The sequence below is a fragment of the Telluria sp. AZSoR62 genome (genome assembly GCF_058111565.1).
Genome location: NZ_JBYTST010000001.1, coordinates 341,800 through 455,448 on the forward strand (window position 1 = coordinate 341,800; position 113,649 = coordinate 455,448).

At 61.1% G+C, this 113,649-nt stretch carries 106 protein-coding genes and 2 tRNA genes (2 of these 108 cut by a window edge); 53 read left to right on the forward strand and 55 right to left on the reverse strand.

Going from position 1 to position 113,649, the window contains the following annotated elements; translation table 11 throughout:
- Positions 1–772, reverse strand: the 5' portion of a protein-coding gene (locus tag AC3XQU_RS01470; protein WP_489872352.1) for an SDR family NAD(P)-dependent oxidoreductase. It extends 50 nt beyond the left edge of the window; the window shows 772 of its 822 coding nt (coding positions 1–772); the start codon lies at positions 770–772; its stop codon lies off the left edge, out of view.
- Positions 773–811: 39 nt separating this feature from the next.
- Positions 812–1,699 (reverse strand): LysR family transcriptional regulator, encoded by an 888-nt coding sequence (locus tag AC3XQU_RS01475; protein ID WP_489872353.1) that lies wholly within the window; start codon positions 1,697–1,699, stop codon positions 812–814.
- Between the two features lie 92 nt (positions 1,700–1,791).
- On the opposite strand from AC3XQU_RS01475, the gene metE reads away from it, so the two are divergent.
- On the forward strand, positions 1,792–4,083 hold the full coding sequence (metE, locus tag AC3XQU_RS01480; RefSeq protein ID WP_489872354.1) for a 5-methyltetrahydropteroyltriglutamate--homocysteine S-methyltransferase: 2,292 nt from the start codon (positions 1,792–1,794) through the stop codon (positions 4,081–4,083).
- Between the two features lie 121 nt (positions 4,084–4,204).
- On the opposite strand, the gene AC3XQU_RS01485 is transcribed toward metE, so the two are convergent.
- A complete protein-coding gene (locus AC3XQU_RS01485; RefSeq protein ID WP_489872355.1) occupies positions 4,205–5,122 on the reverse strand; it encodes a LysR family transcriptional regulator in 918 nt (305 codons plus the stop codon).
- A gap of 122 nt (positions 5,123–5,244) precedes the next feature.
- Here AC3XQU_RS01485 and AC3XQU_RS01490 point away from each other — a divergent pair, with 122 nt between their 5' ends.
- Both AC3XQU_RS01490 and AC3XQU_RS01495 read left to right on the forward strand, forming a co-directional pair.
- Complete coding sequence (locus tag AC3XQU_RS01490) at positions 5,245–6,105, forward strand: pirin family protein (protein ID WP_489872356.1); 861 nt, start codon at positions 5,245–5,247, stop codon at positions 6,103–6,105.
- Positions 6,106–6,240: 135 nt separating this feature from the next.
- The gene (locus tag AC3XQU_RS01495) at positions 6,241–6,669 is read left to right on the forward strand and encodes a DoxX family protein (RefSeq protein ID WP_489872357.1); all 429 of its coding nucleotides are present in this window, start codon (positions 6,241–6,243) and stop codon (positions 6,667–6,669) included.
- A gap of 95 nt (positions 6,670–6,764) precedes the next feature.
- Here AC3XQU_RS01495 and AC3XQU_RS01500 read toward each other — a convergent pair whose 3' ends face one another.
- From AC3XQU_RS01500 to AC3XQU_RS01510, 3 genes are all read right to left on the reverse strand, one after another.
- Positions 6,765–8,594, reverse strand: coding sequence for a tetratricopeptide repeat-containing diguanylate cyclase (locus AC3XQU_RS01500; RefSeq protein ID WP_489872358.1), 1,830 nt, complete (start codon positions 8,592–8,594; stop codon positions 6,765–6,767).
- Positions 8,595–8,708: 114 nt separating this feature from the next.
- Positions 8,709–9,479 carry a DUF4184 family protein gene (locus AC3XQU_RS01505; RefSeq protein ID WP_489872359.1) on the reverse strand — a complete coding sequence of 257 codons (771 nt, stop codon included), beginning with the start codon at positions 9,477–9,479 and terminating at the stop codon, positions 8,709–8,711.
- 264 nt (positions 9,480–9,743) lie between these two features.
- Complete coding sequence (locus AC3XQU_RS01510) at positions 9,744–10,484, reverse strand: hypothetical protein (RefSeq protein ID WP_489872360.1); 741 nt, start codon at positions 10,482–10,484, stop codon at positions 9,744–9,746.
- Positions 10,485–10,872: 388 nt separating this feature from the next.
- On the opposite strand from AC3XQU_RS01510, the gene AC3XQU_RS01515 reads away from it, so the two are divergent.
- Positions 10,873–11,853, forward strand: a complete 981-nt coding sequence (locus AC3XQU_RS01515) for a hypothetical protein (protein WP_489872361.1) — start codon at positions 10,873–10,875, stop codon at positions 11,851–11,853.
- A 567-nt stretch (positions 11,854–12,420) separates the two neighbouring features.
- Complete coding sequence (locus AC3XQU_RS01520; protein ID WP_489872362.1) at positions 12,421–14,670, forward strand: DotA/TraY family protein; 2,250 nt, start codon at positions 12,421–12,423, stop codon at positions 14,668–14,670.
- On the opposite strand, the gene AC3XQU_RS01525 is transcribed toward AC3XQU_RS01520, so the two are convergent.
- A complete protein-coding gene (locus AC3XQU_RS01525; protein ID WP_489872363.1) occupies positions 14,667–14,996 on the reverse strand; it encodes a hypothetical protein in 330 nt (109 codons plus the stop codon). The genes AC3XQU_RS01520 and AC3XQU_RS01525 overlap by 4 nt on opposite strands.
- A 247-nt stretch (positions 14,997–15,243) precedes the next feature.
- On the opposite strand from AC3XQU_RS01525, the gene AC3XQU_RS01530 reads away from it, so the two are divergent.
- From AC3XQU_RS01530 to AC3XQU_RS01540, 3 genes are all read left to right on the forward strand, one after another.
- Positions 15,244–16,287 (forward strand): site-specific integrase, encoded by a 1,044-nt coding sequence (locus AC3XQU_RS01530; RefSeq protein WP_489872364.1) that lies wholly within the window; start codon positions 15,244–15,246, stop codon positions 16,285–16,287.
- A 383-nt stretch (positions 16,288–16,670) separates the two neighbouring features.
- A complete protein-coding gene (locus tag AC3XQU_RS01535; protein WP_489872365.1) occupies positions 16,671–16,955 on the forward strand; it encodes a hypothetical protein in 285 nt (94 codons plus the stop codon).
- Positions 16,956–17,246: 291 nt separating this feature from the next.
- Positions 17,247–18,431, forward strand: a complete 1,185-nt coding sequence (locus tag AC3XQU_RS01540) for a hypothetical protein (RefSeq protein ID WP_489872366.1) — start codon at positions 17,247–17,249, stop codon at positions 18,429–18,431.
- A 26-nt stretch (positions 18,432–18,457) separates the two neighbouring features.
- Here the strand turns inward: AC3XQU_RS01540 and AC3XQU_RS01545 are convergent, their stop codons facing one another.
- A complete protein-coding gene (locus AC3XQU_RS01545; RefSeq protein ID WP_489872367.1) occupies positions 18,458–18,922 on the reverse strand; it encodes a hypothetical protein in 465 nt (154 codons plus the stop codon).
- Positions 18,923–19,347: 425 nt separating this feature from the next.
- Here AC3XQU_RS01545 and AC3XQU_RS01550 point away from each other — a divergent pair, with 425 nt between their 5' ends.
- The 10 genes from AC3XQU_RS01550 to AC3XQU_RS01595 all read left to right on the forward strand — a co-directional run bounded on the left by AC3XQU_RS01550 (position 19,348) and on the right by AC3XQU_RS01595 (position 30,583).
- Positions 19,348–19,725 carry a hypothetical protein gene (locus tag AC3XQU_RS01550; protein ID WP_489872368.1) on the forward strand — a complete coding sequence of 126 codons (378 nt, stop codon included), beginning with the start codon at positions 19,348–19,350 and terminating at the stop codon, positions 19,723–19,725.
- Positions 19,726–21,374: 1,649 nt separating this feature from the next.
- Positions 21,375–22,634, forward strand: a complete 1,260-nt coding sequence (locus tag AC3XQU_RS01555; protein ID WP_489872369.1) for a beta-barrel domain-containing protein — start codon at positions 21,375–21,377, stop codon at positions 22,632–22,634.
- A gap of 25 nt (positions 22,635–22,659) precedes the next feature.
- Positions 22,660–23,370: a hypothetical protein gene (locus AC3XQU_RS01560; RefSeq protein ID WP_489872370.1), complete on the forward strand. Its 711-nt coding sequence runs from the start codon at positions 22,660–22,662 to the stop codon at positions 23,368–23,370.
- Positions 23,371–23,424: 54 nt separating this feature from the next.
- Entirely contained in the window at positions 23,425–23,859 is a 435-nt protein-coding gene (locus tag AC3XQU_RS01565) for a hypothetical protein (RefSeq protein ID WP_489872371.1), read from the forward strand.
- Between the two features lie 51 nt (positions 23,860–23,910).
- Positions 23,911–26,058, forward strand: coding sequence for a peptidase domain-containing ABC transporter (locus AC3XQU_RS01570; protein WP_489872372.1), 2,148 nt, complete (start codon positions 23,911–23,913; stop codon positions 26,056–26,058).
- A gap of 83 nt (positions 26,059–26,141) precedes the next feature.
- Positions 26,142–26,324 (forward strand): hypothetical protein, encoded by a 183-nt coding sequence (locus AC3XQU_RS01575; protein WP_489872373.1) that lies wholly within the window; start codon positions 26,142–26,144, stop codon positions 26,322–26,324.
- Complete coding sequence (locus tag AC3XQU_RS01580; protein ID WP_489872374.1) at positions 26,288–26,686, forward strand: hypothetical protein; 399 nt, start codon at positions 26,288–26,290, stop codon at positions 26,684–26,686. The genes AC3XQU_RS01575 and AC3XQU_RS01580 overlap by 37 nt, the downstream gene beginning before the upstream one ends.
- A 98-nt stretch (positions 26,687–26,784) precedes the next feature.
- Positions 26,785–27,147 carry a SirB2 family protein gene (locus AC3XQU_RS01585; RefSeq protein WP_489872375.1) on the forward strand — a complete coding sequence of 121 codons (363 nt, stop codon included), beginning with the start codon at positions 26,785–26,787 and terminating at the stop codon, positions 27,145–27,147.
- A gap of 463 nt (positions 27,148–27,610) precedes the next feature.
- Positions 27,611–27,838, forward strand: a complete 228-nt coding sequence (locus AC3XQU_RS01590; protein WP_489872376.1) for a hypothetical protein — start codon at positions 27,611–27,613, stop codon at positions 27,836–27,838.
- 408 nt (positions 27,839–28,246) lie between these two features.
- A complete protein-coding gene (locus tag AC3XQU_RS01595; protein WP_489872377.1) occupies positions 28,247–30,583 on the forward strand; it encodes an ATP-binding protein in 2,337 nt (778 codons plus the stop codon).
- A 336-nt stretch (positions 30,584–30,919) separates the two neighbouring features.
- Here the strand turns inward: AC3XQU_RS01595 and AC3XQU_RS01600 are convergent, their stop codons facing one another.
- Positions 30,920–32,107, reverse strand: coding sequence for a sensor histidine kinase (locus AC3XQU_RS01600; protein ID WP_489872378.1), 1,188 nt, complete (start codon positions 32,105–32,107; stop codon positions 30,920–30,922).
- A 237-nt stretch (positions 32,108–32,344) separates the two neighbouring features.
- Between AC3XQU_RS01600 and AC3XQU_RS01605 the strand changes: the two genes are divergently transcribed.
- From AC3XQU_RS01605 to AC3XQU_RS01615, 3 genes are all read left to right on the forward strand, one after another.
- The gene (locus tag AC3XQU_RS01605) at positions 32,345–32,602 is read left to right on the forward strand and encodes a hypothetical protein (protein ID WP_489872379.1); all 258 of its coding nucleotides are present in this window, start codon (positions 32,345–32,347) and stop codon (positions 32,600–32,602) included.
- A 277-nt stretch (positions 32,603–32,879) separates the two neighbouring features.
- On the forward strand, positions 32,880–33,197 hold the full coding sequence (locus AC3XQU_RS01610) for an H-NS histone family protein (protein WP_489872380.1): 318 nt from the start codon (positions 32,880–32,882) through the stop codon (positions 33,195–33,197).
- A 96-nt stretch (positions 33,198–33,293) separates the two neighbouring features.
- Positions 33,294–33,731, forward strand: coding sequence for a hypothetical protein (locus AC3XQU_RS01615; RefSeq protein ID WP_489872381.1), 438 nt, complete (start codon positions 33,294–33,296; stop codon positions 33,729–33,731).
- Positions 33,732–33,896: 165 nt separating this feature from the next.
- Here AC3XQU_RS01615 and arsH read toward each other — a convergent pair whose 3' ends face one another.
- The 6 genes from arsH to AC3XQU_RS01645 all read right to left on the reverse strand — a co-directional run bounded on the left by arsH (position 33,897) and on the right by AC3XQU_RS01645 (position 37,331).
- Positions 33,897–34,610, reverse strand: coding sequence for an arsenical resistance protein ArsH (arsH, locus tag AC3XQU_RS01620; protein WP_489872382.1), 714 nt, complete (start codon positions 34,608–34,610; stop codon positions 33,897–33,899).
- Between the two features lie 3 nt (positions 34,611–34,613).
- Positions 34,614–35,336 (reverse strand): aquaporin, encoded by a 723-nt coding sequence (locus AC3XQU_RS01625; RefSeq protein WP_489872383.1) that lies wholly within the window; start codon positions 35,334–35,336, stop codon positions 34,614–34,616.
- A gap of 10 nt (positions 35,337–35,346) precedes the next feature.
- The gene (locus AC3XQU_RS01630) at positions 35,347–35,826 is read right to left on the reverse strand and encodes an arsenate reductase ArsC (RefSeq protein ID WP_489872384.1); all 480 of its coding nucleotides are present in this window, start codon (positions 35,824–35,826) and stop codon (positions 35,347–35,349) included.
- Between the two features lie 25 nt (positions 35,827–35,851).
- Positions 35,852–36,196: an ArsR/SmtB family transcription factor gene (locus AC3XQU_RS01635; protein ID WP_489872385.1), complete on the reverse strand. Its 345-nt coding sequence runs from the start codon at positions 36,194–36,196 to the stop codon at positions 35,852–35,854.
- A 90-nt stretch (positions 36,197–36,286) separates the two neighbouring features.
- Positions 36,287–36,796: an arsenate reductase ArsC gene (locus AC3XQU_RS01640; protein WP_489872726.1), complete on the reverse strand. Its 510-nt coding sequence runs from the start codon at positions 36,794–36,796 to the stop codon at positions 36,287–36,289.
- A 10-nt stretch (positions 36,797–36,806) separates the two neighbouring features.
- A complete protein-coding gene (locus tag AC3XQU_RS01645; protein ID WP_489872386.1) occupies positions 36,807–37,331 on the reverse strand; it encodes an arsenate reductase ArsC in 525 nt (174 codons plus the stop codon).
- Positions 37,332–37,734: 403 nt separating this feature from the next.
- Here AC3XQU_RS01645 and AC3XQU_RS01650 point away from each other — a divergent pair, with 403 nt between their 5' ends.
- Positions 37,735–38,415: a hypothetical protein gene (locus AC3XQU_RS01650; RefSeq protein WP_489872387.1), complete on the forward strand. Its 681-nt coding sequence runs from the start codon at positions 37,735–37,737 to the stop codon at positions 38,413–38,415.
- Positions 38,416–38,638: 223 nt separating this feature from the next.
- Here AC3XQU_RS01650 and AC3XQU_RS01655 read toward each other — a convergent pair whose 3' ends face one another.
- A complete protein-coding gene (locus AC3XQU_RS01655) occupies positions 38,639–39,370 on the reverse strand; it encodes a hypothetical protein (protein ID WP_489872388.1) in 732 nt (243 codons plus the stop codon).
- A gap of 306 nt (positions 39,371–39,676) precedes the next feature.
- On the opposite strand from AC3XQU_RS01655, the gene AC3XQU_RS01660 reads away from it, so the two are divergent.
- Positions 39,677–40,480, forward strand: a complete 804-nt coding sequence (locus tag AC3XQU_RS01660; protein ID WP_489872389.1) for an IS5 family transposase — start codon at positions 39,677–39,679, stop codon at positions 40,478–40,480.
- A gap of 299 nt (positions 40,481–40,779) precedes the next feature.
- Positions 40,780–42,030 (forward strand): hypothetical protein, encoded by a 1,251-nt coding sequence (locus AC3XQU_RS01665; RefSeq protein ID WP_489872390.1) that lies wholly within the window; start codon positions 40,780–40,782, stop codon positions 42,028–42,030.
- A 5-nt stretch (positions 42,031–42,035) separates the two neighbouring features.
- Here AC3XQU_RS01665 and AC3XQU_RS01670 read toward each other — a convergent pair whose 3' ends face one another.
- The 15 genes from AC3XQU_RS01670 to ybiB form a co-directional block, all read right to left on the reverse strand.
- Positions 42,036–42,380 carry a hypothetical protein gene (locus AC3XQU_RS01670; RefSeq protein ID WP_489872391.1) on the reverse strand — a complete coding sequence of 115 codons (345 nt, stop codon included), beginning with the start codon at positions 42,378–42,380 and terminating at the stop codon, positions 42,036–42,038.
- A gap of 31 nt (positions 42,381–42,411) precedes the next feature.
- Complete coding sequence (locus AC3XQU_RS01675) at positions 42,412–45,357, reverse strand: DEAD/DEAH box helicase (RefSeq protein ID WP_489872392.1); 2,946 nt, start codon at positions 45,355–45,357, stop codon at positions 42,412–42,414.
- A gap of 487 nt (positions 45,358–45,844) precedes the next feature.
- Positions 45,845–46,210: a hypothetical protein gene (locus AC3XQU_RS01680; protein ID WP_489872393.1), complete on the reverse strand. Its 366-nt coding sequence runs from the start codon at positions 46,208–46,210 to the stop codon at positions 45,845–45,847.
- Positions 46,211–46,213: 3 nt separating this feature from the next.
- Complete coding sequence (locus AC3XQU_RS01685) at positions 46,214–47,239, reverse strand: site-specific integrase (protein WP_489872394.1); 1,026 nt, start codon at positions 47,237–47,239, stop codon at positions 46,214–46,216.
- A gap of 161 nt (positions 47,240–47,400) precedes the next feature.
- Positions 47,401–47,479: transfer RNA gene (locus AC3XQU_RS01690), tRNA-Ile, on the reverse strand.
- Positions 47,480–47,598: 119 nt separating this feature from the next.
- Positions 47,599–49,791, reverse strand: a complete 2,193-nt coding sequence (gene rpoD / locus AC3XQU_RS01695; protein WP_489872395.1) for an RNA polymerase sigma factor RpoD — start codon at positions 49,789–49,791, stop codon at positions 47,599–47,601.
- Positions 49,792–50,081: 290 nt separating this feature from the next.
- Complete coding sequence (dnaG, locus tag AC3XQU_RS01700; protein ID WP_489872396.1) at positions 50,082–51,878, reverse strand: DNA primase; 1,797 nt, start codon at positions 51,876–51,878, stop codon at positions 50,082–50,084.
- A gap of 280 nt (positions 51,879–52,158) precedes the next feature.
- Entirely contained in the window at positions 52,159–52,608 is a 450-nt protein-coding gene (locus tag AC3XQU_RS01705) for a GatB/YqeY domain-containing protein (RefSeq protein WP_489872397.1), read from the reverse strand.
- Positions 52,609–52,743: 135 nt separating this feature from the next.
- The gene (gene rpsU, locus AC3XQU_RS01710) at positions 52,744–52,956 is read right to left on the reverse strand and encodes a 30S ribosomal protein S21 (RefSeq protein WP_005665410.1); all 213 of its coding nucleotides are present in this window, start codon (positions 52,954–52,956) and stop codon (positions 52,744–52,746) included.
- Positions 52,957–53,063: 107 nt separating this feature from the next.
- Positions 53,064–54,284, reverse strand: a complete 1,221-nt coding sequence (locus AC3XQU_RS01715; protein WP_489872398.1) for a BaiN/RdsA family NAD(P)/FAD-dependent oxidoreductase — start codon at positions 54,282–54,284, stop codon at positions 53,064–53,066.
- 91 nt (positions 54,285–54,375) lie between these two features.
- Positions 54,376–56,958 (reverse strand): MSCRAMM family protein, encoded by a 2,583-nt coding sequence (locus AC3XQU_RS01720; RefSeq protein WP_489872399.1) that lies wholly within the window; start codon positions 56,956–56,958, stop codon positions 54,376–54,378.
- A 141-nt stretch (positions 56,959–57,099) separates the two neighbouring features.
- Entirely contained in the window at positions 57,100–57,954 is an 855-nt protein-coding gene (locus AC3XQU_RS01725) for a fimbrial biogenesis chaperone (protein ID WP_489872400.1), read from the reverse strand.
- Between the two features lie 9 nt (positions 57,955–57,963).
- The gene (locus AC3XQU_RS01730) at positions 57,964–58,458 is read right to left on the reverse strand and encodes a DUF4402 domain-containing protein (RefSeq protein ID WP_489872401.1); all 495 of its coding nucleotides are present in this window, start codon (positions 58,456–58,458) and stop codon (positions 57,964–57,966) included.
- 40 nt (positions 58,459–58,498) lie between these two features.
- Positions 58,499–59,032, reverse strand: a complete 534-nt coding sequence (locus AC3XQU_RS01735) for a DUF4402 domain-containing protein (RefSeq protein WP_489872402.1) — start codon at positions 59,030–59,032, stop codon at positions 58,499–58,501.
- 465 nt (positions 59,033–59,497) lie between these two features.
- Positions 59,498–60,457 carry a DNA-binding protein YbiB gene (gene ybiB / locus AC3XQU_RS01740; protein WP_489872403.1) on the reverse strand — a complete coding sequence of 320 codons (960 nt, stop codon included), beginning with the start codon at positions 60,455–60,457 and terminating at the stop codon, positions 59,498–59,500.
- A gap of 120 nt (positions 60,458–60,577) precedes the next feature.
- Between ybiB and AC3XQU_RS01745 the strand changes: the two genes are divergently transcribed.
- From AC3XQU_RS01745 to AC3XQU_RS01755, 3 genes are all read left to right on the forward strand, one after another.
- Positions 60,578–61,639 carry a 3-deoxy-7-phosphoheptulonate synthase gene (locus AC3XQU_RS01745; RefSeq protein ID WP_489872404.1) on the forward strand — a complete coding sequence of 354 codons (1,062 nt, stop codon included), beginning with the start codon at positions 60,578–60,580 and terminating at the stop codon, positions 61,637–61,639.
- Positions 61,640–61,677: 38 nt separating this feature from the next.
- The gene (tsaD, locus tag AC3XQU_RS01750; RefSeq protein ID WP_489872405.1) at positions 61,678–62,718 is read left to right on the forward strand and encodes a tRNA (adenosine(37)-N6)-threonylcarbamoyltransferase complex transferase subunit TsaD; all 1,041 of its coding nucleotides are present in this window, start codon (positions 61,678–61,680) and stop codon (positions 62,716–62,718) included.
- 133 nt (positions 62,719–62,851) lie between these two features.
- The gene (locus AC3XQU_RS01755; RefSeq protein WP_489872406.1) at positions 62,852–63,697 is read left to right on the forward strand and encodes an endonuclease/exonuclease/phosphatase family protein; all 846 of its coding nucleotides are present in this window, start codon (positions 62,852–62,854) and stop codon (positions 63,695–63,697) included.
- Between the two features lie 3 nt (positions 63,698–63,700).
- Here AC3XQU_RS01755 and AC3XQU_RS01760 read toward each other — a convergent pair whose 3' ends face one another.
- From AC3XQU_RS01760 to AC3XQU_RS01770, 3 genes are all read right to left on the reverse strand, one after another.
- The gene (locus AC3XQU_RS01760) at positions 63,701–64,378 is read right to left on the reverse strand and encodes a DsbA family oxidoreductase (protein ID WP_489872407.1); all 678 of its coding nucleotides are present in this window, start codon (positions 64,376–64,378) and stop codon (positions 63,701–63,703) included.
- Between the two features lie 94 nt (positions 64,379–64,472).
- Positions 64,473–65,093, reverse strand: a complete 621-nt coding sequence (gene plsY, locus AC3XQU_RS01765; protein ID WP_489872408.1) for a glycerol-3-phosphate 1-O-acyltransferase PlsY — start codon at positions 65,091–65,093, stop codon at positions 64,473–64,475.
- 100 nt (positions 65,094–65,193) lie between these two features.
- Complete coding sequence (locus tag AC3XQU_RS01770) at positions 65,194–65,685, reverse strand: aminoacyl-tRNA deacylase (RefSeq protein ID WP_489872727.1); 492 nt, start codon at positions 65,683–65,685, stop codon at positions 65,194–65,196.
- A gap of 38 nt (positions 65,686–65,723) precedes the next feature.
- Between AC3XQU_RS01770 and AC3XQU_RS01775 the strand changes: the two genes are divergently transcribed.
- Entirely contained in the window at positions 65,724–66,698 is a 975-nt protein-coding gene (locus AC3XQU_RS01775; protein ID WP_489872409.1) for an endonuclease/exonuclease/phosphatase family protein, read from the forward strand.
- 92 nt (positions 66,699–66,790) lie between these two features.
- Here AC3XQU_RS01775 and AC3XQU_RS01780 read toward each other — a convergent pair whose 3' ends face one another.
- The 5 genes from AC3XQU_RS01780 to AC3XQU_RS01800 form a co-directional block, all read right to left on the reverse strand.
- Positions 66,791–69,037, reverse strand: coding sequence for a putative bifunctional diguanylate cyclase/phosphodiesterase (locus AC3XQU_RS01780; RefSeq protein WP_489872410.1), 2,247 nt, complete (start codon positions 69,035–69,037; stop codon positions 66,791–66,793).
- 259 nt (positions 69,038–69,296) lie between these two features.
- Positions 69,297–69,500, reverse strand: coding sequence for a hypothetical protein (locus AC3XQU_RS01785; RefSeq protein WP_489872411.1), 204 nt, complete (start codon positions 69,498–69,500; stop codon positions 69,297–69,299).
- A gap of 82 nt (positions 69,501–69,582) precedes the next feature.
- Positions 69,583–70,488: a site-specific tyrosine recombinase XerD gene (gene xerD / locus AC3XQU_RS01790; protein WP_489872412.1), complete on the reverse strand. Its 906-nt coding sequence runs from the start codon at positions 70,486–70,488 to the stop codon at positions 69,583–69,585.
- Positions 70,461–70,985 (reverse strand): methylated-DNA--[protein]-cysteine S-methyltransferase, encoded by a 525-nt coding sequence (locus AC3XQU_RS01795; RefSeq protein WP_489872413.1) that lies wholly within the window; start codon positions 70,983–70,985, stop codon positions 70,461–70,463. The genes xerD and AC3XQU_RS01795 overlap by 28 nt, the downstream gene beginning before the upstream one ends.
- 384 nt (positions 70,986–71,369) lie before the next feature.
- The gene (locus tag AC3XQU_RS01800; RefSeq protein WP_489872414.1) at positions 71,370–72,368 is read right to left on the reverse strand and encodes a TRAP transporter substrate-binding protein; all 999 of its coding nucleotides are present in this window, start codon (positions 72,366–72,368) and stop codon (positions 71,370–71,372) included.
- A 212-nt stretch (positions 72,369–72,580) separates the two neighbouring features.
- Here AC3XQU_RS01800 and AC3XQU_RS01805 point away from each other — a divergent pair, with 212 nt between their 5' ends.
- The 3 genes from AC3XQU_RS01805 (at position 72,581) to AC3XQU_RS01815 (ending at position 75,668) form a co-directional block, all read left to right on the forward strand.
- On the forward strand, positions 72,581–74,515 hold the full coding sequence (locus AC3XQU_RS01805; protein ID WP_489872728.1) for a two-component system sensor histidine kinase NtrB: 1,935 nt from the start codon (positions 72,581–72,583) through the stop codon (positions 74,513–74,515).
- 66 nt (positions 74,516–74,581) lie between these two features.
- Positions 74,582–75,163 carry a response regulator transcription factor gene (locus tag AC3XQU_RS01810; RefSeq protein ID WP_489872415.1) on the forward strand — a complete coding sequence of 194 codons (582 nt, stop codon included), beginning with the start codon at positions 74,582–74,584 and terminating at the stop codon, positions 75,161–75,163.
- 124 nt (positions 75,164–75,287) lie between these two features.
- Positions 75,288–75,668, forward strand: a complete 381-nt coding sequence (locus tag AC3XQU_RS01815) for a DUF3052 family protein (protein WP_489872416.1) — start codon at positions 75,288–75,290, stop codon at positions 75,666–75,668.
- Here the strand turns inward: AC3XQU_RS01815 and queG are convergent.
- A complete protein-coding gene (queG, locus tag AC3XQU_RS01820) occupies positions 75,663–76,760 on the reverse strand; it encodes a tRNA epoxyqueuosine(34) reductase QueG (RefSeq protein WP_489872417.1) in 1,098 nt (365 codons plus the stop codon). The genes AC3XQU_RS01815 and queG overlap by 6 nt on opposite strands.
- A gap of 63 nt (positions 76,761–76,823) precedes the next feature.
- On the opposite strand from queG, the gene tsaE reads away from it, so the two are divergent.
- The 3 genes from tsaE to AC3XQU_RS01835 are packed head-to-tail and all read left to right on the forward strand — an operon-like array spanning position 76,824 to position 79,529.
- On the forward strand, positions 76,824–77,306 hold the full coding sequence (gene tsaE / locus AC3XQU_RS01825) for a tRNA (adenosine(37)-N6)-threonylcarbamoyltransferase complex ATPase subunit type 1 TsaE (protein WP_489872418.1): 483 nt from the start codon (positions 76,824–76,826) through the stop codon (positions 77,304–77,306).
- Positions 77,273–78,721, forward strand: coding sequence for an N-acetylmuramoyl-L-alanine amidase (locus AC3XQU_RS01830; protein ID WP_489872419.1), 1,449 nt, complete (start codon positions 77,273–77,275; stop codon positions 78,719–78,721). Before tsaE ends, AC3XQU_RS01830 begins: the two co-directional genes overlap by 34 nt.
- 13 nt (positions 78,722–78,734) lie before the next feature.
- The gene (locus tag AC3XQU_RS01835) at positions 78,735–79,529 is read left to right on the forward strand and encodes an aldose epimerase family protein (RefSeq protein ID WP_489872420.1); all 795 of its coding nucleotides are present in this window, start codon (positions 78,735–78,737) and stop codon (positions 79,527–79,529) included.
- 57 nt (positions 79,530–79,586) lie between these two features.
- Here the strand turns inward: AC3XQU_RS01835 and AC3XQU_RS01840 are convergent, their stop codons facing one another.
- Positions 79,587–80,690 carry a carbonic anhydrase gene (locus AC3XQU_RS01840; protein WP_489872421.1) on the reverse strand — a complete coding sequence of 368 codons (1,104 nt, stop codon included), beginning with the start codon at positions 80,688–80,690 and terminating at the stop codon, positions 79,587–79,589.
- Positions 80,691–80,816: 126 nt separating this feature from the next.
- A complete protein-coding gene (locus AC3XQU_RS01845) occupies positions 80,817–81,464 on the reverse strand; it encodes a VTT domain-containing protein (protein ID WP_489872422.1) in 648 nt (215 codons plus the stop codon).
- 164 nt (positions 81,465–81,628) lie between these two features.
- On the opposite strand from AC3XQU_RS01845, the gene AC3XQU_RS01850 reads away from it, so the two are divergent.
- The 4 genes from AC3XQU_RS01850 to AC3XQU_RS01865 all read left to right on the forward strand — a co-directional run bounded on the left by AC3XQU_RS01850 (position 81,629) and on the right by AC3XQU_RS01865 (position 85,618).
- Positions 81,629–82,543 carry a peptidylprolyl isomerase gene (locus AC3XQU_RS01850; protein ID WP_489872423.1) on the forward strand — a complete coding sequence of 305 codons (915 nt, stop codon included), beginning with the start codon at positions 81,629–81,631 and terminating at the stop codon, positions 82,541–82,543.
- Positions 82,544–82,593: 50 nt separating this feature from the next.
- A complete protein-coding gene (gene mutL / locus AC3XQU_RS01855) occupies positions 82,594–84,507 on the forward strand; it encodes a DNA mismatch repair endonuclease MutL (RefSeq protein WP_489872424.1) in 1,914 nt (637 codons plus the stop codon).
- On the forward strand, positions 84,504–85,460 hold the full coding sequence (gene miaA, locus AC3XQU_RS01860) for a tRNA (adenosine(37)-N6)-dimethylallyltransferase MiaA (protein ID WP_489872425.1): 957 nt from the start codon (positions 84,504–84,506) through the stop codon (positions 85,458–85,460). The genes mutL and miaA overlap by 4 nt, the downstream gene beginning before the upstream one ends.
- An 81-nt stretch (positions 85,461–85,541) precedes the next feature.
- A tRNA-Met gene (locus AC3XQU_RS01865) sits at positions 85,542–85,618 on the forward strand.
- Positions 85,619–85,672: 54 nt separating this feature from the next.
- Here AC3XQU_RS01865 and AC3XQU_RS01870 read toward each other — a convergent pair.
- The 6 genes from AC3XQU_RS01870 to AC3XQU_RS01895 form a co-directional block, all read right to left on the reverse strand.
- On the reverse strand, positions 85,673–85,831 hold the full coding sequence (locus tag AC3XQU_RS01870) for a hypothetical protein (protein ID WP_171083073.1): 159 nt from the start codon (positions 85,829–85,831) through the stop codon (positions 85,673–85,675).
- Between the two features lie 118 nt (positions 85,832–85,949).
- The gene (locus tag AC3XQU_RS01875; RefSeq protein ID WP_489872426.1) at positions 85,950–86,264 is read right to left on the reverse strand and encodes a putative signal transducing protein; all 315 of its coding nucleotides are present in this window, start codon (positions 86,262–86,264) and stop codon (positions 85,950–85,952) included.
- Positions 86,265–86,298: 34 nt separating this feature from the next.
- Positions 86,299–87,567 (reverse strand): DUF445 domain-containing protein, encoded by a 1,269-nt coding sequence (locus tag AC3XQU_RS01880; RefSeq protein WP_489872427.1) that lies wholly within the window; start codon positions 87,565–87,567, stop codon positions 86,299–86,301.
- Positions 87,568–87,627: 60 nt separating this feature from the next.
- On the reverse strand, positions 87,628–88,779 hold the full coding sequence (locus tag AC3XQU_RS01885) for a CaiB/BaiF CoA transferase family protein (protein ID WP_489872428.1): 1,152 nt from the start codon (positions 88,777–88,779) through the stop codon (positions 87,628–87,630).
- A 17-nt stretch (positions 88,780–88,796) separates the two neighbouring features.
- A complete protein-coding gene (locus AC3XQU_RS01890; protein ID WP_489872429.1) occupies positions 88,797–89,939 on the reverse strand; it encodes an acyl-CoA dehydrogenase family protein in 1,143 nt (380 codons plus the stop codon).
- An 11-nt stretch (positions 89,940–89,950) separates the two neighbouring features.
- Positions 89,951–91,132: a lipid-transfer protein gene (locus AC3XQU_RS01895; RefSeq protein WP_489872430.1), complete on the reverse strand. Its 1,182-nt coding sequence runs from the start codon at positions 91,130–91,132 to the stop codon at positions 89,951–89,953.
- Positions 91,133–91,252: 120 nt separating this feature from the next.
- On the opposite strand from AC3XQU_RS01895, the gene AC3XQU_RS01900 reads away from it, so the two are divergent.
- Both AC3XQU_RS01900 and AC3XQU_RS01905 read left to right on the forward strand, forming a co-directional pair.
- Positions 91,253–91,888: a TetR/AcrR family transcriptional regulator gene (locus AC3XQU_RS01900; protein ID WP_489872431.1), complete on the forward strand. Its 636-nt coding sequence runs from the start codon at positions 91,253–91,255 to the stop codon at positions 91,886–91,888.
- A 99-nt stretch (positions 91,889–91,987) separates the two neighbouring features.
- On the forward strand, positions 91,988–93,685 hold the full coding sequence (locus AC3XQU_RS01905; protein WP_489872432.1) for a cation:proton antiporter domain-containing protein: 1,698 nt from the start codon (positions 91,988–91,990) through the stop codon (positions 93,683–93,685).
- 78 nt (positions 93,686–93,763) lie between these two features.
- On the opposite strand, the gene AC3XQU_RS01910 is transcribed toward AC3XQU_RS01905, so the two are convergent.
- A complete protein-coding gene (locus AC3XQU_RS01910) occupies positions 93,764–95,719 on the reverse strand; it encodes an AAA family ATPase (RefSeq protein WP_489872433.1) in 1,956 nt (651 codons plus the stop codon).
- A 570-nt stretch (positions 95,720–96,289) separates the two neighbouring features.
- On the opposite strand from AC3XQU_RS01910, the gene AC3XQU_RS01915 reads away from it, so the two are divergent.
- Complete coding sequence (locus AC3XQU_RS01915; protein WP_489872434.1) at positions 96,290–96,559, forward strand: hypothetical protein; 270 nt, start codon at positions 96,290–96,292, stop codon at positions 96,557–96,559.
- Positions 96,560–96,633: 74 nt separating this feature from the next.
- On the opposite strand, the gene AC3XQU_RS01920 is transcribed toward AC3XQU_RS01915, so the two are convergent.
- Together AC3XQU_RS01920 and gstA are read right to left on the reverse strand one after the other, a co-directional pair.
- Positions 96,634–97,179 (reverse strand): DUF1697 domain-containing protein, encoded by a 546-nt coding sequence (locus AC3XQU_RS01920; protein ID WP_489872435.1) that lies wholly within the window; start codon positions 97,177–97,179, stop codon positions 96,634–96,636.
- A gap of 55 nt (positions 97,180–97,234) precedes the next feature.
- Entirely contained in the window at positions 97,235–97,840 is a 606-nt protein-coding gene (gene gstA, locus AC3XQU_RS01925) for a glutathione transferase GstA (protein ID WP_489872436.1), read from the reverse strand.
- A 164-nt stretch (positions 97,841–98,004) separates the two neighbouring features.
- On the opposite strand from gstA, the gene AC3XQU_RS01930 reads away from it, so the two are divergent.
- Together AC3XQU_RS01930 and AC3XQU_RS01935 are read left to right on the forward strand one after the other, a co-directional pair.
- A complete protein-coding gene (locus AC3XQU_RS01930; RefSeq protein ID WP_489872437.1) occupies positions 98,005–98,334 on the forward strand; it encodes a hypothetical protein in 330 nt (109 codons plus the stop codon).
- Positions 98,331–99,185, forward strand: a complete 855-nt coding sequence (locus AC3XQU_RS01935; protein WP_489872438.1) for an HDOD domain-containing protein — start codon at positions 98,331–98,333, stop codon at positions 99,183–99,185. The genes AC3XQU_RS01930 and AC3XQU_RS01935 overlap by 4 nt, the downstream gene beginning before the upstream one ends.
- 160 nt (positions 99,186–99,345) lie before the next feature.
- Here the strand turns inward: AC3XQU_RS01935 and AC3XQU_RS01940 are convergent, their stop codons facing one another.
- The gene (locus tag AC3XQU_RS01940) at positions 99,346–99,744 is read right to left on the reverse strand and encodes a hypothetical protein (RefSeq protein ID WP_171083101.1); all 399 of its coding nucleotides are present in this window, start codon (positions 99,742–99,744) and stop codon (positions 99,346–99,348) included.
- Between the two features lie 610 nt (positions 99,745–100,354).
- Here AC3XQU_RS01940 and miaB point away from each other — a divergent pair.
- From miaB to AC3XQU_RS01990, 10 genes are all read left to right on the forward strand, one after another.
- The gene (gene miaB / locus AC3XQU_RS01945; RefSeq protein WP_489872439.1) at positions 100,355–101,716 is read left to right on the forward strand and encodes a tRNA (N6-isopentenyl adenosine(37)-C2)-methylthiotransferase MiaB; all 1,362 of its coding nucleotides are present in this window, start codon (positions 100,355–100,357) and stop codon (positions 101,714–101,716) included.
- On the forward strand, positions 101,713–102,798 hold the full coding sequence (locus AC3XQU_RS01950) for a PhoH family protein (RefSeq protein ID WP_489872440.1): 1,086 nt from the start codon (positions 101,713–101,715) through the stop codon (positions 102,796–102,798). The genes miaB and AC3XQU_RS01950 overlap by 4 nt, the downstream gene beginning before the upstream one ends.
- A complete protein-coding gene (gene ybeY / locus AC3XQU_RS01955) occupies positions 102,779–103,246 on the forward strand; it encodes an rRNA maturation RNase YbeY (RefSeq protein WP_489872441.1) in 468 nt (155 codons plus the stop codon). Before AC3XQU_RS01950 ends, ybeY begins: the two co-directional genes overlap by 20 nt.
- A 131-nt stretch (positions 103,247–103,377) precedes the next feature.
- Positions 103,378–104,256: a CorC family transporter gene (locus AC3XQU_RS01960; RefSeq protein ID WP_489872442.1), complete on the forward strand. Its 879-nt coding sequence runs from the start codon at positions 103,378–103,380 to the stop codon at positions 104,254–104,256.
- On the forward strand, positions 104,256–105,842 hold the full coding sequence (lnt, locus tag AC3XQU_RS01965; protein ID WP_489872443.1) for an apolipoprotein N-acyltransferase: 1,587 nt from the start codon (positions 104,256–104,258) through the stop codon (positions 105,840–105,842). The genes AC3XQU_RS01960 and lnt overlap by 1 nt, the downstream gene beginning before the upstream one ends.
- 99 nt (positions 105,843–105,941) lie before the next feature.
- Entirely contained in the window at positions 105,942–106,856 is a 915-nt protein-coding gene (glyQ, locus tag AC3XQU_RS01970; protein WP_489872444.1) for a glycine--tRNA ligase subunit alpha, read from the forward strand.
- 22 nt (positions 106,857–106,878) lie between these two features.
- Entirely contained in the window at positions 106,879–108,966 is a 2,088-nt protein-coding gene (gene glyS, locus AC3XQU_RS01975; RefSeq protein ID WP_489872445.1) for a glycine--tRNA ligase subunit beta, read from the forward strand.
- Between the two features lie 18 nt (positions 108,967–108,984).
- Positions 108,985–109,539: a D-glycero-beta-D-manno-heptose 1,7-bisphosphate 7-phosphatase gene (gene gmhB, locus AC3XQU_RS01980; RefSeq protein ID WP_489872446.1), complete on the forward strand. Its 555-nt coding sequence runs from the start codon at positions 108,985–108,987 to the stop codon at positions 109,537–109,539.
- Positions 109,540–109,575: 36 nt separating this feature from the next.
- Positions 109,576–110,316, forward strand: coding sequence for a lysophospholipid acyltransferase family protein (locus tag AC3XQU_RS01985; RefSeq protein WP_489872447.1), 741 nt, complete (start codon positions 109,576–109,578; stop codon positions 110,314–110,316).
- A gap of 44 nt (positions 110,317–110,360) precedes the next feature.
- Positions 110,361–111,263 carry a M48 family metallopeptidase gene (locus AC3XQU_RS01990; protein WP_489872448.1) on the forward strand — a complete coding sequence of 301 codons (903 nt, stop codon included), beginning with the start codon at positions 110,361–110,363 and terminating at the stop codon, positions 111,261–111,263.
- A 144-nt stretch (positions 111,264–111,407) separates the two neighbouring features.
- Here AC3XQU_RS01990 and AC3XQU_RS01995 read toward each other — a convergent pair whose 3' ends face one another.
- The 3 genes from AC3XQU_RS01995 to waaC form a co-directional block, all read right to left on the reverse strand.
- A complete protein-coding gene (locus AC3XQU_RS01995; protein ID WP_489872449.1) occupies positions 111,408–111,932 on the reverse strand; it encodes a YcxB family protein in 525 nt (174 codons plus the stop codon).
- A gap of 77 nt (positions 111,933–112,009) precedes the next feature.
- A complete protein-coding gene (gene waaA / locus AC3XQU_RS02000; RefSeq protein WP_489872729.1) occupies positions 112,010–113,275 on the reverse strand; it encodes a lipid IV(A) 3-deoxy-D-manno-octulosonic acid transferase in 1,266 nt (421 codons plus the stop codon).
- On the reverse strand, positions 113,275–113,649 hold the end of the coding sequence (waaC, locus tag AC3XQU_RS02005) for a lipopolysaccharide heptosyltransferase I (RefSeq protein ID WP_489872450.1). It continues 606 nt past the right edge of the window; only the last 375 of its 981 coding nucleotides appear in the window; its start codon lies off the right edge, out of view; the stop codon is at positions 113,275–113,277. The genes waaA and waaC overlap by 1 nt, the downstream gene beginning before the upstream one ends.

Sequence of the window (113,649 nt, forward strand, 5' to 3'; positions counted from 1 at the left end):
AATCGGACTCCGGGATGCAGAACAGGTAGACCGCACCGGCCGCTTCGTCGGGCGTGCCGCCGCGGCCCAGCGGGATCGCGCGCTCCATCGCGGCCAAGGCGTCCGGCGGCACGCCGAGCTTGATCTCGCGCCCGTCGATGCTGGCGTTGTCGCTGTCGGCGGTCAGGCGCGTCTTGATCAGGCCGAAGGCGACGCAGTTCACGGTGACGTTCATCCGGCCCCATTCCTTGGCCAGCGTCTGGGTCATGCCGACCACGCCGGCCTTGGCAGCCGCGTAGTTGGCCTGGCCGGCATTGCCGAACAGGCCGGCGATCGACGAGATGTTCACCACCTTGCGCACTGTTGGTGTGCCTGCGTCGGCCTCAAGCCTGCTGTAGGCGCGGATCAGCGGCTGGGCCGCGCGCAGCAGCCGGAACGGCGCCGTCAGGTGCACGTCCAGCATCGCGGCCCACTGCTCGTCGCCCATCTTCTGGATCACGTTGTCCCAGGTATAGCCGGCGTTGTTGACGACGATGTCCAGGCCCCGGTATTGCGAGACCGCCGTTTGCAGGAAGCGCTCGGCGAAATCGGGCGCGGTCACGTTGCCGGCGCAGGCCACCGCCTCGCCGCCCGCGTCGCGGATCGCCTGCACGGTTTCCTGGGCCGGTGCCTCGTCGAGGTCGTTCACCACGACGCGCGCGCCTTCGCTGGCCAGCTTGAGGGCGATGGAACGGCCGATGCCGCGGCCTGCGCCGGTGATCACGGCAACCTTGCCGTCGAGTTTCAATGTCATTGCCGGTCTCCCGATAGGTGAAGTAAAAAAATGCGGCCGCTACTGGCCGGTCGCGCGCGCCAGCGCCACGAAGGCATGCAGGAAGTCGACGTTCCAGTCGGCTTCGCGCGCGCCCAGATGAATGTGCTTCTGGATGCCGCCGGGACCGAGCCGCAGGGTGCGCAGCTGCAGCTGCGGCGCGTAGTCGGTCACCAGCCACTTGGGCAAGGCGGCCACGCCGCGGCCGCTGGCGACCATCTGCAGCATGATGTCGGTGGTCTCGATGGTCTTGTGCCTGCCCGGCACGCAGTTCGCGGGCGCCAGGAACATCGTGTAGATGTCGAGCCGGTCGACCGGCACCGGATAGGTGATCAGGGTTTCCTCGGCCAGCTGCTCGGGCCTCACCTCTTCCTGCGACGCCCAGCGATGGTCCTTGTGCACGACCAGCACCTGCTCGTAACCGAAGACCGGCTCGAAGCGCAGGCCCGGGAGCAGCAGCGGATCGGGCGTCACCAGCAAGTCGATCTCATGGCCGAGCAGGGCCTTGATGCCGCCGAACTGGAATTTCTGCTTCACGTCCACGTCGACCAGCGGCCACTGCGCCAGGTAGGGCGACACCACCTTCAGCAACCACTGGTAGCAGGGATGGCATTCCATGCCGATGCGTAGCGACCCGCGCTGGCCTTGCGCGAACTGCAGCAGCTGCTCTTCCGCCAGGACCAGTTGCGGCAGCAGGCGCTGGGCGACGGCGAGCAGGTAGTCGCCGGCCTGGGTCAGGCGCAGCGCCCGCCCTTCCCGCACCCAGATCTCGGTGCCGATCTGCTGCTCGAGCTTGCGCATGCTGTGGCTCAGCGCCGACTGGGTCACGCACAGCGCCTCCGCCGCGGCCGTGACCGAGCCGGTCCGCTTGAGTTCGCAAAGGATCTTCAGGTGGATGCGCTCTAACATGAATAAAATCGATGGATCTGTGAGAAATGACCATTTTACTTCATCAATCAAGCGTCCTAGCATGGCTGAATTGATAACGTAAAGGAACACGCATGACGACCATCCACAACCTCGGCTTTCCGCGCATTGGCGCCCGGCGCCAGCTGAAATTCGCCCTCGAATCTTACTGGAAAGGCGAGTCGTCGCGCGATGCCCTCCATGCCGTCGGCGCGCGCTTGCGCGGGCAGCACTGGGGCCGGCAGCAGGGGCTCGACCTGGTGCCGGTGGGCGACTTCTCGTTCTACGACCAGGTGCTCGACATGAGCTGCACCCTGGGCAACCTGCCGCAGCGCGTGCACGGCTTTCATGGCGACCCGATCGACAATTATTTCCGGGTCGCGCGCGGCCGTTCGACCGAAGCGGCGGAACGCCACCAGGGCTGCTGCGGCGGCGTCGCAGCCGGCGAGATGACCAAGTGGTTCGACACCAACTACCACTACATCGTGCCGGAACTGACTGCCGCGACTACCTTTCGGCTCGACCCTTCGCGCCTGCTCGAGCAGCTGGCCGAAGCGCGCAAGCAGGGCGTGAGGCCCAAGCCGGTGATCATCGGCCCGGTGACCTACCTGGCGCTGGGCAAAGCAAAAGACGGTTCCGACAAACTGGCCCTGCTGCCCGCGCTGCTCGACGTGTACGCCCAGCTGCTGGAAACGCTGGCCGAGCAAGGCGTGGAATGGGTGCAGGTCGACGAACCGATCCTGGTGACGGAACTGGACCAGGCATGGCAGCACGCCTTCAACCTGGCCTACCACGGCCTGAAAGCGGCGCGCGTCAAGCTGCTGGTGGCCACCTATTTCGGGCAGTTGCAGGAAAACCGCTACCTGGCCGCCAATCTGCCGGTTGCGGGCTTGCACGTGGACGCCGTCGGCGGCCAGGAAGACGTGCTCTCCTTGCTGAACCTGTTCCCTGATCATAAAGTGCTGTCGCTGGGCGTGATTGACGGCCGCAACATCTGGAAAACCGACCTGGCGGCGGTGCTGGACTGGCTCGAACCCATCGCCGCGCGCCGCGGCGACAAGCTGTGGCTGGCGCCTTCGTGCTCGCTGCTGCATGTGCCGGTGGACCTGAACAGCGAAGGGCAGCTCGACCCCGAGATCAAGTCGTGGCTCGCCTTCGCGGTGCAGAAGCTGGATGAACTGCAGGTGCTGGCGCAAGCCTTGCGCGGCGGACGCGCATCCGTGCGGGAAGCCCTGGCGTCGAACGCGGCGGCGCTGGCATCGCGCCGCAGCTCCACCCGCGTGACCAATCCCGCCACGCAGCAGGCCGTCGCGGCGATCGACGCGCGCTTGGGCGAGCGCAGGAGCGGGTATGCGCAGCGCGCCCCCAAACAGGCAGTCCTGCTCCAGCTTCCCGCCTATCCCACCACCACCATCGGTTCCTTCCCGCAGACCGCGCAGATCCGCCAGGCGCGCAGCGCCTTCAAGGCCGGCACGCTGAGCCCCGACGACTACCAGCACGCGATGCGAGGCGAGATCGTGCGCAGCGTGCGCGAGCAGGAAGCACTGGGCCTGGACGTGCTGGTACACGGCGAAGCCGAGCGCAACGACATGGTCGAATATTTCGGCGAACAGTTGGAGGGCTATGCCTTCAGCCAGTTCGGCTGGGTGCAGTCGTATGGCTCGCGCTGCGTCAAGCCCCCCATCCTGTTCGGCGACATCCGCCGCCCGCGGGCGATGACAGTGGAGTGGACCACGTATGCTCAGTCGCTGACGGCGAAGCCGATGAAGGGCATGCTGACCGGCCCCGTGACCATCCTGAACTGGTCCTTCGTGCGCGACGACCAGCCGCGCGCCGTGACCTGCAGGCAGCTGGCGCTGGCGATCCGCGCCGAGGTGCTCGATCTCGAGCAGGCCGGCGTGCGCGTCATCCAGATCGACGAAGCGGCATTGCGCGAAGGCCTGCCGCTACGCAGGTCGCAATGGAAGGGCTATCTCGACTGGGCGGTAGAGGCTTTCCGCATCGCAGCCAACGGGGTGCAGGACGGGACGCAGATCCACACCCACATGTGCTATTCCGAATTCAACGACATCATCGCGGCGATTGCCGGCATGGATGCGGACGTGATCACCATCGAGACTTCGCGCTCGGACATGGAGCTGCTCGATGCATTCGACGATTTCAATTATCCGAACGAGATCGGGCCGGGGGTGTATGACATCCATTCGCCGAACATTCCGAGCCAGGAGCATATCGTGCAGCTGATGCAGAAGGCGGCGCAGCGCATTCCCGCGCAGCGCCTATGGATCAACCCGGATTGCGGGTTGAAGACGCGGCAGTGGGAGGAAGTGCTGCCGGCCTTGAAGAATATGGTGGCGGCGGCGAAGGAGCTGCGCCAGGCGGCCTGATAATCGAGGTCAGGCCTCTGTGACCCCGGCCTCTGACCCCGGCCTCCTCGCTACACCTACGCCCCAGTGCGCGCGTGCAGGTGTTCGTCGACTGGATGCTCAAGCTGTTCCGCGACAGCCCTTACACGCTTCTGCCCGGCACGTCTTCCTGAGACCGGCGCAGCTGCTGCACGAACCAGCGGCCGGCCGGACCGGGTGGATGCTCCTTGCGGTGCACCGCATGCATGGCGAAGCCCGCTCCGGCCGTCGGACTGGTTTCGAGCGTGATGTGCACCAGGGTCCCCGCATCGAGGTCGGCCTGCACCATGTGCAGCGGCATGTGTCCCCACCCCAGCCCCGCCCGCAGGAAGGCATGCTTGGCGCCGAGATCGGCAAGGCGCCAGACATTGGGCGACACCACCCCGAAATTGCGCCCCGCGGTCAGGGTCGAGCGGTCGGTCAGCACCAGCTGCACGTGCTGCACCAGCACCGAGCGCAAGACCATGCCCGTGCGCTCGGCCAGCGGATGCCCCGGAGCGACCACACTGACCGCCGGCACATCGAGCAGGTATTCCGACTGGCAGTCCGCCGGGATCTCCGGCAGCGAGCCGATGACGGCAATGCGGCACTGGCCGGCCAGCAGCGGCTGGACCACGGCGCCGAGTGCTTCCACGTACAGCCGCAAGGGGGTGGTGGGGAACTGCTTCTGGAAGGCCTGGACCGCGGCGGTCAAATGCGTAATCGGGAACATGACGTCGATGGCCACGGCGAGCTCCGGCTCCAGGCCTTCGGCCAGGGTGCGGGCGCGGGCCTTGAAAGCATCCATGCTGCCCACCGCCACCCTGGCCTGCTCCAGCAAGGCCTGGCCGGCATCGGTCAGGACCGGATAGCGGCTGCTGCGGTCGAACAAGGACAAGCCCACCTGCAATTCGAGATTGGCCAGCGTATGACTGACCACCGATTGCGCGCGCCGCAGCTTGCGCCCCGCCGCCGAAAAACTGCCCTCATCCGCCGCTGCAATGAAGGTACGCAGCTGGTCCATTGACATGCCGTCGAGCATATATCTATTCCTTGGATGGTATTCATCGAATTATATAGTCTATTCGGATCGACTCAAGGCTCGTAAGCTTCTTCCATACCAAGCGGCATTCACCGCTGTAGGCCACCAGGAAAGGACACACCATGCCTAGCGTTATCGAACGCAGTCCCGCCGCCGTCTCGCACCCATCCGGGCAGCGGCACATCATCTACCGCACCAAGGGCTCGACCCGCGGCGGCGTGACGCGCCTGATCAGCCCGGGCGACGCCGACCGGCTCATCAAGCCCTTCGTTTTCCTCGACCTGTTCGAGCTGCGCTCGAATGGCGGCGGCAAGATGGGCATGCACCCGCACTCGGGCATCGCCACCGTCACCGTCGTCATGGAAGGCGCACTGCAATACAGCGAATCCACGGGCAACGCAGGGAAGCTGCCAACCGGCGGCATCGAATACATGAGCGCCGGCGGCGGCGTCTGGCACGACGGCGGTCCGGACGGCGAGGGAATGGTACGCGGCTTCCAGCTGTGGCTGGCGCTGCCGCCGGAAGACGAGAACGCGCCGTCGCACAGCATCTACCTGGCGCCCGAACGCGTCCACCAGGCCGGGCCAGCCCGGGTCGTGATCGGTAGCCACGAGGGCGCCGGCAGCGAGATCCCCACCCGTGCGCCGATCAACTACCTGCATGTGCGCCTGAAGGATGGCGAGCGCTGGAGCTATACCCCGCCAGCTGGACATGACGTTGGCTGGGTGGCAGTGGCCCAGGGCGTGCTCGAAACAGCCGGCGCGCGCCTGTCGCGGGAGCTGGGCGTGTTCGACAAGGGCGAAGGCCGGCTCGACTTCGTGGCGCACGGCGACACCGAGTTCGTGCTCGGCTCCGCACCCACCCATCCGCATCGTCTGGTAACCGGCTACTACTCGGTGCACACCAGCGAAGCGGCCCTGGAACAAGGCGAAGCCGGGATTGCCCGCCTGGGCGCCGAGCTGCGCGCGGCCGGACAGCTTTGATCCGATCAAAGATTGAACCATCGAGTATATCGATGGAATATATAGATTTATATAGGCTTCCGAGATCGATTAACGGAACCTAAGATACATCCATGCCGTGAGCAACGGCACCAATAACCCACGAAAGGAACTGCCATGAACACCACGACTATGAACAACAATACCGCCCTGCTCGCCGTTGTCGGACGGGTCCTGCTGGCTGCCATCTTCATTTTCAGCGCACTCGGCAAACTCGCTGCGCCGGCCGGCACGATCGGCTATATCGAATCGAGCGGCCTGCCCTTCGCGACGCTGGCCCTGGGCATCGCCATCGCGGTCGAACTCGGCGGCGGCCTGCTGCTGGTGCTGGGCTTCAAGACGCGCTGGGTGGCTGCGGCACTGGCGGCATTCTCGGTCGTCACCGGCCTGGCCTTCCATCATGCGCTGGGCGACCAGAACCAGCTGATCCACCTGCTGAAGAACTTCGCGATGGCGGGCGGCCTGTTGCAGGTAGTCGCCTTCGGCGCCGGCGCCTTCAGCCTGGATGCGCGTGGCAGCCGCCCGGCGATCCGCCAGGCAGCCTGAGCCAGCGCAGGCTCCAGGCCGTGCATGCCGCGAGGCTGCACGGCCTGGTCACGTCCAGGATCGATCGACGCGTCAGAGCAGCAAGCCCGCGCCCGTCAGGCCGCCGCCAGCTCGACGCGGTTGCGGCCATGCTCCTTGGCCCGGTACAGCGCCTCATCGGTGCGCTGCAGGAGCGCGTCGAGCGTGTCGTGGGCGCCGCGGTACTGCGCCACCCCGATGCTGATGGTGGGCGCCAGCCCGGCAGGCAAGCCGGTGCAGTCGATGCCCGCGACTGCCGTACGCAACCTCTCGGCGGCGCGCAGCGCATCGAGTTCGCCGGCATTGCGCAGGATGGCAATGAATTCCTCGCCGCCGGTGCGGCCGACCGCGTCGCCCGCGCGCACGGCGCCACCCAGTGCATGCGCGACCCGTTGCAATACCAGGTCGCCGACCGCATGGCCGTAACGGTCGTTGACGCGCTTGAAATAGTCGATGTCGAGCGCCGCGACAGCTAGCTGCCGTTCTTCGCTGCGCGCCTGCGCAAACGCCTCATCGGCAAGCGCCATCAGGTGACGGCGGTTCGGCAGGCGCGTGAGTTCATCGGTGAGTGCGAGATCGCGCATCCGCATGCCGAGCCGGCGCTGGCGCAGCCCGAAGACTGCCAGCAGGACGATCAGGATTCCTGATGCGCCCAATGCCGCCAGCTGCCACCGGCGCACCAGGCGTGCGTTGGCCAGCTGCGCCTGCTGCAGGCTGTTCTGGTATTGCAGCTCCACGTTGCGCAGGCGCACCTGCTCGGACTGGAATTGCACACGCAGGCGGGTCGCGCGCTCGTCGAGCAGCTGTTGCTGGATTGCCGCCTGGGCCGCGATGGCCAGGGCCTGGGCTTCGTGCGCGCCTTTCCAGTCGCCCATGCCTGCACGCGTCAAACTGAGCTCTTCAAACACTTTCTGCAGGAAGCGTTCATTACGGGGAGCTTCGAAAAAACGCCTTGCGGCCTCCAGGTCGCTCATGGCACGGGCATATCCGCCCGCCCGTCTCCAGGCTGCTCCCCGCGACAGGCGAATACTGGCTGCCAGGGTGGCATCGTCCGCACCCAGTTTCGAGGCTTGGTCGAGCAGGCCCAGTGCCGCCGTATGCCGGCCGAGTTTCGACAAGACGACCGCATAGGCGCGCTGGTCGGTTGCGATGTCCACGGCGATACCGCGCTCGGTATCGATCTTCAAGGCCTTCCTGAAATGCTCCTGCGCCGCCGTGAGCTCGCCCTTGCTCTCGTAGGTACTGGCGATGTTGAAGTGCGCGGTCGCGATATTCTGCTGCTTGCCGCTGCGTTCATGCCTTTCGAGCAGGATCTTGTAGCACTCCAGGGCCGCATCGAAGTCGCGCACGTTGCGATCGGCGTACAGGTTGGCCAGCGAGTTCAGGGCATAGCTTTGCGCTTCTTTATTGCCGAGCCGCGAAGCCAGCTCGTAACTGGTCTTCAGGTCGACGATCGCATCCGCGTACAGCCCCCTCGCGTAGCGCTGTTCGCCGCGCAGCGCCAGCGCCCGGGCCAGCACCTTGTCGTTGCCCAGGCGGCGTCCTTCCGCGACACCGGTCTCGTACTCCGCTAGCGCTTCTTCAGGCTGCTTGAGCTGCTCGAAGGCATAGCCGCGGCATACGCGCAGCATGGCGTCGGCCTCCGCGCCGGCTGCACGCACCAGTTCCACCGCCCTGGCTGGGGCCGTATAGCTCAGGATCCAGCAAGTGGCGACGCGCACTGCCTGCCGGTCGGACAGGCTGGCCTGCGCAATATTGGCTCCAAGGGTATCGAGCATCGACAACGCCTTTGCCGGGTCACTGCCCGCGATGCGCTCGATGTCCTCGATCTGGGACGCCACCTGGGCCTGGGCGTGGAAGGTGGCGGACAGACAGGCGGCAGCCAGCGCGGTTCGGAGCAGTGACATGAAATCCACCGTGGATGGTAACGTCATGCAATATACATGAGCTACAGGCAAGATTCATCAACTACCTTCGGGTCTCGTTGGAGCGACGGCCGGTAAAGTGTCGAGGCGGTACATTTAATTCTGGGTTGGATTGGATGACAGCCTTCGCTTCGCCATCCACCAACCCAGCGCGAACACCGTCAGCATCCAGAAAAATGTAGGCAAGGCGGTGAAGACGAAATCGGGCACGCGTGCGGCCGGCTTTTCAGAAAGATACGCGGCCGAGCCACCCGCGACCAACGGAGCAATCAACAGAACGGCGCAGATGCCCTTGCGCGCGCTGGATGAGATCGAACCCGGTGCCGGTGCGCATGAGGCAGCCCGGCTGAACCAGCGCCAGCACCACAACGCCAACAGCGACAGGCCTGCAAGACTGCTGAGATGCTGCAGGAACTTGTACACATAGAGTTCATACCCGCCTATCCTGCCCCAGCTTGTCTGCAGAAAAGGCAGATTGCGCACGACGATCGTTTCCGGATGGGTGAAACTGTCCCAGACGATGTGGGTTGCGGCGCCTGCGAGCAGGGACAGGATGATTGCCGACAGGCTGGGCTGGGTCGTTTGGGGATGCACTGCCAGGCGCCCCCGGACCGCACTGGGCGCAAGCGCAATGAGCGCGTCTTTCAGGAGGAAATGGAAAAGCGCGTATAAAACGAGTCCTGCCGGCAGCGCCCACATGATCAGTCCCGGGAGGCTGTGCGTTTGCGTGCGGGGAATCAGGACGCCCAGGAAGAACGGCAGGTCGGGCACCATACTGCCGATGACGAGTGCCGCCAGCGAACCATAATGGCCCAGAACCCTGGTTAGCGGGACGGCTGCTGCGGGGTGGGCAAATGTGAAGGGCATCGGCAAGGTGCTATGGAAAAAGCGATCGTAGCACCTGTGATACGGCAATCAAAGACTGCACGCTTGACCGGATGACGTTTTAAGCGGAAATGCGCGCAGCTTGCACCGTTTTGCGGAACTTAAACTGTGCGCGAATAAGCTGCGAGTGATTGATTGTATTGGTAGGCCTCCCCGGAGTCGAACCGGGCACCAACGGATTATGAGTCGAATCAAGCAAGAGGAAGATTACTGCTAATCACTTGATTTTACAAGGAATTTCTCGACTCAAGGATACTCAGCATCACCCAGATTTACCGGGTCTTTCCGGCAGAATTCCGGCAGTTCGATCGGCGTCCCACTGCCTTTAGCGCTGTAGAGAGCAGCCTGAGCTTGCCACGCAGCTGCACGTTCAAGTTTTGCCGCCTCAACCATAGCTGGAAGAAACGATTCCACCGGTGCATCACCCGGAATTTCAAGCGCCTTCCGGCTCCACTGGCTCGGTAAAACGCCTCGATCCCACAGTATGCCCCATTGCCAAGCATACAGATGAAGCAGCCTTAGACCACCTCGAGGCGGCGTGTACTTCAAGCGTCGATACGTTGGCCAGTCGCCCTCGTAGCCCAACTGCAAATACTCCGCCGACATTGCTCGTAAGTTCAAGCTCTTATCGGGTTCTCCAACGACCAGCTCTGCATATGGGTCGACTGCCATGTCATTGTCTTCAATGACAACCACCTGCGCTGGGCGTTTGAGCAGCCTTGCGACCTTGTTTTCAAGATCTTGAATGTCCTCAGCGTTAGGCGCTCGCTTACGCTGCGAATAACGTGAGGTTGTTCCCTCAGCAAGATCTAGCATTGCGTCCAACTCGGCAAAAGTGAATCCGCCGACGTCTCTTGCCTCTTCGATCAGCATCGATGCGAAACGCTTAAGTGCTCCTGTAAGTGAACGTCGACTGTTCGGACCAACGTTTGCCACAAACTCTCCCCATTCAAAAACTGGCCCTAGTCCAGATATCGCTTCGATCATATCGTATTTCTCACCGCCAACTCAACAGAGAACAGAGGTAACACCAAATGATCAAAACATCTTCTCGCGACTTCAGAGTGACTTTTGCACGTATGGCCGATCAAGCCATCGTCACCCGGACCGAAGTAGCTGAACTCCTTGCGACTACGCCTGGCGCGCTTAGCCAGATGGCTTATCGCGGCGAACTGCCGGCTACTGCGTTCCCGCAGAAGCGTCGCGCGTGTTGGTACGTGCGCGACATTCGCGCTTGGCTCGACGCTGCTGCTGCCACTCGTACTACGGACCATTCGCTCATTCCCCAACCGCCCTCGTCAGACGGCGAAGTTCGCCAAGGGCGTCCCCGCCTGCCAACGTCTGGGAAAGGTGAATAAACGTGGGGCGTCAACGCATGATCTCGGATCGCTTCTGGACCGATCCGAAGCATTCTCATTACACCACTGAGAACCTATTCACGAATGTACTATTTCTGACCAACAGCTACAGCAACATCATCGGCGTCTACCAAGTTCAATGGCGCTCGTTGGGAGCTGGAATCGGTTGGACCGAGACACAAATGCTGAGCGCAGCATCCGACCTAGAGGCTAAAGGCGGCCTTGCTATTGACCAGGTAACGGGGTGGGTATGGGTAAAAAATTGGTGGGATCACAATTCACTAAGCGGAGCTTTCAAGGGAAAGGTCGGCCCCAAGGCGCGCGCGGAGCTTAATCAAGTTCCAGAACGATGGCGCGAGGCCGTCCACGTATGGCTTTCCTACTGCGACGTGGACAGGGTTTTGCAGCTTAGCGGAAGCCCCATCGATGCCCCATCGAATACCCTTCCGAGCAGCTCTCAAGGATCCCTTGCTAACCATACCAGTAACCTTATCTCTACCACTACCAATATTGGAGGCCCTTCCATCGGTGGTGGTGGAATCCATGCTGATCTGGAAGCCCTGGTAGACGCTGCTATTTGGGCCGCCTCGAAGATTGGAGGAATTCACAATGAGGCCGGGTATCGCTCAGCTATCAAAACGCGTATCCAACAAACCGGCCCCAGTGCCGAGGATCTTCTGACATTGACCGCATGGCGCACTGAGCAGGCAAGGATCCATGAACAAGACGTGGCACGGCAGCGCCAGAACCGTCAAGCTGAGGAAGACCGCTCGGTACAAGCCCAAGAACACGAGCGCATCAACGCTGCGTTCAACTCACTTGCTCCTACCGACCAAGCGCTGAGGCTCCAAGGCTTTCAAAATCATATCGCTAGCGTCAATCCGATGGTGTTTTCGTTGATGAAGAAACAGGGCCTGAAGAGTCCAGTCGTTCAGGCAGCATTCACCGATTTTCTCCGGACTGCACCTACCCTGCCCCCAGAAACAACCGCCGCGTAATGAAATTCCCCATATCTCTTCACCTTTCGATCTTTGTAGCATTGGTGTTGTCATCGACAGCGGCCCACTGCGACAATTTACCGATGAACACGACAACAACCTCGTGTCCTAACCGATCAAATGCCTCAGCTCCAACGTGCGCGGATCAAGGCTGCGCGGCTCGGGCGCTGAAGGAAATGGAGGCGCAGTTGGAATGCCATAAAAAGCGCATGCTAGAGCTTCAAGCTGCAGCCGAGGCTGGCAAATGATCTATCCAATTCAACGCCTTTGGTACTCGTCATTGTTCGAGCGGATTACTCACCGCATCGGTGCGTACCTGTTGCTTCTCTCCAATCTGGCGTTACCGCTAGGGCTCCATCGCCCCTTCATTGGGCTGTCAGGCTTTTGGCTCTTTCCTCTGGCGTTCGCAGGATCTGCGATTAGCAGTCTGAATTATCTGAACTCGTTCAACCACTATTGGTTGCTGCTAGTTTGGCCTTATCCCGTTCTTTTTACCGCTGACGCCTGGATCATATGGCTAACGCCTGTTCCAGAATCCAAACGGTCGTGCCGCCCAAGGGCTACTTCATGAAGAAACTCCTCGCGATCCTTGGCCTCGCGGCCCTAGCTGGAGCCGCCTGGGCGGGACCGACCGCCTCGGGCACCCTGGACCAGTTCACGCCGCCGGCCAGCGACCTGTCCGTGGAGTATCTGCGCGAGGTCTTCGGGAGCATCATCGGCTTCATACACAGCGGCTCGAACGTCGAGGGCGGGCGGCCAAGCGACGTGCTTGGCGCGATGATGAAGATCTTCAACAGCTCAATCCTGTTCCTCGGGATGATCTTCGTGGGCTACACGACGATCAAGGGGACCATCGATTCAGCCCATGACGGCGAGGTCCTGGGCCGGAAGATGTCATCAATCTGGGTACCGCTGCGAACGGTCGGAGGCACTGCCGTACTGTTGCCGCTCGGGTCCGGCTATTCCCTGATCCAGATCTTTATCCTATGGCTGGCATTGCAAGGTGTAGGCATCGGTGACGCGATCTGGAAGGCTGCGATTGACCAGATGAATCACGACAACATGATCAGCCGGCCGATGATCCCGGACTCCAGGCCCTTGGCGGCGAATATCCTGAAGTTCCAAGTATGTGCCGCGGCGATGAACAAGCAATTCGAGGAGTCGAATCGCAGCACGCGCATCGCCGCGGTGGCCGTGCCACAGTCCATCAACAACACCGGCGAGCTGCTAAATTATGACGTCTTCGATGCCGTGGCTCCCGTGGGCGCGTACACGACCATCAAAAATATCTCGAACGCCAAGTACAGCGTAGTCGATTACAAATGGCGCGCCAACGACAACACATACATGAACCCGGACGTATGCGGCGGCATCTCCTGGAAACAATCCTGGGAGGCGTCGGAAGGTAACAGCAACACCAAAGTGATCAAGGCTCCCATCCTGGCAGCGCACACCCAGGCAGTACAAAAGATGGTCGTTGCCTTGCGGCCGGTCGCGGCCCAGATCGTCGCGGGGCAAAAGCCGGCCCCGGGCGCGCTCGACGCTGCAGCGAACGACTACGAGAATGCCCTCCGTATGGCCGCGAAGGCCGCGGTCCAGAGCACGAACGACCGAGCGCGTAGCGACTTCATGAAAGGTGCCCGGGACAGCGGCTGGATCTTCGCCGGAACCTGGTACAACCACATCGTGAAGATGAACGACGTGATGCAGTCCACACTCAACTCACTACCGACATCCGAGCCGATCGACATCGCCGACAAGGAGACCAAGGAAGCGCTCATTACGTACCAGGACGCGATCGCCGCGGCCGACGAGTACACGAAGCATCGCGCCGATGGCGTGCGCAATGTCTACTACGCCGAAACCAATGTGCGTGCACCGCGGGAAGGCGAAGGTGCATGGGAGTACGTCAGAAAACTGATCTCGGCCCCGTTCATGGGCGCGATCAATCAGATGACCCAGGAAATCGCGGGCTCGAACCTGAACCACATGAGCCAGATGAAGTCTTTCGGTGACATCATTGTAGGCACCGGCGAGGCAATGCTGGGTACGCTATCGAGCGCGACCGGTGCTGCAAATTCACTGATCGCTAAAGGCACCGTGGGTTTAGGTTTCGACGTTGGAGCTGTCTTCGGATTTCTCTCCGGCTTCGTAACGACGCTGCTAATGCTCCTATTGGCATTCGGCGTCACGCTGTCGGCGTATGTGCCAATGATCCCCTCGATCACGTGGACCACGTCCGTGGTGAACTGGTTCGTCCTGGTGTTCGAGGCCGTCATCGCAGGCCCACTGTTTGGTATCGCCCACGTGCATCCGGACGGCGACGACGCGGTCGGCAAGGCCGGCCAGGGCTACATGATGATTCTCTCGCTGGTCATGCGTCCAGCACTGATGCTGTTCGGTCTGATCGGCGCAATGTTGCTAACGCAGCCGATCACCGGCATCGTCAATGTCATGTTCATGACCGTGGTCTCGGGCATCCAAGCAGATTCGCTGACCGGCATCGTGTCGTTTGTCGCGTTCGTGGCCATCTACGTGATCCTGATGACCTCCGTGGTGCACATCGTCTTCTCGCTGATTCACTGGATCCCAGACAACATTCTGCGCTGGCTCGGCTCTCACGCTGCAGGACTAGGTGACGCCGAAAGCAAAGGTGATCAAGGGCATGACGTGCTGGTGGGCGGAGTGCGCGAAATCAGGCATGGAGCTGGGGGCGGACTGGGAGGCAAGGGCAAGGCTGACACGCCGGCGGTTACATCAACTAGCCCTTCAAGTGCTGGGCCGTCGCCGAGCAATAAGGAACTGCTGGGCGACTAGCGTCGCCCCAATTTCAAGTAACGACCAGAGGAAAAATCCAGTTGATATCCCTGTTCCGCATATTTTCGGGTTCGAGCTTGATCAAGCAGCTTGGAGGCCTCGTTCGCTTTCAACAAGCGATGGTTCGGGTCGACCGCTTTCAGCGCGGCTCGCAGCTCGCGCACATATTCGGCGGCCACGCCTCTTTCGACCGTTTCAGTGAGAAGCTTGGACTGCAGATTAGTCGCAAACGCCTTCCATTCACTAACAGCTTGGTCAGCATCCGACCGAACAGCGCGTGCCCTTGCAAAACCAGCTCCCAACCCTGCAGAAAAATCGCTTCCCATAAGCCCTCCAAGTTCAACACTTCACCTGACACTACCATACTCAGTAAACGGGGACAACACAGCAATTTCCAGTTGCGTCAATGTGACCCAATTCCCCATTCTGCGTTCGAAGTCAATGTGACCTACGTGCTCGAGTCAAGACATTATCTGAGGGTGCTACAGCACGCTCAGATAATGTGCCCGGCGATGGGATCACGTAGTGATCGACGGGCATCTGAACACATTCTAGCCCTCTATGAGCACATCGATGATCCAGTCTGACAGACAAAAAGCTTACGACACCATCAGGAATGCGCGCGCCCTAAATAAGACCCTGAAACCAAGTACAGCTTCTTCGGCGTCGAAGGCTCAATACGCGCAAGAGTTCAAGCGCCTGGTGCAGAAATGCGATTCCAAGACTCCGGAAGGAATGTTCGAAGCCATGCGCTCCACCTCCAGCAAGCGAACATACTATAAGCGGCGCGCGGCAGTTCGTCATGTCATCCAGGAAGGACTAGTTCACATCCTCAAAGAGCAAGATCGGCAGCAGGCGGCCGGCGATACAGATGCATGGGTGTTGAGCATCAAGAAAATCGAGTTCATGATGGAATTACATGCCACGCTGGAACGACATGGCGATACATGCCCCGTCACGTCCCCTTCGAGAAAGCGGAGCAAAAGGCAGATGCTGCACAAGCTCCCGGATGACTTTCGGCAAAAGATGTATGGCTCCCTGTCAAACTCAAAGTATCGACTCGCGGTTCTTGTGGCCGCGCTCTCGGGTTGTCGCCCTCAGGAGCTTGAGTATGGAGTCAAGATGGCCGTAGCTAACGGAAGACTTACCTTAAACATAACCGGAGCGAAGGTGATTGAAGGTAGAGTTCAAGGCCAGGCATGGCGCGAGATCGAATACTCGATTACCGATGCCCATCCTTTGATCGCAGCGGCGATCGAGGAGCTTACGAGAAATAAGAACAACGAGATCCTTGTGTCTGTAGCAAGCAAGGATGCTTATACAGCCGCCCTTCGCAGAGTGGGACGAATGCTCTGGCCTCGCATGAAGTCAGAAGTCACAGGCTACTGCCTGCGGCATATGTTCGCATCTGACGGAAAAGCCGCACCATTGTCAATGGAGCAGCTGGCGATGGCACTCGGTCACTCGGTAACGCGCACACAAAGCTTGTACGGCCAAGCTCAGATATCGAAATCTCGCGGTAGCGGGATGCTGACTCCAACAAGCGTTCGGGCTGCAGCTCCTGTGCGACAGACCAAGACGGCGCACCCTGGATTGCAAGCTTCGCGACGCCCCTGAAGATAGAGGGTCACACTGACGCAGATCGATTTCTTAAATAGGGTCACATTGACGCAAGAAATGCGTAGCGTCGACGTACCTCAGTCACTTGAGTCAATGTGACCCAGCCAAACTGGGTCACATTGACTTTGCGGGCAAAAAGTCGCGTCAACGTGACCCAAACTACTTGTAAACGGGGAAGGGCTAGTTTATTGTGAACACCGAGCACGCATATGTGGCTGATGCCGCGATGGTGATGAACCAGGGAAAACCAGATCGCTATTTGGAGGACGATTTTCCTGTGACTTACCTAAAGGTCTTCGCGTGTTCTGAGCAGCGGATTCAACCGGTTGCAGCCGTTTGAATCCGCCTAACCAAAAAACAACCTGATATGGAGGAAGTTCATGGCTGTGCATAGTGTATCGTCCTGCGAAGTAGTCTCCAATGAAATTATCGAGGACATCATTGGCGAAATCGATGCTGATCTCGAATTTCAACCTCGCGCGTTTTCGCCAGTGTTCTGTGCGCTCAAAGCAGCAGTCAATGCGGTGGTGGCAGCTTGCCGTGACGCGGGTCCAGTTGACGAGGTAATTGCCGCTCAGCGAACGCATGTTGTGGCGGCAGGCTCGACGTGTGAGAAAGCGTTTGGACTCTTTGTTGAGAACATGTTGTCAGCTTCAGCTACTTAACGCGGAGCCATTGAGCGTCCAATTGGCTCTTCAGTCTTGGCCCCCTTGCGCATCGGTGCAAAACGCGACGGTCCCGGCCGCGAGCCGCTGTATGCGATGCTAACCTACTTGCGCCGCTTACGACCGCATTACCGACCACCAAATGCCTAAGCTCTTAGCACCCTTAAGTGGCCGGCCGACGCCGCCAGCGCATTGCCCCTCGCGTTCGATGCGGTAGTCAAGGCCGATCGACAAACTGGCGGCTTCGCTAACAAGCAGCAGATCGCCCTTGCCCTGATAAATAGATACTCAATGAACAGCGATACCGACATCGTCGAAACAGCCCCGGAATTGGAAATCTCTTGCTCACCTGCTGTCGCGCGCGCAGCCGTTGGCCTGGTGTCCATCAAGGACGAGATGGACGTGCTCGGCCGCTCCGCGGCCGGCAGCGCAATCGTCGGTCAGATCTTCTCCGAATGCCGGAGTTACAGGAGCATAGACCCTCATAGTTTCGCTGCGCAGGTTATCCCGTTCTACTGGTATGCCAGATCGAAGCGATCAACTGAGAGCTTCACTCCTCGTTACTTGGCGCTTGTACCGACGCCGACGGTTGTCGGTGACAGCTGGCGTTGGTCACCTAAGCACTTGAATCACAGTGAACAAGACAAGGTCATCGCGAAGGCCTTCAGCGCGTTTGCGGCGTCCAGCCCAGAACGAGTTGATTCAGAGTGCGCGCAGTACACGCATATCCGTCCGCTTGGCATTGTACTCGCGCACGAGGGAAAGAATCGCGTAGCCCTTTTCAAAGAACGTCAGCTCACGCACATCCCTGCAATAGTATGGGACGAAGAGTACGTAGAGCCTGAACGACTTCGTATATTCGAGCTTGCCGGGTCCTGCCTAGCCGTCCTTGACGGCCGCTTTGTCGAGCGGGTGGTTGCGCTGCACCTGGTGCGAGAGCTCATGGAGGCCTACGGTGTCGAAGTGGAGCATCGCTGGCCAGAGGACTTCGCTGAGCTCAAACAGGTACTGGACGATCTGGATGATTCGAGCAGGAAGTTACACTACCTGCCCTATGCTACCGATATGGATAAGCTGAACCTTGACGCAGCGTGCCTGAACACCGAGGTCGAAGCAACACTGCTCGATATACAGGCAGTGCGATTGCCGCCCTTGCAGGCTTTCCTATATGCCGGGATAGCACTCGTCGTACTGCTACTTGGCGTCGCGATGTGCGCTGGGCGATGGCCTAACCTGCAGCTGCTCCTGGCGACGGTGGGCGGGGGACTAGGCATGCTAGTTACGGTACCTGTACTTCCACTCGTGCAATGCAAAGTTCGTCATCTTAAGAAAAATGAGCGAATGAGGCAGTTTTTCGATCTACGTCACCACCGTACGCGTACGCAGCGGGGGGGGCGCAATCGACCCGAACTCCTGAAAGGCCTTGCTACGGCGGTTGCCAACCGTCCCATAGTACGCGCGAATTGGATACCTTAGCGCGCAGCAACCCAGCACGTGGGCGGTTACTCAGCGTGCCCAAGGCATATGCTTTCACCAACGGCCACCAAGCGGCGGCCGTGCTGCTCCTTGTTGAGCAGAGCAACGCTGCGCCAGATGCGCGCGATTGGCACGCCACTTTGCTGGGCAGCCTGCTCGATGGCCATCACAACTAGCTGAATTGGAACCTCGTTCAAAAAGTGCGCTACATGAGCCCGGAACTCGTCGAGCACGTCGCCACTCATCAGCGTGGCCAGTAGCATATCGGGCGTGAGCATTGCTCGGTAGCTAACGCTCGACGACTGTGCTGCCATCCACAGCCAGCGCTTGGTCCCCAGCGGCTCGAGTGTGTCGGGGTTCAGGCCTAAAACATGCACCAGATCTATCGGAAACAGCTCTCCATCGGCCAACGCCTGCGCTTGTTGACGCGTCAGGCCCAGCTCGGCGCAGCGAACAGCGATAGCAGTTTCGATGTCGGGTGAGGTCCTCATATATCCAGTATGCCATGCCCACGCTAGTTGGTTATTCAACTTAGAGCGCCTAACAAAACCCTCTAGTTGCTCCTCAGGCAACAGCCGAGCACACTGAGCCGTGCTGGCCGTCCGCTATCGGCCAGAAGCGGACGTCGATGCCCTGCAATGATTGGATAGCTTGGGCACCCGTAGAGGCGCTTACTGAGAGAATCAATGCAGCCATACCGACTTACATCACTTGTGAATCCCTCCGTCCTGGCGATGGCACTATTAACCGTACTTCCTGCCACCGCCGGCCTTGTTCCTGGTGCCTGTGGAGCTCGTGTGCTTAAATGGAAATGCGTCGGTAACCTAGACCTCGTCAGCCGAAAGAAACAACACGTATCCACTTCTATGACGATGACCGCACCGTAGTCGAAGTTCAGCAGACGACAACCCAACGCATGTTGGTCACGCCCGACGGAGTTTGGTACCAAGGTGTTCCGTCAGATCAAGCGCAGGGTCGCAACCCATTCCTGATGCTACCTGGGGCTGCACTTCTGCCGATCAGGCTGCTAGAAATTGCATTCCCAGATGGTCCTGATACCGTGCTGGAACAAGAAGCCACGCACGAACTCAATTTAGGTCGCAAGCGCATCAGTGTCAATGCAGTACGCTCCATTGACGGCACGGTCCGCTTTAAGGTCAGCGAACGCGGCCAGCAGTTGGCACACGGTACCTATCGTGCAGGCGAACTACCACCACCACCGGGTGGATTCGACCTCACACAGTGGACCCGCGGAAAACCACCTCAAATGCAACGTATCGAGCCTGTAAAGTAGGTAGGACTTCGTGCTGACTGCCTCGATCGTGAATCCCAGTATGTTGCAGTCGTCAGATAGTCCTCTCGGGTCGTTTGCGGTCACTGGGCGACAGGCAACTGTCGGCCAGAAGCGGTTGTTAGCCTAGTGAGAAAGTGCGTGTTTCTGCTGAAGGTAGAAGTGGCACGATCTCTACTGTTGACATGCAATTGAGCGCTCTGCGAATTCACTATGAGAAAACTACCTGATAGGACTGCATTGCTGCTTACGGGGCTTGTCGCGGCAGCGATTGCGTGGGGATTCTGGTACGTCACTGGAGTTTCCGCCTTCCAGATTTTGAGCGCTACGATAGTTGGCCTAGCCGTCGAAATCGACGCCTGCTGTCAATTCAATCTAAACTCGCGACTATCCATTTAATTCGCGACTCGCTCTTCCATGCGGGCAGCCGCTTCCTCCTGCTTTAGGCTGGCGCATATTCAGTCGCCACACCTTCTCTTGCATATCTGCTGCGATGGATTCTTCGCCCATGTACGGTCAACGACGACCGTTAGCTGCAACGCGTCGAACCACCGATCCCGTCCATTCCCGCCCGAAGTCAACTTTTGATGTTTTGCTTGTCATACTCGGCAGTTCAAGCCCAGCTATCGCAAAAACAGGATATACACAGCGTGTCGGAAAATTGATCGTGTCCAATCGATGTTCAGTAACTGACGCTATAAATATTGGATCGATATCGCGACAGCACAGCGCAATTCAAATTGCGAATGGACTGTCTAAGCGGTAAGCAACATTGTTATACAGAAATTTTTATAGAGAAAAAGTAACCCTTATTATTCCTAATATGCTAAGGGGGTAATTTTTATTTGCAGCTCACATTTTGTAGAAAATCTGTGAAACATGTGTAATATCGCAGCGTTGAATTTAATAAATCCGAGGCCAAATGTCACGTTTCGTTATCACTGCCATGTTTACCGGGGTTACGTTGGTGTTAGCAGCTTGTGGAGGTAGCGACGATTCGCCGAGCCTACCGATTCCACCACTCGCACAAAAAGAAACACTAATCGGAATCGCAAGCGAAGGGGCTCGGCTTCAATGGCTGGATGGGTCAACGGCTACAGGTGGAAAAGGGCAAACGATCAGCGGAGTTGAATGCCTGAAGAACGAAGACTATCACTTGCACTCACACCTTACTATTATTCACAACGGGGTAACGTTGCGTATCCCAAGGAACGTCGGGCTGACGGGATGCGCATATGAAGTTCACACGCACGGTTCTACCGGGGTAGTGCATATTGAGACTGACCGTGAGAAAAAGTTCACCTTAGGGCAATTTGCCGCGGTATGGGGCATGCCCTTCACCCGGGAAAATGTTGCCAATATCGTTTCTCGCGAAATCCGGTTTTTCGTCGTTGACGGCGCGATAGTTTCAGAACATCTTGGCGATCCAAGTAGCATTGGACTCACTCAGCACAGAAGTATAATCGTAACTATTGGAAATACGCCACTAGAACTCCCGCGATACAGCTGGCCAACGAACCTCTGACATCATAACCCCGTCACCCCTTGGAATAGGGCTCCGAAGGTCCCCTTGGATTAGGGCTTCGAAGGTCGCCACCTGGATGCTGACACTCTCTGCCTTAGTCCGGACACTCTCTATTCTACCAAAGCACGTGAACGAAGATAATATTTTCAGGCAACAGGCGATCGCCGCCGTTACTAACCGCTATGGAGCGCCGTCCGCAATCGTGGGGCTTCCGAGTTGGGCCCTTACCATTTTTTTATTTTCCCTGTTCGGCGGCGCTGCATTGTTTGTTGCTACCGCACGATACGCAAAAAAGGAAACTGTACAAGGGCTTGTTGTTCCAAGTCACGGCGTTGCTCGAATCGCGCCGCTGAAACCAGCAGTAATCAAAAAAGCTTTCGTTAACAGTGGAGATGAAGTCACTACGGCACAACCCCTATTCTTATTGACATATGACAGTGTGTTAGAAAATGGCGCGACGTTCGCAGATGAAATTGCTGATGTCGTCACAACTCAGGCAGGCTTCGTCGATAAGCAGGCGCAAATCAAGAGGCAACAGCTCGTCCAATCCCGTTTGCAGATCCGCGATCGTATCGCAGGTTTGCGAGTCGATCTTGAACAACTAGCAGAGCAACAAAAACTCCAAGCAGGCAGAATCCGAATACTTGAGGAGACGTCGACATCTTTAAAATCGCTACACGCACAGAATTACATCAGCCTGTTACAGGTTCGTCAACGAGAGGACGACCTCATGAAGGCGAAACTAGAACTCGTTCAAATCACCCAGAATATTGCTAAGGCCAGAAGCGCAATCAGTGCAGCAGAAATTCAGTTGCCGTCGGTTGAATATTCCCTGAACGAGAGCGAGGCAAATCATGGACTCAATAAAGCCCAGCTTGCGGAAAGGCGGCTCCAAACAATGTCCACTCAAGCCGTGCAAATAGTCGCGTCAAAACCTGGCCAAATAACCGGAATTAACGTGCGTGTAGGCGACTTAGTTTCTGCAGGGCAAACAATGGGATTTATCGTGCCGAACTCAGCGGAATCACTTCAACAGGTACATCTCTGGGTTCCCTCGAAGGCAATTGGCTTTGTTGAAAAAGGCGTGACCGCGCGCTTGATGCTGGACGCTTTCCCGTATCAGACTTTTGGAGTTGTGACGGGAACGGTCATTGAAGTATCGAGTGCTCCAATGATGCCCTCGGAGGTGCCTATGCCTATTAAGGAAGGCGAGCAGGTCTATAAAGTGGTGGTTGGGCTTAAATCGGAATCACTCACAGCATTCGGACGCAAATGGCAGCTATCGCCAGGGATGCGTTTGTCAGCAGATCTAGTCTTAATGGAGAGATCGCTTCTCGATTGGGTACTGGAGCCACTCACGGCTGCTACAAGAAGAAGCGGGTCGTGATTCTTTAACTTGATAGGAAAACTACATGCGCGCTCTACTCGAAAGTGAAATGAAGATAATCGTCGGCGGACACGACCCTGATAATCCTCCAGATGAAATAAACATTCCGCGAGTGATTATTGAAGGAAACCGTCCGCGGAACGATTATGATGCTAATATGTGGAATCTACTCATGAATCGCGCACTATACGTGCCGCCCGATATTAACTCCGATGATAATCATAATATCTGCTGGTTGAACACGTCGGACCCTTTCCTTAAACCTTCTCCTACCAACACTGATATTCATGCACTGCGCCAAACTGCATTGATGATTCAGGACTATATTAAGGGCCAGGACCCGACCGTCGAGTGGGGCGCGGTCATTGTCCGTGATCAATATGGCAATCTTAAGGTCGGAGAAGTTACCAGAGGTACAGCCGGTGAGGTCCAAATGGTTGCACAACTTGGTCCCGGAGACAAGATCGTAGCGACCGTGCACTCACATCCACACCGTACTGGTGAGGACCAGTCGCTGCCATCGACAATCGCGAGTAACGGTGCCAACCGCGACAGCGATGAAAAGAGTACGTTGCAAATTATCGCGAGTGGTCAGATGGATCCCAACGGTCTTATTTACATCATCGATAACGCTTCAAACCAGATGCATGAATATGACCCAAAAAACATCAGCTCTACGAACCGCAATAACATTACCAACGATCTAGACCAATACGGCGCTGGTTGCTACTATTAATTTGACGACGGTGGTACGCTACATGCGTGCCACTTTCATCGGAGATATCCATTTATGTGGGCACTTTTATTTCAGGCTATCACTGTTGTGACTCCAAGCGGCGACGAAGTCGCTTATCCTCAATCCGAGTCCTTGGTTTATGAGGCTAAATGTTTTGATCACACTATACAAACTATCGAAGAGAAAGGGAAGTTGACCCTCAAAGTCGCAGGCATAGCGCACGATCTCTCAGCGACCAAATTTTATAGCTCCTATGCGAACGGTAGTTACTTAGGACGTCTGGCGGTTTCCTGCATGCGGAACAAGACTGAATTCGATGTCAATTTTTTTGGCACCGAGATACCAGTTAGTGGAGTGATCAGGACAGCGACCGGATCGATCACTCTTAATATCCATGGAAAAATATTAGATGACATACCCGTAAAAGCTGTTGATGTAAACCTCTCGAATTTTATCAAAAACCGTCATAGTCTAGGGCGGATAAAATAATATAAACTGACCGGCTTACTTGAGTGTCAAGTAAGCCGCAAGGGGTTGTATATGCATTATCAGCAAGTTGAAGTAGCCGAATGTGGTTTGGTATGTATTGCGTACTCGGCGGCAAAACTTGGCGCTCAGCACGATCTAATAGAATTGCGGCGACGCTTCGAAATTTCAGGTCGCGGGCTTAATTTTCAACAGATTTCAGAAATCGCAGCAAGTTTGAACCTTCATGCTCGTGGAGTTCAATGTACCGTAGATGAGCTGCGGAACTTGGCGGTGCCCGCAGTTTTGCATTGGGGAATGAAGCATTTTGTCGTATTAACAAAAATCTCTAAGGATGCAGTACGCATCTTCGACCCTAGTAAGGGTGAGCTTACACTTAAATTCGACCAAGTGGCGGAATCCTTTACTGGTGTGGCGCTCGAAATTAGCCGCGCCCCAGGTTTTAAGCGGCGCAAAGAGCGAAGTCCTCTCTCTCTATTGTCCTGGATTCGCTTCGGCCCGGTACTTTATAAGGGTCTTGGACATGTAGCTATCATTTCATTACTGCTGCAATTGTATGTACTTGCGAGTCCTTTTTACATGCAGCTCGCGATGGACCAAGCTGCGCTTAAAGGTGATTTAAATCTCCTGGCAGTACTGGCCATTGGATTTGGCGCTTATGGTTTGTTTAATTCTTTCGCTCTCCTTTTGCGTGGGATTGTTACTCAACAAATATCTGCGTGGATGAGCTGGGACATGAGCCTTCGCCTATTTCGGCATATGATTCGGCTGCCACTTCCATGGTTCCAGAAACGCCGCCTAGCTGACTCGATTTCCAGATTTGATGCTATCAATCCCATTCGTGACTTAATATCAGCGTCACTGATTTCAACATTTGTCGACGGAGTTCTAGCAATATCGACATGCGTAATGATGTTAATTTTTTCACCTTGGTTGGCGTTGATCGCAATATTCGGCACAGCGATAAGCATTGCAATCTCTTTACTTAGCCTACCGAATTCGATTCGCATGGGTGGTGAGTCACTGAACGCCGAGATCGCGGAATCAGGTAAGCGCATTGAGATTCTCAGGGCAATTCAAACTGTAAAAACGATGTCAGCCGAGACCGTTCTCGAGCATCAATGGTCTAATAAATTCAATGAAGTTCTGCGAACGAATGTCGCAAACGGACGCTTCACAATTGCTGTAGCCTCTTTGCAGCAGGCGCTGCAGGTCATCATCATGACCAGTATCGTCTATTATGGAGCACGGCAGATTATTGACACGGCAATTACTGTGGGTCTGTTGTTTGCATTCATGTCGTACCAGTCACAGTTCAAAGCAGCCGCCAGCAGTTTAATGGCGCAAATTATTCAATGGAAGCTAACCGACATCTATTCACATCGTCTTGCCGATATTGTCCTAACGCCGATTGAGGAAGGTTCCGATCAAATCGATAGTGGTCTACGGCCCAAAGGATTAATTGAGGTAGAAAGTCTCTCATTCCGATATGGCCCTAGTGACCCTTGGGCGATCCGGAGCATAAGTTTGCGTATCAATCCAGGCGAATCGGTTGCCATCATAGGCCCTTCCGGGGTCGGAAAGAGTACGCTTCTAAAGTTGATGACGGGTCTGTATGCGCCAACAAATGGTGAAGTTCGAATTGATGGGCGTTCATTAGCTTCGTGGGGGCTGAAGTCAATTCGAAACAGTATTGGTGTGGTGTTGCAGGACGACGAGCTTCTTTCAGGAACAATCTTTGAAAATGTTACTTTCTTCTGCGCAGACTTTGACCGTGAGCTAGCGCTTAAGGTGCTAGATGCGGTCGGACTGAAGCACGAGATTATGGCATTACCGATGAAAGAGGATACTTTCGTGGGTGATATGGGTGGTGCACTGTCAGGGGGGCAAAAGCAGAGGCTTTTACTGGCCCGAGCGCTGTATAGAAAGCCTTCTATTCTCTTTTTGGACGAGGCAACATCGCATTTGGATGTAACCAACGAAGGTAAAGTCAATAATTTCTTGAGAGAACTGAAGATCACCCGGGTTATCGTGGCCCACCGTATTGAGACAATTCGGTCCGCCGATAAGATCTTCGACCTTGGCACCAGAACATTCATGTCGTCCGCTGCGTTCGCTGAACGCCTTAAGAATGTCGCGCATCCAACTCCGGGCCCAGAGGCTCCAAATATTTCCTATGCTCAAGAGTTCGTAGCGAGCTAGGCTTTTTTGTGGAAGCAATGAAGAATTGCGGTGCGTAGGCTAGTAACCAGCGCACCGGCGGACAGCAGTGGATCGCGGCTTCGATGCGCCTGCTGTCGATGGTGACGCGCGCCGGCGGCCCGATCGCCCGGGCGCTGGCCGACATGCGCGACGTGGTCTGGGAAAAAGGCCCGGTGCGCTGCGGCTACCTCACGCGCGAGGACGGCGTGCAGGCGCCGGTGTACCACGAGTGGCGGCGATCGCCTTCATGCTGCAGCGGGTGCTGATCCGGCGCGGCTTCCTCGACGCCTGGGGCAACCAGGTGCCCTTGGTGGAACTGGCGCGCCGCCACGCCGCGCGCCTGGATGGCGGCGCGCCCGAGGCCGAGCCGCAGCCGTCCACCACCTCGGGCGCCCTGCCTACTTTCAGCGGTTGCGAAAGGTCCGGAGTGCGGGGCCCGGGCGCTGCGCAAGGTCGACGGCTGCACCAGCTGCAACGAATGCCACTATGTGGGAGAGTGCGGCTGAGGCACACTGCGCAACTTGTTAACAACTGCGCGCCTAGCTGCATGACCTGTTTCGCACTGAAGCATATCCACGTCACCTTCGCACTCCTGTCCGGCCTGTTGTTCCTGGTACGCGGCATCTAGATGTTCGCCGGCTCGCAGCAGTTGCACAAGCGCTGGGGTGAAGGTGGTTCCGCAACATCGTCGACACGCTGCTGCTGGCAAGCGCCATCGGCCTGGCCGTGTGGAGCAGCCAGTACTCGGGCCAGCAGGCCTGGCAGACCGCCAAGGTGGCGGCGCTGGTGGGCTATATCGTGCTGGGCACAATCGCCTTGAAACGCGGCCGCACGCAGCAGGTGCGCGCCGCCGCCTTTGCCGGCGCGCTGGCCTGCTTCGCCTATATCGTCGCGGTGGCGGTCACGAAGAACCCGTCTCATGACAACCTCAGACAGCGCCGGTGTACGAGTCCTTGGGCGGGAGGTGGCTCAGATCTACTCCGTTCTCAATTACGCGATGCACGAGTTGCCAGCCGGAGTGCTCTGGAACCCGAACGCAGCGACCGACTCGCAATGTGCAGAGTTACTGGTCGATTTGCAACGTTTTGAAGAACTATCAAAACAGCTGGGTCTTTCGACGCAGGATTTCGTTGATGCTTGTCGTTGGCATCTCGAGCACTATCCTCACTACCGTTCGAGAGAGCGACACTTTGTCGACTACGCATCGTACTGCACTGATCGAGGCGGACCTCTGCGAGTTCCGTCACTCAACGATGTTGAGAAATTCCAGCGTTAAGGTCTGCTGTGGGTCGTCTGCAGACTGACCAGGTAGTCTGCTGCCGGCCAAAAGCGGAACTCGTATCCAGTTCGCTGCCAACTGTCTGCGCAGTTTGCCAACGCGGAGGTTACAATTCTGCTGGATACTTCTGAAGGTATGCTCACGGCCTTACTGATGGAATTCATATCTTCCTTTCCGCTTGGAAACTTCCTGTAAAGTTTGTTTGACGTAGTCCACAGCCGTTTGCGCTATTTTTCACTCCCCTTATCAATGAATTACGTTAGATCGTCAACCTTGAATCAATCTCTGTCATCAGATGGCCAGCCGCTTGACCACGTCACTTTGATGGTTCACCGTCAGAGTTTGGTTGACCAATTTAACGTCGCTACTGGCGAGCCAGGACCGGTTATTGAGGAGTTGCAGAAAGATTTTGTACAGGGCAAGATGCCCTATGAAGAAATGGTGTCCTATGTTCGTTTTTGTGAATACATGATTGATGCGGTCCAAAAACGCTTAAAGTAGATACATATGGTTCTCGATTTGCCCATGGCCGAGGTACCGGTGTGAATTTCCGCTCCGGGGTCGGATACGGTCTTTCGTAACAGTCCGCGATATTGTTTCCTGGTGACCCACTATGCTGAGCTCAACGGCCGGGTTTGGCCATAAGCAATCGTTCAGGTGAGCTACGTAGGCGACGCTGAAGCGTCAATCTTTACGATCAGTACTCCAATAGCCCTAGTCAATGCGTGCAGGGGCTTCGCCTCCGTAACCAAATTTAAGCCACCGGTTTCCCCAAGTTATAAGTGGTGGCGAAGCTCACTCACCACTGCAAGGTCGGCGCACGCCTCTTGCCCATCGTATAATCTCAGAGCAACCGAGAAGATTGCCCCGGCGCGCAGGCGCATTGATAGCGTTACTAAGGACATAGGCATGCGGCTAGCCGATTTCATCGATTCATGCATGGAGGATATCCTTGTAGAGTGGGACGCGTTTGCCGCGACTCGAACGCCGTCAGCTGCGAAGATGAGTGCAGTTGCGTTGCGTCACCACGCTCCGGATATTCTTCGCGCCATTTCCAAAGATCTTCGCCAGTTCCAAAGTGCCACGCGCCAGTCTATGAAGGCGCGAGGATTGATGATTGCGGCTTCAGACGCGCCTCACACGGCAGCCGAAATCCATGGAGCATTACGATCAAAAGCCGGGTTTTCAATGTCCCAGCTCGTCAGTGAGTACCGCGCCCTACGCGCAAGTGTTCTACAACTTTGGATGAACCACAATGAAGTACAGGGCGATGTCACGGTCGCTGATGACGTGACGCGCTTCAACGAGGCTGTTGACCAAGCTGTTGCTGAATCGGTAGATTTCTTCGGCCGGGAACTTTCCGAGGAGCGCATCGCACGTGAAGAAGTAGACCGAGCCCTGGCCTTCAATCGCGCGCGCCTCAACTATGCAAGCCGTCTTTCACATGTTGGCTTTTGGTACTGCAATTTGCCATTCGATGTCCTTGAGTGGGATGAGCAGGTCAAGCAGCACTTCTTCTTTGAGCCGGCCGCGCGGGTCACAATCGACGATTTCTACGACCGCATCCATCCAGAAGATCGTGAGCGCACCCGGTTAACCATTGCAGCGTCTATCGACGATCACCAAGTGTACGACATCGTTTATCGGACCAGGCACCCATCATCCGGTGAGGTGAAGTGGATACGTGCGCTGGGCGGCACAGATTACGCTAGCGACGGCAGTGCGATCCACTTTGATGGGATCACGGTGGATGTAACGAGTCAAAAGCTTGGCGAAGAGCGTTTGGTTGACAGCGAAGCGCGCCATCGCGGGGTGATTACAAATATGGGTGATGCGTTCACGCTGTTTGATCCAGACTTCAATATCGTCGAGGTTAACGATGCGGCCTGCCAGCTTCTTGATATGACACGCACAGAGCTGGTAGGCTTTAGCCACTGGCAGAAGTTCCCAGGAACATACGATTCCGATCTGGGGCGCATGTATCGACAAGTGCTCTTGGACGGGCAGTCGCAATCCCTCGAACATCATTATGTACTTGCAAGCGGCCGTGCAGGGTGGTTTGAAGTTCGTGCATTTAAAGTGGGGCTCGGCGTCGCAGTGCTCTACCGTAATGTTACGGAAAGACGCGAAATGATCGAGACCCTGACGAATGCCGACAAGCGCAAAGACGAATTTTTAGCAATGCTTGCCCACGAGCTTCGAAACCCTCTCGCCCCAATCACTACTGCAGGCGAAATTCTCACCCTTATCCCGAGAGCTGAGGCCCAGGTTACGACAGCGGCAGCAGTCATTCGCCGCCAGACTAAACATATGACACGGCTTATCGATGACCTGCTTGATGTCGCTCGCGTTACGCAAGGTCGGATTCAGCTTCAAAACGCCACTGTTGACATTGCCGAGGTCGTAGCCCAAGCTTTAGAAACCTGTGAATCACAGCTCCAAGCGAAACAGCAGCGCCTGACCGTGTCAATCGAGAAATCGGGACCACTGTATGTTAGAGGTGATGGTGCACGTCTTGTGCAATGCGTCGGCAACATTCTTTCAAACGCAATTAAGTACACCGATCCAAAAGGCGAGATCAGGATCAGTGTTCGGGGTGTAGACGACGTTGTCGCTATTGAAGTGTCCGACTCAGGCAGTGGAATTTCTGCCGAGTTGCTACCGCAGGTTTTCGAGCTCTTTGTGCAAAGCCATCGTACGCTTGACCGTTCTCAGGGCGGCTTGGGGGTGGGGCTTGCGATCGTAAGGAGGCTAATTGACATGCATGGTGGTCAGGTGCAGGCGTTTAGCCGAGGCGAGGGGGCAGGTTCCAGGTTTGAGATCCTACTGCCTCGCATTACTGCTTTATCAGCGGGTGCCGAGGAGCCAAAAGCCGTCAAAGCAGTCCCCCAGCGCATCCTGATTGTCGATGACAATGTAGATGCGGCGGTAAGTCTTCTTGCTCTCCTGGAGATACAGGGGCACACGCTCATGGCCGTTCATAGTGCTGGTGAAGCGCTTGCCGGCGTCGAGAGCTTCAAGCCCGATATCATGCTGATTGACATCGGCCTGCCTGACATGGACGGCTATGCATTGGTCGAGCAACTTGGAAAGTCGCCTCTGGGCAAAAAATCGCGGAAGATTGCAGTGACAGGATATGGGCAAGCCGAGGACAAGCAGCGTGCGCTGGACGTTGGGTTCGATGAGCACTTAGTCAAGCCAGTCGCTATCCATTCACTAGAGCGAGCAATTGCTGGGCTCACCTAGTCTTACAAACCGAGATTTGTGACTCTGGCTTTTGAATAAAGAACACGGCTCATGTGGTACAGCAGGGCTGTCGAATGCCCCATTCGACAGCGAACCCAGTCTTAAGCCGGTTTCTCGTTCCACCGCACTTTGAACCTTAGGTCTGCTATGGGTCGGAAGCGGACGCTGCCAAGGTCTGCAACCGGCGAATAGCGACCCCTCTCCCTGCAACGCACGCTATACAGACGGTCTGATTTGGATGGTGATTGCGACAAAGGTGCAACTCCCAAGTCATGCATAGCAGATGTGTGGGCCTTTGGATGAGTTGTACGGTGATAGAGCGAATAGATTGCCGCATCAGACGAAAGGCGTACCTTGACTTTCTACGTCCGTGCCACCGTCTGGCTGTCGAGGTATCCATACCGTAAACCGACTACCCTTGCCTAAACCTTCACTAGAACATGCAACCGATCCTCCATGCATTTCGACAAGGTTTTTTACCAGAGCTAAGCCTAAGCCTAAGCCGCCTGTCGATCGGTCGGGAGTCGGCTCTACTTGAGCAAACAATTCAAACGCATGCGGGATGAAATCAGGGGGCATGCCGACGCCGTTGTCGTCGACTGTAATTACAACATTACCGTTCTGCAACTGCAGCCCCAGCTTCAAGTTGCCGGCTGCCGGTGTGTATTTTGCAGCATTCGTCAAGAGGTTAGTGACGATCTGAACTAGACGCTTTTCGTCTGCCATTACGGTCGTTGGTCGGGGCGGGCCCGTCACTTCTAGCTGATGACCTTTGGCTTGGATCATTGGCGTTACCTGCTCTACAGCGCTGTCGACAACTGCCCGGATGTCGACTGGTTCCAATGTCACTGCGACTAAACCCCGAGTGACACGTGAAAGGTCTAATAGGTCGTCAATTAGACTAGCCATGTGCGATGCCTGTCGGGCAATTACACTAGCGGCGTTGTCGATGGCCTTTTCGTTCCCTTTCGCCTTCTTCAGTATAGCGGACGCCATAGTGATAGGTGCGAGCGGGTTTCGCAACTCGTGTCCGAGCATTGCTAGGAAATGGTTTCGGCGTTCCTGCTCAGTTGCTTGAGCCTTACGTTGCGCGGTTGCAAAACTAAATACTGAGCCAGCAACAAGCTGATCAATTGCCTCGTTGAATCGGATAACGTCGTCAATATCAGTGACACTGGGAGCCGAATTAGCGTTTCGCCATAGTCGGAGCACGCTCGTCCGCAAAGCACGATACTCCGAGAAAAGTTGCTCCATTGTAAATTTTGATTCCAGACGTCCGATGCCATGTTCTGCTGCTGAGTCTTGTCCGTTTCGACTCGATAAGCCATGTGACTTGGCAAGTTCTTGTTCGACCGACTGCAGAGTTTGTAAATCTGCTGCAATGAACTTCAACATCAACGCGGCATGGTCGCGCAAATCTAAGTCGTCCATGTTGCTTGCGGCTGGCCGAAGTGTGCGCGCAAAGTTCTCCCACTCTTGAAGAATTATTTCTAAGTCAGAAATGATAAAGTCTGCAAGGCGCAAGGAGTACTCCCAAAGGATCTTCTAACTATTTTAACTTTGACTTCGATGAGATGAGGACACGTTTCGACTTGTTAACGCTGATACACGACGGGGCATGAATGAATGTCGGCTTTGGGTCGGTTGTTGCCCGTCGTGACAGTCCGCGATTTTTCTGCCTTGGCGAACTGCTATGCTGAGCTGGACGGTGGCTTTCGGCTAAGAGCGGACGCCATGGTAAGTCTCGGCCTGGGAGCGCATATGTCGACACACACGAAGCTGGTTATCGCCAACGTGCTGATGATCATCGGGGCAATTCCCTTGGTGTTCTTTGTTGTTTGGCTCGTCGGCATCGTCACCTGGACATCCCAGCACGGAGCAATCGTCCCGATACTGGATCCGATCGGCATGATTGGACCGTTCATTGTGGGCTTCATCATTACGGCCACGGTTGCAGGGACAAGTGCAGCTTGGTCATGGGATTTGATACGGGCGAACCCGCAAGCCGATCGCGCATAGCTCTAGTACTGCGGCTGATGACAGTGGGAGTCCTGATCAGCCCGTTCGCAGTGCTATTCCTATCGAAGTTTCTCTAAACGTATCGACGTCTGCTTCGGTCGATTTTAGTCGCAGCAGCCTACCTGCTCAAAACGAGCTGACTCTGCACGATGGCGGCATAACCCCGATGCTTTATCGCCTACGGCCGTAGAATACCGTCGGCGCAACTTGCCTAGTGAGCTGCGATGGGTTCATCGTTCATGGTAGGGTGCGACTTCAACCTTAGGGACTAAACAGAATGCACGACCTATCTAAATATTCGCTGGCTCAGCTTCGCGCCCTTGAAGTACAAGTAATCGATGAGTTGAAAACTCAACACTTCCTGAGTATTAGCAAGGCACGCGAGCAAATTCTTCACATCGCTAGGAGCGCCGGACTGTCCGAAAAGCAGCTTCGCGCTGTCAAAGTCCCTAAAGCGCCGAAACAAGGGGTCGTGCAGGTCAAGTACCGTAACCCCGAAGATCCGAACCAGCAGTGGAGTGGTCGAGGGCGGCAGCCGGCCTGGGTCAAGGCGTGGATCGCGTCTGGACGGTCCCTAGAGGAAGCTAAAGCGTAGTCAAGGCTGCGGCAGCCGAAGTAGATAGTGAGCTATGTCTGCAAACGGCCAAGAGCTGACTCTCGGCCAACATGTATCTGCAATATGGAGAATCTCGTGCCAAGCGCAGAAATAAATGAAATGACGCAGCTCGAGTGGCGCGAACTCGGCTACTTCTATGATCGGGATGACGCAGTAAAAGAGTGGAGGCTGATGGGTTCCAAAGCTGGCCTTCGGAATTTTTCTAATGCTTTACAAGCATATGCCATCGACCCGCGGAACGAACAGGTCTCCGAGCATGAGCATTTCGGCCCCTACAGATATCTTGAGGTCGGTACCTGGACCATTCCAGAGATCACGGAACACTGGATTGCTGGTCCGCTAAGCGAAATCTACAGACTTGGACTTACTATCCAGGCGCGGATCGATAGCGTGCCAATTGGTGATCGCATTCGGCTTCGGGCTACTTTTGCGCCGTTATCACCGTATGAGCTTGTGCTTGAGGTGCAAGCTGATTCATTTGACCCAGCCAAGGCCGATCCGCATTGCTGGTAGAACGTCGGTTGTTCACAGCCTATCGACCGTTGACCTCCCCAGGATGTCGTTCGTCAATGTCCGCTCTTGGTCAGTTGCCCTTCGTGACAGTCCGCGATTTTCTGCCCCTATTGACATGCTATCCTGAGCAGGACGGCCGGTTTCGGCCAAAAGCGGACATTCGCCTTAGAGTTTCTGAATGTGCTGTTTTATTGCTTTTTGTGCTTGTTCGTTTCGTTCGCTGTAACGATCAGTGAGATAGTCACTACGGCCACGCATTATTAATGTGATTTTGAATAGCTCTTCCATCACATCAACCACACGATCGTAATAGGCTGAAGGGCGCATGCGTCCTTCGTCGTCGAACTCCTTGTATGCCATCGGCACTGAGGACTGGTTCGGGATTGTGAACATGCGCATCCATCGTCCAAGGAGGCGCAGGGTATTCACCACATTGAACGACTGCGACCCGCCGCACACCTGCATGACCGCCAGCGTGCGGCCCTGGCTTGGACGTATCGATCCCATTTCCAAGGGCACCCAGTCAATCTGGTTTTTCAATACCGCCGTGATGGCGCCGTGTCGCTCCGGGCTACACCACACCTGTCCTTCCGACCAAAGGAACAGCTCGCGCAGCTCAGCTACTTTCGGATGTGTTTCGGACACGCTGCCAACCATGGGAAGATCCATCGGATCGAAGATCCTTACCTCGGCACCGAAGTGTTCCAGAATGCGCGCTGCTTCATAGGTAAGAAAGCGGCTGAAGGACCGTTCGCGTAACGAGCCGTACAGCATTAGGATGCGCGGTGGGTGCGATAGGTTGCCCGTAGGCGTCAGCTTGTCGGCGCTGGGAATATCAAGCAATTCAGGCTTGATGTTGGGTAAGTCAGGAATGGCCATAAATCAGTAAGTAGTGCGTTGATTGGCGAAGTCACTCGGTGCGACTGTCCCGCCGACTGTGGCATTCGCAGGTGGCGCCGGATATAACCAAGTGAAGAGCAAGGTCGCGGCAACGGCGCCAGCAAGCTGGGCCAGGATGAAACCGGGTGCATCGACCGGACGGATGCCGGCAAAGGTGTCGCTGGCGGCACGCGCCAGGGTGACGGCCGGATTGGCAAACGAAGTCGACGCCGTGAACCAGTAGGCGGCCGTGATATAGGAAGCTACGGCAAACGGAGTGATGCTCGGACGGCTCCGGGAGCAGCCAATGATCACGCCAATCAGTCCAAACGTGGCGACGAATTCACTCCACCATTGCGAGCCACCGGTACGTACGTGTTCGGATGCGAAGAAAAGCTGTTCACCGAACATTGCATGGGCCGTGGCCACGCCGGCAAATGCGCCGCCGATTTGCACCGCCAAGTAGGGCACGATGTCCGCAGTTGCGATGTTCTTCTGCCACCCTTCGGAGAGCGTTACCACCGGATTAAAATGGGCGCCAGAAATTGTACCGAACATCAGTATCAACGCCACTAAGCCAGCTCCAGTGGCAATTGTGTTGGCCAGCAGTGCAATGGCGACATTGCCGCCCGCAAGGCGTTCGGCCATGATCCCCGAACCCACCACCACCGCCAGCAGCAGGGCCGTGCCCACGCCTTCGGCCACCAATCGTCGTGCGAACGTCATGCCGTTCTCCTTAGTCCGGGATAGTGCCGATGCGATCCAATTCCGGTTTCAGCCGGGCCTGATCATTCTTCAGCTCGTCAAGCGGCAAGGCTAGAAATGCCTCGATGCGCGCACGCAAAGTGCGATACGCCTGCTCGAATGCGACGTTGATCTCTTCCTCTGTGCCGACGACATGGCTTGGGTCTTCTACACCCCAGTGCGTACGCAGTACCCGACCAAGATAGGCCGGGCAGGTTTCGCCAGCCGCACTTGCGCAGACAGTGACGACTACGTCTGGCGTGACAGGTAGGTTGTCCCAGGATTTGCTGTAGTAGCCCTCGGTAGAGATGCTTTTGCTCGCCAGCAGGGCAAGCGCCTTATCGTTCAGCTTTCCGGCCGGCTGACTGCCTGCGCTTATTGCATGCCAGCCTGCAGGAGCAAGGTGGTTGAAAACCGCTTCACTGATGAGCGAGCGGCAAGAGTTACCAGTGCAGAGGAAAAGTATGTTCACGGAAAGCCTTTAGCAAAAAAATAAATCAGTTTATGACGCCGAAAACAGCGCTATTGCGGGAGGCGCTGCTACTCGGCGCACAAGGATTGCCGCCGCAGCAATTTTCGGTAAGGAAGCCTAGCAAGGCGTTCATGGTGTCGAAATTTGCGGAGTAGATGATGAAACGGCCGTCCTGACGTGGGACCACCAGACCAGCATGCGATAGCTCTTTAAGGTGAAAAGAAAGCGAGGACGGCGGCACGTCGAGCAGTTCGGCGATCTTGGTTGCTGGCAGCCCGGCCGGGCCTGCTTGGACAAGCAGACGGTATGCGGCGAGCCGCGACTCCTGGGCCAGTGCAGCCAAGGCAGTGATTGCCGGTTTGGTGTCCATGACGTTTTGCCCCTATATTTGATATTTCTAGTATATTCGAATTGATCTTGTCGCAGCAAGCTGATATGCGCGACCTGTTGGAACACTGCTTTACGGCGTCCTCGTGGCAATCGCTTGGACGGCGAAGCGGCGTACGGAATCGTCCTCAAGCCAGTTCAGGGGCAACGCAATGAGCTGTTCGACGCGCTTTGTGATCTGCTTGAAAACCTGCCTAAAAGCTTCTTGCTTTTCGCCCTGACTACCAGAAACTTGTGCAGGGTCTGGATAACCCCAATGCGCGGTAGTTGGATGCCCGGGCCAATGTGGGCAAGCTTCCCCGGCTGCGCTATCGCACACGGTGATGATGAAGTCCATGTGCGGCGCACCAGGTTGCGCGAACTCGAGCCAGCCTTTACTTTGCATTGTGTCCACCGGAAAGCTCGAATCGAACTGCTTTATCTGTTGGATTGCAAAAGAATTAACGACGCCAGTCGGACGGCTTCCAGCGGAATATGCTTTGAAGCGCCCCCTGCCAAGCACAGTCAAAAGTGCTTCCGACATGATGCTGCGCGATGAGTTCCCGGTACAAAGAAACAGAACATTGTAGACCTTGCCTGTCATCGTCTGACCGTCAAGGTGAAGCATTGTTAAGCCTTGCATCCGGGCCGGCAATCGCGCTCAGCTCTTCCTCGATCGCCATGCGCGAAAGCTTCTCAAACGGCAGCATCGCAAAGATATCCAGGCGGTTCTTGATCTCACGGCAAACCCTGCCGAACAGCTGCCGCTGCTCCTGCTCACCACCCACAAATGTTGCAGGATCTTGGAAGCTCCAATGGGCCGTGATTGGGTGCCCTGGCCAGCGCGGGCAAACCTCTCCAGCAGCCCTGTCACACACCGTGATCACAAAGTGCATATGGGGTGCGTTGGTAGCAGCGAATTCGTCCCAGCTCTTGCTGCGCAGGTCGCTGCTTAGAAAGCCAAGTCGCTCGATTGACTCCATCGCCATTGGGTGGACAGATCCAGTCGGATGGCTCCCTGCGCTGTACGCATGGAACCGGCCGGCACCAATCGCATTCAGGATTGCCTCGGCGATAATGCTGCGGGACGAATTACCCGTACACAAAAAAAGCACGTTAAAGGTTGAGGTCTCAGCCATGCTCACTCCGATTGTTAGAAAATAATGCTACATTTCTAAATATATCGAATCTTTTTTACAGCTTGATGACATTCATGTCTGTGTGCTTAGAATCGGTTCCGATCTTTCGTGAAAGTCCGCGATTTTTGGCCCTGGCCAGGTGCTATGCTGAGCCGAACAGCTGGCTTCGGCCAAGAGCGGACGGGAGCTAGAATTTAGACGACCAAGTCAGTCTTCCGAACGCTAGGTAAAGTAGTTAGCGCCTGTCAGGCGATACATAGAGTATCGCCCGTCGCTACCGTTAAAGAATTGCTTGGAATGGAAGCAGTTCGATGTTCTGATGGATGTCTCGTACCTAAAGGAGGCACTCGTGAACACGCATTTCCTTAGGACCCACAATTCCAGTGACCAAGGCAGGGTCCTCATGAAAATTTCCAGCTTCGCTGCTGGGACTGTACTATTCTCAGCTATTGCACATGCCGAGAACGAGCTGGTCATGCATGAGGGTGTCGTCATCGAAGCTCGGCAAGGGAACGCTAGGATCAAGGTAACTTCTGGCAAGGAGTTCGATAGAACCTATGAATGGGACCATTGCAGGCTCAAAAGCAATATGGTTGCCAGGAAGCAAAGGTGGTTAGGAAATATGGGTATCTACGATCCGGCTTTTAGATTCGGCTTCTTATTTGGCGGATGTGACGGCATATCCAGAACCGTAGTTCAGGAAGGTCAAATCCATTTTGATGATGTGGATTTTGCACAAAAGTGGCTCGAACGCCGTCCAGAGTTTTACAAGACGGTCTGGACCAGTGATGGGATAGTCGTCTCATGGAGCTTTAGCCTTCAACGCGCGCAGTTGAGTGTCGAAGTATGGATGTTATGTATCAAAGGTAAACGCCTGTCATACTTAACCGGCGCAACAGACTCTGCAATAAAAATCTTGGCAAACCCGAAAGGGAAAAGTCTTATCGAGTGTGCTCAGGTTAAAAAAGACGTGATCGACCTAACTCGCTCCCAGTACGAAGAAGAATGGAAAAAGAACGATGCCTGGATAGCAAGGTCCGAAAAACGTCGCGAAGATGTGCAAGAACGAAAGATCAAACCATAGAAAATAGCTTCTACGACCTAAGCTATAAATCACAGGCGAAAAGCAGATGATCGTGGGGCAGACCATCTTTCGAGAGTCCGCTTTGGGTCGGTTGCAGACCTCCGTGACAGTCTGCGACTTTTCCAGTGAGGCGACCTGCTATCCTGAGCTCAAGGTCCGAGTTCGGCCAGAAGCGGATATTGAGATCGGTGAGCACACTGCCACAAACGCCAAGTAATGGTGCTCAATCGCCTCCGCCGCACCCACCACCGCATCCACCGCCGCCATCCCCGCAATCTCCACTGCTGTCGCAGTCGCTGTTGGTTGAAGCGACATAGCCGTCCCCGCCATCTTGCCGCCTGCGCAGCGCCTCCGCGTGGGTCTCTTCGGTAATGTAGCCAGCCGCCAGTAGCGCCGCCAGCGAGAGTTCGGGCTGGGGGCGCGCTGTCCTTAGCCTGCGCCCCGTCGTATCGAGCTGGGTGTAGGCGACCTCGCCGTGCTGGGTCGCGTAGCCATGGCCACGCGGCATCCGCAGCCGCGCATCCAGGGTGAACAGGCGCGGCAGCGCCGGTCCGTGGGCGGGAATACCTTCCTGCGTGCGGCACGCCACCAGTGTCCTGACCAGCGCGCCCTGGTCCAGCCTGTCCGCCTCCAGGTGCGGTACCGCGGCCCCGAAGTGGCGCCGGCAAAAGTGCTCGAGGCCTTCCGGATCGTGCCTCAGCCAGGCGTGCCACACCGAGTCCGCCGCCAGTGATGGCAAGGCGCAGGGGCCGCCCTGCGTGGTGACGTCGAAGAAGCCGAGCAGCCCTTCCGCCGCGCGGACGAAAAAAAGGGCATCCCTTGGGATGCCCGGAAACTCGGTCGATGCGCCGTCCCGCCACGCTGCCTCCAGCCCCGGCGGCAGTTCCGCCAGCGCGGTCCGATAGCCCGAGGTCCGCAGGTGGCGGGTGACGCGCAGATTGTTCAGCCAGTTCATCTTGCCTCCTTTGTCGTTGTTATTGGCATCAACAGCGTAAGACAGGAATGTGACAGCAAGATGACAGCGCTACACGCCTTTTACGGTACTGCATTTGCCCACGCGTGGGGCTAGCCCGGCCGCGTCGGCGCCGCTAGATTGGAACACCGGATGTGCAGGCGCCGGCCGACCTCGCCGCCTGACCATGACACTTCGATTTCTCCCGCCTGCGGTCCTCGCTTCCGTCTGCTTTGGGTCGATAGCGGACGTAAGCAGGCTCAGTAAGGGCACTAACATGGCGTTCGTGTTTGTAGACGGACTGATGCCATGGCCTGCGCACTGCTTCCCGAAGACCTGTGGTCCGTTATTGCAGCTCATCTTCCGCCCCACCGCCCGTCGCCGAAAGGCGGCCGCCCGCGTATTGATGATCGTGCGGCTATGACGGGAATCTTGTTTGTTCTCAGGACTGGAATACCATGGGAGTACCTGCCGCGCGAACTCGGCTGCGGCAGTGGCATGACTTGCTGGCGTCGCCTTCACGAATGGATGCTAGCCGGCGTTTGGCAGCGTATCCACGAGGCGATTCTTCGACGCCTCCGAGAGCACGACCAGATCATGTGGGATCGAACTTGCATTGACGCCGCAAGCGTACCGGCACCTGCTGGAGGTGAGCACACAGGCCGAAACCCAACCGATCGCGGCAAACTCGGCGGCAAACACCATTTAATGGTGGATGAGCGTGGGCTTCCCCTAGTGGCCCAGATCTCGGGCGCGCAGGTACACGACTCGCGTTTCCTCATCCCGTTGGTAGAGTCAATCCCGGCAGTTAAAGGGCTGGCAGGCCGTGCCCGCAAACGTCCAGGTAAGCTGCATGCCGATCGAGCGTACGCTTCGAGAGCCCATCGGGCTTGGCTGCGCAGTCGAGGCATCGCAGCTCGTATCGCGCGCTACGGCGTGGAGTCGTGCGAAAGGCTAGGCCGGTGGCGTTGGGTCGTCGAGCGCACCTTGGGTTGGCTACACCGCTTCCGCAGACTGCGCATCCGGCATGAGCGGCGAGCAGACGTGCACCAGGCGTTCCTGACGCTTGCCTGCTCGCTCATCTGTTGGCGATATGTCGAGAGGTTTTGTTAGGCGCTCTTAAGCTCGCAGGCTGTCGACTCCATTTGATAGCGCGACTCCACAACGAAAGACGCGCCTGACAGAAAGCTTCGATCAGCAGTTTTACTGAGGTACACTGCCTTAGCCAAGCTTCCGCTTCGGAGTTAAAAGCAGACATCCACCCTGTCATGTCCAGCAGCCAGTGCAGCGGTGCGCGGAACAGGTAGTCCCAACGTCGCACTTCCAATTTTGCTTTGAGCGAAGATCTTGGTCGAAGAAAGGCCGTCAGGCTTTTGAAACTTGTGCGATAGTCGCCAAAGAAATACAGTCTAGTGATTATCGCCATCGACAAAATGGCAGTCAACGTAAAAAATATGACAACGACATCCAGCCCCGGTATGCCTGAAGGGATTCCAATTGTAATGGCCGTGAGCGCGCCGCTGAAGCTTATTGCTAAAGACGGGCGGGATCGTTGGGCTCCTTCGCTGCAAGACATTAATCGATCGAGCTACGACTACTTGAAACTCAATCGCGCGAGCGGGCTCATTGACGGAAATGTAGCGCCGTACATGATGCTTGTAGGGTTTGATGGAAGTTTAGCAATGCCCCAGCTTCCAGAGTTCTCAACACCGGATGTCGCCTTAAAAATCTTTAATCGGGTGTTCCTCGAAATGTTGCTTGGCGGCGTTTATACAGAAGGCGCTGCACCTTCTGATATTTGCGGCGGCTGGCTTTTCAAGACCGGGTATATAAGAATGATGGGTGGCGCAAGCCGGAATACGGCCCTACATTCTGAGCTAAGGGATCGAAGTGCAAGCGTCGGAGACAACATTGTTCTTCTCGATCAGAAAACGATTACAATCGCAACATTACGCAAGGCAATTAAGCGCGGGCGCTTAATCTTAAGCAAGTGCAGCTCTCTTAGTCCTGAGATTGCGCTTGCAGGTACAACGCACTACGTGTCAGGGGCCCTGGCCGAAGCGCTAACTTGCCTGTGGACCTCAATAGAACAGGCAATTAGCCAAATATGGCGATTAGAGATCGAGCAAAAACTGCAGGTGGAAGCTATTCCGAATCGAAGTGGATTCCTCAAAGACTATCGTGTTTGGACAACTTCAGCCCGCATTGAACTGCTGTACCAGAAGGGTCTCGTCCACGCCGATACCTACCGCTGTCTTAATCAGGCCCGCAAGGCTCGTAATGAGTTCATCCACCGTGGGACTCAGCCTGAACTAGCAGATGCAACGGCTGCGCTTACTGCGCTGTTTCAACTTCTATCCGCTTGTGCGAGCAATTACAAGTCTACGTCACTACTTGAAAACGTATGTCAGCAAGTAGTGACTAGGTGCATCCGAAGACCGCGTACGGAAGAAGAATTGAAACAACAGACAAGCTACTGGAGAGATATCGCTCGCCTACCTGGAGAGCCTCAATTCAAGGGCAAGTATAAACCGTTCGACCTGCAGCTAAAGCCAATTGCCTCATTCGATCCGGCGTATGCGGCAAAGGTGTCACGCGTCAAATCGCGTGGAAATGAAGTTCGATCATTAAAGCAGGGAGCTACGAAGGAGGTCGATATGTGATTACGCTATTTGGCATAATCATCGGGGTGAATATCAAAGACCCCATCTGATCTCAGCTTATGCTCGATGTCGACTCGCCCTGAGAAGGTCAACTCATCATAGATGACGTAGACATACTCTCCAAGATAACGGCGGAAGGCGGTCGACGTCACTTGAACTTCCACGGGTTGCCCAGGAAAATGTCTACGGAAGACAGATTCAAACTTGTGATGGGATACACTTTCGAACAAGCAACGCGAAACACCAAAACCCTCATCGGTGACGTATCCATCTGCAGTTAGCCGCGCAACAAGTTCTTTAAAACGTGTCTCGTTCTCCAAAAAATATTCAGTGAATTTTTTAACGATCATTCAATATCCCGTTTTGCCAAAGTCCGCCAAATCATCCGCTAACAATTACCTTAAGGTCGGCTCCAGAGACAGCTTTAACATACGTGTAGCTGGTTCCTAGCACTGCCCTTTGCTCATCAGTCATTTGCGCCTTAGAAATGGCCGGCTGAACAATATAAAAGTTTAGGACCATTTCATGATCTCGACACTTATAACGCAAAAGGTCGATGTTAGAGATATCGCCTTTTAACATCCGATCAAATCCCGATACGATCGATCTTTCGTATCGCGTAAGAAGTCGTGAAAGTAACGCCTCCCCAGTGTGCATCCACTTCGCCGACCTAGATGCCTGTCCGCATACTTCATAGGTATCCCCAATCCGTCCGCCAGGAGTCGCAACGCCATCATTAGCAGGGCAGTACTTGCAATGATATAAATCGATTTGAATTATGCCGTGACGTTCATTAATTGCGACAAGATCGGCAACTTCGCCCGATCCATCGTCATTGAAAATGATATCGTATTGATCGAAAATCTTATGATACGTAAATCCCTGTACCGTATCTAAATTTCTTTCTTTCTTCATGGATTCATTTTGAATCTTGGTCGTGCCCCAGTCCCATGAGGTCACCAACTCTTCTGGAATCTTTATATTTAAAGTCGCGGGAGAATAGTATCGGTAGTTACCAAAAACCATAGACCCATCTTGTTTCAATAACTTCAAAGGATTCTCATAAAGATATTCAGCAAAACTGCGCTCGCCATGCAAGGAAATTTTTACATCTCCGCACCTCACGCTAAAATCGTCATCCTCTAACCTCAGTGTGACCTTGGTGATAGATATTCTCTCGGTCTCGCTTTTTTCATAGTACACGATGATTTCAATTTCTTTATCTGATATTCTGCTTGGCGCACCAAGCACCACATCCAACATGTTGTACGATACTCCACCACAAATGAGATAGATCTTCACTTCATTTTCAATTAACAGGCCATCTGGCCAATCAGCATAGAATAATCCTGTGGGCCAAGAGTCAGCTATAAGCTCGGATCGCATCACATTGTTTATTATATTTTTTACTTCAATAGTATCATCGTTAATCTTATTCGCCACTTTATCGCACCAGTTGACCCACCGATTTAGCGGACCAGAGTCCATTTCCCAGATTTTTCCCTTATGAGAACAGCCGGCGTTTGTCCTTTCCCCGTCTAGATAACCAGCCGCAAAAATATTAGACTTAGTTGCAGTGTTGTTTTCAAGATCCCCGATAATAGCGTTAATATTTCTTCCAACATGCATGGTAAAGCGCAATTCTTTATTGTTTCGCGACAAACCAACGTTTTGCAACTTCAGTAGTTTGATTTGATGTAGTGTGCGGAATGTCTTTTCGCCCGCGATTATTTTTGACTCTTTCGCGAGCAGAGTTCGAAAATTATTAGCTTGTCCATCATCGCCAGAGCAATGTACAAATAGCGTATTCATTTTCTCATGGAAATAAGCTAAGTAGAGAAACCACTCAACATTGGAAATCTCTGACGTGTTAGCCCACGGAACTGACACCTGCGCACTCGTAACAAGGACGACAAGATTGTTCTTTTCGTTTACCGAGAAGTACTCTACTTCTTCCTTCCGCGCAACGAAGTTTTCGATATTCTCAGGGTGCCAATCATCTTTTAACAATCTGTAGGCTCTCGCACTGATCTTTGGCGAAGGGTTCAGCGCCAAAATCGATTTTCCACTCTCATCATTTTTGAACTGATCAGAAAATTCTTGCTGCTTTATTTCTTTGGATATTTTCTTTTCACTAACATCACGAATGACTGCACTCCAGTCGGCGCTTTCCTCATAAAGCTCAGCCATTTGCGCATCCATTTTCTGATTCGCAATATTGGCCACAAATTTTGCCGTCCCTAATTTCTTGTTCATCCTTGTGAAACGTCCGATGAATTGCAGAGTTACAGCTGGAGACTGATGCTGGTCGTGAATCGCGGCTATCTTTAACTCTGGCAAATCAAACCCCTCACCAAGCATAGCGACGCAAATAATAATACGGTACTGCTTTCTTTTTATATTTTCTAGGATTTGATCTTTATCTTTAACGCCAGAGTAGATAAGAACTAAATCAAAATTGGTTAATGCTTTGTAAATTTCGTACAGTTGCTTCGCTTTTACTTGAGAACGAGCACGGACCAATAGTATGTGATCACTCCCCTCTTTGATGTCTGATTTAAGTAATTCAATTGCCTTTCTCGCTACTGCCTCATCTCCTAATTTAGGATCGTATTCACGAACTGGATGGAATTCTATTTCCTGAAAGTAGCCATCGGATTGCGCCTCACGCAACGAATAATGGTAGATTATTTTTCCGTCTAAGCTCTTCCTATCTTCCCGAAACGGGGTGGCGGTGAATTGAAGCGAAGGTTTTCCCGCGAACGATTTCTTCACCTTTTTCCAAGTATGCGCAGCGACATGATGTGCCTCGTCAAATATAAGGTGGGAGCAATAAGTGGCCAATAGCTCCAGAGCTCGATCTGAGAAATTCTGCAGTGACTGTGGCGTCGCAATTATTACGTTAGACGCAGCCAGCCCTTTTACTTCTTCTTCATTCAACCCAGAACTAATTTTGCTAACTACAGCGGATTTTGCATTCTCATCTACAGCTCCCATTGCTCTCAAATTTCTCAATGCAACAATACCGTCTGCAATCTGGTCTCTCAATGCATCAGATGGCACGATAACAAGGGTTCGAACGAATAATCCGGCTAGAATTAGAGATGAGATGGTGTCAGTTTTACCAGTTCCGGTTGGCATCACAATAGTAGCTGGCTCCTGGGGCGCTGAGACAAGATGTGCCAGTATTGTGTAAAGCGCGCCAAGCTGCGGCTTTCGCAATCCGAGATTTTTACTTTTCTCGCTTGGCTCGACAAAACGAAATGGATGGTCTACCCAGCTGCGATATACCTCGTTATTCTCATACATACCTGCGTCGAATGGCATCTAGCACCCCAGTTATTGTGAAAATCTCAATCGCACCCATTGTGCGCCTGTCCGATATTGGCGAGAGTTTCTCCAAGGATAGCAGAGTATCCCAGGGAGAAAATCACAAAAACTATATCCTGTAGGAAATTTCCGGCCTAGATCTAGGTGCTGACTGCAAGCGTTGCGCAGACTCAAAACATGGAGAGAACGCGAGCTCAGATGGTGCGTTAGCGTATGTCGATAGCGGCGTATCAGTAATGAGCGGTTTTAGTAGAGGTGGGCTATCAGCCTCTGAGTGCTTGGGAACACGGGTTTTCCTACTTCACATCATGGGCGTAAGAACAGCCAGTGGGGGCGATTTGAGTCCGAGGACCGATGCCGCCAGGCGAGGAAGCGAGGATGGCCCGTTCAGGGCCACCCCCACGTCTCGTGGGCGCATGTAGGAGCGCTTTGGCCGGTCGTCCCGGCCAGCGACGATGCGAGCCACTCACATACCGCAGAGTATCTAGTGCCTGTCGTCAACGCAGATGTCTTCGAAGTGACGCTGCAGTCGACCCCATGTGGCGAGTAAGTACGACTGGTTTAGTGGCGCTAGGAATAGCGGGTTTTCCACCCAAGACGTTACGCCATCAGCATCCCATCCTGATTCGAATAGCCTGAAGTCCAGGTCATCGCCTACGCCCTTTTCGTGCATGAGCTCGGCATACGAATCGAGGTTGTAGAAGGACACATCGTCTGGTGGGCACCCGTATAACGCTCCGATCAGCTTGGAAATCTTGACTGTGGCACTTTGCTGATCGTTGGCCTCGACAAACACGGCTGCTTGATACGGCCAGTCACAGTAAGTGCGGAAAAGCGAGGTCTTGTTCATTCGCTACCCCAGCTTCGCGACAAGGTTTTCCGGCTTGAGATGCGTATACCGCTTCAACATCTGCATGCTTTTATGCCCTGTGATACTGGCGACTTCGAATGGATGCAGTCCCTTCTCAAAGAGGCGCGATGCTGCCTCATGGCGGAGATCGTGCCAGCGTAGATTTTCGATACCCAGCAGGGGCAGGACTCGCTTCCAGATACACCGGACGGCGTTTTGGGTAGTGTTCAGGATCGGCCCTGAAGGGTCCGCCTGCAGAGCTCCGACCTCATCAACAGGATGCAGCGACAGCAGCACCGAATGCGCCTTGCTCGAGAGTGGAAGCGCGGCCGGGACACCCTTATTCTCGGCTCCGCGGGCGGAAAGGGGGATCCGGACTAATCGCTTGTCCAGATTGACCCATTCCCATCGAAGTCCAAACAAGGTGCCCTGCCTAAGGCTGGTCTCGATCGCAAGGTCAAATGCCGGCGCAGCATATGGATTTCCACTCTCAACGAGCACAGCTTTGATCTTCTCGTATTCGCCCGGCTCAAGCCTTCGGTCGCGCGCGTTACTCACGCTAGGTTTCCTGATGTTCTTCAGCGGATTCATCAGCCCTTCCATCCCCCACTCCTTGCGCGCGATCTCATAGAGATGGCTCACTAGTTGCAACTCGAGCCGAACCGTGTTTTCCGCCTTCCCTTGGGCTCGACGCTGATCTCGGTATCGTGCGAAATCTGCCCCCTTCAGGTTAGCCAGTGTACGAAAGCACAGGTCATTTCGGAGCCAGCGGTCAATACGGCCATACTCTTGGGCAGGATGTCGCTTTTTCGCCGCAACGTCGCGCCGGTACTGCTTTAGCGCCTCGCCAAGTGTCATTTTTTCAGCGGCGGAGTTGTCGACGTAAAAACCAGTGTCGATTTCTGCCTCAACCCGGCGAGCCCACTTCTGTGCTTCTGACTGCGTATCGAAAGTGCGGTAAGTGGGCTTGTGACCTTTGCGCCGGACCTCGGCGCGCCAGTACGCGCCGCGTTTTTTGATGTATGCCATTAGTGATTCTCCAATCGTCAAAAGGACGCTTGACTCGAATCATTCCATTCCGGCAGTTTTCCGGCAAAGGCCAGTTTTTGAGCTCCTTTGCGCTAGCGCTGCATAGAAAAAAAGCCCTTACGATTTCTCGTAAGAGCTTGATTTCAAACTAAAAACTGTATTGGTAGGCCTCCCGTGAGTCGAACACGGCACCAACGGATTATGAGTCCGCTGCTCTAACCAGGCATGAGCTAGAGGCCCAGAAATCGGGACAGTGGCAGAAAACACGCGCCACCTGCTTGCCCGGTGCGGTACCGAGAAGCAGAGTGGCGAGAGGATATTGCCTTTAGTACAGATACGTCAAGCCAAGACTACAACAATCAGCTGCTGCCTTCGAGGAAGCTCTTGAGCTTGTCCGAACGCGACGGATGACGCAGCTTGCGCAGCGCCTTCGCCTCGATCTGGCGAATCCGCTCGCGCGTCACGTCGAACTGCTTGCCCACCTCTTCCAGCGTGTGGTCGGTCGACATCTCGATACCGAAGCGCATGCGCAGCACCTTGGCTTCGCGCGGGGTCAGCGAGTCCAGCACATCCTTCACCACGCCACGCATCGACGCGTGCAGCGCGGCATCCGACGGCGCCAGCGTGTTGTTGTCCTCGATGAAGTCGCCCAGGTGCGAATCGTCGTCGTCGCCGATCGGCGTCTCCATCGAAATCGGTTCCTTCGCGATTTTCATGATCTTGCGAATCTTATCTTCCGGCATCTCCATCTTGATGGCGAGGGTGGCCGGATCCGGCTCGGCGCCGGTCTCCTGCAGGATCTGGCGCGAGATCCGGTTCATCTTGTTGATCGTCTCGATCATGTGCACCGGAATACGAATCGTGCGCGCCTGGTCCGCGATCGAACGGGTGATGGCCTGGCGGATCCACCACGTCGCGTAGGTCGAGAACTTGTAGCCGCGGCGGTACTCGAACTTGTCCACCGCCTTCATCAGGCCGATATTGCCTTCCTGAATCAGGTCGAGGAATTGCAGGCCGCGGTTGGTGTACTTCTTGGCGATCGAGATCACCAGGCGCAGGTTGGCCTCGGTCATCTCGCGCTTGGCCTTGCGCGCCTTCATTTCGCCGGCCGCCATCTGGCGGTTGATGTTGCGCAGGTCCGGCAGCGGCAGCACGACGCGCGCTTGCAGGTCAATTAAACGTTGCTGCAGTTCCTTGATCGTCGGAATGTTGCGGCCCAGGATGGCGCTGTAGGCGTGGCCGGCGTTGACTTCGCCGTCGACCCATTCCAGGTTCGTCTCGTTGCCCGGGAAGACCTTGATGAAGTGGGCGCGCGGCATGCCGCAGCGGTTCACGGCCACGTCCAGGATCTGCTTTTCGATGTGGCGTACCTCGTCGACCTGGCCGCGCAGGGTGTCGCACAGCTTCTCGACGACCTTGGCCGTGAAGCGGATGCCGAGCAGCTCGTCCGAGATCGCATCCTGCGCCTTGACATAGGCTTTCGAGTTGTAGCCATCCTTCTCGAAGGCCTTGCGCATCTTGTCGAATTGCTGGGCGATGTGGTTGAACTTGGCCAGGGCGGATTGCTTCAGCGCTTCCAGCTGCTCGGCCGAGTAGCCGGCGGCGCCCGAAGCGCCCGCGGCTTCTTCTTCCTCTTCCTCGGCGCCCTCTTCCTCGTCTTCTTCTTCGTCGTCTTCATCCGAGGCAGCCGGCGGCGGGGCGACCGGCGGGGTCTGCTCGTCGCCGTCCGGGTCGACCAGGCCGTCGACGATCTCGTCGATCTTGATCTCGTCTTTTTCGATCTTGCTGGCGGCGTCGATGATTTCGGCGATCGTCACCGGGCAGGCCGAGATGGCCTGGATCATGTCCTTCAGGCCGTCTTCGATGCGCTTGGCGATCTCGATCTCGCCTTCGCGCGTGAGCAGCTCGACCGAGCCCATTTCGCGCATGTACATGCGGACCGGGTCGGTGGTGCGGCCGAAATCGGAATCGACGGTGGACAGCGCCGCTTCGGCGGCGGCTTCGGCTTCGTCGTCGCTGGTAACGGTGGCGACGTTATCGGACAGCAGCAGGGTTTCCGCGTCAGGGGCGTGCTCGTAGACGGCGATGCCCATGTCGTTGAAGGTGCCGATGATGCCTTCGATCGCTTCCGGATCGACGATGTTTTCCGGCAGGTGGTCGTTGATCTCGGAGTAGGTCAGGAAGCCGCGCTCCTTGCCCGACTTGATCAGGGCCTTGAGCTTGTTGCGGCGAATCTCGAGCTCTTCTTCGCTCGCTTCGGTATCCGACGAGAAGGCGTCTTTCAGCAGCGCTTTTTCCTTGGCCTTGCGGTCCTTGGCCTTGGCCTTGTCCGCGGCTTTCAGTTCGGCGCGCTCGACCGCGTTGAGGGCGGCGATTTCGTCGTTCTCGGGCGTGAATTCCTTCGGCTTGCGACCACGGCGTCCCGGGACCTTGACGGATGGCAGGACGTAACCGGACGTGTCGATCGCGGAAAGCAGTGCCGCATCGGTCGTCTGGTTGACCGGTGCCGGGCTCGCCGTACGAACCTCGGCCGTGTCTTGACCTTTGTCCACCGTGGCGGACGCTCTCGTGGTTTTTGCAGCCACTTTGGTTTCGGGTTTCTTGGTTGGCACAGGCGCTTTCGAAGTCACGACGACTCACACTTTACGATGGTTAAAGATAAACTTTCTTGTTACCTTACATCACCCTGCAAGCAACTTCCGTTGCCTCGCTAACCCAAACTCACCGCCTGCTTCAAACCTGAAAGGGTTTCAAAGCTTGCAATAGTTAGCGTTTTATTATAGCACGCACCCCTGTTTTTTCCAGTCGTGAAGACTGCCCCCCGGCACTATGTGGCGGAGGCTTAGCGAGGGGCTCTTTCCGCGATGGCCTCGCGCTCCAAAGCGTCCAGCTCAGCCGTGATTTCACGATAGCGAGCGCTCACCTGATCTGGGGTCAGGCCGGCGGAAAACAACTGGTTCAACTCCTGTTTCAACGAGTCGGTCTTGATCTGGCGCAGAGCACTCCATAACCAGATGCGGTCCGCCTCGACCTCGGATTCGGGCTCGGCCGCGATCTCCGCGATCAGGCTGTCGTATTCCCCCGTCACCTCTTTCAACTGTTGCGACAGGGCAGCAAAATTGCCATGCTCCCCCAGTGCCTGGGCCATGCCGACCAGGTAGCGCAGGCTGTCGGCCGACTCTTGCCCGAAAAAGTCGAAGGTCTGCTGCACGGCGTCGTCCAGGGCCAGGGCCAAGTGCGGGTGCGAGACCAGGATGCGCAGCATCTGCAGCTCGAGCCCGACCGGCTTGGGGCGGCCCTGGCGCGGCGGCGCCTTGCGCAGCACCGATACCGGCTTGGACAATTCAAACAACGCTTCGATCTCCGCCGGGGTTGACTCCGTCAGGCTGGCCAGCCCGCGCACGATTTGCAGGCGCAGCGCCGTCGGCGTCATCGACTGCAGCAGCGGCTTGGCCTCGAACTGGGCGTGGGCGCGGCCTTCGGGCGTGCCCAGGTCGTGCTCGGCGGTGATTTCGCGCAGCAGGAATTGCGACAGCGGCATCGCTTCGTGGATTTCCTGGTCAAACGCGTCGGCGCCGCGCTCGCGCACGAAGCTGTCCGGATCGTGCTCCTGCGGCAGGAACAGGAACTTGATGGTCTTGTTGTCGGTCACCTGCGGCAGGCAGGCTTCCAGCGCGCGGCGGGCGGCGCGGCGGCCGGCCTTGTCGCCATCAAAAGAGAACACCACCATGTCGGTCTGGCGCAGCAGCTTTTGCACGTGGGTGCTGGTGCAGGCGGTGCCGAGGGTGGCGACGGCTTGCGGGAAGCCCAGCTGGGCCAGCGCGACCACGTCCATGTAGCCTTCGGTCACCAGCACATAGCCGGCGTCGCGGATGCTTTGCCTGGCTTCGAACAGGCCGTACAGCTCCAGGCCTTTCTGGAACAGCGGGGTTTCCGGCGAGTTCAGGTATTTCGGTTCGCCACTGTCGAGCACGCGTCCGCCGAACCCGATCACCTGCCCTTTCGTGTTGCGGATCGGGAACATGATGCGTTCGCGGAAGCGGTCGTAGCGCTTCTTGTTGTTGCCGTCCTCGTCGACCTTGTCGATCACCAGGCCCGATTCCACCAGCGCCAGCGCGTCGTAGTCGGGGAAGACCGAGCGCAGGTTGTCCCAGCCGGAAGGGGCGTAGCCCATGCCGAAGCGGGCCGCGATTTCGCCGGTCAGGCCGCGGTTTTTCAGGTAGGCGATGGCGTTCGGCGCTTCGCGCAGCTGGGCGCGGTAATAGGTGCAGGCCTGGGTCAGCGCGTCGGTCATGGCCATCGACTGGGCCTGCTGGGCGGCGCGCTGCTGCGGCGGGATCTTGTCGTCGGCCTCGGGTACAACCATGCCCACGCCCTGGGCCAGGTCCTTGACGGCATCCACAAAACCCATGCCGGAATATTCGATCAGGAAGCCGATCGAGGTGCCGTGGGCGCCACAGCCGAAGCAGTGATAGAACTGCTTGGTCGGGCTGACCGTGAAGCTGGGAGATTTCTCGTTGTGGAAGGGGCACAGCCCCATGTAGTTGGCGCCGCCCTTTTTCAGCTGGACGTAACGGCCCACGATATCGACGATATCGACACGGTTGAGCAAATCGGTAATGAAGGATTGCGGAATCACTAGAGGTACTCAGTGTTTGTCTAAGCTCAGATCAGACTATACCGCAGCGCTGACTGCAAATTGATTTATGACAAGGCAATTGCCACGATGGGGGTAGCGTGTGGTGTGGATGCAGCGGGCCAAAAATCAGCTTGTGTGGCGACCCTCGAGCTGGTTGAACGCGTGGGCAGAATCTGCCCACCCTGCGGATGTAACGCTGCTCGCAGGGTGGGCAATTCGTAATTCAGGCCACTGGCCTGGCTTACCTTGCCCACGCGTTCAACAGACACTTCGAAACCGATCAGCCGCCCGTCAACGCCTTCTTCACCAGCCCCGACACCACCGTCATGTCCGCGCGCCCGGCCAGCTTCGGCTTGAGCACGCCCATCACCTTGCCCATGTCCTGGGGACCGGCGGCGCCGGTGCCAGCCACGGCGGCGCCGACTTCAGCGGCAATCTCTTCGTCCGACAGGCCAGCCGGCATGTAGGCCGACAGGATGGTCAGTTCGGCCTTCTCGATGTCGGCCAGGTCGGCGCGGCCGCCGGCTTCGAACTGCGAGATCGAATCCTTGCGCTGCTTGATCATCTTTTCGATGATGGCCAGCACCTGGGTGTCGTCCAGCTCGATCTGCTCGTCCACTTCCTTGCGCTTGATGTCCGCGAGCATGAGGCGGATGGTGTTCAGGCGGCCGCTTTCCTTGGCGCGCATTGCCGCCTTCATGTCCTCGGTCAGTTGTGCTTTCAGGCTCATGGATTCTCCGTCTGGGATAGGTAGTAACGATGGGTATGAACGACAAAACCCGCCGCGGTAACAACCGGAGCGGGCTTGCGGACGCTCAGCGACTCACCGGGACAGCGGTCACCGGGTGGAGTCGGCAGTGCCGTCTTAGTACAGTTTCTTAGGCAGTTGCTGGCTGCGGATGCGCTTGTAGTGACGCTTCACGGCAGCTGCCAGCTTGCGCTTGCGCTCTGCGGTTGGCTTTTCGTAGAACTCGCGTGCGCGCAGTTCGGTCAGCAGACCGGTTTTTTCGATAGTGCGCTTGAAGCGACGCATTGCGACTTCGAACGGCTCGTTTTCTTTAAGGCGGATAGTGGTCATGTAAAAATGAAACCGTTGGATTTATGAAGAACGAAAGTTTAGCATTATTTGTGGATCAGTGGAAGGTTTTATCAAACTGTTCCGCAATTGCTACATGAGACCGGCGCCTAGACGCTGCTGCCGGCGACGAAGCCCGAAGCCCAGGCCCACTGGAAGTTGTAGCCGCCCAGCCAGCCGGTCACGTCCACGCTCTCGCCAATGAAATACAGGCCCGGAACCTTGTTGGCCATCATGGTCTGCTGTGACAGTTCACGCGTGTCCACGCCGCCCAGGGTCACCTCGGCCTTCTTGTAGCCTTCCGAGCCGGTCGGGACGATTTCCCAGCGGTTGATGGCGTCGCCCAGCTTGCGCAGCTTGGCGTCGGGCATGTCGGCCAGGCGCGCATCGGCCGCGAAACCGTTGGCCGCCAGCAGGCCCTCGGCCAGGCGCGCCGGCAGCCAGCCAGCCAGCACGTTGCCGAGCTGCTTCTTCACGGTGGTCTTGGCGGCGATCAGTTCCTCGGCCACGTCGATGTCGGGCAGCAGGTTCAGCACGATCGGCGTGCCCGGCTGCCAGTAGCTCGAAATCTGCAGGATCGCCGGGCCGGACAGGCCGCGGTGGGTGAACAGCAGATCTTCGCGGAAATGGCCGCCGGCCTTGGCCTTGCCGCCCTTCCCTTTGCCTTGGGCACCCGTGCTCACTTCGACTTCCAGCGCGATCCCGGCCAGGGGCACGAAGGCTTCCCAGCTCGGGCCGTCGAAGGTCAAGGGCACCAGCCCGGGGCGCGGCTCGATGATGCCCAGGCCGAACTGGGTGGCGATGCGGTAGCCGAAATCGGTGGCGCCGATCTTCGGGATCGACAGGCCGCCAGTGGCGATCACGACGCTGTCGCATGCGATGTCGCCGCCTTCCGCCGTGATATGGAACCCCTCAGCCGACTTCTCGATGCTGCCGACCTTGCACGGCATGCGCCAGCTCACCTCGCCCGCGTCGCATTCGCTGCGCAGCATGGCGATGATGTGCTCGGACGACTCGGTACAGAACAGCTGGCCCTTGTGCTTCTCGTGGTGCGGAATGCGGTATTTCTTGACCAGGTCGAGGAAATCCTGGGCCGTGTAGCGCGACAGGGCGCTGCGGCAGAAATGCGGGTTCTCTGACAGGAAATTGGCCGGACCTGCGTTGATATTAGTGAAATTGCAACGCCCGCCGCCGGAGATGCGGATCTTTTCGGCCAGCTTCGTGGCATGGTCGAGCAGCACCACGCGCTTGCCGCGCCGGGCAGCGACCGCCGCGCACATCATGCCGGCCGCGCCCGCGCCGATTACCGCCACATCATATTGTTCTGCCATGCTTGCCGTGTCCTTGCTGGCGCGGAAATCGCCAAACCGGCCATTGTAAACGTTTGCGGCGGCGAAGCGAAGGCAGGGCTGGCAGTCGAGGCTAGGATTCGTCGCGCGAGCGCACGTCCAGGTCGCGGCCGTTGAGCACGGTGCCATCCTTCCCGATCGTGATCATGTGCATGCCGGTGTCCGTCAGCCCCAGGCGCTTGAGCTGCTCGGGCGACACCCGCAGGAAATAGTCGCCGGGGAAGATGCCGCTGATGACGAAATAGCCGTCGGCCGCGCTGCTGATGGCGGCCACCACCTTGCGCGAAGCATCCACCACTTCGAGCCGCAGGTCGCCGATGGCGCGGCGGGCGCCGTTCGCGTACAGATAGGTCGTGCCGTCGACCTCCCCCGTCATGCCGACGGCAAACTCGACCTCGGTCACCTTGCCGGGACGCGGGACGACGCGCACGCCCGGTACCCGCGGCTGCCATTGCGGATCGTCGAGCGTGTTCGGATCCAGGCTGATGTCGGTATTCTGGTGGGTGGGCAGGCGCGACAGGTAGGCAAGGCCGCCGGCGTCGGTGCGCGCGGCGTAGTTGGCGCCGTTGACGGTGAAGCCGGCGTTGGCAATGGCTTCGTCGCTGCCGTCCATGACGCCGTTGAGGTCCTTGTCGAGGAAGACGCGGATCGAAGCCGCGCCCATGTTGGCCATCGGCTGGGCCTCGAACATGAGGCGGCGGCTGCGTGGTTCCAGCCCCATCGCCATGAAGAATTGCAGGCCGAGCCCGTACTCGCGGCGGCTGGAGTAATAGCCGTTGATGCCGAGCCCATAGCTGCCCAGGCTCTTGTTCAGGGCGCCGGTGGCGCGCAGCTCGTGGGTCTGGAACATGCGCGCCAGGCCCAGGTTCAGCAGGTAGCCGTCGTTCAGGTAATAGTCGGCCGACACCGCGGCGCTGCCCAGCGCGGTCTCGGGCGAGAGCGTGTACTGCAACTGCCCGCTCAGGCCGATGCCGGCCACCCGGCGGCTGACCTGGAACAGGCCGTCGGACAGCTCATGGCTGCCGATCTTTTGCCAGCGCAGCGTATTGGTCAGCGCCACGCCGTCGCGGTAGGCCGAGATCCGCCCCTGCACGTCGACGTTGCGCTGGCCGGATGCCAGGCGGTCGTGGCGCACCTGCAGCGCCAGCGGGAAGAACCCGGTGGTCCCGAGCGCGACGACGCCTTCGGCGCGCACTTCGTCGCGGGTGCGCACGGGGTCGGCGCTCTGGTTGAAGAAGTCGCTGCTGAACTTGTTCAACTGCGCATGGGTGGCCGAGACGGCGACATTGCCCAGCCGGGTCTTGACGCCGACCTGGGCCAGGGTGCCGCCGTCGTCGGACCGGGCCGCATCCGCAGTGGCGATAAAACTGTTCCAGTAGCCGCGCAGGCCCAGGTTGGCATAGCTGCGCGCGCTGCCGTCGAACAGCGGCACGCGCTGCCAGCCGCCCAGGGCATTGAAGCGTTCGCTGATGCCCCACTCGAATTGCGCCAGCGCGCGGTTGCGCCCGAAGCTGTCGTGGTGCGCGCCCACGTCGTAATAGAGCGCGCCGCGCGGCACCGCCGACTGCTCCAGCAGGAAGCTCTGGCGCTCCACGCGCAGCTGCCCCAGCGGGCCGTGGAATACCAGCCGGAACTCGTTGGGGCCGTAGGCCAGCGGCATGTCTTCGAAACTGTATTTCCCGTCGGGGCGCGATTGCTGGAAGCCGACCAGGGCCTCGTTGTAGAACAGCTCGACGTCCCAGCCCGGCGGCAGCGCGCCCTGCAGCGTGTGGCGGTCGAAACTGGTGGGCTGGTTCAGCGGCCGGTTGCTCACCAGCACGCCGTCGCCGGTCGCGCTGCTGGGCGAGATGTTGGGCACGCCGGGCAGCGGCACGCTGCCGAACAGCGCGGTGCGTGCATGCAGTGGCCCGAGCAGGCCGGCGTCCGGGTCGTTGCGCCCCAGGGTCAGGCGCAGGCCGGCGGACGGGTCTTGCCGGTTGCGGCTGGCATACAGGGCCGCTTCCATGCCCAGCAGGTCGGTCGTCAGGTAGGCCGTGTAGGCCGCTTCGGTCTGGCGCCGCCCGCCATTGATCTTGCTGCTGGAGAGCCCGATGGTCTGGTCGATGAAGGGAACGTCGGCCAGCCGGTAAGGCGTGGCCAGGCGCGGATAGCCCGGGTCGGCATAGCCGCCCGGCGAGCCCGGCAGGCTGCCATGCTTGCGCCGCTCCAGCCTGGCCTGCAAGGGCAATTGCTCGCGCGGACGCACCTTCAGGGCCAGGCTCGGCATGTCCAGCTCGAGGTCGACCGGCAGCCAGCGTTGCAGCAGGCTGCCGGCCACGTAGATTTCGTCGGGCTGCAGCTTGAACTGCGAGCGGTCGAGTGCTTCGCGGCGCCCGGCGATCTCGATGACGCGGCCGGGCACGTCCAGGCTGAAGCCGCGGTTTTCGGTGAGGATGAAGCCGCTGGCGCGGCCCTCGCCGGGCGTGACCCGGATCGCCAGGGTCAGCAGGCGCGACAGTTCGCCCAGCGGCAGGAAGACCTCGCGCCCGATCTCGTAGCCGGTCACGGCGTCGGACAGCAGCTGGTTGCCAAGCCGCACTTCAAGCAGGACGAGGTTGGCCTCGGATTGCTGGGATGGCGCCGCCACTGCCGCCGGCGCCAGCGCCGGCAGCAACATCAATCCTGCAACAAGAAAACCCGTTCGAAAACCCTGCATGGTGCCTGGATGCGCGCGTACCGCGTTGGCGGCTTGCTCAAAAAAATAACCGAGGAGCTCTTGTGCGCTGAGGCGGAATCAAGAGAAACGAATGAACAGGCTTCACGGCACATTCAGCCGGGCCTGGGCCAGCAGCTTGCCGCCGGCTTCCGGACGGTCGCTGTAGCTCACGTCGATGCTGCCGCCGGCCAGCGCTACCCCGGCCGGCACCTCCAGCGGCACGGCGGCCTGGCGCACGCGGTTGGGCGTGTAGACAGCGATGCCGCCCACCTGGGCCAGGCTCACCGGCTTGCCGCCGCGTGGCGTGAAGCTTACGTTCAGGTCGCCGTAGAGCGAACTGCTGCCTTCGCGCTCCAGGCGCAGGACCAGCACCGGGCGCCTGGCGGCATCCTTCTGCAGGGCCAGCCCGGCCAGGCCGGCGCTGGCGGCGACGTTCCCATGGCGCACGATCACCGGCACCGAGGCGCCGACCATGGCGTTGATCGTCACGCCGATCTGGCTTGGCGCATTGCGGTTCTCGATGCTGGCATTGCCGTCGACCTCGGGAAGCCGGTCGAACAGCAGGTGCGAGCGGTATTCGCCCTCGAGCAGGTCGGCAGGTTTGCGCAGCATGACGCGCACCGTCTGCGCCGTGCCCGGCTGCAGGGTGACCTGGCGCGGCGAATAGCGCAGCATGGCGTCGGCGAAACGCTCGCCGTCGATGGCGGTGTCGGCCGCCTCGAACTGGCCGGCTTCGGTCATGCGGCGGTTCACCAGCGAAATCCGGTAGCTGGCGGGCTTGCTGCCGTTGTTGATCAGTTCGATCTGGGCCGCACGCGTGTTCTTGTCGAAGACCAGGCGGGTCGGGTGCAGCATCAGCTCGGCATGCGCAGGCAGGCACGGCGCCAGCACCAGGCCGGCAAGGACAAGGGACATCGTCCGGCGCAGGCGGGCGAGATGTGCGGATGCGAAAAACATGGGGTAGTCCTACTGAAAATTGACTGTGATAGGAAACGAACCGGTGTAATTGCCGGGTGGCTGGTTGGGCGCGACGCTGAGGGTGGCGCCGACCGCCAGGGTCGTGCCGCCATTGGGCACCGATACCAGGGTTGCCGGATTGCTGACGAAGGCATTGAGCGCCATGCTGTTGGCCCCGCTGCTGAGCCGAACGCTGCCGTTGGCAGGCAGGGAAATGATGACGCCCTTGCCGCCGCCGCCATTGCTGGACTTGCCGACATTGAAGCTTGCCTGTCCGGCCGAAGGAGAATTGAGCAGGACCACGCCCCCGGTGCGGGAACGCACGCCCGTCGGGCTGAGGACGACGGTGCCGCCGGTGGCGGCGACGAAACGCCCGAAATCCATGCCGCGCGCCGTGCTGAGCACGATTTGCTGGGCCTGGACTTCGCGCTGGCACGACAGGCCGAGCGCCGCCAGCACGACAGTGCCGGCGGCCAGGAATGCGGGGTAGCGACGTACCTGCATGATGCTGGATCGGTGAGGCCGCGCCGCTGCCCTGCCGCCGTCAGTTGTACTCGACGGTGGCGGTGATGGTGCCGGCGTAGTTGCCTGGCGCCTGGTTGATGCCGACGCTCAGGACGCCGCCGACATAGATGGTCTGGGCGCCGGCGGTCAGGGCGCCGCTGGTGACGGTGCCGGTGGTGATGGCGCTGGCGGTCAGGTCGGTGACCGGGGTGAAGGCCATCGAGTTGCCGCCCGAGGTCAGTGCGGTGCCGATGACGTTGATCGAATAGGTCGAGGTACCCTGGCCGGTCACGTTGAACTGGGCGGCGGTGCTGCCTGCGCCCATGGCGGTCACGCCGCCGGTCACGCCGCGCGAATTGTTCGGGCTGACGGTTACGGTGCCGGCGGTGCCGCTGGCGGCGAAGCTGCCGAAGGCCAGGTCGGCCGCCTGGGTGATGTTGATCGGGGTGACCACGGTGCTGGTCGATGCTGCCGTGGTGCTGGCGGCATGGGCGCTGCCGGCGGCAACGGCCACTGCCAGCGCCAGCGCGGCCAGGGGCAGATGGGTCGAGGTGAAACGGGCGTGCTTGGTCATTCTGGTCTTCCTTCAATGTGATGGAGCGGCATTTCTACGCCGGACTGTTCTGACGAACCTTTACAGCGTTGCTATGCAAGAAACATTAAACGTTGCTGTTCGGTATCGTTTTGCTATGTTGCAAGAAAATAATAACGGCTTTCTGCGCTAAATCACGGTTTCTGGAAGTTTACGGCGAATAATATATTGTCAAATTCATCAATAATTGTTAATCGAATAGGTGTCTATACAAGTGCAGGCCTGCGGATACCTAAAAATTGGCCGCATATAAGCTCAGTTCATGGAAGATTCCCTACAGTTTGTAGGTTTTATGTGTCGCGGAAAAACATGGACCCTATACGCATAAACATATGTTTTTGCAACACAAATGTTGTTGCGATCCAACGTTAACGGGTCAGTCAATGGACAACAGGCCGTCTTTGGACACGGCCTGTTGTCGAAACTAACAGGCCGCTGTCCGCAGCCTCAGCGGCGTAGTGCGCGCGCAACCTGCAGGCATTGCGCCAGCTGGGCCATGATCGGGCGCGGCACCGGCACCTCGCCGCGCAGGGCGGCGGCGATCCAGGCGGCGGTGGTGGCGGCGTCGCGCGCCTCCGGCACCTCGGCCAACTCGTCAGCCGGCGCATCGCGCTCGACCAGCAGGCTGCGCGCTCCCCCGTGGAACCAGTCGATCTGCTGGGCCCGGTGCGGGTTGGCCACCGTTTCGCCCTCGGTGCCGCGCATCAGGAAGGCGTCCCCGCGCTCGGGCGGCGCGGCAGTGGTGAAATAGGCCCCCAGGGTTTCCAGGTATTCCGGATGGGTGTACGACACCAGCCGCAGCGCCGGGCAGGCAAACGGCTGCAGGATCTTGACCAGGGTGTGGGTGGAGTTGCGCACGCCCAGGATGCGTCTCAGCGCCAGCATGTGGGCCAGCTCGGGCGCCAGGCGCTCGATCGGCATGAAGGCTGGGCGCCCGGCCGCCGCCGCGTCGAGGATGTCGCTGGTCGAGCCCGCTTCGGCCAGGCCGAGTTCCGCCAGGATCTCGGCCGTGGTGATGCGCCCCGGATCGCTGCGCACGCCGTGCACCAGGGTCGGAACGCCCTCGCGCGCCAGCAGCAACGCCAGCAGGGGGGTCAGGTTGGCCAGCTTGCGCGCGCCGTTGTAGCTGGGGATCAGCACCGGGGCAAATTCGCCCGGGGGCGCCGGCAGCAGCGCGAACGAGCCTTCGGCCGCATCCATGAAGCCGGCCAGCTCCTCGACCGACTCGCCCTTGATGCGCATGGCCAGCAGGATCGCGCCCAGTTCCAGGTCGGAGACGCGGCGCTCGAGCATGGCCGCATACAAGGCGCGCGCATCCTCGCGCGACATGCTGCGCGCCCCTTTTACGCCGCGGCCGATCTCCTTGATGAAGGGCGCCGCGGCAAATCGTTCAGTGGTCTTGTCCATATGGTGGAGCATACAACGGCCAGGGGTAGCGGTGCGCGGCGGGCGGATTTCTCGCTCACAGTGTGCAAGTGCAGCATTTTCGGTCTACACTGGATATTCCCTCCAGAAATCATACGCACCATGATCAACACGCCCGCCATTGAAAATACCAACGTCAGTTCGTTCGCGCAGATGCCTACGCCGAACGAACTGCACGCCTCGCTGCCCTTGACCGACCGCGCCTTTGCTACCGTGATGGGCGGCCGCGAGACGCTGCGCAATATCCTCGACCGCAAGGACGGGCGGCTGTTCGTGGTGGTCGGTCCCTGCTCGATCCACGATCCGGAAGCGGGCCTGGACTATGCGCGCCGGCTGAAAAGCCTGCAAGCCGAGGTGGCCGACACGATGGTACTGGTCATGCGCGTGTATTTCGAGAAGCCGCGCACCACCACCGGCTGGAAGGGCTATATCAACGATCCCTTCATGGACGACTCCTTCCGCGTCGACGTCGGCATGGAACGCGCGCGCCGCTTCCTGCTCGACGTCTGCGAGCTGGGCCTGCCCACCGCCACCGAAGCGCTGGACCCGATCTCGCCGCAATACCTGGGCGATCTGATCGCCTGGACCGCGATCGGGGCGCGCACCACCGAATCCCAGACCCACCGCGAGATGTCGTCCGGCCTGTCGACCCCGGTCGGCTTCAAGAACGGCACCGATGGCGACGTCAGCATCGCGGTGAACGCGGTGCAGTCCTCGGCCAGCCCGCACGCCTTCCTGGGCATCAATGGCCAGGGCACGGTTTCGATCGTGCGCACCAGCGGCAATGCCTACGGCCACGTGGTGCTGCGCGGCGGCGGCGGCCGTCCGAACTACGATTCGGTGTCGGTGGCGATCGCGGAGCAGGCCCTGGCCAAGGCCAGGCTGCCGGCCAACCTGGTGGTGGATTGTTCGCACGCCAACAGCTACAAGAAGCCGGAGCTGCAGCCGCTGGTCATGTCGGACGTGATCCAGCAGATCAGGCACGGCAACCGCTCGCTGGTGGGCGTGATGATCGAGTCGAACATCGTCAGCGGGGCGCAGGCCATTCCCGAAGACCTGTCGCAGCTCAAATACGGCTGTTCGGTGACCGACGGCTGCATCGGCTGGGAAGAGACCGAAGCGATGCTGCGCAGCGCGCACGCGGAATTGCTGCAGCGCCCGTAAGGTAAAATGGCGGATTCCGCTTCACCTCCATTCTCCCCATGATCGTTCTCGGCGTCGAATCCTCCTGCGATGAAACCGGCCTGGCTCTGTATGACACCGAGCGCGGGCTGCTGTCCCATGCCCTGCACTCGCAGGTCGCCATGCACGAAGAGTATGGCGGCGTGGTGCCGGAACTGGCCTCGCGCGACCATATCCGCCGCGCCCTGCCGCTGCTGGACGAGGTCTTGAAACGCGCCGCTATCCCGATGTCGGCCATCGACGCCATTGCCTATACCCAGGGCCCGGGCCTGGCCGGGGCGCTGCTGGTGGGCTCCTCGGTGGCCTGCAGCCTGGCGCTGGCGCTCGACAAGCCGGTGCTCGGCGTGCACCACCTGGAAGGCCACCTGCTCTCGCCGCTGCTGGCCAGCGAGCGTCCGGACTTCCCTTTCCTGGCCCTGCTGGTGTCGGGCGGCCACACCCAGTTGATGCGCGTCGATGGCGTGGGCCGCTACACCTTGCTGGGCGAGACGCTGGACGATGCCGCCGGCGAAGCCTTCGACAAGTCGGCCAAGCTGCTGGGACTAGGCTATCCGGGCGGGCCGGCCATTTCGCGCCTGGCCGAATTCGGCGACCCCAGCGCCTACACGCTGCCGCGCCCGATGCTGCATTCGAAAGACTTCAATTTCAGCTTCTCGGGCCTGAAGACCGCGGTGCTCACGGTCGTGAAGAACCACGAAGAAAAGGTGGTGGCAAACATCTGCGAGCAGGACAAGGCCAATATCGCGCGCGGCTTCGTCGATGCGATCGTGGACGTGCTCACTGCGAAATGCGTCAACGCGCTGCGCCACACAGGCTTGAACCGCCTGGTGATTGCGGGCGGCGTGGGCGCCAACAAGCAGCTGCGCGAATCCCTCAACGCGGCCGCCGCCCGGCGCCGCTTCAAGGTGTATTACCCCGAACTGGAATTTTGCACCGACAACGGCGCCATGATCGCCTTTGCCGGCGCCCTGCGCCTGGAACGCAACCCGGCGCTGGCCCAGCGCGACTACGCCTTCAACGTGCGCCCGCGCTGGCCGCTGGACGAGCTGGAAGCTGCCTGAAGCAGGCCGCCGCGCAGCACCGGATTGGTGCGCGCGATATTGAACTTGCAAGCCTGACATCGATCCTACGGTGTGACCGCCCCTCGCCAAACGGTGGCAATATCCGACGGTTAAGATTTACGGAGGGTTTGCGATGCGCGTAGTTAGCTGGAACATTCATTGGGGCTGTGGCAAGGACGGGCGGATCCGGATTCATGCGATCATCGACGTCCTGCGGCGGCTGAATCCGGATGTGGTCTGCCTGCAGGAAGTGGCGGCCAACCACCCGGAACTCAATGGCGGCGCAACCGCGAACCAGTTCAAGCAGCTCGGCGGCGCCTTCGGCGGCTACCACATGATGGAACATGCCCCAAGCGAGCTCTACAAGAACAACTCGCCCCGCCTGTTCGGCAACCTGATCCTCTCGAAATACCGCATCTCGCAGGTGCACCGCCACCTGCTGCCCTGGCCGGCCGATCCGGGCAATCCGGCCGGCATGCCGCGCGGCCTGATCGAGACCGTGCTCGACGCGCCCAACGGCAAGCTGCGCCTGATGACGACCCACCTCGAGTACTACTCGCCGCTGCAGCGCATGGCGCAGGTGAACCGCATCCGCGAGCTGCACCTGGAAGCCAGCGCGCGCTCGCGCATCTTCCAGCCCGACCCGAACCTGGACGCGCCTTACCAGCTGGGCTTTCGCCCGGCATCGAGCATCCTGTGCGGCGACTTCAACTTCGCGCCCGATGCCGACGACTACCAGGCCCTGCTGGCGCCCTTCGAGGGCGGCGCCCCGCCCTTCCTCGACGCCTGGCGCATCGCCAACGGCAAGGTCGCGCGTGCGCCGACCACCGGCCTGCACGGCTATCCCTGGCCGGACCGGCCGGAATGCTACGACCATTTCTTCGTCACCGACGACCTGGCGCCGCGCGTGGCGGCCATGGAAGTGCAGTCCGAAACCGCGGCCTCGGACCACCAGCCGATCGTGCTGGACCTGAACTAGGGCCTAGGCCTGCGCCGGAGTTTCCGGCGCCCCTTCGGCCTTGGCGGCGATGTCGCGCAGCGCCTGCTCGAATACTTCCGGCGGCTGGCCGCCCGAGATCAGGTGGCGCTGGTTGATGATCACGGCCGGCACCGACTGGATGCCGGCGCGCTGGAAGAACTGCTCGCGCTCGCGCACTTCGTCGGCGTAGTCGCTTGATTGCAAGATGCGGGCCGCAGTCTCCACATCCATGCCGATGCGTTCGACGGCGCGCAGCAGCGCGTCGTGGTTGCTCGGGTCTTCGCAGTGAGTGAAATAGGCTTCGAACAGCGCCATTTTCAGGTCGCGCTGGCGGCCGGTCGTTTCGGCCCAGGCCAGCAGGCGGTGCGCGTCGAAGGTATTGTAGATGCGGCCGCGCCGCTCCATCTCGAACACGAAGCCGACATCCGAGCCGCGCTGGCGAATCATCTCGCGGCTCTTTGCCTGCTGCTCGGCGGTGGCGCCGTATTTCTCGGTGATGTGCTCGACGATGTCCTGGCCGTCCGGGCCCATGTCCGGATTGAGCTCGAAGGGCTGGAAATGCAGGTCGGCCGCAATCTCGCCATCGACGCGCTCGAGCGCCTGCTCCAGCGATTTAAGACCGATCGCGCACCACGGGCACGAGACGTCCGATACGAAATCGATCCTGAGTTGCTTGGTCATGAAGCCACCTTTCCTGGTTGTTGCGGCACGGGGAGTGCCAGGTGGCGGTATGGTAACGCGATGTGCGCCACAGCGTGGCGCACTTGGTCGGGCGTCAGTTCTTCTTGGCGCCCGCCGACTTGCTGCCGATCTTCGACTCCTTGCCTGCAATCAGGTTGCCGATGTTCTTGCTGTGCCGGTACAGCAGCAGCGCGCTCATCGCCACCACCGCCAACAGGATTTCGTCGGCGCCGAACAGCAGCCCATAGTAGAAGGGCGCGAATACCGAGGCCACCAGCGCGGCCAGCGAGGAATAGCGGAAGGCATAGGCCACGATCAGCCAGGTCGCCAGCGTCGCCAGGCCCAGCCAGACGTTAATGCCGAGCAGCACACCCAGCGCCGTCGCCACGCCCTTGCCGCCGACGAAGCGGAAGAACACCGGCCACAGGTGGCCCAGGAAGACGGCGATGGCCACCAGCGCCACGCCGGCGTCGTCCAGGCCGTATTGCGGGCCGTATTTGATCGCCAGCCACACCGCCAGCCAGCCCTTGAAGCCGTCGCCGATCAGGGTAGCGATGGCGGCCTTCTTGTTACCGCTGCGCAGCACGTTGGTGGCGCCCGGGTTCTTGGAACCGTAGGTGCGCGGATCGGACAGGCCGAATACGCGGCTCATCACGACCGCGAAGGAAATCGAGCCGATCAGGTAGGCGGCAATGGTGGCAATCAGGGTAGTCATCTCGTCTCTTGTCGTTGTTGTCGGTCGGGGACTGCGGTGTCCCGTGGGGCGCACGGAATATACACCATCGGCCGGGCTGCCTGGAAGCCCGCTTGCCGGCTCACTCGGCCAGCGCGCACTGCACCGCGCGTGCGCCCAGCACCGCGGTGAGGACGGCGGGGTCGAGCCCGACCAGGTAGCCGCGGCGCCCGCCGTTGATGTAGATCTTGTCCAGCGCCAGCACCGATTCCTCGACATACACCGGCATGGCCTTGCGGATGCCGAAGGGCGAGGTGCCGCCCACCAGGTAGCCAGAATGGCGCTGCGCCACCTCGGGCCGGCAAGGCTCGACCGACTTGCAGGGAATCGCCCGCGCCAAGTTCTTTGTGGAGACCTTGCAGTCGCCATGCATCAGCACGATCAGCGGCCGCGCCGCTTCGTCCTGCATCACCAGGGTCTTCACCACGTTGTGCTCGGGCACGCCTAATGCACGTGAAGAAACGGCAGTGCCGCCATGTTCTTCGTAGTCGTAGGGATGTTCGGTAAAGACGACGCCTTGCTTGCGCAGGAACTGCGTCGCAGGGGTCTCAGACACGTGCTCTTTCTTGGCCATGCGTGGTACGCTAAAGACGAACATAAGGGGTTTCTATTATGCAGCAAGAAATTCGCTTTGCCACCTTCAATGCTTTCAACCTGGCGCCGCCGGGGGTACGCTGCTACGACAACCTCGAGCCCTGCACCCCCGAGCTCTACGAAGCCAAGCTGGACTGGACGGCACAGCAACTGGACCTGTTGAATGCCGACGTGATCGGCTTCCAGGAAATCTTTTCGCAGGCTTGCCTGCGCGAGGTACTGGCGCGCACCCGCGGCTACCGCGAGGCGGTCCACCTGGGCTTCGACCCGGACCCGGAAGCGCCGCGCCTGACGCCGAGCGTGGCCCTGGTCTCGCGCCTGCCGCTGGCCAGTAGAGGCCGCGCGCTGTCGCTGTTTCCGGAGAGCGTCACCATGCCGCCGGGCAGCCGCGACCCCGACCGCTTCACGCGCGCCCCGCTCCATGCCGAGGTCGAGCTGGCGCCGGGCGTCATCGTCGACGTCGTGGTGGTGCACCTGAAATCGCGCCGGCCCGACTACCGCAGCAGCGATACCGGCGAAGACCCGAACCTGTACGCCCTGGCCTGCCTGCGCTCGCTGATCCGGCGCGGCACCGAGGCCGCCGCCCTGCGCGTGCTGCTCACCGACATGGCGCGCGAGAAGCAGCGCCCGCGCGTGGTGCTGGGCGACTTCAACGACGTGGCCGATTCGGTGACCACCGAGATCGTGCTGGGCGAAGGCTCGCCGCTGGCCGAACGCATGTTCGACGCCGCGCGCCTGCACCGCCACCAGGACGGCCAGCGCAACGTGGGCTTCTCGATCGTGCACGAAAGCCGGCACTCGACCATCGACCATATCCTGGTGTCGCACGAGTTCAATCCCCTGGTGCCGAACGGGATCGGCGAGGTGATCGACGTGGTCTACCTCAACGATCACCTGACCCTGCCGCTGCCGCAGGCGTCGGACCATGGGCAGGTGCTGGCGCGCGTGCTGCTGTATCCGCAGGATGGGCAGTTTCATGGTGGGCTGGATTAGCGGGGTGCCAGCCCGTAGTAGCCGCGCTATCGATAATGCCGCTGGCCCGTAGGGTGGGCGGCGCGATTCGACGCGCGGTGAAACCCGAGCAGTCAACTTGACCGTGTAGTGAAATCCGGCCGGGTGCTGGCCCCCGCCGCATAAAACCCCTGGTACTCGTCGCACCCGTGCTGGCGCAGGAAGCGCAGCTGCTCCTCCGTCTCCACGCCCTCGGCCACCACCTTGAGCCGCAGGCTGCGCGCCACCGCGATGATCGCAGGGATCATGGCCGCGTCGTCCGGGTCGTGCTCGATGTCGTTCACGAAGCTGCGGTCGATCTTCAGCTTGGACAGGGGGAAGCGCCGCAGCGAAGACAGGCTGGCCACGCCGGTGCCGAAGCGGTCCACGGCCAGCTGCACGCCGCGCGCGCGCAGTGCGGCCACGGTGCCGTCCAGGCAGCCGTCGCCCTGCATCAGCGCACCCTCGCCGATTTCCAGGTGCAGGAAGGCCGGGTCCAGGCCGGACTGGTTCAGCGCGGCGTCGACGGACTCGAACAATTCCTCGTGCAGGAACTGGCCGTCGGACAAATTGACCGCCACCGACACGTCATGCCCTTCGTCGCGCCAGCCGCGCACCTGGCGGCAGGCTTCGCGCAGCACCCAGTCGCCGATCGGCACGATCAGGCCGCATTCCTCGGCCACCGGCAGGAATTCGTGCGGCAGCAGCAGGCCGCGCTGCGGGTGGCGCCAGCGGATCAGGGCCTCGACCCCGATCACGCGGCCAGTGCCCACGTCGAGCCCGGGCTGGTATTCGAGCAGGAATTCATCGCGCGCGAGGGCCTGGCGCAGGCGCTGTTCGAGTTCGCCGCGCTCGACCACGCGTGCGTTCATTTCGGGGCTGAAGAAGCGGAAGCTGTTGCGGCCATTTTGCTTGGCATGGTACATGGCGACATCGGCATGGTGCATCAAGGTATCGACGTCCTGGCCATCGGTGGGGCAGACCGCGATGCCGATCGACACCGACAGTCCGAGCTCCTGTCCATCCACTTCGATCGGATGGGAAATCGCGTGCATGACGGTGGAGGCGACATGCGCGGCCTGGTCGGGACCGCCGATATCGGCCAGCAGCACCACGAACTCGTCGCCGCCGAGGCGGCTGATGGTATCGACCCGGCGCACGCAGCCGCGCAGGCGCGCGGCGACCTCGCGCAGCACGGCGTCGCCGACCTGGTGGCCGTTGTTGTCGTTGATGGACTTGAAGCGGTCGAGATCGAGGAAGAGCACGGCGAAGCTGTCGCGCTGGCGGCGCCAGGTGGCCAGCGACTGGTGAATGCGGTCGAGGAACAAGGTGCGGTTCGGCAGGCCGGTAAGCGGATCGTGCTCGGCCTGGTGCCGCACCTGCTCTTCGACCCGCTTGCGCTCGGTGATATCGGACAGCATGGCCATGTAGCTGCTGGCCTGGCCGTGCGGGTCGCGGATGGTGCTCAAGGCCACCCAGGCCGTGTAGCGCTCGCCGCTCTTGCGCACCGCCGGCATGTCGCCCTGCCAGCGGTCGTCACCGTCGAGCTGGGACCAGATGCGTTCGTAGAAGCCGGCTTCGCCATCGCCCCAGGGCAGGCTGGCCAGGGTCGAGCCGACGATGTCGGCTGCATCGAAGCCGGTGATCGCCGTGAAGGCCGCGTTGACCATCTGCACGCGGTACTCGGCATCCATCACGATCATCGCCTCGTGCGCGTTCTGGAACACGCGTGCGGCCTGCACCAGGCTGTCCTCGGCCTGCTTGCGCGCCGTGATGTCGACTTCCATGCAGAACACCTGCTGGGCGGCGCCGTCGCGCTTGACAGGGAAATGGTTCGAATGCAGCCACAGGCGCCGCCCGGCAGCGGTCTGGACCTGCCAGTCGCGCGGTGCCGGTGCGATGCCGTCGCGCCAGATGCCGGCGATGAGTTGGTCGAATTCGGCCTGGCGGTCGAGGTGGGTGACGATGTCGCGAAAAGGCCGGCCCAACGCCTGGCTGGCAGGAATGCCGAGCAGCTGCGCACAGGCATGGTTCCAGAAGCGGACGATGCCGGCGGCATCGACCGAATGCACGGCGACGGCCGGCGCCAGCTCGATCGCGGTGACGAAACGGTAGAGCCAGTCGAGCGCTTCGCGGCCCGGACCGTCGACATCGACGTCGAAGCCGTCTGGCGGCCCGTCCGGAAGCAGCGGCCCGGGAACGTCCGGGCTGCGCAGGTGAACTGCGCCAGCTGGGGCCGGAATGGCGCGGAACGGAGGAAGATGCGCTCCGTCTTCGCGTCCCGGATGAGCGCTACCGGCCTGGCCGTCGCCGGCGGGCCGATCCTGTTTTTGCTCGCTCACGGGAAAGATCCTTTTGCATGCGGAAAAAGCCATAATGTCCATGGCAGCCTCCCCATCTTCCCCGCTCTTTGCGCATGCTGTTTGCGTAGGCGCAAACGCATGGTCATGCCTTCACTTCATCGCGCTTTTCTGCGTTCCAGACCCGCCGGCCGGCGGCCCGTCGCATGGCGATGGAAGCGTGTCGATTGCTTGCTTATATTTCCAGTGTGCGCAAGGAGCTCCATCTTGCCTCCAAGACGGAGCCCGAGCGCGAAACCATTCAGCTGGCGTCGTGCGACACCGGCTCGGCGGATTCCCCTTCGGGGGCATCCGCGGCGCTGTCCGAGCCAGCCTCGGATGCGTCGCCGCCACCGTTCGGCTCGTCACGCTTGGCTTCCTGCTTGCGCCGGGCCTTTTCTTCGGCCTTGCGCTTTTTCTCGAGTTCCCGCTGCCGTTTTTCGTACCCGAAATTTGTCTTTGCCATGTTGTCCTCGTTGCCGTGAATGAAGGTGGTCGTGTAACCGTGCCAGGAGCATTATGGACTAGCCGGCCCATCCCGGCTTAATTTAACCCCTTGGATGATGCTGGGCATGCAGGTGCTTGAGGCGCTCGCGCGCAACATGCGTATAGATCTGTGTGGTCGAAATATCGGCGTGTCCCAGCAGCAGCTGCACTACCCGCAGGTCGGCGCCGTGGTTCAGCAAATGGGTAGCGAACGCATGGCGCAGCGTGTGGGGCGACAGCGGCCCCTTGATCCCGGCCTTGAGGGCGTGCTTCTTGATCAGGATCCAGAACATCTGGCGCGTCATCGGCCCGCCGCGGCCGGTAACGAACAGCGCATCGTCGACCTGGCCATTGAGGATGATACCGCGCCCATCCTTCAGGTAGCGCTCCAGCCAGCTGCGCGCTTCCTCGCCAAAAGGCACCAGGCGCGTCTTGCTGCCCTTCCCCGTCACGCGCAGCACGCCATCGTTCAGGCTGACTTCGACCAGTTTCAGGGCCACCAGTTCCGACACCCGCAGCCCGCTCGCATACATCAGCTCGAGCATCGTGCGCTCGCGCAGGCCCAGCGGCGTGGCCACGTCGGGCGCGGCCAGCAGCGCCTCGACCTGGGACTCGCTCAGGGTATGGACGAAGCGCAGCGGCTGCTTGGCCGAGGCCATCTGCAGGCAGGGATCGATGGACACCTGGTTGCGGCGCAAGGCCAGCCCATAGAAGCGCTTGAGCACCGACAGGCGGCGGTTGGCGGAACTGGGCAGGGTGTCGGCGTGGCGCTCGGCGAAATAGGCGGCGATGTCGTCCGGCTGCACGGCCAGCAGGCTGGCGCGCGCCGGCCGCTTGGCCTCGAGCCAGCCGGCAAACAGCTTCAGGTCGCGCCGGTAGGCGTCGAGCGAATTCCTGGCCAGCCCCTGTTCCAGCCAGAGGGTGTCGCAGAATTCGTCGATCAGTCCCAGATCGATTGCTGCTGCCATGGGGAAGCGGTGGCGCCTTCGTGCCGCAGCAGCCAGCGCTTGACCGACAAATGAAAGCCGTTTTCGTCGTCCTGGTTCGAGAAGCCGCCCAGGCCGCCGGATGCCGTGACGCGGTGGCAGGGAATGATCAGGGGAAACCAGTTGGCGCCGCAAGCCTGGCCCACGGCGCGCGGCGCCGAGCCGATCAGCTTCGCGACCTGGCCATAGGTCTTGACGTTGCCGCGCGGGATGGCGGAAATCTCGCCCCAGACCCGGCGCTGGAAGTCGGTGCCGGCCTCGAACAGCGGCAGCTCGAAGCGAAAGTCGGGGTCAGCCAGGTAATGCGCTACCTGGGCGGCGGCCTGGGCGGCGACCTCGTTGTCGGCGGCTTTTTCTTCGAACGAAGGCTGGAGGTAGACCAGTTCGCGCACGCGGCCGTCCTGGGTGCGGATCCCGATCGCGCCGAACTCCGCCGGTACGATGGCGTTGAACAAGGTGCTTGCCTGGTCTGTTTTCATCTTCGCATCTTAACCGCAGGATTGCGGCGCGGCCACCCCTTTTGCCACGGCAGGCAGGGGCGACAGGCGAAAAAAAAGCGCACCTGAGGTGCGCTCCAATTCGGATCACGTTTCCGGCCGTTTAGCAGTGCTAACGGCTTCTGTAAAACGTGTGTCTCCTCAATTGTCTCCGGCATGCATCACCGTGATGTTATGTTTTGCTCCCCAAAACCTGTCGTGTTCTGTACGCTTACGCACCATGGCAGTGCGAGCAGGCCCCATCATAACGCAAGCTTTCTACCCGAGCGTATCTTTTTGGCCACATTACTTTAATTATTTTACTTATGAAGAATCTGCATGCGCATTCGCTCCGGGCGTGTCATGCAGCTGTCATGCTGGCGTGTCCTAGCGTGCGACCTCGCCCTGGATCGCCTCGACGATATCCTCCCCGATCCGCCCTTTCATCTGCGTGTACACCGGCGCCAGCGCGCGGCGCCACGCGGCCTGCTGGGCCGGGGTAAGCGTGTGGATCGTGGTCTTGCCCGAGCGCCGGATGGATTCCAGGGCCTCGTCGTTGGTGCGCTGGGCGATGGTTTTCTCGTAGGCGGTGGCGTCGACCATGGCCTGCTCCAGGGTGGAGCGGATTTCGCGCGGCAAGCCGTCCCAGAACTTCTTGTTGACGATGACCGCGTAGCCCAGGTAGCCGTGGTTCGACACCGTCAGGTGGGCCTGCGACTCGTGCATGCGCTGGGTGTACATGTTCGAGGGCGTGTTCTCGGTGCCGTCCACCACGCCGTCGCGCAGCGCCGGGGTGGTTTCCGAAAAGGCCAGCGCCAGCGGCTGGGCGCCGAGGGCGCGCATCTGGGCGTCCAGCACTTTCGAGGCCTGGATGCGCATGCGCAGGCCGTGGAAGTCCCGGGGTTCCAGCAACGGCTTGTCGGCCGACATGACCTTGAAGCCATTGTCCCAATAGCCCAGGCCGGTGATGCCTTTCGGTTCGAGCTTGCGCAGCAGGTTGCGGCCGATGCGCCCTTCCAGCACCGCGTACAGCGCCTTCTTGGAGGGGAAGATATACGGCAGGTCGAAGGCTTCGAATTCCTTCACGCCCAGCGGCGAGAACTTGGCCAGCGAGGGCGCCAGCATCTGCACCGCGCCCAGCTGCAGGGCTTCGAGCTCCTCGCGGTCCCTGTACAGCTGGCTGTTCGGGTAGACTTGGACTTTCACCCGCCCCTTGGTGCGCTGCTCGGCCAGCGCCTTGAAGCGCTCGGCGGCCCGCCCCTTCGGGGTATCGGGCGCGACCACGTGGCTGAACTTGATGACGATCGGCGCCTGGGCCCGGGCGCCCGGGCTGACGCAGGCAAGCAGGGCGGCAAGCAGCACGGCAGCCAAGTGAATAATCTGCATGGCGGTTTCGGTTCTTCCTGGTGACGATATGAGCATGGATGCAGTCTGCGCGGCTGCGGCCCGGGCCGCATCGTGGACTTCCACAACCGCCGACAGTGTAACGGAGTACGACGCCCTTGAAGACATTCCCGCAGGCTAAAGCGCCGGCACAAGCCCCGTTCCCGCCGCCGCCCCCCGCGCCCGCCACCGAGCGCGTGCGTTCCTGGCGCTGGCTGGTGCCGGTGCTGCTGGTGCTGCTGTTCCTGGCCGTGCTGATCTGGCTGCCCTGGCAGGCGCGCGAGATGGAAGCCACCGAGCGCCAGGAGCAACTGATCGCGGACACGCTGTGGGTCGAGCAGACCCTGCGCTTCGAACTGGCGCGCAGCGAAGAGGCGATGACCGGGCTCGGCGCCGACCTCGTCAGCCGCCCGCCCGCCCCGGCTGACTTGCAGGCGCGCTTCAAGCAGATGTTCGACAACGGTCACGAGCTGGTGCGCATCGTCTGGTACGGCCCGGACGGCATGGTAGTAGCCAGCCATGGCCTCGAGCCGCCCGCGGCCTTGCCCGCCCCCACCCGCCTGGCCGCCGAGGTGGCCGGCGCCACCGGCCGCCCCCGCTACAGCGAACCGTATGGCGCGACTGCCGCCTCGTCCGGCGTGCTCGACTTCTACCTGCCCTTGTATGCGGGCGGCCAGCCGGCCGGCAGCCTGGTCGCCACCTACAGCCTGCAGGTGCTGCTCGACGAAACCGTGCCCTGGTGGTTCGCCCAGGACAATGCCTTGAGCCTGCTCGACCGCGAAGACCGCAGCGTGGCGCGGCGCGTGGCCGGCGGCCCGGGACGCGGCATCTATACGCACCGGCGCGAGCTCGACCTGCCGGGCGCGCTGGTGGTGCTCTACACCAATAGCGTGAAAGGCGCGCCCAAGCTGCTGCCGAACCTGCTGGTCGGCTCGGTGATCGTGCTGGCGCTGGGCCTGGTACTGAGCCTGGGCGCGCTGTGGCGCCACATCTCGCGCACACTGGCGGCCGAAGCCGCGCTGCGCCAGCAGATGGCCTTCCGCACCGCGATGGAAAACTCCCTGATCACCGGCCTGCGCGCACGCGACCTGGAGGGGCGCGTCACCTATGTCAACCGGGCCTTCTGCGAGATCGTCGGCCTGCCGCAGGAAGAACTGGTCGGCAAGAAGCCGCCCATGGCCTACTGGGCGCCGGAAGTCATGGCCGACTACGAAGAGCGTTTCCGCGGGGTGCTGGCGGGGAACATCACGCCCCAGTTCGAGACCGTGTTCCAGCGTCCCGACGGCGTGCGGGTACCGGTGCTGGTGTTCGAGGCGCCGCTGGTGGATGCCGACGGCCGCCAATCCGGATGGATGAGCTCGGTGCTCGACATCACCGACCGCAAGCGCGCCGAAGAACTCAACCGCCAGCAGCAGGAAAAGCTCGAGGCCAGCGCGCGCCTGGCCACCATGGGCGAGATCTCGTCGATGCTGGCGCACGAGCTGAACCAGCCGCTGGCGGCCATTTCCAGCTATACGGCCGGCGCGATCAACGTTCTCGAGCGTAGTACGGGTTCGGGCGAGCCGGTCAATCCCGGCATGCTCCGGCATGCGCTGGACCAGGCCCGCCAGCAGGCCCAGCGCGCCGGCCAGATCATCCGCAGCGTGCACGAATTCGTCAAGAAGCGCGAACCGCGGCGCGAGCTGGTGACGATCCGCAGCGTGATCGAGGGCGTGCATGCGCTGGTCGAACTCCAGGCGCGCCAGGCCGATGTCGTGCTGAGAATCGAACAAGCGCCGGCGCTGCCGCCGGTGCTGGCCGACCGCGTGCTGCTGGAACAGGTGCTGCTGAACCTGACCCGCAATGCGATCGAGGCGATGCAGGACACGCGCGCGGACCAGCGCGTGCTGCGCATCGCCGCCAGCCAGCATGAGGGCCGGGTATCGGTGTCGGTGATCGACCGCGGCCACGGCATCGCGCCGGAAGTGGCGGCCGGCCTGTTCTCGCCCTTCTATTCGACCAAGGCCGAAGGCATGGGCATGGGCCTGTCGATCTGCCGCACCGCAATCGAGTTCCACGGCGGGACGCTCACCCATGCGCCGAACCCGGGCGGCGGCACCATCTTCAGCTTTGCATTGCCGGCGCAAGCGGCGGGCGGGGCGGTGGGCTAAAATCGGCCTGCGGCGTTCTTGCCGCCATCACAAAAGAACGGGCCCAGCCCGACCTGGAGACACCACATGCTGCACATCGTCGACGACGAAGACGTCATTCGCGACGCCCTGGCCTGGCTGGCGCAATCGCGCGGCCTGCCGTCGCGCGGCTATGCCAGCGGCGAGGAATTCCTCGAGGCCGCCAAGGCGTCCAGCGTGGAGGGCGACTGCGTGCTGCTCGACGTGCGCATGCCGGGCATGAACGGCATCGCGGTATTCGACCAGTTGGCAAAAGATGGCCTGGTCGCGCGCCTGCCGGTGATCTTCCTGACCGGCCACGGCGACGTGCCGATGGCGGTCGATTCGCTCAAGCGCGGCGCCTTCGATTTCTTCGAAAAACCCTTCAACGACAACGTGCTGATGGACCGGGTCGAAGAAGCCATGGCGTCCTCGCGCAAGGCGGCCGCCGCCGCCCTGGTGCAGGCGCGGCTGGCCACGCTGTCGGCGCGCGAGCGCGAAGTGCTCGACCTGATCCTGGCCGGCATGATGAACAAGGTCGTGGCCGACAAGCTCGGCATCAGCATGCGCACGGTCGAAGTGCACCGGGCGCATATCTTCGACAAGATGCAGGTCAAGACGGCGGTGGAGCTGGCAGGCCTGCTGAAATAAGGCGGCTTATTTCCCTCCTGCAAACGCCTCCCAAGCGTCCCGGCTAGTTGAACGAAGCCTTGTAAAATGCAGCGGAACGCGTTGCAGCCTCACCTGCAGCAGCGCACTTGCACGAGGGATATTCATGAGCGAAAAGACAGTTGCAGACAAGATGTTTTTGAAGACGGTGAAGTCGATCCAGGTCATCAACGGCCAGGTCCACCCCACCGTGGTGGCCCAGCTGCCCGCCGAACTCATCAAGGAAGGCGACGGCCCTTTCGACGTGATCCTGCTGTTCGCGCTGAACCGCAAGGAACTCGAACAGCACCTGCCCGCCGCCAAGGAACGCCTCGGCGAAAAAGGCTCGCTGTGGATTGCCTATCTCAAGCAGACCGCCTCCAAGGCTACCGACATCAACCGCGATTCGATCAATGCCTATGCCAAGGAAAACGGCATCACCGGCGTGGCGATGATTTCCATCGACCTCGACTGGTCGGCCCTGCGCCTGAAGCGCATCGAGTTATAGGGCGTGGCGGGCCAGCGCCCAGCCGACGTGCTCGCGCACCAGTTCGGATGGATGATCGGCCCGTGACTGCAGCGCGGTCACGATGCTTGCGTCGCCCTTGCCGGCGGGATGTGCCGCTGCATTGCCCAGTCCCACCGCCAGGTTGCGCAGCCAGCGCTCGTGGCCGATGCGGCGGATCGGGCTGCCTTCCATGCGGCGGTTGAATTCTCCTTCTTCCCAGGCGAACAGGGCGACCAGGCTGGATGCGCCCAGGCCGTGGCGCTCGTCGAAATCCGGGAGCGACGCGCGCTGCGCAAACTTGTTCCACGGACAAACCAGCTGGCAATCGTCGCAGCCATAGATGCGGTTGCCGATCAGCGGGCGGAATTCTTCCGGGATGCTGCCCTTGAGTTCGATCGTGAGATAGGAAATGCAGCGCCGCGCATCGAGCCGGCCGGGGCCGAGGATGGCCTGGGTCGGGCAGACCTCGATGCAGGCCTGGCAGCCGCCGCAGTGCGCGCCCGTGGGCGGGTCGACCGGCAGGGGAATGTCCACCAGAATCTCGCCGATAAAAAAGGTCGAACCGGCCGCGCGCGACAGCAGCAGGGTGTGCTTGCCGCGCCAGCCGAGGCCGGATTTTTCCGCCAGCGGCAATTCCATCACCGGCGCCGAGTCGGTGAAGACCCGGTAGCCCAGCTCGCCCACGGCGGCTTTCACGCGTTCGGCCAGGGCCTGCAGGCGGTTGCGCAGCACCTTGTGGTAGTCGCGGCCCCGGGCGTAGACCGAGACCACGGCGGCGCCCGGTTCGCGCTGGCGCGCGCCTTCCTCGGCGCGCCAGTCGCCCCCACGGCTCATCGGCAAATAATCCATGCGCGCCACGATGGCGCGCACCGTGCCCGGCACCAATTCGCCGGGACGCGCACGCTTCATGCCGTGGCTTGCCATATAATCCATCTCGCCATGGCAGCCCGCGTCCAGCCAGGCCTGCAGCCCGGCTTCGGCATGCGCCAGGTCGACGTCGGCGATGCGCACGTCGGCAAAGCCGAGCTCACGCCCCCACCCCTTGATGGCGCGGGCGAGTTCGGGCAGGTCGGTGGGCTGTGGGGAAGTCATCGGCATGGAACAACAACACTTAACTGTGCGCCCGGCGCGCAACTGAACCCGCTATTTTATTCGATGCAGTCCTTCAAAGCTTACCTGGAAGACGAAAGCGCCACCGCGGCCCTCGGCGCGGCGCTGGCGCGCGCGCTCGTGCCCGGGCTGGTGATCTACCTGCACGGCGACCTCGGCGCCGGCAAGACGGCGCTCACCCGCGCCCTGATCCAGGCCGCAGGCCATGCCGGCACGGTCAAGAGCCCCACCTATACCTTGTCGGAACCCTATCGCGTGACGGTCGACGGTGAAGCCATCAACGTGATCCACTACGACCTGTACCGCATGTCGAGCCCGGAAGAATTCCTGGACGCCGGTTTTCGCGAGGATTTCGACGGCAAGAACGTCTGCATCGTGGAATGGCCCGAAAAAGGCGAACCCGTGTTGCCGCCACCCGACGTCCGTGTATTGCTTGACGTCAGCGGCCATGGCCGTGAGGTAGAATTGCAGCCGTTGTCCCAACTAGGCCTGCTATGCCTCGATCGCCTCGCCTACTCCCCGTCCTGACCCCTGCGCATCGTCCACGGTCACCGCGCCGCCGCACCCTGCTCAAGCTGGGGGGCACGCTGCTGCTGTCCGTCACGACGCCGCTGCCGGCCGCCGCCGCCCAGATCCTGGCCGTGCGCGTCTGGCCCGCGCCCGACTACACCCGCGTGACGCTGGAAAACGACAGCAACCTCAAGACCGAGCACTTCCTGGTGCCCGACCCGCCGCGGCTGGTCGTGGACATCGAAGGCCTGGGCTTGAGCAGCACCCTGAAAAGCCTGGTCGCCAAGGTCGAGGCGAACGACCCCTATATCAAGCAGGTGCGCGTCGGCCAGAACCGCCCGAACGTGGTGCGCCTGGTGTTCGACCTGAAGGAAGAAGTCAAGCCGCAGGTGTTCACGCTCGAGCCGGTCGCCGGCTACCAGCACCGCCTGATCTTCGACCTGTATCCGACCAAGCCGGTCGACCCGATCGCGGCCATGATCGAAAAAGGCGAGTGGACCGTCGACGGCCTGCCTGCCGCGCCGACCGCCAGCGCGGCGGTGAGCGCCAACCCGGCCTCGCCCCTGCCGGCCACGCCGCCGGCCCAGACCGAGGCCGGCCCGGACGCCATCGCCAAGCTCGAGGCCGAGATGTCGGCCCTGAACGGCACCCCGCCGCCGCAGGCGGTGCAGCCACCGCCCGCGCGCAGCCACCCGAAGGCGGCAACGCTGCCGCAGAAGGTGGTGCGCATGGTGACGATCGCGCTCGACCCCGGCCATGGCGGCGAAGACCCGGGCGCCATCGGCGCCACCGGCGCCTATGAAAAAGACATCGTGCTGTCCGTGGCCAAGCGCCTGAAGGCCAAGCTGGAACTGCTGCCGAACACCCGCGTCATGCTCACCCGCGACGGCGATTATTTCGTGCCGCTGGGCCAGCGCGTGCAAAAGGCGCGCAAGGTGCAGGCCGACCTGTTCGTCTCGATCCATGCGGATGCCTTCGTCTCCCCTACCGCGCGCGGCTCCTCGGTGTTCGTGCTGTCGGAAAAAGGCGCCAGCTCGAGCGCGGCGCGCTGGCTGGCGAACGACCAGAACAAGGCCGACCTGATCGGCGGCACCAATCTCGCGGTCCAGGACAAGCAGCTGGCCAGCGTACTGTTCGACCTGTCCACCACGGCCCAGATCACCGACAGCCTGAAACTGGGCAAGGCCGTGCTGCGCGAGATCGGGGGCATCAACCGCCTGCACAAGAACGCGGTCGAGCAGGCCGGGTTCGCGGTATTGAAAGCCCCGGACATCCCGTCGATCCTGGTGGAGACCGCTTTCATCTCGAACCGCGAAGAAGAAGCCAAGCTGCGCGACGAGGGCTACCAGAACCAGCTGGCCGAGGCTATCACGAACGGCATCAAGCGCTATTTCGCCGATAATCCGCCCATGGCCAAGAGCCGCCTGACCTGATCCGGAGCCCTTCATGACCCTCGCCACCCACACCACCTTCGGGCAGCTGCCTGCGATCCGCCTGAGCGCCCCGGACGGCGCCGAAGCCACGGTGACGCTGTACGGCGCCCACCTGGTGTCGTGGAAAGGCATGGACGGCAAGGAGCGCCTGTTCTGCAGCGCGAAATCGGCGCTGGACGGCAGTAAAGCGATCCGCGGCGGCGTGCCGGTGATCTTCCCGCAGTTCGCCGAGCAGGGTAGCGGCATGCGCCACGGCTTTGCGCGCGTGTCCACCTGGCGGCTGGAGGACAGCGGCCTGGAAGACGGCGCGGCCTGGGCCAGCTTCGGCCTGGCGCTGGGCGACCTGCCGAGCACGCTTGCCGACGCCTGGCCGCACCAGTTCATGCTCTGCCTGCGCGTGGCGGTGCGCGAGAACACGCTCGCCATCGAGCTCACGGTGCGCAACCTGGGCGCCGCGCCCTTCCCCTTCGCCGCGGCCCTGCACACCTACTACCTGGTGCCGGACGTGTGCGCGGTGCGCATCGAGGGCGTTTCCTCGGACGAGATCTCGATGTATGAAAAGCTCGACAAGATCTATCCGGGCGTGCCGGGACGCGCGACCATGGCGACGGGAGACGGCAGCTTGACCATCGAGCAGACCGGCTTTCTTGATGCCGTCGTGTGGAACCCAGGGCCGGTGGATGCGGCGGCGCTGGCGGACATGGACAAGGACGAGTACAAGCGTTTCGTGTGCATCGAACCGGCGCTGCTCGATCCCTTCATGCTGGAGCCGGGGGAAACCTGGACGGGAACGTATCGCGTCAGCTGACGTCTGCATAAGGAAAAAGCCCGGCGATGCCGGGCGATGCCGGGCTTTTTCTTTGCCTTAGTTCGATTCCTTGATCATCCGCCCGTTACTCTGCTGCACCGGTCGGGCATTGAGCGGATACAGCCGCGAGAACAGCGCCATCTGCGCGGGCGAGGCCTGCATCGGCTGCTTCATGACGATCCACAGCACGTCTTCGGTGCAGGGCGGCTCGGTCAGCGACCCCATGTAGGTAAAGTATTCGCGCTTTTCCGGCAGCGCCTCGTTCACGTCCAGCACGATCGAGGGCGACACCGACTGCTTCTTCTCCAGCGGCAGGTTGTTCCACACGGTCTGGATCAGCGAGTTGGCCTTGCCGCGCTCGAGCAGCACGGCCAGCACCAGGAGTTTACCCTCGACGCTGCGGTGCACGAAGTGGATCACCATCTCGGTGCCCTTGCCGTTGATGCGCTCTTCCGACGGGCGGTGGAAGTGGAACTGCTGCAGTTCGTAGGCCTGGTTGCCAACGGTGAGGAAGTTGCCGCCGCCGACCGTCACCTGGATGGTGTGGCCGTTGTCGACTTCGGAAAACGAGCTTGGATGGTAGTCGAAGGCGATCTGCTCCAGGTCGACCTTCATGCCGTCGCGCAGGTCGATCGGCGACTGGCGGTTGCCGGTGCCGCACTTGGCCCAGGCAGTATTGATGTTCGACCAGTTGGCCGGGCCGTATTCGCCTTCATAGCTCCAGTGGGTGCCGTTCTTCGGCTTGGCCGCCACCGCGATCGCGGCTTCGGCTTCCTTGCGGCGGCGGGCGTCGGCGGCGCGCTTGGCGGCGGCGGCCTTGACCGCGCGCGCCTGCTGCTGCGCACGCAGCTCGGCCAGGCGCTCGGCGATGCGCACCGACAGGTCGACTTCGTCCTGGTCTTCGCTGGCAGCGGCAGGCGCCGGGGCCGGCGCGGCCGCCGGCTTGGCGGCGGCGAGCGTGGCGGCATCGGCGGCGGCAGCCAGGGCCTTGATGTCGGACTTGATCACGGGCTTGCCGACGGCCGGCTTGCCTTCGAGGATGGCCTTGACGGTGGCCGAGCGGGCATCGGCCGCCGGCTTCGGCGGTGTGGGAGCGGGGTCGCTCGCGCTTGCCGTGGCCATGACAAGGCTGCAAGCGAACAGGGCGATAAGGTGGCGCATGGGATTCCAGGAGTCTGCTGTCTTAATGCTTATCGGCAATTGGACTCTGAAACTTGAGTGCGTAGAAGCAACAACGCCCCGAAATATCGGGGCGCTGGCAGGATGACAACGGGGCTTGCTAATCGATCATTGGCGGCTCATCACGCGCCGGCCGAATTTGTACAGGCCGCCGATCGCCAGCGGCACGATGGCTGCCGACACGCCGACCAGCACGATTTCGGTCAAGTGGTCGCGCACGATCGGGATGTTGCCGAAGAAGAAACCGGCCGTCACCAGGCTCGCCACCCACAGCACCGCGCCGCTGACGTTGTACATCTGGAAGCGCGCATGGGTCATGTCCGACACGCCGGCCACGAAAGGCGCAAAGGTACGCACCACCGGCACGAAGCGCGCCAGGATGATGGTCTTGCCGCCATGCTTCTCGAAGAAGTCGTGGGTGCGCTGCAGCGCATCCTTGTTGATCCACCGGTAATTATGGGTAAATACCCGGTGGCCGACGGCCTGCCCGATGTAATAGTTCAGGGTATTGCCGGTGACTGCCGCAATGATGAGCAGCGCCATCAGGAGCGGATAGCTCATCTGGCCAGTCGCGCAGAAGGCGCCGGCAATGAACAGCAGGGTGTCGCCGGGGAAGAAAAACAGGAGCACCAGACCGGTTTCGCAAAACACGATCAAGAACAGCACGATGTACACGTAGGTTCCGTACTGGGCCAGCAGCGTGCCCAGGGTCTTATCGACATGGAGAATCATGTCGAAAAATTGCATCAGATCCATAATTTTCCTAAAAGGTAGCGGCGAATCATACCATCACTCCGCCCCCCGGCAGACCGGCCTGCGCAGTCCTTGCGCAGGATATTTTCGCGGTCCATGGCTTTACGTTCTGGCTACATTCCCGATTACAATCGTCGCACCGAAAATAACAATGCAATGGAGACCGGATGCGCCCTTCCCATACTGTCCTGAGCCTGGCCACGCTGGCGCTGCTGGCATCAAACGCTGCCCACGCGGCGCCCGCCAGGGAGCTGCCGCCCAAGCCCTCGCTGGCCGATGTCGTCAAGGCCTCCCAGCCGGCCGACTGGCGGCCCCTCGACCCGGAGAACACGCTCTACATGGAGCTGCCGACCGGCCGCGTGATCCTCGAGCTGGCCCCTGCTTTTGCGCCGAAGACCGCCGCCAACATCCGCGACCTGGTGCGTGAAAAATACTTCGACGGCCTGTTCATCATCCGCTCGCAGGATGGCTTCGTCGTGCAGTGGGGCGACCCGGACGAAGAGAACCCGAAGCCCTTCAAGGCCGCCAAGACGGTCAAGGCCGAATTCACCGTGCCCATCAAGGGCACCGGCAGCTTTACCCGCCTGAAGGACGGCGACGTCTATGCCCCGCAGGTCGGCCACGTGAACGGCTTCCCGGCCGCGCGCGACCCGGCCAAGGGCGAGACCTGGCTGGTCCATTGCCCGGCCATGGTCGGCGTGGCGCGCGACGCCGAAGCCGATACCGGCAACGGCTCGCAGCTGTACGTCGTCACCGGCCACGCGCCGCGCCAGCTCGACCGCAACATCACCGTGGTCGGACGCATCGTCTCGGGCATGCCCTTGCTGTCGGTGCAGCCGCGCGGCACCGCCGCCCTGGGCTTCTACGAGAAGCCGGAGCAGCGCATGCCGATCAAGTCGGTGCGCATCGCGGCCGATGTGCCGGAAGCCGAGCGCAGCAAGTTTGAAGTGATGCGCACCGACAGCGCCACTTACCAGAAGGCGGTCGACGCCCAGCGCAACCGCGGCGGCCCGTGGACCAAGGTCGCGGCCGGCAAGATCGACCTGTGCAGTGCGCCGATTCCGGTGCGCGAGCAGAAGTAAGCAGCAGGAAAGGGGCGGATAAGCGCGGGTGGGCGGGATATAATCCGGGCATGAACGCGCCCGTCCCCACCACCCGCCCGATCCAGCAGCTGCCCGACCAGCTCATCTCCCAGATTGCCGCCGGCGAGGTCGTCGAGCGGCCCTCGGCGGTGGTCAAGGAACTGCTCGAGAACGCGCTCGACGCCGGCTCCACGCAGATTACCGTGCGCCTCGAAGAAGGCGGCGTCAAGCGCATCGCCATCACCGACAACGGCCGCGGCATCCCCCCGGAAGAACTGCCGCTGGCGCTGGCCCGCCACGCGACCTCGAAAATCGCTTCCTTGAGCGACCTGGAAAACGTCGGCACCCTGGGTTTCCGCGGCGAGGCGCTGGCCTCGATCGCCTCGGTCGCAGCGGTGCGCATCACCTCGCGCACGCCGGACGCGGCCCACGCGTATGAGATCGTCGGCTCGCACGAGGGCACGGTCGCGCCATCGTCGGGCGCCTTCGGCACCACCATCGACGTACAGGACCTGTATTTCAATACCCCGGCGCGCCGCAAGTTCCTGAAGTCCGAACAAACCGAATACGGCCACTGCGCCGAAATCGTCCGCCGCATTGCGCTGTCGCGCCCGGACGTCTCGTTCAGCCTGACCCACAACGGCCGCACCATCGACCATTGGAACGTGAGCGAAGCGGCCAAGCGCAGCGCCCAGATCCTCGGCAACGACTTTGCCGAAGCGCGGCTCGAACTGAGCGAAGGCGCGGGTCCCCTGCGCTTGTATGGCTACGTCGGCCTGCCGACTGCCTCGAAAGCGCGTGCCGACGGCCAGTTCTTCTACGTGAACGGGCGTTTCGTCCGCGACAAGCTCCTGGTGCACGCGGTGCGCGCCGCTTACCAGGACGTGCTGCACGGCGACCGTTTTCCATCCTACGTGCTGTCGCTCGACCTCGACCCTGCGCTGGTCGACGTGAACGTGCACCCGTCCAAGATCGAAGTGCGCTTCCGCGACAGCCGCGCGGTGCACCAGTTCGTGTTCCATGCAGTGCAGCGCACCCTGGCGCAGACTTCCGCCACGGCGCACGGCAGCGCGCCGGCGCCGGTGTCGGCGGCAGAATTCGGATCGATGCGGCCTTCCGGCACGCCGGCCTGGGCGCCGCGCCCGCACGAGCAGACCTCCTTCGGCTCGCAGCTCACGTCCACCTTCTCGCCCTCGCCTTTTGCGCCTGGCAGCCGCTGGGACGAAGCGCGTCCGCAAGCCCCGAACGGCGGCGTGGCGCAAAGCACCGCGGCGTATGGCGCGCTGTTCGCAGGCGAGTCGACCCGTGCCGCTGCCGCGCCGATGAGCGTGCCCCTCGCAAGTTCCGAGCGCCCCTTGAGCAACGAAGACTTCCCGCTCGGCTTCGCACTGGCCCAGCTGCACGGCATCTACATCCTGGCCCAGAACACCAAGGGCCTGGTGCTGGTGGACATGCACGCGGCGCACGAGCGCATCCTCTACGAGCAGATCAAGAATGCGCTGGACGCGCGCGCCGAAGGCGAAGAGCTGCAGGTGCAGCAGATGCTGATCCCGGTGACCTTCTATGCCGACGCCGTCGAAGTCGCGACCGCGCAGGACCATGCGGACACCCTGAAGACCCTCGGCTTCGACATCGCCGCGCTCTCGCCGACCACGCTGGCGGTGCGCACCGTGCCGACCATCCTGCGCAATGCCGACGCCCAGACCCTGGCGCGCGACGTGCTGCGCGACGTGCGCGAATACGGCGGCTCGCGCGTGCTGATCGAGCGCCGCAACGAGCTGCTCGGCACCCTTGCCTGCCACACGGCCGTGCGCGCCAACCGCGTGCTGTCGATCCAGGAGATGAACGCCCTGCTGCGCCAGATGGAAATCACCGAACGCTCCGACCAGTGCAACCACGGCCGCCCGACCTGGGTCCAGCTCGAGATCAACGCGCTCAACAAGCTGTTCCTGCGCGGTCAATGATGAATTCCCGTACCAAGCCGATGGCGGTGGCCATCATGGGCCCGACCGCGTCCGGCAAGACCGCCGCCGCGCTGGCGATCGCCAAGACGCGCCCCGTGGAAATCATCTCGGTGGATTCGGCCCTGGTCTACCGCGAGATGGATATCGGCACCGCCAAGCCGTCGCCGGAGGAACTGGCCAGCGTGCCGCACCACCTGATCGACATCATCGACCCGTTGGAAAGCTATTCGGTCATGCAGTTCAGGACCGACACGCTGCGCCTGGTCGACGAGATCAGTGCGCGCGGCGCCCTGCCCCTGCTGGTGGGCGGCACGATGATGTATTTCAAGGGCCTCACCGACAGCCTGGACGACCTGCCGACCGCCGACGCGGCCGTGCGCGCCGCCATCGAGCGCGACGCCGCTGCGATCGGCTGGCCCGGCATGCACGCCAGGCTGCGCACGCTCGATCCGGTCACGGCCGACCGGCTGGCGCCGAACGACGCCCAGCGCATCAACCGCGCGCTGGAGATCATCGAACTGACCGGCCAGCCCATGTCCGAACTGCTGGGCAAGCGCGAGAAGCCCGAGCTGCCTTTCGAGCTGGTGTCGTTCGCACTGGAGCCATCGGATCGCGCCGTGCTGCACCAGCGCATCGCGCTGCGCTTCGACCAGATGCTGGGCAAGCGCGACGACGAAGGGCTGGTGGCGGAAGTGGCGCGCCTGCGCGCGCGGGGTGACTTGAACCCGAACCTGCCGTCGATGCGCTGCGTCGGCTACCGCCAAGCCTGGGACTATCTCGATGGCACCATCGACCGCGCCGAATTGCGCGAGCTGGGCATCATCGCCACCCGCCAGCTGGCCAAGCGCCAGCTCACCTGGCTGCGCGCGATGCCGGATCGGATCGTGTTAGACTGCCTAGGCAGTGATCCAACGCAGGCCATGCTGGCGCAGGTGGACAGCTTGGAAAAATGACATTGCTTCCAAGATTTTTGTTGCGATGCGGCGTCCAGCCTTGACAGGCCGCGCCCCAGCTTGGATAATGCCTGCCGTTGCGGTGATATAGCTCAGTTGGTTAGAGCACAGCACTCATAATGCTGGGGTCGGTGGTTCAAGTCCACCTATCACCACCAGACAAGAAAACGGCCCGGTTCTCGCGAACCGGGCCGTTTTCTTTGCATCTCGATTTAATGCTTCTTGCCGCCACCCGAGATCTTGTTCTCGGTCGCCCAGGCGCGCCGCTTGGCTTCTTCCTTCGACACACCCTTCTTCTCGTAGCCCTGCTCGATATGCTTGGCCTGGCGTTTCTGCTTGTCCGTATAGGACGACTTGTCACCCTGAGGCATGATCGTTCTCCTTCCGACGGTTGAATATTGCCGACCATTGCCGGCCCATGATCAAAAGACTACGCCTTCACTTCCTATTCATACGTTAGGCACTTCACGCAAGGGCGCGATCTACTCATCAGTCAACAGGCGAGTTCTCGTCCAGCGCATAGTCGCCGCGTGCCAGGCCTTCGAGCACCTCCCCGGCCTGCTGCAGGTATTCAAACGGCACCAGGATGCGCACGCCGCCCAGCGCCGGGGCCAGCAGCAGGTCGGTCTGCATCAGGTGGGCGTCGGCCAGCACGGCGGGAATGCCCGACGCCACCAGGCAGCCCTGGGCCAGCGTGGCTTCCATCGGAATCATGTATTTGGCGACGACGAACAGGTCGCGGCCCGGGATTTGCTCGGCCTCCGGGTTGGCGGCGAGCCAGGCGTTCAGTGCGAGTTGATCCATGCTGCTTCTCCTGTGGGGTGCGTCTGTCCTGGATTCATTGCATCAATACCGGCACCTGCGACAACAGGTAGAGCGTGACGCCAATCAGGCCGCCGACGATGGTGCCGTTGATGCGGATGTACTGCAGGTCCTTGCCGATGTTCAGTTCGATCTGCTCCGACATTTCGCGGTCGTCCCACTGCTTGACGGTGTCGGCGATGTGGCGCGTCAGGTAGCCGGCCAGTTCCGGCGCCATGCCGCGCGCGGCCGCTTCCAGGCTGTCCTGCAGCGAACGGCGCAGCTGCGGGTCGTCCGCCAATACCTTGCCGACCCAGGCGCCGGTGGCGATCACGCGCTTGCGCAAGCTTGAATCCTCGCTGTGCAGGTCTTTCTTGAGCCAGCCCTTGAGCTCTTCCCACAGCGACGCGAGGTAGCCGTTGAGGGTCTCGTCGCCCAGCAAATACGCCTTGATCTCTTCGGCCCGGCCGGCAAAGGACGGGTCGAGCTTCAGGCGCTCGATGAACTCCTGGGTGAAGACGTCGAAGCGCTGGCGCAGCGGGTGATGGGGGTCGGCGGCCACCTTGTTCAGGATGCCGGCGGCGAGGCGCACCGCCAAGTCGGCGCCCTTGCGGCCGATGAGCTCCGAGGGCAGCACGCGCTCGATGAAGGCATAGTCTTCCTTGAGCCAGTCGACGATGCCCTGCGAGATCGTGGCCTGGGTGTCGGCGTTGTCGAGCAGGTGGGCAAGCTGACCGATGCCTTCGTTGAGCAGCTCCTGGTGGCGCCCGTCGCGCGTCAGGCTTTCCAGGATGGTGCCGGCGGACTTGGACAGGTCGACGCTACCCACCATCGCGTGCACGGCGCGGCGGATGAAGCCCTGCACCGCGCTGTCCTCGATGAAGTCGAGCATGAAAGACCCGACCCGCACCAGCTGCTGGCCCAGCAGCTCGGTATTGGCCGGCTTGACCAGCCACTCCGCCACCTTCTGCACCGGATCGTGGCGCCGGATCAGGGCGATGATCGATTCGGTGTCGAGGAACTTCTCGCGCACGAACAGGGCCAGGTTGTCGGCGATGCGCTCCTTGTTCTTGGGGATGATCTCGGTATGGCGCGAGACGATCGGAATCGGCACGCGCTTGAACAGCGCGACGACGGCAAACCAGTCGGCCAGGGCGCCGACCATGGCGGCTTCGGAGAAGGCGCGCAGCAGGCCGGTCCACCAGTTCGGCGGCAGGAACAGGGTTAGTACGAAGAGCAGGGCCGCCCCCGCGAAGAACGCGAGCGCGAGCCGTTTGGATTGCCGCAGTTCGGCTTCTTTGGTCATGCGTACGGGCGCCTTTTTTCGGTCCGCACCCGCGATGCGGACGGGTGGGTGGCGTCTATGCTATATGACTTCGCCGCCCTTCAGCGCTTCGATTGACTCTGCGGTAAAGCCCCAGTCGGCCAGGATGGCATCGCTGTCCTGCCCCGGGCTGGAGGGCGCCTGCGGCGTGGCCGGCGCGGTGCGGGAAAAGCGCGGCGCGGGCGCCGGCTGGCTGACGCCGTCGATATCGACGAAGGTATGGCGCGCCATATTGTGCGGGTGCTTCGGCGCTTCCGCCATGTCGAGCACCGGGGCGAAGCAGACGTCGGTGCCTTCCAGCAGCCGGCACCATTCGTCGCGTGGCCGGCTGGCGAACAGCGCGCCGAACTTCGCTTTCAAATCGGGCCAGTGGGCCTTGTTCCAGCGCTTGATGAATACCGGATCGTCCGCCCCCACCAGCGTCAGGAGCTGGGCATAGAACTGCGGCTCGATCGCGCCGATCGAGATGAACTTGCCGTCGCGGCAGGCATAGGTGTCGTAGAAGGGTGCGCCGCCGTCGAGCAGGTTGGCTTCGCGCTGGTCGCTCCAGGCGCCGAAACCGCGCAGGCCGTACATCATGGCGCCCAGCAGGGCCGAGCCGTCGGTCATGGCGGCATCGACCACCTGCCCCTTGCCCGAGCTGCGCGCTTCCAGCACCGCGCAGACGACGTCGAAGGCCAGCATCATGGCGCCGCCGCCAAAGTCGCCCACCAGGTTGAGCGGCGGTGCGGGCGGCGTGTCGGCACGGCCCATCGCGTGCAGCATGCCGGACAGCGCGACATAGTTCAGGTCATGCCCGGCGGCCTGCGCCAGCGGGCCGGTCTGGCCCCAGCCCGTCACGCGGCCGTACACCAGCTTCGGGTTGCGTTCCAGGCAGGCGTCCGGCCCGAGGCCAAGGCGCTCCATGACGCCGGGGCGGAAGCCTTCGAGCAGCACGTCGGCCTGCGACAGCAGCTGCAGCACGGTAACGCGGCCGGCCGCCTTCTTGATGTCGATCGCCAGCGAACGGCGCCCGCGCGCCATCACGTCGTAACGGGTGCCGAGCACCGGATAGGGACTCTCCTCCCCAGCCTTGCTCTTGCGGTCAATGCGGATCACTTCCGCGCCCATGTCCGCCAGCATCATCGCGGCAAACGGGCAGGGACCGATCCCCACCATCTCGACAACACGCACGCCTGCCAATGGTCCTGCCATCGCGCTCTCCTTGACCGTCACAACGAACGGGCGATGATCTCTTTCATGATTTCATTGGCGCCCCCATAGATGCGCTGCACGCGCGCGTCGACATACATCTGGGCGATCGGGTATTCCAGCATGTAGCCGTAGCCGCCGAACAGCTGCACGCACTGGTCAACGACCTTGCATTGCAGGTCCGAGATCCAGTACTTGGCCATCGAGGCGCGCACGGTGTCCATCCGGCCGGCGAGCATGTCCTCGATGCAGCGGTCGATGAAGATCCGCGCGATGGTCGCCTCGGTCTTGATCTCGGCCAGCACGAAGCGGGTGTTCTGCATCTCGATCAGGGCCTGGCCGAAGGCCTTGCGCTCGCGCGTATGCTCGATGGTCAGCTGCAGCGCGCGCTCGATGGCGGCCACGCCGCACACGCCCAGGATGGTGCGCTCGTAGGGCAGCTCGGTCATGAGCTGGACAAAACCCCTGCCCTCTTCACCGCCCAGCACGTTGTTCAAAGGGACGTGGGCGTTATCGAAGAACAGCTCGCAGGTGTCCTGCCCTTTTTGCCCGACTTTTTCCAGGATGCGGCCCACCCGGAAGCCGGGGTTGTCCTTCGTTTCCAGCAGCAGCAGCGACACGCCTTTCGAGCCTGCACTCGGGTCGGTCTTGGCCACCACCAGGATCAGGTCGGCCATGAAGCCGTTCGAGATGAAGGTCTTGGAGCCGCTGACGCGGTAGCCGTCCGGCCCGCGGACAGCCGTGGTACGGATGCCTTTCAGGTCGGAGCCGGCGCCCGGCTCGCTCATGGCGATCGCCGCGATCATTTCGCCGCTGGCCAGGCGCGGCAGGTATTTTTGTTTCTGCTCTTCGGTGCCCTGGTTCAGCAGGTAGTGGGCGACGATGGCGTGCACATGGATGCCGAAGGAGGTGTCGCCCCCGTAGGACAGCTCCTCGAACACCACCGCCATGTGGGCGAAGCTGCCGCCGGCGCCGCCGTATTGCTCGGGAATGTTGGCCAGCAGCAGGCCCATCTCGCCCGCCTTGGTCCACAGGCCGCGGTCGACGTGCTGCTGCTTGCGCCAGGCGTCCTGGTGCGGGGTGATTTCACCGGCCACGAAACGGCGCACCGCGTCGCGGAAGGCCTGCAGTTCTTCGTTCATCCAGGGGGAGGTGATATCCATTGCATGCCCCTTCAGTCGTTACGGTACATGGTGACGACGCAGGCGCCGCCCAGGCCCAGGTTGTGCTGCAGCGCCACGCGCGCTCCTTGCACCTGGCGCGCCTCGGCACTGCCGCGCAGCTGGTGGGTCAGCTCGTAGCACTGGGCCAGGCCGGTCGCGCCCAGCGGATGGCCTTTCGACAGCAGCCCGCCGGACGGGTTGGTCACGACCTTGCCGCCATAGGTGTTGTCGCCGTCCAGGATGAACTTGTCGGCGCCGCCTTCCGGGCACAGGCCAAGCGCTTCGTAGGTAATCAGTTCGTTATGGGCGAAGCAGTCGTGCAGCTCGACCACATCGAGGTCTTCCGGGCCGATGCCGGCCTGCTCGTAGACTTTCTGGGCCGCGGCGCGGCTCATGTCGTAGCCGACCAGGCGCATCATGTCGCCCGCATCGAAGGTATCGGGGCGGTCGGTGGTCATCGCCTGGGCGGCGATGTGGACGTCCGCGCGCAGGCCGTGGCGCTTGGCGAAACCTTCCGAGACCAGCAGCGCGGCGGCGGCGCCGCAGGTTGGCGGACAGGCCATGAGGCGGGTCATCACGCCCGGCCAGATTTCCGGCGCGTCCAGCACGTCCTGCATCGTGACTTCCTTGCGGAACAGCGCCAGCGGGTTGTTCACCGCGTGGCGGCTGGCCTTGGCGCGAATGCGCGCAAAGGCGGCCAGCGGCGTGCCGTACTTGTGCATGTGGGCCAGGCCCGCCCCGCCGAAGTAGCGCAGCGCCAGCGGGATCTCGGGCTTGCCGACCAGGCGGTCGGTGACGGCGTCGAAATCGTCGAAAGGAGTCGGGCGGTCGGTGAAGATGGAGCCGAGGGCGCCGGGGCTCATTTGCTCGAAGCCCAGCACCAGCACGCAGTCGGCGGCGCCGCTGGCGATCGCCTGGCGGCCCAGGAACAGCGCGGTCGAGCCGGTGGAGCAGTTGTTGTTGACGTTGACGATCGGGATGCCGGTCATACCCACTGCATACAGCGCCTTTTGCCCGCTGGTGGAGTCGCCATAGACATAGCCGGCATAGGCCTGCTCGACCAGGTTGTAGGACACGCCGGCGTCCTGCAGCGCCGCCCTGGCCGCCTGCGCGCCCATCTCGTGGTAAGGGCTGCTGGCGCCCGGCTTGGCAAACGGGATCATCCCGACGCCGCTCACATATACTTTGTTCATGCCTGTCTCCATGCCTGTCTTCTGTCTCCGGCCAGGTCGTCCGACCCGGCTCCGGATGGCTCTGCGAATGATTATAGGTCAGCCGACCTATTTTATGTATGCCTCTGCCATAATCTCGCCATGACGCTCATTTTCGACACCGCCCTGCGCAACAAATCCTCGCTCACCACCGAAAAAGGGCGCGGGCGCGCGCACGACATCCTGCTGGCCGCGCGCACCGTGCTGGCCCAGGAAGGCTACGCCGGGCTGTCGATGCGGCGTGTCGCGCTCGACGCCGGCATGAGCCTGTCGAATGTGCAGCACTACTACGGCAGCAAGGAGCAGCTGCTCGAGGCGCTCCTGCAGTACACGATGGACGACTTCCAGGCCAAGATGGACCGCATCGCGGTGGCGATGGCGGGACGGCCCCAGGTCGAGCGCTTCCTCACCACGGTCGACATGTTCCTGGACGAGATCACCGATCCGGTCACGCATGCGATCTTCTTCGAGATCTGGGCGCTGGCCTCGCGCCATCCATTTGCGTCCGACCTGATGGGCAAGATGATGGGGCGCGAGCGCAAGGCCATCTATGGCCTGATCCACGGCCTGAACCCGGCCATCGGCGACGAAGACTACATGGCGCGCGCGGTGCTGATCGTGGCCCAGGTCGAGGGCCTGATGCTGTTCCGCCTCGACCGCCATGCGCGCCCGGCCCAATTCGAGGCCGTGCGCGCATCGGTGCGCAACGTGCTTCTAACGCTCGCCACCGTGCCGTGAACTGGATGTAACCGCCACATCGGCTGCATTTAATCCGGGCCAGGCCCCGTCTGTCGCTTATACTCGTGGAGTTATCGACCTGCTACGGAGGCCGCACGGATGCACCATGAATTCACCCTGATTACCACCATCGCTGCCGCACTGGGCTTCGGCCTCCTGTTCGGCATGCTCGCCATCCGCCTGAAACTGCCGGCCCTGGTCGGCTACCTCGCCGCCGGCGTGCTGATCGGTCCGGCCACGCCGGGCTTCGTCGCCGACATGGCGCTGGCCTCGCAACTGGCCGAAATCGGGGTGATGCTGCTGATGTTCGGCGTCGGCCTGCACTTCTCGATGCGCGACCTGCTCGAGGTGAAGGGCATCGCCCTGCCCGGCGCGCTGCTGCAGATCGGGGTGGCGACCGCGATGGGCATGGGCATGGCGCAGGTCATGGGATGGAGCCTGGGTGCGGGCCTGGTGTTCGGGCTGGCGCTGTCGGTGGCTAGTACCGTGGTGCTGCTGCGCGCCCTCGAGGCGCGCGGCGTGCTCGATTCCATGAACGGGCGCATCGCGGTGGGCTGGCTGGTGGTGGAAGACCTGGTGACGGTCCTGGTGCTGGTGATGCTGCCGGCATTGAGCGGACCGCTCGGCGGCAAGGGCGATGCCGGCGCCGAGCTGTGGCCGGCGCTGGGCAAGACCCTGCTGCAGGTCGGCGCCTTCGTGGCCTTCATGCTCATCATCGGCCGCAAGATCTTCCCGTGGTTCCTGTGGAAGGTCGCCAAGACCGGCTCGCGCGAGCTGTTCACCCTGGCCGTCATCGCGGCGGCGGTGGGCATCGCCTACGGCTCCTCGGCGCTGTTCGGCGTGTCGTTCGCGCTGGGCGCCTTCTTCGCCGGCATGGTGCTGCGCGAGTCGGAACTGAGCCACCGCGCCGCCGAAGAGTCGCTCCCGCTGCGCGACGCGTTCTCGGTGCTGTTCTTTGTCTCGGTGGGCATGCTGTTCGACCCGATGGTGCTGGTGGAGTATCCGCTGGAAGTGCTGGCGACGGTCGCCATTATCCTGGTCGGCAAGTCGCTGGCGGCTTTTGTCCTGGTGCTGGTGCTGCGCTACCCGCTCAATACGGCGCTGACCGTCTCGGCCAGCCTGGCGCAGATCGGCGAGTTTTCCTTCATCCTGGCCGCGCTGGGCATGTCGCTCGGCCTGCTGCCGGAACTGGGCCAGAACCTGATCCTGGCCGGCGCCATCCTCTCGATCGCAGTCAATCCGCTCCTGTTCACGGCCATCGAGCCGCTGCAGCGCTGGATGCGCGAGCGCTCGGAACTGGCGCGCAAGCTGGAGAGCCGCGACGACCCGCTGGCCACGCTGCCGACGGAAACGGCGCACGAAAAGCTCAGCGGACAGGTGGTGCTGGTCGGCTACGGCCGCGTGGGCCGCCGCATCGCCGGCGAACTGACAGCGCGCGGCGTGCACTTCGTGGTGGCGGAACAGAACCGCGAACTGGTCGAGCGCCTGCGCTTTGAGGGCATTCCGGCGGTGGCCGGCAATGCGGCCGAACCGGCGGTGCTGATCCAGGCCCACATCACCCACGCGGCGCTCTTGGTGATCGCCACGCCCGACACCTTCCACGTGCGGCGCATGGTGGAGATCGCGCGCATGCTCAACCCGTCGATCGGGGCGGTGGTGCGCACGCATAACGAGAGCGAAGCGGTGCTGCTGCGCGAGGATACCGGCGGCAAGGTGTTCGTGGGCGAGGATGAGCTGGCGTCGAGCATGACGCGGCACGTGGTGGAGACCTTGCGCGAGAAGGCCGCAGCGCATTGAAGGGACAAGGCGCCCGCATGAAAAAACCCGCAGGCTCGCGCCATGCGGGTTTTTTTTACAACCGGTAAAACTTCAGGCTTACGCGGCGACTTCCTCGACACACAGCTTCAGGTTCGCATGGCGCCCGTGCAGCTGCGAGGCGATCATCTCGCTGCGCTCTTCCAGCAGCGCGAACACCGCGTCCTTCGACAGCACATACTCTTCCATCAAGGTGTCCTTGAGCGACTCGATCACCAGCTTGTAATCGCGGATCGCGTTCAGGGTATAGCTGTAGAGCTCATCGGCCTTTTCTTCCACCAGGCGGATGGTGTGCTCGCCGCTCGCATCCTGGTTCAGCTGCGAATAATCGAGCTTGGAGCGCGAATACATCGACAGGCGGCTGACCATCAGGTTGAGCATCTTGGTGATCTTCTCGATGTCGTTCTGGCTGCCCACCGAGATGCCGCGGGCGCCGTAGAACAGTTCTTCGGCCGCGACCCCGCCGTACAGGCCGATCACGTCGCGCTCGAGCTCTTCCAGGGTGCGCAGCGACATGTCCTCGCCCGATTGCAGCACATAGCCCAGCGCGCCGATCTTCGAGACCGCTTCGGTGCTGATCTTGAGCAGGTGCGACTTTTCCTTCACTTCGGCCAAGCTCAGGCCCTGGCGCAGGTAGGGGTCGATCTGCATGAAGAAGTGACCCAGCTCGTGCAGGGCGATGCGCTCGCGCTGCTTGGTCTTGTCCAGTGTCGTGGCGCGGTCGGTCAGGCCGATGGTGGCGCGCTCGTAGGCACGGAACAGCAGGTTGGTATTGATGATCGTTTTTTCCTGGATCGACAGCATGCTGGCGCGTTCCACGACGGTCTCCAGCAGCGCCGGGCTCAGGTTCTGGGTGATTTCCGCCACCTGCTCCAGGTTGGTGTCGGTCCAGTCGACCAGGCCATCCTTCTTGCGCGACAGGAAGCTGCGCAGCAATTCCTTGCGCTCGCCCTTGTTCGGCAGGCGGAAATTGATCTTCACCGAGAAACGGCGCAGCATCGCTTCGTCCATGTCGGTCGAGGAATCGTCGAAGTTCGAGGCGACGATCCAGATCACGCCCTGGCCCTTGTCGCTCTTCACGCCGTCCAGCAGGCCCAGCAGGGTGTTGGCGGTATCGTCTTCCCATTTCTTTTCGCTGCGGCCACGCGGCATGAACAGCGATTGCGCTTCGTCCAGGAAGATGATGCACTTGCCCTTTGCGCAAGCCTTGCGGTACAGGGCGTTGAGCGCCTTCGAGCCGCCGCCGACATAGCCCGACTCCAGGGCCGAACCCGAGGCCGAGATCAGCGGCAGGTTCAGGCGCTTGGCCAGGTAGCCGACCAGCTTGGTCTTGCCGGTGCCGGCAGGGCCGGTGAGCATCACGTTGAACGGCTTGTCGATGTTGTGCGACTGGTATTCGTCGCGGTTGCGGATCATGTCTTCCAGGTGCAGCACTTCCTGCTTGATGTCTTCCATACCGATCAGGTCGTCCATGCTGCCCTTGAGCTTGTCAGGGGTGATGACCGAGGCGCTCATGCCCATGCCCGGCACGCCGAATTTCAGCAGGTACAGCACCAGGAGCAGCACGCCGATGGTCAGTCCGTAGTTCTTCAGGAAAGTGCCGGTCTTGTCCAGCGCGGTCTCGCCCTCGTCCATCACGGCCTCGTGGCTGGCCAGGTAGTCGTCCTTGGCGATCGAGTACGGAATCGCATTCTTGAGCAGCACTTCGCGCTCGAGCGACAGGTGCGAGGTGCTCGGCACCTTCACCACGTGCAGCGCGCTCTCGTCCTTGAACTTGTAGACATAGCGCGGCGACTCCGACAGCGGCTTGGCGATCAACAGGTATTCCAGGCGGCCCTTCTTGGCAGCCAGCTCGGTGATCTCGGCAATATTCTGCGAATGCACCACCGGAGTTGGATCCTGGGGCACGTTCGATTTCCAGATTGCCACTGCAGCGATCACGCCCAGCAGCGCCGCGATGGCGATGCGCACGTAAACGTTCTTGAAGGCAATTTGGAGTCGGGCGAAATTGGGCATCGTGTGATCTCTTGCAAAGTTGGGTCAGACAGCGACGGTACTTCAAGGGTGCCGTGCCGGCGTGGTCTCGCGGGATCGGCGGCGGCGCATGGGGCCGCTCAAGGTCCAAACGTGTACGTTTGGTATTGTTTTGATGCCCGAAGGCAATAGGATATGAAGACTATACCTGTAAAAAAAACCGAGGTGTATACCGTGCGTCGAAAAAAGTCATGAATTCGACGATTATGAAAAAGGAGATAAGAGAATATATTGCTAGGCCGACAGCAAAACTTATCGAATATCCAAAATTACCCTATAACTTTGCGAAAAAGTCATTACTGATAAGCATAAGAATTGCAATAATGACAGTCATTACACGAGGCAAATTTGCGACAGCCCCTTCGCGCTTGATTGAGCTCAACAGTATCTAACTGCCAGCATCCTGATGACTTCTTTCTGCAACTTATCACCCCAATTGAACGCAAGAGTTTATGCGTTTTTGGTATGCTAATTATGTAATACGAGGATTGTGCTGCCTCACCTATATGAGGCTGTACAGGCCGCATGCAAGTAACAGCAAGAGGAACGGCTATGAAAAGATATGCATTGGCAGCAGCGCTGGCATTCTGCCTCGGCAGTGGCGCGCAAGCTGCCGTTATCGATCTCGCTGTAGAGAATGCCGGGGCCGCAAGCGCCCAGCAGCCGGTACGGAATTTGTCCGTGACCCAGCGCCAGGACATCGTCACGCCCCCCACCCACATGTCGGAACTACCCGAGCCGGAGGTCTTCGCCATGATGCTGGTCGGCCTGATCCTCATCGGCGTCAAGGCGGGCCGCGGCAGCAGCGAGAAGTTCAAGTAGCCGTGAACGAAGGCCAGGCCGGGCGCCCTGCCCGGCTCGCCTGAAGATGCCTGACGCGGCCGCGACGCGGCGCGTCAGACGGCGCTGCACAAAGCGTGCAGCTTGATCAAGGTATTCCAGTTGCGCGAAGTGGTGGCGTCGCCCAGGTGCTTGCCCAGGGCGGTGGCTGCAGCGCTATCGAGCATCCCGTCCGGACACCAGACATAGGCCGCACGCTCGCCCAGCGCCAGGCGGTCGCAGCCCCAGTCCTTGCCGTCGAGCGCTGCCAGCTTGTCGCGTTGGGCGGGGTCGCCCAGCAGGAAGACGATCAGGCGGGCGTGGTCGTCCGCCACCTCGAGCAAGGGGTTGTCGTCGATGACGGCGGACAGCTCGCTGCGCTCCAGCACGAATACGCGCGCCGCCACGCCCAGCTTGAGCACCAAGGCTTCTTCGATAGCCTCGGCGGCCTCGCTGGCCGTGGCGTTGGGCGCCTGGAAGACCACGTTGCCACTGTTCAAAACGCTGCGCACGCCGGAGTAACCCAGCCCTTCGACCAGCGCGCACAGGTCGGCCATGGCGATGCGCTTGGCGCGCCCAACATTGATTCCCCGCAAAAATGCGACGTAGCAGTGACTGGTCATGGGCGCGATGTTACCCCAGGCGATATGGGCATGGCGCTTCGTTTCCCGTCCTTCGTCAGGCCAGCCCTTCTGCACGCAGGGCTTGCTGGACGGCCGGAAGCGCGGCAATGCGCGCCTGGTAGGCCTGCAACACCGGCCAGTCGTCCAGGCTGAACTTGGCAAAGCCGGCCCAGTTCAGCACCGTGAACAGGTAGGCGTCGGCAATCGTAAACTGGCTACCCGACAGGAACTGTCCGCCTTCGAGCTTGCCCGCCAGGTAGTTCAAGGGACGCGCCAGGCCGGTCCAGGCCGCGGCGCGGCCTTCCTCGGTGCAGCCAGGGGTGAAGATCGGCGTAAAACGCTTGTGCAATTCGGTGGCGACATAGTTCAGGCTTTCCATCAGCTGGTAGCGCTCGAAGCTGCCCAGGGCCGGCGCCAGCCGGGCCGCCGGCGCCTGGTCCGCAATGTATTGCAGCAGCACGGCCGCTTCGGTCAGTACCTTGCCATCGTCCAGCTGCAAGGCCGGGACCGAGCCTTTGTCGTTGATGTCGCGGAAGTCACCGCCGCTGGCGATGGCCTTGGTCTTGAGGCTGACGCGTTCGACCGAGAATGGCAGGCCGGCGGCGATGAGCGCGATATGCGGGGCGAGCGAGCAGGCGCCCGGGCTGACGTAGAGTTTCATGGAAGTCCTTTGGCAATGGACGGCCGTGGCCGCGAACCCGAAAGCCTACAACATTTTTGTTGCTGTATTTAAAAAGAGGGCTGCTAACGCGACAGTTCCTGCGCAGGAGCGCCAATCCGGCCGGGGCCGGTGATAAGATCGATCAGCTGACAACAGGAGGAACGATGAGCGATACCTATGAACTGGTGCCAATGGCGCACCTGTTCCCCGGCATGGTGCTGGCCGACGTGCTGCTCGACGAGCACGGCCATGTCCTGCTGGCCGAAGGCGCCATCCTGAGCGAAGCGACCATCGCCTCGCTGGCGCGGCATGGCGTCGCCGCCGTGCCGGTGGCGCGCGCCCATCCCCTGTCCCAGCCCAGCGCGGCTGCGGTGCAGGAGCGCCTCGACCATGTGTTCCGCCGCAACGACCGCGAGGACCACGGCGACTGGGCCACCGGCCTGCTGCGCCGCTACATCGAGGATTACCGCCTCAAGCGCGGAGTGGCGCCATGAGCGCGCCGCTGGACGCCGTGCGTGTCGAGGAATTGATCGGCAACGTCGAGGATCTGCCCTCGCTGCCGGCCGTCGTCATGGAACTGCTGGGCAGCATCGACCAGGAAGACGTCGACGTCGCCGTGCTGGCGAAAAAAGTGGCGAACGATCCGGCGCTCACGGCCAAGACCCTGCGCCTGGCCAATTCCTCGGCCTTCGGGCTGCAGGTGAAAGCCACGACCATCCAGCAGGCCATGACCTTCCTCGGGTTCCAGACCACGCGCAACCTGATCACGGCGGCAGCCCTCACCGGCTGTTTTCCGGCGGGACGCTGCCCGGGCTTCAACGACAAGGCCTTCTGGCGCCATTCGATCGCCACCGCCGCCTGCGCGCGGGTGCTGGCGCGGCGGGTACGCTTCAATCCCGATTACGCCTTCACGGCCGGCTTGCTGCACGACATCGGGCGCCTGGTGCTGGTCGCGCGCTTCCCGGAGCGCTACCAGGCAGTGCTGTCGCTGCGCGACAAGAAAGATTGCGAATTGGTCGAGGCCGAGCGCGCCCTGCTGGGCATCGACCACGTCGACGCCGGCGTGGCCCTGGCTGCGCACTGGAATTTTTCCGACACCATGCGCCAGGCGATCGCCTTCCACCACACGCCGGAAGCGCAGGGAGCAGGTTTCCTGGCAACCATCGTGCACGTGGCAAGCGCCATTGTGCATGCACTGGACCTGGCCGGCAATCCGGACGAGCTGGTGCCTAGGGTCTCGGCGGTGGCCTGGACGGCCCTGGGTCTGACGGAAGAAGCGTGGCTGCAGGCTTTCCACGATACCGAGCTGCAGTACGAGGAAATGACGGCCATCCTGATGGCTTGAAGAAGCCGGCAGGGATGCCTTGGAGTAAAGCGATGGAAAACGCCGAAAAGGCGCCAGGTTAGACGCCGGAAGGAAACCGGCGCGGCACTGCGCTCAGCGCGCGGTGCCGCAGCTCGCTGATACCGAAGGCATGACAGTCGCGGCTGTCATGCCCGCGGCATTAGTGAGCATAATTGCCGGACGAGGACGACGGAGTCGTTTCGTTGTTCTGTTGCGGTTGCTGTTGCTGAGCTGCGGCGGCTGCGGCGGCCTGTGCTGCCTTCTCTTCTGGCTTCGGACGGCCTTGTGCATCCGACAGGCGGTATTTGGTGCGGCGATCGCCCATCAGGTCGCGCAGGTCGCGAATGCTCATCCCGGTCACCTCGTGCATGCGGATCAGCAGCGAAGCGCCGACTGGCAGACGGTGGTGACGGATCTTGCTGATGACTGGCGGCGCAACTTCGAGCATGCGCGACAGCGCAGCATCGTTCTTCAGTTGCATCTTGCCGAGCAAAATGTCCAGCAGATGATTCGGATTGTAGCTTTCTTGCGAAGACAGAGCATGATGCTGTTGTGCCATGATGTTTACCTCTTAAGTTGGTTAAAATACTTCCCTTACGAACTTTTGCTAAAGATTAATTTCCTTAACATCAGTTCCCGGACTACCTTGCAAGGATTTAACAGGTTGAACCTGAAGATCCCCTTAAGAAACGTTCCGGATCGCATGCCCCCGCATTACCTCTCCACATGCGCACTTGTCTTTCAAACAAATTATCAGGCTCATACGCCACCAGTACATCCGAGCGGCGCATGTGACTCATTGTCTCAAATCAAGCTATCGTGCGGAAAGCTTGTCACATAGGCATTTCAGCACATGGGGATTATTTGTGGCGCACGCAAGAGATTTCTGCAATAAATTTTCCTATCAGAAGTCGAAGCGAACTCATTGATTTACAAGAGGAAATAAATTGATCCGTGTGGATAAACCCATGCGTTTCATCAAGCAGTTACATCATCGCACATTTAACAATCTGAGCATAATAATAATTACTTTAGGTTAAGAAAGTAATCATTCCTCGTGGAATAAAAATCCGGTGCGCACATGCCTGTTTCGAGGGCAGCAGCCGATTTACGCTAAACTGGGTACCTTGTATTGCCCCGGCACCAGCTCCTCTCTTACATAGCACTCCATGCAGAAAAAAGTATTCATTAAAACCTTCGGCTGCCAGATGAACGAGTACGACTCGGACAAGATGGCCGATGTCCTCGGCGCCGCCGATGGACTGGTCCGTACCGATTCGCCGGAAGAGGCCGACGTCATCCTGCTGAACACCTGTTCTGTGCGAGAAAAGGCGCAAGAGAAAGTGTTTTCGGACCTGGGCCGCTTCAAGGCGCTCAAGCGCGACAAGCCGGACCTGGTGATCGGCGTAGGTGGCTGCGTGGCATCGCAAGAGGGGCAGGCCATCGTGCGCCGGGCGCCGCACGTGGATGTCGTGTTCGGCCCGCAGACCCTGCACCGCCTGCCGCAACTGATCCGCGACCGCCGCTCGAGCGGCAATGCCCAGGTCGACATCAGCTTCCCGGAAATCGAAAAATTCGATCACTTGCCGCCAGCCAAGGTCGACGGCGCAGTGGCCTATGTGTCGATCATGGAAGGCTGCAGCAAATATTGCAGCTATTGCGTGGTGCCTTATACCCGCGGCGAGGAAGTCTCGCGCCCGTTCGAGGACGTGCTGACCGAGTGCGCCGGCCTGGCCGCCCAGGGCGTGAAGGAAATCATGCTGCTGGGCCAGAACGTGAATGCCTACCGCGGCGCCATGGCCGGCGGGGACACGGCCGATTTCGCCTTGCTGCTCGAATACATCGCCGACCTCCCCGGCGTGGCGCGCCTGCGCTACGTGACCAGCCACCCGAAGGAATTCACCCAGCGCCTGATCGATGCCTACGCAAGCATCCCGCAACTGGTCAACCATATCTATCTACCGGTGCAGCACGGCTCCGACCGCATTCTCGGCGCCATGAAGCGCGGCTATACCGGCCTGGAATACAAGTCGATCATCCGCCGCATCCGCGCGGTGCGCCCGGACATGACCTTCTCGTCCGACTTCATCGTCGGCTTCCCGGGCGAAACCGAGGCCGATTTCGAGGCCATGATGAAGCTCGTGGCCGATGTCGGCTTCGACAACAGTTTCAGTTTTATCTTCAGCAAGCGTCCGGGCACCCCGGCCGCCAACCTCGACGACGACACCCCGCACGAAGTCAAGCTTGCCCGCCTGCAGCGCCTGCAGGCCCTGATCGACGCCAACACCCGCAAGTACAGCGCGGCCATGGTCGGCACCGTCCAGCGCGTGCTGGTCGAAGGCCCGTCGAAGAAGGACGAAGGGCAGTTGCAGGGCCGCTGCGAGAACAATCGCGTGGTCCATTTCCTGCCAGTAGAAGGCGGCCCGTCCCTGGTGGGCCAGCTGGTCGACCTGCGGATTACCGCGAGCCATGACTATTTCCTGCGCGGCGAACTCGTCGCTAACTCACATACGATTGCCAAAGCCAGTTGAAAAATACCCCATCCCAGCCTTCCTACTTCATCCCCGAGCCGCTCGACAACACGCGGCTTGCCCACCTGTGCGGCCCGCTCGACGAGAACCTGCGCCAGATATCGGCCGCGCTTGACGTCACGGTGTTCCGCCGCGGCGAGAAATTCATCGTCACCGGCGCCAATGCCGACCGTGCGGTCGAACTGCTCGAGCGCTTCTACGCGGTCGCCAACAAGGTCGTGCCGATCGAGGAAGTGCAACTGGCCCTGGTGGAGCAGCGCGTCGGCCTCAAGCCCCGTGCTCCCGAGGCAGCCGAGCCGGCCGTCAAGGAAGCAAAGGCTGCAGACGCCGGGGAAACCGAAGACGGCGCGACGCAGGAACTGGTCAGCCCGATGCTCAAGACCCGCCGCAGCGATTTGCGCGGCCGCACGCCGCACCAGATCGAATACATGAACGCGGTGCTCGAGCACGACATCAGCTTCGGCGTCGGCCCGGCCGGCACCGGCAAGACCTATCTCGCCGTAGCCTGCGCGGTGGACGCGCTCGAGCGCGATGCGGTCAAGCGCATCATCCTGACCCGCCCTGCAGTGGAAGCGGGCGAGCGCCTCGGCTTCCTGCCGGGCGACCTGAGCCAGAAAGTCGACCCTTACCTGCGCCCGCTGTACGACGCGCTGTACGACCTGCTCGGCTTCGACCGCACCATGAAGATGTTCGAGAAGCAGGTCATCGAGATCGCCCCGCTGGCCTACATGCGCGGCCGCACGCTGAACCACGCCTTCGTGATCCTGGACGAAGCCCAGAACACGACGGTCGAGCAGATGAAGATGTTCCTGACCCGGATCGGCTTCGGCAGCAAGGCCGTGATCACGGGCGACGTGACCCAGGTCGACCTGCACAAGACGCAGCGTTCGGGCCTGGTCGACGCCATGCACGTGCTGAAAAACGTGCGCGGCATCAAATTCACCCAGTTCGCCAGCGTGGACGTGGTGCGCCACCCGCTGGTCGGGCGCATCATCGACGCCTACGAGGCCAATGCCTCGATCGAGGAACTGGCCGCCCTCCCCAAACCGATCCCGGTGAAAAATGCAAGAAAAAAAACATGATCTCGACCTCGAGGTCCAGTACGCCGACACCCGCCTCGAGAAAGAACTGAGCGAAGAGATGCTCACGCGCTGGGTGCAGGCGGCCCTGCTGGGCCCGGCCGAGCTGACCATCCGCTTCGTCGACGCCGAGGAAGGCCAGACCCTGAACCGCACCTACCGCGGCAAGGACTACGCGACCAATGTCCTGACCTTCGCCTATAACGAAGGCGAGGAACTGGGCGAGGACGACCCGACCCAGGCCGACATCATCCTGTGCACCGACGTCGTGCTGCGCGAAGCCGATGAGCAAAAGAAGACGGTCGAGGAGCACGCGGCCCACCTGGTGGTGCACGGCGTGCTGCACGCCCAGGGCTATGACCACGACCACGACGTGGAAGCCGAGGAAATGGAACAGTTCGAGCGCGACATCATGGAAGTGCTGGGCTACCCGGATCCGTATTCGGATTGAGCGCACCGTTTTCGCACGGTGGAAGGGCGACCTTCCACCGTGCGACAACCGGGTTGGCAGCCGCACGCAAATTCAGCTTCCGCCCTTTTGGTGTATCCTATACCCATCGCAACAACGGCTTCACGCCAACTATGCCCGAGTATCCCAGTGACGTCCGATCGGACGCCAAACCCCACCGGTCGCTGTTTGAACGGCTGACCGCACTGATTTCCCCCGAGCCTGAAAATCGCGCAGAACTCCTCGAAGTGCTGCACGAAGCCCACGAACGCAACCTGATCGATGCCGACGCACTCTCGATGATCGAGGGCGTGTTCCAGGTATCCGACCTGTCCGTGCGCGACATCATGGTCCCGCGCTCCCAGATGGACGTCGTCGACATCTCCAAACCGATCGAGGAATGGCTGCCGATCGTGATGGAAACGCAACACTCGCGTTTCCCTGCCATCGAAGGCGAGCGCGACAAGGTGGTCGGCATCCTGCTGGCCAAGGACTTGCTGCGCTATTACGCTGAAGAATCGTTCGACGTGCGCGCCATGCTGCGCCCGGCGATCTTCATCCCGGAATCGAAGCGCCTGAACGTGCTGCTGCGCGATTTCCGCGCCAACCACAACCACATGGCCATCGTCGTCGACGAGTACAGCGGCGTGGCCGGCCTGATCACCATCGAGGACGTGCTCGAGCAGATCGTCGGCGACATCGAGGACGAATACGACTTCGACGAAGAAGAAGACAATGTCCTGTCGATCAAGGAAGGGCAACTCGGCCCGCGCTGGCGCGTCAAGGCCCTGACCGAGATCGAGCAGTTCAACGAAGAGATCGGCGCCGACCTGCTCGACACCGATGCCGACACCATCGGCGGCCTGGTCGCCAGCCACCTGGGCCGCATGCCGCACAAGGGCGAAGTCTTCGACCTCGAAGGCCTGCGTTTCGAGGTGCTGCGCGCCGACGCCCGCCAGATCCATGTACTGCTGGTCGAAAAGCTCCCTTACACCCAGGGCGGCCGCGACTGATGCTGCGCCGCCGTACCCAGCCTTCCACTGCGACTGAACCGGGCGCACGCGCCGCCACGCCGTCCTTGACAGCACTGGTGCTGATGGCGCTGGCCGGCGCCCTCTCCCTGTTCTCGTTCGAACCCTTCGGCTGGTGGCCGGTGCAATTCCTGGCGCTGGCCTATTTCTTCTACCGGGTCGGCGTGGAAAATTCGCCGCGCCACGGCCTGCTGCTGGGCTGGGCCTTCGGCTTCGGCTGGTCGGTGGCCGGGATGCACTGGCTGTATATCGCCATCACCCGCTTCGGCGGCCTGCCCGCCATTTTAGGGGCGATCTCGATCGCCCTGCTCGGCCTGTACATGGGCCTGTTCGGCGCCTTTGCCGGCGGCGCCGCTTCCTGGCTGCGCCGCAAGTGGTCGCTGACCGTCACCGCCTTCGTGCTGCTGGCGCTGCCCGTGAGCTGGGGCCTGTCGGAATGGCTGCGCGGCTGGGTGTTCACCGGCTTCCCCTGGGCTTCCTCGGGCTATGCCCACAACGTCTCGCCCCTGGCCGGCTACGCGCCGCTGGTGGGCGTGTACGGCGTGGGCATCCTCGCCGCCGTGTGCGCGGGCTGCCTGGCCATGCTGACCCAGCGCAAGCGCTGGCGGGCGCTGGGCCTGCTCGCCGCCGTGATGGCGGCCGGCTTCGGCCTGAAGCAGATTGCCTGGACCCAGGACGTCGGCCAGCCGGTCACGGTACGCCTGCTGCAGGGCGACGTGCGCCAGGACCAGAAATTCGATGCCGCCTACCTCCTCGACATCATCGAGCGCTACCGCGGCATGATCACGGCCGCGCCGGCCGACCTGATCGCCACGCCGGAAACCGCGGTCCCCGTCACGCCCTACCAGCTTCCCGACGGCTACCTCAAGGGGCTGCAGGACTACGCCGTGCAGACCGGCAGCCACCTGATACTCGGCATCCCGATGATGGACAGCCCGACCCAATATGCCAACAGCGTGATCGCCTTCGGCCCCGGCGCTGCGCCCTACCGCTACGACAAGCACCACCTGGTGCCCTTCGGCGAATTCATCCCGCCGGGCTTTCGCTGGTTCACCGACTTGATGAGCATCCCGCTGGGAGACCAGACCCGCGGCAAGGCCCTGCAGGCGCCCTTCCCGGTCAAGGACCAGCTGGTGCTGCCGAATATCTGCTACGAAGACGCCTTCGGCGAAGAGATCGCGGCCCAGCTGCGCAACGCGCCCAGGGCCGCGACCCTGCTGCTGAACGTGTCGAACCTGGCCTGGTACGGCGAATCGGTGGCGATCCCCCAGCACCTGCAGATTTCGCAGATGCGTTCGATCGAGACCGGCCGCCCGATGCTGCGCTCGACGAACAACGGCGCCACCGCCATCATCGACGCGCGCGGCCGCATCGTGCAGCAGCTGCCCTTCTACGGCCGCGGCGTGCTCACCGCCACCGTGCGCGGCACCGAAGGCTTCACGCCCTTTGTCCGCCTGGGCAACCTGGCTTTCCTGCTGCTGGGCAGCCTGATGCTGGCGGGCGCGTGGTTCGCCGGCCGCCGTTACCGCATCCGCGCTGCGAGTAAAACCGCCAAATCGAATAGCTGAGTTCAATACGGTCCCAGAGGGCCGTGAAAATTCAGTAGAATTAGTCATTTGGCAAACTAACCGTGTCTGCGGCTTGATCCCCGCGCCGCCCCCTACAAGATGCTCACATTCCAACAAATCATCCTGACCCTGCAATCCTATTGGGACAAGCAGGGCTGCGCACTGCTGCAGCCTTACGACATGGAAGTCGGCGCCGGCACCTTCCACACCGGTACCTTCCTGCGCGCGATCGGCCCCGAGCCCTGGCGCGCCGCCTATGTGCAGCCGTCGCGCCGCCCGAAGGACGGCCGCTACGGCGAGAACCCGAACCGCCTGCAGCACTACTACCAGTACCAGGTGGTGCTGAAACCCGCGCCGGAAAACATCCTCGAGCTCTACCTCGGTTCGCTCGAGGCGCTGGGCCTGGACCTGAAGAAGAACGACGTGCGCTTCGTCGAGGACGACTGGGAAAGCCCGACCCTGGGCGCCTGGGGCCTGGGCTGGGAAGTCTGGCTCAACGGCATGGAAGTCACGCAGTTCACCTATTTCCAGCAGGTCGGCGGCCTCGATTGCAAGCCGGTGCTGGGCGAGATCACCTATGGCGTCGAGCGCCTGGCGATGTACCTGCAGGGCGTCGAGAACGTGTACGACCTGGTGTGGACCGAGTGGGAAGAGAACGGCGAGAAGAAGACGCTGAAATACGGCGACGTCTTCCACCAGAACGAAGTCGAGCAGTCGACCTACAACTTCGAGCACGCCAATACCGAGCTGCTGTTCCAGGCCTTCGCCAACCACGAATCCGAGGCCAAGCGCCTGGTCGAGCTGGCGCTGACCCTGCCGGCCTACGAACAGATCATGAAGGCATCGCACAGCTTCAACATGCTCGACGCGCGCGGCGCCATTTCCGTGACCGAGCGCGCCGCCTACATCGGCCGCGTGCGCACGCTCTCGCGCCTGGTGGCGCAGGCCTATTACGACTCGCGCGAGAAGCTCGGCTTCCCGATGCTCCCCGCTGCCGGCCAAGCCGCAGCCTAAGCGGAAAAGAACAGAACAGACCATGAACCAGACTCTCCTCGTCGAAATCCAGACCGAAGAACTGCCACCGAAAGCCCTCGTCAAGCTGGGCGCCGCGTTTGCGACCGGCATCGCCAACGGCCTGAAGGCCCGCGACTTCCTCGAACCCGACAGCGTCGTCACGCCCCACGCCACCCCGCGCCGCCTGGCGGTCACGATCACCAATGTCCGCGCGACCTCGCCCGACAAATCCATGCGCGAGAAGGTGCTGCCGGTCTCCGTCGCGCTGGACAAGGACGGCAATCCGTCTGCGCCGCTAGCCAAGAAGCTGGCCGCGCTGGGCTTCCCCGACCTGACGGTCGCCGATCTCGAACGCGCCCAGGACGGCAAGGCCGAATCCTTCTTCTATACCTATACCGCCAGCGGCAGCGCGCTTGCCGGCGGCCTGCAGGAGGTGCTGCTTGACGCCGTCGCCAAGCTGCCGATCCCCAAGCTCATGAGCTACCAGCGCCCCGACGGCGCCACCGTGCAGTTCGTGCGCCCGGTGCACCTGCTGCTCGCGCTGCATGGCGAACAGGTGCTGCCGCTGACGCTGCTGGGCCTCGACGCGGGCCGCCACACCATGGGCCACCGCTTCCTGTCGCACGGCCAGGCCATCGCCATCCCGCACGCCGACCGGTACGGCGCCGTGCTGGAGGGCGAAGGCAAGGTGATGTCCAGTGCCGAAGGCCGCAAGGACAGCATCCGCAAGCAGCTGCTGGAAAAAGCAGGTGCCGACCAGGTTCTGATGCCGGAGTCGCTGCTCGACGAAGTGGCCGCCCTGGTCGAATGGCCAGTGGTGTATGAATGCCGCTTCGAGGACGAGTTCCTGGCCGTGCCGCAGGAATGCCTGATCCTGACGATGCAGACCAACCAGAAATACTTCGCCCTGACCGACAGCGCGGGCAAGCTGCGCTCGCGCTTCCTGATCGTGTCGAACATCGCCACCGATGACCCGGCCGCGATCGTCGGCGGCAACGAGCGCGTGGTGCGCCCGCGCCTGTCGGACGCCAAGTTCTTCTTCGAGCAGGACAAGAAGAAGACCCTGGAATCGCGCATTCCGCAGCTGGCGAGCGTGGTCTACCATAACAAGCTGGGCACCCAGCTTGAACGCACCGAGCGCGTGACCAAACTGGCCAGCGCCATCGCGGCGCGCCTGGGCTATGACGTGGCGCTTGCCGAACGCGGCGCACGCCTGGCCAAGGCCGACCTCTTGACCGACATGGTGGGCGAGTTCCCCGAGCTGCAAGGCATCATGGGCACCTATTACGCGCGCCACGACGGCGAGCACGAGGAAGTCGCCCTGGCCGCGTCCGAGCACTACCAGCCGCGCTTTGCCGGCGACCAGCTCCCCTCGACCAATACCGGCCTGGTGGCCGCGCTGGCCGACAAGCTCGAGACCCTGGTCGGCATCTGGGCCATCGGCCTGCAGCCGACCGGCGAGAAGGATCCGTTCGCACTGCGCCGCCACGCCCTCGGCGTGATGCGCATGCTGGTCGAGAAGCGCCTGCCGCTGTCGATTTCCGACTTGCTGGGCGACGCAGTAGGCGTGTTCGAGGGCCAGGCAGCATTCAAGGATTCACGTACGGAAGTCACCGCCTTCATGCTCGACCGCCTGCGCGGCATGCTGCGCGAGCGCGGCTTCTCGCCGAACGAAGTCGAAGCCGTGCTGGCCCAGGACCCGGACCGCGTCGACGACGTGGTCCAGCGCCTGGAAGCGGTGCAGGCCTTCGCCGCCCTGCCGGAATCGAGCTCGCTGGCCGCCGCCAACAAGCGCATCACCAACATCCTGAAAAAGACCGAGGCCGCCATTGGCGAAGTCAAGCCGGAGCTGCTGCAGGAGCAGGCCGAGAAGAACCTGGCCGCCGCGATCGCGCGCGTGCGCCCGGACGTCGATGCGGCATTCGCGCGCGGCGACTTCACCGGCACCCTCAAGACCCTGGCCCAGCTGCGCGACGACGTCGACGCCTTCTTCAACGACGTGATGGTGATGGCCGACGATCTCGCCTTGCGCAACAACCGCCTGGCGCTGTTGTCGCAGTTGCACAGCATGATGAATGGTGTCGCCGATATCTCGAAATTGGCCGCCTAAGCTGGTAAGGTAGCTGCCATGAAGCTCATCATCCTGGACCGGGACGGGGTCATCAACCACGATTCGCCGGACTTCATCAAGTCGCCGGCGGAGTGGATTCCGATTCCGGGTTCGCTCGAAGCGATCGCCCGCCTGAACCAGGCGGGTTACCGCGTCGTCGTGGCCTCGAACCAGTCGGGCATCGCGCGCGAGCTGTTCGACATGCCGACCCTGAACGCGATCCACCAGAAGCTGCACGCCAGTGCCCAACTGGTGGGCGCCGACATCGACGCCATCTTCTTCTGCCCGCACGCCGCGATCGACAACTGCGACTGCCGCAAGCCCAAGGCCGGCATGTTCGAGGAGATCGGCAAGCGCTTCAAGGTGAACCTGAAGGGCGTGCCCACCGTGGGCGACTCGCTGCGCGATCTGCAGGCCGGCTTCATCATGGGCTGCGTGCCCTACCTGGTCCTGACCGGCAAGGGCGAGAAGACCCAGGCTACCGGCGGCCTGCCGCCCGGCACCCAGGTCTTCCCCGACCTGGCCTCGATGGTCCATGCCTTCCTCAAGACCGCGGTACAGCGGCCAGAATAACGAATAACAGATAACGAACATCCGTCCGGAGCCCCTTTGCACACCTTCACCCTGTTTCTGCGTTCCCTGCTCTTCAAGATCGTCATGATCGTGGCCACCGTCGTGTGGGCCTGCGTGTGCTTCCTGGCAGCGCCCCTGCCGTACAACAAGCGCTTCTGGGTGACCTCGCGCTGGAACGTCTTCATCATCTGGGCCGCCAAGGTCATTTGCGGCATCCGCTACGAATTCAAGGGCTACGACAACCTGCCGAACAGCCCCGCCATCGTGCTGTCGAAGCACCAGTCGGCATGGGAGACCATCTTCCTGCTGCCGAACCTCACGCGTCCGCTGGTCTATGTGTTCAAGAAGGAGATCCTGTACATCCCCTTCTTCGGCTGGGGCATGGCGCTGCTGCGCATGATCCCGATCGACCGCAAGCAGGGCAAGAACGCCTTTGCCCACGTGGTCCGCCACGGCAAGCGGCGCCTGGCCGACGGCCAGTGGATCATCATGTTCCCCGAAGGGACCCGCATCCCGGTCGGCCAGAAGGGCAAGTACAAAAGCGGCGGTACCCGGCTGGCTGTCGAAACCCACACCGTTGTCGTGCCGATCGCGCATAATTCAGGTGAATGCTGGCCGAAGAACTCGTTCATCAAGCGTCCCGGCTTGATCACCGTCTCGATTGGCAAACCGATTTCGCCAGACAATCACACCCCCGAGAGCATGATGCAAGAGGTCGAAAATTGGATAGAATCGGAAATGCGCGTCATTTCGCCCCACGCCTACAAAGGTGGCTGAGCGACGTCAGCGCCCAGATCAGGGATTCGCAGCCGCAGCAAGCCATGACCTCCCCGAAGATCGACGGGCGCCAGCTCGAGCTGTTCGCCCAGGAATTCTTCGCCGCGCTCAAGCCGGCGGATAGGCCTGCGACGCCGGCCCAGCCGCTGTTCAAGGCGCCGCCGCCGGCGCCGCGCAACCTTCTTCCCTCCCCGCCGGTGGCCGATGGCGAGCCGCCGCTCAAGCGCATCGTCCTCGGCGCCCACACCGTCGATTACGCCTTGCGCCGCTCCGCACGCCGCTCGATCGGCTTCATGATCGACGATGACGGCCTGCGCGTGACCGCGCCGCGCCGCTGCGCGCAAACCGACATCGACAATGCCATCCGCGCCAAGGGCCGCTGGATCCTCACCAAGCTGCTCGAACGGGGCGAGCGCCGCGCCAAGCAGAAAGAACGCGTACCGGTCGAATGGAAGGACGGCGCGCGCCTGCCCTACCTGGGCGGCGAAATCGTGTTGCGGCTCGAAGAAGCATCGCGCAGCCACTGCCAGTTCGACGCGCTGGCCAATGAATTATGGATCGGCGTGGTGCCGGGACTGTCGGAATGGCAGCTCAAGGAACGCGTCAAGCTGTGGTTCCAGGCCGAGGCCAAGCGCCTGTTCAAGGAGCGGCTCGATCATTTTGCGCCGCTGCTGGGCGTGAGCTACCGCGCGTTTGCGCTGTCCTCGGCCGGCACGCGCTGGGGTTCGTGCACGATCGAAGGGAATATCCGCCTGAACTGGCGCCTGGTGCACTACCCGCTCACGCTCATCGACTACGTCGTGGCGCACGAACTGGCGCACCTGCGCGAGATGAACCACAGCCCGGCTTTCTGGGCGACGGTGGGCGAGGTGTATCCGGATTACGATGGGGCGCGGCTGGCGCTGCGCAAGCGCTCGCATGAGATGCCGGTGTTGTTTACGGATTAAGCAGATCTGCCGCGGAGTCGCGTGACCGGATCTGCCGCGAATCGTAGGGTGGGGAGATTTTCTGCCCACGCGGCGATAGTGAGCGCTTGAGCGGACGTAGCCGATGATCTTGCTGACTGACCGCGTGGGCAGAATCTGCCCACCCTACAACAGCGCATCGCGCCTGGCCGCCGCCAACTCCTTCATCGCCGCCAGCTGTTCGTCCGACAAGCAGCGGTACGGAATCGGCAGCGTCCCGCGCTTCAACACCATCATGAAGCCGCGCGTATAGGTGCGCACACCAATCACGTCTTCCCACCCGATCAGGGTCACGCCGCCGCTGGTGCGCACGATGCCGTGCTGGTCGATCGTGAATTCGTAGGTGCGGCGGCCGCGCCCGAGCAGGATGAAATGCAGGGCCGCACTCAGGGTGCTCTTCAAGCGCAGGTAGAGGCTGGCGGGCCAGCGGATGCGGCGGCGGCGGATCAGGAAGCCGCCGTGCTGCCACATGAAGCTGAGGTATTCCCCCAGGGTGTAGCGGACGAAAAAATGCAGTTCGGATAGCAGCACCGGCGGGGCGGCGGGATGTGGGACCGGCAGGTCCACAGGGCCGTCACTCACGGGCATGTGCAGCAGCTTGTCGTCGTCCTGCTGTTGCACCAGCACGGCGACGGGCTTGTTGCTGCTCACGGGCCTCGGGTGATTAAACGACAACATAACGCATCCCCTAGTGTTATCCGAGCTCGAAATCGGAATGGTAGCAAAACCTACCTGATAAGTTGTCGCAAGAGTTCAACCGTGCGCAGGGTGGCGCCGCGGTGGCGGCCCGCGAAGGCGAGCGCATGCCCGCCCATGTGCGCGCGCGCCGCATCGTCTTCCAGCAGGCGCAGCGCCGCGGCCACCAGGGCGTCGGCATCCGGCACCCGGAGGGCGGCGCCGTCTTCCACCGCCTCGTCGGTCGCCTGGGCGAAATTAAAGGTGTGCAGGCCCACCAGCACCGGTTTGCCCAGCGCACAGGCTTCGATCAGGTTCTGGCCCCCTAGCGGCATCAGGCTGCCGCCGATGAAGGCGCAGTCGCAGGCGGCGAAATAGGCGAACATCTCGCCCATCGAGTCGCCCAGCAAGACGTCGGCTTGCCCCACTCCCTGCTCGATGCGCGAGCGCCGCACGACGCTCAGGCCGCGCGCCGCCACCAGCTTCTCGACTTCGTCGAAACGCTGCGGATGGCGCGGCACGATTGCCAGCAGCGCGTTGGCCGGCTTGTCAGCTGCGCGCCGCCAGGCGTCGACGATGAGGGCTTCCTCGCCCTCGCGCGTGCTGGCGCACAGGAATACGGGCCGCGCGCCGATTCCAGCGCGCAGCCAGGCGCCCTTCTCCAGCGCCGCCTGCGGGGGCACTACGTCGAACTTGATGCTTCCGGTGACCGCTACCTGCGGCGCGCCGAGCGAGCGGATGCGCTCGGCGTCCAGCTCGGTCTGCGCCGCGACGAGAGTGATGGCTTGCGCGGCGTCGGTCATCAGGGCGCCCATCTTGCGGCCGCTGCGCAGCGAACGCTCGGACAGGCGGGCGTTCACCAGCGCCACCGGCACGCCGGCATTCGCGCAGCCGGCGATCAGGTTCGGCCACACTTCCGTCTCCATCAGGATGCACACCCGCGGCTTGAAGCGCCGCAGGAAGCGGGCGACCATGAAGCCGGTGTCGTAAGGCAGGTAGGACTGCACGACCCGTTCGCCGTGGTGGCCGAACAGCGAACGGCCGGTGGCGCGCCCGGTCGGCGTCATGTGGGTGAGCAGGATGCGGGAGTCGGGATAGGCGGTGAGCAGCGCTTCGACCAGCGGTTCGGCGGCGCGGGTTTCGCCCACCGACACGGCGTGCACCCAAAGCGTCGGGCGGTTCGAGGGCGCAGCATCCGGGAAACCGAGACGCTCCATCCAGTGCGCGCGGTAGCCGGGCTCCTGGCGCCCGCGCCACCACAGGCGGCCCAGCACGGCCGGCAGCGCCAGCCACCAGGCCAGCGAATAGAAAAGACGGATCAAGTCGACTCCAGCAGGCGGCGCGCCGCTGCAATCACTTCCGGCGCGGCAGGAGGCATTCCCAGATCGCCGAGGTTGACGATGCGGTCCGACCAGTTGCCTTCGGTCTTCCACTTCGGCGAGTCGCAATAGATTTCCACGGTCGGGCGCACGAAGGCGGCGGCGATATGGGTCAGGCCGGTATCGACACCGACGGCCAGCCGCGCATGCTGGGCCACGCCCACCGCATCCATCATCGACAGCTTGGGCAGCACGCGCCCATTCGGCAGCGCGGCCGCGAGGGCTTGCGCATCGGCCAGTTCGGAGGGCGAACCCCAGGGCAGCAGCACCGGCATCGGCGCCAGCGCCTGTCCCAGCGCGATCCAGTCGGCCTG

Excerpts from the sequence above, each read along its gene's own strand:
- AC3XQU_RS01960 (WP_489872442.1), top strand. The coding sequence starts at position 103,378 with ATGCCCGAGTATCCCAGTGACGTCCGATCGGACGCCAAACCCCACCGG.
- AC3XQU_RS01730 (WP_489872401.1), bottom strand. The coding sequence starts at position 58,458 with ATGCAGGTACGTCGCTACCCCGCATTCCTGGCCGCCGGCACTGTCGTG.
- AC3XQU_RS01990 (WP_489872448.1), top strand. The coding sequence starts at position 110,361 with ATGACCTCCCCGAAGATCGACGGGCGCCAGCTCGAGCTGTTCGCCCAG.
- AC3XQU_RS01565 (WP_489872371.1), top strand. The coding sequence starts at position 23,425 with ATGTGGGCACTTTTATTTCAGGCTATCACTGTTGTGACTCCAAGCGGC.
- AC3XQU_RS01635 (WP_489872385.1), bottom strand. The coding sequence starts at position 36,196 with ATGGACACCAAACCGGCAATCACTGCCTTGGCTGCACTGGCCCAGGAG.
- AC3XQU_RS01810 (WP_489872415.1), top strand. The coding sequence starts at position 74,582 with ATGCTGCACATCGTCGACGACGAAGACGTCATTCGCGACGCCCTGGCC.
- AC3XQU_RS01575 (WP_489872373.1), top strand. The coding sequence starts at position 26,142 with ATGCGCCTGCTGTCGATGGTGACGCGCGCCGGCGGCCCGATCGCCCGG.
- AC3XQU_RS01910 (WP_489872433.1), bottom strand. The coding sequence starts at position 95,719 with ATGCCCAATTTCGCCCGACTCCAAATTGCCTTCAAGAACGTTTACGTG.
- AC3XQU_RS01550 (WP_489872368.1), top strand. The coding sequence starts at position 19,348 with ATGTTGGTCACGCCCGACGGAGTTTGGTACCAAGGTGTTCCGTCAGAT.
- AC3XQU_RS01475 (WP_489872353.1), bottom strand. The coding sequence starts at position 1,699 with ATGTTAGAGCGCATCCACCTGAAGATCCTTTGCGAACTCAAGCGGACC.
- AC3XQU_RS01930 (WP_489872437.1), top strand. The coding sequence starts at position 98,005 with ATGAGCGATACCTATGAACTGGTGCCAATGGCGCACCTGTTCCCCGGC.
- AC3XQU_RS01650 (WP_489872387.1), top strand. The coding sequence starts at position 37,735 with ATGAAAATTTCCAGCTTCGCTGCTGGGACTGTACTATTCTCAGCTATT.
- AC3XQU_RS01895 (WP_489872430.1), bottom strand. The coding sequence starts at position 91,132 with ATGAACAAAGTATATGTGAGCGGCGTCGGGATGATCCCGTTTGCCAAG.
- AC3XQU_RS01670 (WP_489872391.1), bottom strand. The coding sequence starts at position 42,380 with ATGATCGTTAAAAAATTCACTGAATATTTTTTGGAGAACGAGACACGT.
- AC3XQU_RS01515 (WP_489872361.1), top strand. The coding sequence starts at position 10,873 with ATGATCTCGGATCGCTTCTGGACCGATCCGAAGCATTCTCATTACACC.
- AC3XQU_RS01735 (WP_489872402.1), bottom strand. The coding sequence starts at position 59,032 with ATGACCAAGCACGCCCGTTTCACCTCGACCCATCTGCCCCTGGCCGCG.
- AC3XQU_RS01880 (WP_489872427.1), bottom strand. The coding sequence starts at position 87,567 with ATGACCAAAGAAGCCGAACTGCGGCAATCCAAACGGCTCGCGCTCGCG.
- AC3XQU_RS01545 (WP_489872367.1), bottom strand. The coding sequence starts at position 18,922 with ATGAGGACCTCACCCGACATCGAAACTGCTATCGCTGTTCGCTGCGCC.
- AC3XQU_RS01875 (WP_489872426.1), bottom strand. The coding sequence starts at position 86,264 with ATGGATCAACTCGCACTGAACGCCTGGCTCGCCGCCAACCCGGAGGCC.
- AC3XQU_RS01725 (WP_489872400.1), bottom strand. The coding sequence starts at position 57,954 with ATGTTTTTCGCATCCGCACATCTCGCCCGCCTGCGCCGGACGATGTCC.
- AC3XQU_RS01715 (WP_489872398.1), bottom strand. The coding sequence starts at position 54,284 with ATGGCAGAACAATATGATGTGGCGGTAATCGGCGCGGGCGCGGCCGGC.
- mutL (WP_489872424.1), top strand. The coding sequence starts at position 82,594 with ATGAACGCGCCCGTCCCCACCACCCGCCCGATCCAGCAGCTGCCCGAC.
- AC3XQU_RS01830 (WP_489872419.1), top strand. The coding sequence starts at position 77,273 with ATGCCTCGATCGCCTCGCCTACTCCCCGTCCTGACCCCTGCGCATCGT.
- AC3XQU_RS01935 (WP_489872438.1), top strand. The coding sequence starts at position 98,331 with ATGAGCGCGCCGCTGGACGCCGTGCGTGTCGAGGAATTGATCGGCAAC.
- tsaE (WP_489872418.1), top strand. The coding sequence starts at position 76,824 with ATGCAGTCCTTCAAAGCTTACCTGGAAGACGAAAGCGCCACCGCGGCC.
- AC3XQU_RS01705 (WP_489872397.1), bottom strand. The coding sequence starts at position 52,608 with ATGAGCCTGAAAGCACAACTGACCGAGGACATGAAGGCGGCAATGCGC.
- AC3XQU_RS01900 (WP_489872431.1), top strand. The coding sequence starts at position 91,253 with ATGACGCTCATTTTCGACACCGCCCTGCGCAACAAATCCTCGCTCACC.
- AC3XQU_RS01870 (WP_171083073.1), bottom strand. The coding sequence starts at position 85,831 with ATGCCTCAGGGTGACAAGTCGTCCTATACGGACAAGCAGAAACGCCAG.
- AC3XQU_RS01540 (WP_489872366.1), top strand. The coding sequence starts at position 17,247 with ATGAACAGCGATACCGACATCGTCGAAACAGCCCCGGAATTGGAAATC.
- AC3XQU_RS01655 (WP_489872388.1), bottom strand. The coding sequence starts at position 39,370 with ATGAACTGGCTGAACAATCTGCGCGTCACCCGCCACCTGCGGACCTCG.
- AC3XQU_RS01595 (WP_489872377.1), top strand. The coding sequence starts at position 28,247 with ATGCGGCTAGCCGATTTCATCGATTCATGCATGGAGGATATCCTTGTA.
- AC3XQU_RS01915 (WP_489872434.1), top strand. The coding sequence starts at position 96,290 with ATGAAAAGATATGCATTGGCAGCAGCGCTGGCATTCTGCCTCGGCAGT.
- AC3XQU_RS01510 (WP_489872360.1), bottom strand. The coding sequence starts at position 10,484 with ATGATCGAAGCGATATCTGGACTAGGGCCAGTTTTTGAATGGGGAGAG.
- miaB (WP_489872439.1), top strand. The coding sequence starts at position 100,355 with ATGCAGAAAAAAGTATTCATTAAAACCTTCGGCTGCCAGATGAACGAG.
- AC3XQU_RS01675 (WP_489872392.1), bottom strand. The coding sequence starts at position 45,357 with ATGCCATTCGACGCAGGTATGTATGAGAATAACGAGGTATATCGCAGC.
- AC3XQU_RS01815 (WP_489872416.1), top strand. The coding sequence starts at position 75,288 with ATGAGCGAAAAGACAGTTGCAGACAAGATGTTTTTGAAGACGGTGAAG.
- AC3XQU_RS01505 (WP_489872359.1), bottom strand. The coding sequence starts at position 9,479 with ATGCCCTTCACATTTGCCCACCCCGCAGCAGCCGTCCCGCTAACCAGG.
- gstA (WP_489872436.1), bottom strand. The coding sequence starts at position 97,840 with ATGAAACTCTACGTCAGCCCGGGCGCCTGCTCGCTCGCCCCGCATATC.
- AC3XQU_RS01495 (WP_489872357.1), top strand. The coding sequence starts at position 6,241 with ATGAACACCACGACTATGAACAACAATACCGCCCTGCTCGCCGTTGTC.
- arsH (WP_489872382.1), bottom strand. The coding sequence starts at position 34,610 with ATGGCCATTCCTGACTTACCCAACATCAAGCCTGAATTGCTTGATATT.
- AC3XQU_RS01485 (WP_489872355.1), bottom strand. The coding sequence starts at position 5,122 with ATGCTCGACGGCATGTCAATGGACCAGCTGCGTACCTTCATTGCAGCG.
- AC3XQU_RS01785 (WP_489872411.1), bottom strand. The coding sequence starts at position 69,500 with ATGGCAAAGACAAATTTCGGGTACGAAAAACGGCAGCGGGAACTCGAG.
- AC3XQU_RS01640 (WP_489872726.1), bottom strand. The coding sequence starts at position 36,796 with ATGACAGGCAAGGTCTACAATGTTCTGTTTCTTTGTACCGGGAACTCA.
- AC3XQU_RS01755 (WP_489872406.1), top strand. The coding sequence starts at position 62,852 with ATGCGCGTAGTTAGCTGGAACATTCATTGGGGCTGTGGCAAGGACGGG.
- plsY (WP_489872408.1), bottom strand. The coding sequence starts at position 65,093 with ATGACTACCCTGATTGCCACCATTGCCGCCTACCTGATCGGCTCGATT.
- AC3XQU_RS01525 (WP_489872363.1), bottom strand. The coding sequence starts at position 14,996 with ATGGGAAGCGATTTTTCTGCAGGGTTGGGAGCTGGTTTTGCAAGGGCA.
- glyQ (WP_489872444.1), top strand. The coding sequence starts at position 105,942 with ATGCTCACATTCCAACAAATCATCCTGACCCTGCAATCCTATTGGGAC.
- AC3XQU_RS01940 (WP_171083101.1), bottom strand. The coding sequence starts at position 99,744 with ATGGCACAACAGCATCATGCTCTGTCTTCGCAAGAAAGCTACAATCCG.
- AC3XQU_RS01770 (WP_489872727.1), bottom strand. The coding sequence starts at position 65,685 with ATGGCCAAGAAAGAGCACGTGTCTGAGACCCCTGCGACGCAGTTCCTG.
- metE (WP_489872354.1), top strand. The coding sequence starts at position 1,792 with ATGACGACCATCCACAACCTCGGCTTTCCGCGCATTGGCGCCCGGCGC.
- AC3XQU_RS01905 (WP_489872432.1), top strand. The coding sequence starts at position 91,988 with ATGCACCATGAATTCACCCTGATTACCACCATCGCTGCCGCACTGGGC.
- AC3XQU_RS01500 (WP_489872358.1), bottom strand. The coding sequence starts at position 8,594 with ATGTCACTGCTCCGAACCGCGCTGGCTGCCGCCTGTCTGTCCGCCACC.
- AC3XQU_RS01775 (WP_489872409.1), top strand. The coding sequence starts at position 65,724 with ATGCAGCAAGAAATTCGCTTTGCCACCTTCAATGCTTTCAACCTGGCG.
- gmhB (WP_489872446.1), top strand. The coding sequence starts at position 108,985 with ATGAAGCTCATCATCCTGGACCGGGACGGGGTCATCAACCACGATTCG.
- AC3XQU_RS01760 (WP_489872407.1), bottom strand. The coding sequence starts at position 64,378 with ATGACCAAGCAACTCAGGATCGATTTCGTATCGGACGTCTCGTGCCCG.
- AC3XQU_RS01835 (WP_489872420.1), top strand. The coding sequence starts at position 78,735 with ATGACCCTCGCCACCCACACCACCTTCGGGCAGCTGCCTGCGATCCGC.
- AC3XQU_RS01520 (WP_489872362.1), top strand. The coding sequence starts at position 12,421 with ATGAAGAAACTCCTCGCGATCCTTGGCCTCGCGGCCCTAGCTGGAGCC.
- AC3XQU_RS01530 (WP_489872364.1), top strand. The coding sequence starts at position 15,244 with ATGATCCAGTCTGACAGACAAAAAGCTTACGACACCATCAGGAATGCG.
- AC3XQU_RS01720 (WP_489872399.1), bottom strand. The coding sequence starts at position 56,958 with ATGTTGCTGCCGGCGCTGGCGCCGGCGGCAGTGGCGGCGCCATCCCAG.
- AC3XQU_RS01625 (WP_489872383.1), bottom strand. The coding sequence starts at position 35,336 with ATGACGTTCGCACGACGATTGGTGGCCGAAGGCGTGGGCACGGCCCTG.
- AC3XQU_RS01745 (WP_489872404.1), top strand. The coding sequence starts at position 60,578 with ATGATCAACACGCCCGCCATTGAAAATACCAACGTCAGTTCGTTCGCG.
- AC3XQU_RS01845 (WP_489872422.1), bottom strand. The coding sequence starts at position 81,464 with ATGGATCTGATGCAATTTTTCGACATGATTCTCCATGTCGATAAGACC.
- AC3XQU_RS01490 (WP_489872356.1), top strand. The coding sequence starts at position 5,245 with ATGCCTAGCGTTATCGAACGCAGTCCCGCCGCCGTCTCGCACCCATCC.
- AC3XQU_RS01680 (WP_489872393.1), bottom strand. The coding sequence starts at position 46,210 with ATGAACAAGACCTCGCTTTTCCGCACTTACTGTGACTGGCCGTATCAA.
- AC3XQU_RS01920 (WP_489872435.1), bottom strand. The coding sequence starts at position 97,179 with ATGACCAGTCACTGCTACGTCGCATTTTTGCGGGGAATCAATGTTGGG.
- AC3XQU_RS01885 (WP_489872428.1), bottom strand. The coding sequence starts at position 88,779 with ATGGCAGGACCATTGGCAGGCGTGCGTGTTGTCGAGATGGTGGGGATC.
- queG (WP_489872417.1), bottom strand. The coding sequence starts at position 76,760 with ATGACTTCCCCACAGCCCACCGACCTGCCCGAACTCGCCCGCGCCATC.
- AC3XQU_RS01570 (WP_489872372.1), top strand. The coding sequence starts at position 23,911 with ATGCATTATCAGCAAGTTGAAGTAGCCGAATGTGGTTTGGTATGTATT.
- AC3XQU_RS01645 (WP_489872386.1), bottom strand. The coding sequence starts at position 37,331 with ATGGCTGAGACCTCAACCTTTAACGTGCTTTTTTTGTGTACGGGTAAT.
- tsaD (WP_489872405.1), top strand. The coding sequence starts at position 61,678 with ATGATCGTTCTCGGCGTCGAATCCTCCTGCGATGAAACCGGCCTGGCT.
- AC3XQU_RS01535 (WP_489872365.1), top strand. The coding sequence starts at position 16,671 with ATGGCTGTGCATAGTGTATCGTCCTGCGAAGTAGTCTCCAATGAAATT.
- AC3XQU_RS01840 (WP_489872421.1), bottom strand. The coding sequence starts at position 80,690 with ATGCGCCACCTTATCGCCCTGTTCGCTTGCAGCCTTGTCATGGCCACG.
- rpsU (WP_005665410.1), bottom strand. The coding sequence starts at position 52,956 with ATGACCACTATCCGCCTTAAAGAAAACGAGCCGTTCGAAGTCGCAATG.
- AC3XQU_RS01800 (WP_489872414.1), bottom strand. The coding sequence starts at position 72,368 with ATGCAGATTATTCACTTGGCTGCCGTGCTGCTTGCCGCCCTGCTTGCC.
- AC3XQU_RS01660 (WP_489872389.1), top strand. The coding sequence starts at position 39,677 with ATGGCCTGCGCACTGCTTCCCGAAGACCTGTGGTCCGTTATTGCAGCT.
- lnt (WP_489872443.1), top strand. The coding sequence starts at position 104,256 with ATGCTGCGCCGCCGTACCCAGCCTTCCACTGCGACTGAACCGGGCGCA.
- glyS (WP_489872445.1), top strand. The coding sequence starts at position 106,879 with ATGAACCAGACTCTCCTCGTCGAAATCCAGACCGAAGAACTGCCACCG.
- AC3XQU_RS01610 (WP_489872380.1), top strand. The coding sequence starts at position 32,880 with ATGCACGACCTATCTAAATATTCGCTGGCTCAGCTTCGCGCCCTTGAA.
- miaA (WP_489872425.1), top strand. The coding sequence starts at position 84,504 with ATGATGAATTCCCGTACCAAGCCGATGGCGGTGGCCATCATGGGCCCG.
- AC3XQU_RS01605 (WP_489872379.1), top strand. The coding sequence starts at position 32,345 with ATGTCGACACACACGAAGCTGGTTATCGCCAACGTGCTGATGATCATC.
- ybeY (WP_489872441.1), top strand. The coding sequence starts at position 102,779 with ATGCAAGAAAAAAAACATGATCTCGACCTCGAGGTCCAGTACGCCGAC.
- AC3XQU_RS01685 (WP_489872394.1), bottom strand. The coding sequence starts at position 47,239 with ATGGCATACATCAAAAAACGCGGCGCGTACTGGCGCGCCGAGGTCCGG.
- AC3XQU_RS01560 (WP_489872370.1), top strand. The coding sequence starts at position 22,660 with ATGCGCGCTCTACTCGAAAGTGAAATGAAGATAATCGTCGGCGGACAC.
- xerD (WP_489872412.1), bottom strand. The coding sequence starts at position 70,488 with ATGGCAGCAGCAATCGATCTGGGACTGATCGACGAATTCTGCGACACC.
- AC3XQU_RS01890 (WP_489872429.1), bottom strand. The coding sequence starts at position 89,939 with ATGGATATCACCTCCCCCTGGATGAACGAAGAACTGCAGGCCTTCCGC.
- AC3XQU_RS01795 (WP_489872413.1), bottom strand. The coding sequence starts at position 70,985 with ATGAAAACAGACCAGGCAAGCACCTTGTTCAACGCCATCGTACCGGCG.
- ybiB (WP_489872403.1), bottom strand. The coding sequence starts at position 60,457 with ATGGACAAGACCACTGAACGATTTGCCGCGGCGCCCTTCATCAAGGAG.
- AC3XQU_RS01850 (WP_489872423.1), top strand. The coding sequence starts at position 81,629 with ATGCGCCCTTCCCATACTGTCCTGAGCCTGGCCACGCTGGCGCTGCTG.